Annotated in this window: 111 protein-coding genes, 2 tRNA genes, 1 other RNA gene and 4 pseudogenes (1 of these 118 running past the window's edge); 54 read left to right on the top strand and 64 right to left on the bottom strand. The window is 67.1% G+C overall.

Annotation, left to right across the window (positions count from 1 at the left end; translation table 11 throughout):
• Positions 1-650 carry the 3' portion of an NAD(P)-dependent alcohol dehydrogenase gene (locus QM774_RS00590; RefSeq protein WP_414974036.1) on the top strand. It extends 382 nt beyond the left edge of the window, so 650 of the gene's 1,032 nt are visible here — the last part of the coding sequence; the start codon falls outside the window, past its left edge; its stop codon occupies positions 648-650.
• Here the strand turns inward: QM774_RS00590 and QM774_RS00585 are convergent.
• Together QM774_RS00585 and QM774_RS00580 are read right to left on the bottom strand one after the other, a co-directional pair.
• Entirely contained in the window at positions 647-1,453 is an 807-nt protein-coding gene (locus QM774_RS00585) for a Cof-type HAD-IIB family hydrolase (protein WP_414974035.1), read from the bottom strand. The two genes, QM774_RS00590 and QM774_RS00585, sit on opposite strands and share 4 nt — an antisense overlap.
• A 107-nt stretch (positions 1,454-1,560) precedes the next feature.
• Entirely contained in the window at positions 1,561-1,944 is a 384-nt protein-coding gene (locus QM774_RS00580) for a hypothetical protein (protein WP_414974034.1), read from the bottom strand.
• Positions 1,945-2,053: 109 nt separating this feature from the next.
• Between QM774_RS00580 and QM774_RS00575 the strand changes: the two genes are divergently transcribed.
• The 3 genes from QM774_RS00575 (at position 2,054) to QM774_RS00565 (ending at position 3,531) form a co-directional block, all read left to right on the top strand.
• A complete protein-coding gene (locus tag QM774_RS00575) occupies positions 2,054-2,476 on the top strand; it encodes a DoxX family protein (protein ID WP_414974033.1) in 423 nt (140 codons plus the stop codon).
• Positions 2,477-2,645: 169 nt separating this feature from the next.
• Entirely contained in the window at positions 2,646-3,383 is a 738-nt protein-coding gene (locus tag QM774_RS00570; RefSeq protein ID WP_414974032.1) for a DsbA family protein, read from the top strand.
• 75 nt (positions 3,384-3,458) lie between these two features.
• A tRNA-Ala gene (locus tag QM774_RS00565) sits at positions 3,459-3,531 on the top strand.
• Between the two features lie 137 nt (positions 3,532-3,668).
• On the opposite strand, the gene QM774_RS00560 is transcribed toward QM774_RS00565, so the two are convergent.
• Complete coding sequence (locus tag QM774_RS00560; RefSeq protein ID WP_414974031.1) at positions 3,669-4,718, bottom strand: NAD(P)-dependent alcohol dehydrogenase; 1,050 nt, start codon at positions 4,716-4,718, stop codon at positions 3,669-3,671.
• Between QM774_RS00560 and QM774_RS00555 the strand changes: the two are divergent.
• The 4 genes and pseudogenes from QM774_RS00555 to QM774_RS00540 all read left to right on the top strand — a co-directional run.
• Positions 4,657-6,516: pseudogene (locus QM774_RS00555) on the top strand (S8 family peptidase); the annotation flags it as partial. The gene QM774_RS00560 and the pseudogene QM774_RS00555 sit on opposite strands and share 62 nt — an antisense overlap.
• A 505-nt stretch (positions 6,517-7,021) precedes the next feature.
• Positions 7,022-8,158 carry a TDT family transporter gene (locus tag QM774_RS00550; RefSeq protein WP_414974030.1) on the top strand — a complete coding sequence of 379 codons (1,137 nt, stop codon included), beginning with the start codon at positions 7,022-7,024 and terminating at the stop codon, positions 8,156-8,158.
• 31 nt (positions 8,159-8,189) lie between these two features.
• On the top strand, positions 8,190-8,627 hold the full coding sequence (locus tag QM774_RS00545; RefSeq protein ID WP_414974029.1) for a hypothetical protein: 438 nt from the start codon (positions 8,190-8,192) through the stop codon (positions 8,625-8,627).
• A gap of 104 nt (positions 8,628-8,731) precedes the next feature.
• On the top strand, positions 8,732-9,121 hold the full coding sequence (locus QM774_RS00540; RefSeq protein ID WP_414974028.1) for a hypothetical protein: 390 nt from the start codon (positions 8,732-8,734) through the stop codon (positions 9,119-9,121).
• Between the two features lie 4 nt (positions 9,122-9,125).
• Here the strand turns inward: QM774_RS00540 and QM774_RS00535 are convergent, their stop codons facing one another.
• The 10 genes from QM774_RS00535 to QM774_RS00490 form a co-directional block, all read right to left on the bottom strand.
• Positions 9,126-10,016 carry an SMP-30/gluconolactonase/LRE family protein gene (locus QM774_RS00535; protein ID WP_414974027.1) on the bottom strand — a complete coding sequence of 297 codons (891 nt, stop codon included), beginning with the start codon at positions 10,014-10,016 and terminating at the stop codon, positions 9,126-9,128.
• A gap of 103 nt (positions 10,017-10,119) precedes the next feature.
• The gene (locus QM774_RS00530) at positions 10,120-10,653 is read right to left on the bottom strand and encodes a TetR/AcrR family transcriptional regulator C-terminal domain-containing protein (RefSeq protein WP_414974026.1); all 534 of its coding nucleotides are present in this window, start codon (positions 10,651-10,653) and stop codon (positions 10,120-10,122) included.
• Between the two features lie 70 nt (positions 10,654-10,723).
• Positions 10,724-12,232 carry a vWA domain-containing protein gene (locus QM774_RS00525; protein WP_414974025.1) on the bottom strand — a complete coding sequence of 503 codons (1,509 nt, stop codon included), beginning with the start codon at positions 12,230-12,232 and terminating at the stop codon, positions 10,724-10,726.
• Entirely contained in the window at positions 12,229-13,167 is a 939-nt protein-coding gene (locus QM774_RS00520; protein WP_414974024.1) for an ATP-binding protein, read from the bottom strand. The genes QM774_RS00525 and QM774_RS00520 overlap by 4 nt, the downstream gene beginning before the upstream one ends.
• Before the next feature lie 148 nt (positions 13,168-13,315).
• Complete coding sequence (locus tag QM774_RS00515; RefSeq protein ID WP_414974023.1) at positions 13,316-14,344, bottom strand: LLM class flavin-dependent oxidoreductase; 1,029 nt, start codon at positions 14,342-14,344, stop codon at positions 13,316-13,318.
• Between the two features lie 119 nt (positions 14,345-14,463).
• The gene (locus QM774_RS00510) at positions 14,464-15,273 is read right to left on the bottom strand and encodes an SDR family oxidoreductase (RefSeq protein ID WP_414974022.1); all 810 of its coding nucleotides are present in this window, start codon (positions 15,271-15,273) and stop codon (positions 14,464-14,466) included.
• Between the two features lie 149 nt (positions 15,274-15,422).
• The gene (locus tag QM774_RS00505; protein WP_414974021.1) at positions 15,423-17,507 is read right to left on the bottom strand and encodes an AMP-binding protein; all 2,085 of its coding nucleotides are present in this window, start codon (positions 17,505-17,507) and stop codon (positions 15,423-15,425) included.
• A complete protein-coding gene (locus tag QM774_RS00500) occupies positions 17,504-18,373 on the bottom strand; it encodes a 1-acyl-sn-glycerol-3-phosphate acyltransferase (RefSeq protein ID WP_414974020.1) in 870 nt (289 codons plus the stop codon). Before QM774_RS00500 ends, QM774_RS00505 begins: the two co-directional genes overlap by 4 nt.
• Positions 18,374-18,900: 527 nt before the next feature.
• Complete coding sequence (locus QM774_RS00495; RefSeq protein WP_414974019.1) at positions 18,901-19,167, bottom strand: hypothetical protein; 267 nt, start codon at positions 19,165-19,167, stop codon at positions 18,901-18,903.
• 179 nt (positions 19,168-19,346) lie between these two features.
• Positions 19,347-19,739 carry a hypothetical protein gene (locus tag QM774_RS00490; protein ID WP_414976670.1) on the bottom strand — a complete coding sequence of 131 codons (393 nt, stop codon included), beginning with the start codon at positions 19,737-19,739 and terminating at the stop codon, positions 19,347-19,349.
• A gap of 97 nt (positions 19,740-19,836) precedes the next feature.
• On the opposite strand from QM774_RS00490, the gene ppk2 reads away from it, so the two are divergent.
• Both ppk2 and QM774_RS00480 read left to right on the top strand, forming a co-directional pair.
• Positions 19,837-20,652 (top strand): polyphosphate kinase 2, encoded by an 816-nt coding sequence (ppk2, locus tag QM774_RS00485; protein WP_414976547.1) that lies wholly within the window; start codon positions 19,837-19,839, stop codon positions 20,650-20,652.
• A gap of 200 nt (positions 20,653-20,852) precedes the next feature.
• The gene (locus tag QM774_RS00480; RefSeq protein ID WP_414974018.1) at positions 20,853-21,308 is read left to right on the top strand and encodes an NADAR family protein; all 456 of its coding nucleotides are present in this window, start codon (positions 20,853-20,855) and stop codon (positions 21,306-21,308) included.
• Positions 21,309-21,603: 295 nt separating this feature from the next.
• Here QM774_RS00480 and QM774_RS00475 read toward each other — a convergent pair whose 3' ends face one another.
• The 3 genes and pseudogenes from QM774_RS00475 to QM774_RS00465 form a co-directional block, all read right to left on the bottom strand.
• A complete protein-coding gene (locus QM774_RS00475; protein ID WP_414974017.1) occupies positions 21,604-22,713 on the bottom strand; it encodes a hypothetical protein in 1,110 nt (369 codons plus the stop codon).
• Between the two features lie 63 nt (positions 22,714-22,776).
• Entirely contained in the window at positions 22,777-23,967 is a 1,191-nt protein-coding gene (locus tag QM774_RS00470) for a GIY-YIG nuclease family protein (RefSeq protein WP_414974016.1), read from the bottom strand.
• Positions 23,964-24,524, bottom strand: a pseudogene (locus QM774_RS00465) (ATP-dependent helicase); the annotation flags it as partial. The pseudogene QM774_RS00465 and the gene QM774_RS00470, both read right to left, overlap by 4 nt.
• Between QM774_RS00465 and QM774_RS00460 the strand changes: the two are divergent.
• Entirely contained in the window at positions 24,522-24,923 is a 402-nt protein-coding gene (locus QM774_RS00460) for a hypothetical protein (protein ID WP_414974015.1), read from the top strand. The pseudogene QM774_RS00465 and the gene QM774_RS00460 overlap by 3 nt on opposite strands.
• On the opposite strand, the gene QM774_RS00455 is transcribed toward QM774_RS00460, so the two are convergent.
• Positions 24,920-25,666 carry a DUF5131 family protein gene (locus QM774_RS00455; RefSeq protein ID WP_414974014.1) on the bottom strand — a complete coding sequence of 249 codons (747 nt, stop codon included), beginning with the start codon at positions 25,664-25,666 and terminating at the stop codon, positions 24,920-24,922. The two genes, QM774_RS00460 and QM774_RS00455, sit on opposite strands and share 4 nt — an antisense overlap.
• Before the next feature lie 135 nt (positions 25,667-25,801).
• The gene (gene pgm / locus QM774_RS00450) at positions 25,802-27,448 is read right to left on the bottom strand and encodes a phosphoglucomutase (alpha-D-glucose-1,6-bisphosphate-dependent) (protein WP_414974013.1); all 1,647 of its coding nucleotides are present in this window, start codon (positions 27,446-27,448) and stop codon (positions 25,802-25,804) included.
• A gap of 243 nt (positions 27,449-27,691) precedes the next feature.
• Here pgm and QM774_RS00445 point away from each other — a divergent pair, with 243 nt between their 5' ends.
• The 5 genes from QM774_RS00445 to QM774_RS00425 are packed head-to-tail and all read left to right on the top strand — an operon-like array spanning position 27,692 to position 30,330.
• Positions 27,692-27,925 (top strand): ribbon-helix-helix protein, CopG family, encoded by a 234-nt coding sequence (locus tag QM774_RS00445; protein ID WP_414974012.1) that lies wholly within the window; start codon positions 27,692-27,694, stop codon positions 27,923-27,925.
• Positions 27,922-28,341, top strand: a complete 420-nt coding sequence (locus QM774_RS00440) for a PIN domain nuclease (RefSeq protein WP_414974011.1) — start codon at positions 27,922-27,924, stop codon at positions 28,339-28,341. Before QM774_RS00445 ends, QM774_RS00440 begins: the two co-directional genes overlap by 4 nt.
• A gap of 56 nt (positions 28,342-28,397) precedes the next feature.
• Positions 28,398-28,616: a hypothetical protein gene (locus QM774_RS00435; protein WP_414974010.1), complete on the top strand. Its 219-nt coding sequence runs from the start codon at positions 28,398-28,400 to the stop codon at positions 28,614-28,616.
• A gap of 13 nt (positions 28,617-28,629) precedes the next feature.
• Entirely contained in the window at positions 28,630-29,712 is a 1,083-nt protein-coding gene (locus QM774_RS00430) for a DNA adenine methylase (RefSeq protein WP_414974009.1), read from the top strand.
• A gap of 33 nt (positions 29,713-29,745) precedes the next feature.
• A complete protein-coding gene (locus tag QM774_RS00425; RefSeq protein WP_414974008.1) occupies positions 29,746-30,330 on the top strand; it encodes an alpha/beta hydrolase in 585 nt (194 codons plus the stop codon).
• Here the strand turns inward: QM774_RS00425 and QM774_RS00420 are convergent.
• Together QM774_RS00420 and QM774_RS00415 are read right to left on the bottom strand one after the other, a co-directional pair.
• On the bottom strand, positions 30,327-31,295 hold the full coding sequence (locus tag QM774_RS00420; RefSeq protein WP_414976546.1) for an alpha/beta hydrolase: 969 nt from the start codon (positions 31,293-31,295) through the stop codon (positions 30,327-30,329). The genes QM774_RS00425 and QM774_RS00420 overlap by 4 nt on opposite strands.
• 26 nt (positions 31,296-31,321) lie before the next feature.
• Entirely contained in the window at positions 31,322-31,891 is a 570-nt protein-coding gene (locus QM774_RS00415) for a hypothetical protein (RefSeq protein WP_414974007.1), read from the bottom strand.
• A gap of 210 nt (positions 31,892-32,101) precedes the next feature.
• Here QM774_RS00415 and QM774_RS00410 point away from each other — a divergent pair, with 210 nt between their 5' ends.
• The 4 genes from QM774_RS00410 to QM774_RS00395 all read left to right on the top strand — a co-directional run bounded on the left by QM774_RS00410 (position 32,102) and on the right by QM774_RS00395 (position 36,232).
• On the top strand, positions 32,102-33,748 hold the full coding sequence (locus QM774_RS00410) for a long-chain fatty acid--CoA ligase (protein WP_414974006.1): 1,647 nt from the start codon (positions 32,102-32,104) through the stop codon (positions 33,746-33,748).
• Positions 33,749-34,317: 569 nt separating this feature from the next.
• Positions 34,318-34,491, top strand: a complete 174-nt coding sequence (locus tag QM774_RS00405; protein WP_414974005.1) for a hypothetical protein — start codon at positions 34,318-34,320, stop codon at positions 34,489-34,491.
• 55 nt (positions 34,492-34,546) lie between these two features.
• Positions 34,547-35,251 (top strand): helix-turn-helix transcriptional regulator, encoded by a 705-nt coding sequence (locus QM774_RS00400; RefSeq protein WP_414974004.1) that lies wholly within the window; start codon positions 34,547-34,549, stop codon positions 35,249-35,251.
• Between the two features lie 48 nt (positions 35,252-35,299).
• Positions 35,300-36,232: a sterol desaturase family protein gene (locus QM774_RS00395; RefSeq protein WP_414974003.1), complete on the top strand. Its 933-nt coding sequence runs from the start codon at positions 35,300-35,302 to the stop codon at positions 36,230-36,232.
• A 54-nt stretch (positions 36,233-36,286) separates the two neighbouring features.
• Here QM774_RS00395 and QM774_RS00390 read toward each other — a convergent pair whose 3' ends face one another.
• The 9 genes and pseudogenes from QM774_RS00390 to QM774_RS00350 all read right to left on the bottom strand — a co-directional run bounded on the left by QM774_RS00390 (position 36,287) and on the right by QM774_RS00350 (position 43,338).
• Positions 36,287-36,571, bottom strand: coding sequence for a ribbon-helix-helix protein, CopG family (locus QM774_RS00390; protein WP_414974002.1), 285 nt, complete (start codon positions 36,569-36,571; stop codon positions 36,287-36,289).
• 523 nt (positions 36,572-37,094) lie between these two features.
• Positions 37,095-37,466: a transfer-messenger RNA gene (gene ssrA, locus QM774_RS00385) on the bottom strand.
• A gap of 284 nt (positions 37,467-37,750) precedes the next feature.
• On the bottom strand, positions 37,751-38,506 hold the full coding sequence (locus QM774_RS00380; protein ID WP_414974001.1) for a hypothetical protein: 756 nt from the start codon (positions 38,504-38,506) through the stop codon (positions 37,751-37,753).
• Between the two features lie 98 nt (positions 38,507-38,604).
• Positions 38,605-39,078 (bottom strand): SsrA-binding protein SmpB, encoded by a 474-nt coding sequence (smpB, locus tag QM774_RS00375; RefSeq protein WP_414974000.1) that lies wholly within the window; start codon positions 39,076-39,078, stop codon positions 38,605-38,607.
• A 31-nt stretch (positions 39,079-39,109) separates the two neighbouring features.
• Positions 39,110-40,015, bottom strand: a complete 906-nt coding sequence (ftsX, locus tag QM774_RS00370; RefSeq protein ID WP_414973999.1) for a permease-like cell division protein FtsX — start codon at positions 40,013-40,015, stop codon at positions 39,110-39,112.
• A gap of 31 nt (positions 40,016-40,046) precedes the next feature.
• Positions 40,047-40,733, bottom strand: a complete 687-nt coding sequence (gene ftsE, locus QM774_RS00365; RefSeq protein WP_414976545.1) for a cell division ATP-binding protein FtsE — start codon at positions 40,731-40,733, stop codon at positions 40,047-40,049.
• A gap of 243 nt (positions 40,734-40,976) precedes the next feature.
• Positions 40,977-41,510 (bottom strand): annotated as a pseudogene (locus QM774_RS00360) (mechanosensitive ion channel family protein); the annotation flags it as partial.
• 325 nt (positions 41,511-41,835) lie between these two features.
• Entirely contained in the window at positions 41,836-42,954 is a 1,119-nt protein-coding gene (gene prfB / locus QM774_RS00355; RefSeq protein WP_414973998.1) for a peptide chain release factor 2, read from the bottom strand.
• 27 nt (positions 42,955-42,981) lie between these two features.
• Complete coding sequence (locus QM774_RS00350) at positions 42,982-43,338, bottom strand: hypothetical protein (protein WP_414973997.1); 357 nt, start codon at positions 43,336-43,338, stop codon at positions 42,982-42,984.
• A 19-nt stretch (positions 43,339-43,357) separates the two neighbouring features.
• On the opposite strand from QM774_RS00350, the gene hisN reads away from it, so the two are divergent.
• Entirely contained in the window at positions 43,358-44,158 is an 801-nt protein-coding gene (hisN, locus tag QM774_RS00345) for a histidinol-phosphatase (RefSeq protein ID WP_414973996.1), read from the top strand.
• Positions 44,159-44,455: 297 nt separating this feature from the next.
• Here hisN and QM774_RS00340 read toward each other — a convergent pair whose 3' ends face one another.
• A complete protein-coding gene (locus tag QM774_RS00340; protein WP_414973995.1) occupies positions 44,456-45,115 on the bottom strand; it encodes an MBL fold metallo-hydrolase in 660 nt (219 codons plus the stop codon).
• A gap of 90 nt (positions 45,116-45,205) precedes the next feature.
• Here QM774_RS00340 and QM774_RS00335 point away from each other — a divergent pair, with 90 nt between their 5' ends.
• The 3 genes from QM774_RS00335 (at position 45,206) to QM774_RS00325 (ending at position 49,711) form a co-directional block, all read left to right on the top strand.
• Positions 45,206-46,963 (top strand): cation:proton antiporter, encoded by a 1,758-nt coding sequence (locus QM774_RS00335; protein WP_414973994.1) that lies wholly within the window; start codon positions 45,206-45,208, stop codon positions 46,961-46,963.
• 139 nt (positions 46,964-47,102) lie between these two features.
• Positions 47,103-48,461, top strand: coding sequence for an acyl-CoA dehydrogenase family protein (locus QM774_RS00330; RefSeq protein WP_414973993.1), 1,359 nt, complete (start codon positions 47,103-47,105; stop codon positions 48,459-48,461).
• A 32-nt stretch (positions 48,462-48,493) separates the two neighbouring features.
• Entirely contained in the window at positions 48,494-49,711 is a 1,218-nt protein-coding gene (locus tag QM774_RS00325) for an acyl-CoA dehydrogenase family protein (protein WP_414973992.1), read from the top strand.
• 263 nt (positions 49,712-49,974) lie between these two features.
• Here the strand turns inward: QM774_RS00325 and QM774_RS00320 are convergent, their stop codons facing one another.
• Together QM774_RS00320 and QM774_RS00315 are read right to left on the bottom strand one after the other, a co-directional pair.
• Positions 49,975-50,964, bottom strand: coding sequence for a methyltransferase (locus tag QM774_RS00320; RefSeq protein ID WP_414973991.1), 990 nt, complete (start codon positions 50,962-50,964; stop codon positions 49,975-49,977).
• Entirely contained in the window at positions 50,961-52,121 is a 1,161-nt protein-coding gene (locus QM774_RS00315; protein WP_414973990.1) for a lipase family protein, read from the bottom strand. Before QM774_RS00315 ends, QM774_RS00320 begins: the two co-directional genes overlap by 4 nt.
• Positions 52,122-52,183: 62 nt before the next feature.
• On the opposite strand from QM774_RS00315, the pseudogene QM774_RS00310 reads away from it, so the two are divergent.
• Together QM774_RS00310 and QM774_RS00305 are read left to right on the top strand one after the other, a co-directional pair.
• Positions 52,184-53,272 (top strand): annotated as a pseudogene (locus tag QM774_RS00310) (DUF308 domain-containing protein); the annotation flags it as partial.
• Between the two features lie 106 nt (positions 53,273-53,378).
• Positions 53,379-53,930 (top strand): hypothetical protein, encoded by a 552-nt coding sequence (locus tag QM774_RS00305; RefSeq protein ID WP_414973989.1) that lies wholly within the window; start codon positions 53,379-53,381, stop codon positions 53,928-53,930.
• Between the two features lie 187 nt (positions 53,931-54,117).
• Here QM774_RS00305 and QM774_RS00300 read toward each other — a convergent pair whose 3' ends face one another.
• Positions 54,118-56,031 carry a propionyl-CoA synthetase gene (locus QM774_RS00300; RefSeq protein WP_414973988.1) on the bottom strand — a complete coding sequence of 638 codons (1,914 nt, stop codon included), beginning with the start codon at positions 56,029-56,031 and terminating at the stop codon, positions 54,118-54,120.
• A 242-nt stretch (positions 56,032-56,273) separates the two neighbouring features.
• Between QM774_RS00300 and QM774_RS00295 the strand changes: the two genes are divergently transcribed.
• On the top strand, positions 56,274-56,606 hold the full coding sequence (locus tag QM774_RS00295; RefSeq protein ID WP_414973987.1) for a transglycosylase family protein: 333 nt from the start codon (positions 56,274-56,276) through the stop codon (positions 56,604-56,606).
• A 112-nt stretch (positions 56,607-56,718) separates the two neighbouring features.
• Here QM774_RS00295 and QM774_RS00290 read toward each other — a convergent pair whose 3' ends face one another.
• Positions 56,719-57,147 (bottom strand): hypothetical protein, encoded by a 429-nt coding sequence (locus tag QM774_RS00290; RefSeq protein ID WP_414973986.1) that lies wholly within the window; start codon positions 57,145-57,147, stop codon positions 56,719-56,721.
• 124 nt (positions 57,148-57,271) lie between these two features.
• Between QM774_RS00290 and QM774_RS00285 the strand changes: the two genes are divergently transcribed.
• Positions 57,272-57,763, top strand: coding sequence for a ferritin (locus QM774_RS00285; protein WP_414973985.1), 492 nt, complete (start codon positions 57,272-57,274; stop codon positions 57,761-57,763).
• 125 nt (positions 57,764-57,888) lie between these two features.
• Here QM774_RS00285 and QM774_RS00280 read toward each other — a convergent pair whose 3' ends face one another.
• From QM774_RS00280 to QM774_RS00250, 7 genes are all read right to left on the bottom strand, one after another.
• A complete protein-coding gene (locus QM774_RS00280) occupies positions 57,889-58,170 on the bottom strand; it encodes a helix-turn-helix domain-containing protein (protein ID WP_414973984.1) in 282 nt (93 codons plus the stop codon).
• 126 nt (positions 58,171-58,296) lie between these two features.
• Complete coding sequence (locus tag QM774_RS00275) at positions 58,297-59,034, bottom strand: anti-sigma factor (RefSeq protein ID WP_414973983.1); 738 nt, start codon at positions 59,032-59,034, stop codon at positions 58,297-58,299.
• Positions 59,031-59,585, bottom strand: a complete 555-nt coding sequence (gene sigK / locus QM774_RS00270) for an ECF RNA polymerase sigma factor SigK (RefSeq protein ID WP_414976544.1) — start codon at positions 59,583-59,585, stop codon at positions 59,031-59,033. The genes QM774_RS00275 and sigK overlap by 4 nt, the downstream gene beginning before the upstream one ends.
• Before the next feature lie 8 nt (positions 59,586-59,593).
• Complete coding sequence (locus tag QM774_RS00265) at positions 59,594-60,406, bottom strand: DUF1295 domain-containing protein (protein ID WP_414973982.1); 813 nt, start codon at positions 60,404-60,406, stop codon at positions 59,594-59,596.
• Positions 60,403-61,680, bottom strand: coding sequence for a class I SAM-dependent methyltransferase (locus QM774_RS00260; RefSeq protein WP_414973981.1), 1,278 nt, complete (start codon positions 61,678-61,680; stop codon positions 60,403-60,405). The genes QM774_RS00265 and QM774_RS00260 overlap by 4 nt, the downstream gene beginning before the upstream one ends.
• On the bottom strand, positions 61,677-62,411 hold the full coding sequence (locus tag QM774_RS00255) for a DUF1365 domain-containing protein (protein WP_414973980.1): 735 nt from the start codon (positions 62,409-62,411) through the stop codon (positions 61,677-61,679). Before QM774_RS00255 ends, QM774_RS00260 begins: the two co-directional genes overlap by 4 nt.
• Positions 62,408-63,739: an NAD(P)/FAD-dependent oxidoreductase gene (locus QM774_RS00250; RefSeq protein ID WP_414973979.1), complete on the bottom strand. Its 1,332-nt coding sequence runs from the start codon at positions 63,737-63,739 to the stop codon at positions 62,408-62,410. Before QM774_RS00250 ends, QM774_RS00255 begins: the two co-directional genes overlap by 4 nt.
• Positions 63,740-63,880: 141 nt before the next feature.
• Here QM774_RS00250 and QM774_RS00245 point away from each other — a divergent pair, with 141 nt between their 5' ends.
• Both QM774_RS00245 and QM774_RS00240 read left to right on the top strand, forming a co-directional pair.
• Positions 63,881-64,300: a hypothetical protein gene (locus tag QM774_RS00245; RefSeq protein WP_414973978.1), complete on the top strand. Its 420-nt coding sequence runs from the start codon at positions 63,881-63,883 to the stop codon at positions 64,298-64,300.
• 79 nt (positions 64,301-64,379) lie between these two features.
• Positions 64,380-65,006 (top strand): lipocalin family protein, encoded by a 627-nt coding sequence (locus QM774_RS00240; RefSeq protein ID WP_414976543.1) that lies wholly within the window; start codon positions 64,380-64,382, stop codon positions 65,004-65,006.
• Between the two features lie 21 nt (positions 65,007-65,027).
• Here the strand turns inward: QM774_RS00240 and QM774_RS00235 are convergent, their stop codons facing one another.
• Entirely contained in the window at positions 65,028-66,710 is a 1,683-nt protein-coding gene (locus QM774_RS00235) for an LCP family protein (RefSeq protein WP_414973977.1), read from the bottom strand.
• Between QM774_RS00235 and QM774_RS00230 the strand changes: the two genes are divergently transcribed.
• Positions 66,709-67,059 (top strand): helix-turn-helix domain-containing protein, encoded by a 351-nt coding sequence (locus tag QM774_RS00230; RefSeq protein ID WP_414973976.1) that lies wholly within the window; start codon positions 66,709-66,711, stop codon positions 67,057-67,059. The two genes, QM774_RS00235 and QM774_RS00230, sit on opposite strands and share 2 nt — an antisense overlap.
• 20 nt (positions 67,060-67,079) lie before the next feature.
• Here QM774_RS00230 and QM774_RS00225 read toward each other — a convergent pair whose 3' ends face one another.
• The 3 genes from QM774_RS00225 to QM774_RS00215 form a co-directional block, all read right to left on the bottom strand.
• Entirely contained in the window at positions 67,080-68,111 is a 1,032-nt protein-coding gene (locus tag QM774_RS00225; protein WP_414973975.1) for a DUF3644 domain-containing protein, read from the bottom strand.
• 42 nt (positions 68,112-68,153) lie between these two features.
• A complete protein-coding gene (locus tag QM774_RS00220; protein ID WP_414973974.1) occupies positions 68,154-69,413 on the bottom strand; it encodes a hypothetical protein in 1,260 nt (419 codons plus the stop codon).
• 155 nt (positions 69,414-69,568) lie between these two features.
• Entirely contained in the window at positions 69,569-71,359 is a 1,791-nt protein-coding gene (locus QM774_RS00215) for a hypothetical protein (protein ID WP_414973973.1), read from the bottom strand.
• A 194-nt stretch (positions 71,360-71,553) separates the two neighbouring features.
• Here QM774_RS00215 and QM774_RS00210 point away from each other — a divergent pair, with 194 nt between their 5' ends.
• Positions 71,554-72,828: a DNA-methyltransferase gene (locus QM774_RS00210; protein WP_414973972.1), complete on the top strand. Its 1,275-nt coding sequence runs from the start codon at positions 71,554-71,556 to the stop codon at positions 72,826-72,828.
• Positions 72,829-72,850: 22 nt separating this feature from the next.
• Here QM774_RS00210 and QM774_RS00205 read toward each other — a convergent pair whose 3' ends face one another.
• The 3 genes from QM774_RS00205 to QM774_RS00195 form a co-directional block, all read right to left on the bottom strand.
• Positions 72,851-73,207, bottom strand: a complete 357-nt coding sequence (locus QM774_RS00205) for a hypothetical protein (protein WP_414973971.1) — start codon at positions 73,205-73,207, stop codon at positions 72,851-72,853.
• A gap of 114 nt (positions 73,208-73,321) precedes the next feature.
• Positions 73,322-73,777, bottom strand: coding sequence for a hypothetical protein (locus QM774_RS00200; RefSeq protein WP_414973970.1), 456 nt, complete (start codon positions 73,775-73,777; stop codon positions 73,322-73,324).
• 507 nt (positions 73,778-74,284) lie between these two features.
• Positions 74,285-74,998: a hypothetical protein gene (locus tag QM774_RS00195; RefSeq protein ID WP_414973969.1), complete on the bottom strand. Its 714-nt coding sequence runs from the start codon at positions 74,996-74,998 to the stop codon at positions 74,285-74,287.
• A 90-nt stretch (positions 74,999-75,088) separates the two neighbouring features.
• On the opposite strand from QM774_RS00195, the gene QM774_RS00190 reads away from it, so the two are divergent.
• The 12 genes from QM774_RS00190 (at position 75,089) to QM774_RS00135 (ending at position 84,531) form a co-directional block, all read left to right on the top strand.
• On the top strand, positions 75,089-75,247 hold the full coding sequence (locus QM774_RS00190) for a hypothetical protein (RefSeq protein ID WP_414973968.1): 159 nt from the start codon (positions 75,089-75,091) through the stop codon (positions 75,245-75,247).
• A gap of 15 nt (positions 75,248-75,262) precedes the next feature.
• Positions 75,263-75,613 carry a hypothetical protein gene (locus QM774_RS00185; RefSeq protein WP_414973967.1) on the top strand — a complete coding sequence of 117 codons (351 nt, stop codon included), beginning with the start codon at positions 75,263-75,265 and terminating at the stop codon, positions 75,611-75,613.
• Positions 75,613-75,897 (top strand): hypothetical protein, encoded by a 285-nt coding sequence (locus QM774_RS00180; RefSeq protein ID WP_414973966.1) that lies wholly within the window; start codon positions 75,613-75,615, stop codon positions 75,895-75,897. The genes QM774_RS00185 and QM774_RS00180 overlap by 1 nt, the downstream gene beginning before the upstream one ends.
• The gene (locus tag QM774_RS00175; RefSeq protein WP_414973965.1) at positions 75,894-76,097 is read left to right on the top strand and encodes a hypothetical protein; all 204 of its coding nucleotides are present in this window, start codon (positions 75,894-75,896) and stop codon (positions 76,095-76,097) included. Before QM774_RS00180 ends, QM774_RS00175 begins: the two co-directional genes overlap by 4 nt.
• 410 nt (positions 76,098-76,507) lie before the next feature.
• Positions 76,508-78,673, top strand: a complete 2,166-nt coding sequence (locus QM774_RS00170) for a type IV secretory system conjugative DNA transfer family protein (RefSeq protein WP_414973964.1) — start codon at positions 76,508-76,510, stop codon at positions 78,671-78,673.
• Complete coding sequence (locus tag QM774_RS00165; protein ID WP_414973963.1) at positions 78,670-79,617, top strand: replication-relaxation family protein; 948 nt, start codon at positions 78,670-78,672, stop codon at positions 79,615-79,617. The genes QM774_RS00170 and QM774_RS00165 overlap by 4 nt, the downstream gene beginning before the upstream one ends.
• Entirely contained in the window at positions 79,614-80,621 is a 1,008-nt protein-coding gene (locus QM774_RS00160) for a DNA-methyltransferase (RefSeq protein ID WP_414973962.1), read from the top strand. Before QM774_RS00165 ends, QM774_RS00160 begins: the two co-directional genes overlap by 4 nt.
• Before the next feature lie 101 nt (positions 80,622-80,722).
• On the top strand, positions 80,723-81,019 hold the full coding sequence (locus QM774_RS00155; RefSeq protein ID WP_414973961.1) for a hypothetical protein: 297 nt from the start codon (positions 80,723-80,725) through the stop codon (positions 81,017-81,019).
• Positions 81,020-81,117: 98 nt separating this feature from the next.
• Positions 81,118-81,702 carry an antirestriction protein ArdA gene (locus tag QM774_RS00150; RefSeq protein WP_414973960.1) on the top strand — a complete coding sequence of 195 codons (585 nt, stop codon included), beginning with the start codon at positions 81,118-81,120 and terminating at the stop codon, positions 81,700-81,702.
• An 81-nt stretch (positions 81,703-81,783) separates the two neighbouring features.
• Positions 81,784-82,164, top strand: coding sequence for a helix-turn-helix domain-containing protein (locus QM774_RS00145; protein ID WP_414973959.1), 381 nt, complete (start codon positions 81,784-81,786; stop codon positions 82,162-82,164).
• A 37-nt stretch (positions 82,165-82,201) separates the two neighbouring features.
• The gene (locus QM774_RS00140) at positions 82,202-82,822 is read left to right on the top strand and encodes an ImmA/IrrE family metallo-endopeptidase (protein WP_414973958.1); all 621 of its coding nucleotides are present in this window, start codon (positions 82,202-82,204) and stop codon (positions 82,820-82,822) included.
• Positions 82,819-84,531 (top strand): recombinase family protein, encoded by a 1,713-nt coding sequence (locus tag QM774_RS00135; protein WP_414976542.1) that lies wholly within the window; start codon positions 82,819-82,821, stop codon positions 84,529-84,531. The genes QM774_RS00140 and QM774_RS00135 overlap by 4 nt, the downstream gene beginning before the upstream one ends.
• Here QM774_RS00135 and QM774_RS00130 read toward each other — a convergent pair.
• Positions 84,488-84,564, bottom strand: a tRNA-Met gene (locus QM774_RS00130). The two genes, QM774_RS00135 and QM774_RS00130, sit on opposite strands and share 44 nt — an antisense overlap.
• Before the next feature lie 213 nt (positions 84,565-84,777).
• Complete coding sequence (locus QM774_RS00125; protein ID WP_414973957.1) at positions 84,778-86,004, bottom strand: MCE family protein; 1,227 nt, start codon at positions 86,002-86,004, stop codon at positions 84,778-84,780.
• A 269-nt stretch (positions 86,005-86,273) separates the two neighbouring features.
• Between QM774_RS00125 and QM774_RS00120 the strand changes: the two genes are divergently transcribed.
• On the top strand, positions 86,274-86,570 hold the full coding sequence (locus QM774_RS00120; RefSeq protein WP_414973956.1) for a hypothetical protein: 297 nt from the start codon (positions 86,274-86,276) through the stop codon (positions 86,568-86,570).
• A 6-nt stretch (positions 86,571-86,576) separates the two neighbouring features.
• Here QM774_RS00120 and QM774_RS00115 read toward each other — a convergent pair whose 3' ends face one another.
• Entirely contained in the window at positions 86,577-89,534 is a 2,958-nt protein-coding gene (locus tag QM774_RS00115; protein WP_414973955.1) for a UPF0182 family protein, read from the bottom strand.
• Between the two features lie 123 nt (positions 89,535-89,657).
• Here QM774_RS00115 and QM774_RS00110 point away from each other — a divergent pair, with 123 nt between their 5' ends.
• Entirely contained in the window at positions 89,658-90,137 is a 480-nt protein-coding gene (locus QM774_RS00110) for a PPA1309 family protein (protein ID WP_414973954.1), read from the top strand.
• A 173-nt stretch (positions 90,138-90,310) separates the two neighbouring features.
• Here QM774_RS00110 and QM774_RS00105 read toward each other — a convergent pair whose 3' ends face one another.
• On the bottom strand, positions 90,311-91,351 hold the full coding sequence (locus QM774_RS00105) for a PDZ domain-containing protein (protein WP_414973953.1): 1,041 nt from the start codon (positions 91,349-91,351) through the stop codon (positions 90,311-90,313).
• Between the two features lie 90 nt (positions 91,352-91,441).
• Between QM774_RS00105 and QM774_RS00100 the strand changes: the two genes are divergently transcribed.
• The 3 genes from QM774_RS00100 to QM774_RS00090 all read left to right on the top strand — a co-directional run bounded on the left by QM774_RS00100 (position 91,442) and on the right by QM774_RS00090 (position 95,257).
• Positions 91,442-92,932: a zinc-dependent metalloprotease gene (locus QM774_RS00100; RefSeq protein ID WP_414973952.1), complete on the top strand. Its 1,491-nt coding sequence runs from the start codon at positions 91,442-91,444 to the stop codon at positions 92,930-92,932.
• 74 nt (positions 92,933-93,006) lie between these two features.
• Complete coding sequence (locus QM774_RS00095; RefSeq protein ID WP_414973951.1) at positions 93,007-94,020, top strand: hypothetical protein; 1,014 nt, start codon at positions 93,007-93,009, stop codon at positions 94,018-94,020.
• A complete protein-coding gene (locus tag QM774_RS00090) occupies positions 93,926-95,257 on the top strand; it encodes an ABC1 kinase family protein (RefSeq protein ID WP_414973950.1) in 1,332 nt (443 codons plus the stop codon). Before QM774_RS00095 ends, QM774_RS00090 begins: the two co-directional genes overlap by 95 nt.
• A gap of 13 nt (positions 95,258-95,270) precedes the next feature.
• Here the strand turns inward: QM774_RS00090 and QM774_RS00085 are convergent, their stop codons facing one another.
• Positions 95,271-95,720 carry a tautomerase family protein gene (locus QM774_RS00085; RefSeq protein ID WP_414973949.1) on the bottom strand — a complete coding sequence of 150 codons (450 nt, stop codon included), beginning with the start codon at positions 95,718-95,720 and terminating at the stop codon, positions 95,271-95,273.
• A gap of 73 nt (positions 95,721-95,793) precedes the next feature.
• Between QM774_RS00085 and QM774_RS00080 the strand changes: the two genes are divergently transcribed.
• Positions 95,794-96,789 carry a GlxA family transcriptional regulator gene (locus QM774_RS00080; protein ID WP_414973948.1) on the top strand — a complete coding sequence of 332 codons (996 nt, stop codon included), beginning with the start codon at positions 95,794-95,796 and terminating at the stop codon, positions 96,787-96,789.
• Between the two features lie 3 nt (positions 96,790-96,792).
• Here the strand turns inward: QM774_RS00080 and QM774_RS00075 are convergent, their stop codons facing one another.
• The 7 genes from QM774_RS00075 to QM774_RS00045 all read right to left on the bottom strand — a co-directional run bounded on the left by QM774_RS00075 (position 96,793) and on the right by QM774_RS00045 (position 108,618).
• Positions 96,793-97,089, bottom strand: a complete 297-nt coding sequence (locus tag QM774_RS00075) for a WhiB family transcriptional regulator (RefSeq protein WP_414973947.1) — start codon at positions 97,087-97,089, stop codon at positions 96,793-96,795.
• 316 nt (positions 97,090-97,405) lie between these two features.
• The gene (locus QM774_RS00070) at positions 97,406-99,382 is read right to left on the bottom strand and encodes a UvrD-helicase domain-containing protein (RefSeq protein ID WP_414973946.1); all 1,977 of its coding nucleotides are present in this window, start codon (positions 99,380-99,382) and stop codon (positions 97,406-97,408) included.
• Positions 99,383-99,466: 84 nt separating this feature from the next.
• Positions 99,467-99,709: a mycoredoxin gene (locus tag QM774_RS00065; RefSeq protein WP_414973945.1), complete on the bottom strand. Its 243-nt coding sequence runs from the start codon at positions 99,707-99,709 to the stop codon at positions 99,467-99,469.
• Between the two features lie 144 nt (positions 99,710-99,853).
• On the bottom strand, positions 99,854-100,765 hold the full coding sequence (nudC, locus tag QM774_RS00060) for an NAD(+) diphosphatase (protein ID WP_414973944.1): 912 nt from the start codon (positions 100,763-100,765) through the stop codon (positions 99,854-99,856).
• Between the two features lie 2 nt (positions 100,766-100,767).
• The gene (locus QM774_RS00055; protein ID WP_414973943.1) at positions 100,768-101,844 is read right to left on the bottom strand and encodes a potassium channel family protein; all 1,077 of its coding nucleotides are present in this window, start codon (positions 101,842-101,844) and stop codon (positions 100,768-100,770) included.
• A gap of 50 nt (positions 101,845-101,894) precedes the next feature.
• On the bottom strand, positions 101,895-105,242 hold the full coding sequence (locus QM774_RS00050) for an ATP-dependent helicase (protein WP_414973942.1): 3,348 nt from the start codon (positions 105,240-105,242) through the stop codon (positions 101,895-101,897).
• The gene (locus tag QM774_RS00045) at positions 105,235-108,618 is read right to left on the bottom strand and encodes an ATP-dependent helicase (protein ID WP_414973941.1); all 3,384 of its coding nucleotides are present in this window, start codon (positions 108,616-108,618) and stop codon (positions 105,235-105,237) included. Before QM774_RS00045 ends, QM774_RS00050 begins: the two co-directional genes overlap by 8 nt.
• Before the next feature lie 64 nt (positions 108,619-108,682).
• Between QM774_RS00045 and QM774_RS00040 the strand changes: the two genes are divergently transcribed.
• Entirely contained in the window at positions 108,683-109,468 is a 786-nt protein-coding gene (locus QM774_RS00040; RefSeq protein WP_414973940.1) for an alpha/beta fold hydrolase, read from the top strand.
• Positions 109,468-109,764 (top strand): MGMT family protein, encoded by a 297-nt coding sequence (locus tag QM774_RS00035; protein ID WP_414973939.1) that lies wholly within the window; start codon positions 109,468-109,470, stop codon positions 109,762-109,764. The genes QM774_RS00040 and QM774_RS00035 overlap by 1 nt, the downstream gene beginning before the upstream one ends.
• Positions 109,765-109,795: 31 nt before the next feature.
• On the opposite strand, the gene QM774_RS00030 is transcribed toward QM774_RS00035, so the two are convergent.
• Positions 109,796-110,653 carry a TIGR02569 family protein gene (locus tag QM774_RS00030; RefSeq protein ID WP_414973938.1) on the bottom strand — a complete coding sequence of 286 codons (858 nt, stop codon included), beginning with the start codon at positions 110,651-110,653 and terminating at the stop codon, positions 109,796-109,798.
• A 73-nt stretch (positions 110,654-110,726) separates the two neighbouring features.
• Here QM774_RS00030 and QM774_RS00025 point away from each other — a divergent pair, with 73 nt between their 5' ends.
• Positions 110,727-111,323, top strand: coding sequence for a hypothetical protein (locus QM774_RS00025; protein ID WP_414973937.1), 597 nt, complete (start codon positions 110,727-110,729; stop codon positions 111,321-111,323).
• Here the strand turns inward: QM774_RS00025 and QM774_RS00020 are convergent, their stop codons facing one another.
• Positions 111,324-112,295, bottom strand: a complete 972-nt coding sequence (locus QM774_RS00020; RefSeq protein ID WP_414973936.1) for a DUF3152 domain-containing protein — start codon at positions 112,293-112,295, stop codon at positions 111,324-111,326.
• A gap of 102 nt (positions 112,296-112,397) precedes the next feature.
• Here QM774_RS00020 and QM774_RS00015 point away from each other — a divergent pair, with 102 nt between their 5' ends.
• Positions 112,398-113,048 (top strand): TetR/AcrR family transcriptional regulator, encoded by a 651-nt coding sequence (locus QM774_RS00015; RefSeq protein ID WP_414973935.1) that lies wholly within the window; start codon positions 112,398-112,400, stop codon positions 113,046-113,048.
• On the opposite strand, the gene QM774_RS00010 is transcribed toward QM774_RS00015, so the two are convergent.
• The gene (locus QM774_RS00010) at positions 113,049-113,282 is read right to left on the bottom strand and encodes a DUF3107 domain-containing protein (protein WP_414973934.1); all 234 of its coding nucleotides are present in this window, start codon (positions 113,280-113,282) and stop codon (positions 113,049-113,051) included.
• Positions 113,283-113,357: 75 nt separating this feature from the next.
• Positions 113,358-113,669, bottom strand: a 312-nt coding sequence (locus QM774_RS00005; RefSeq protein ID WP_414973933.1) for a ferritin-like fold-containing protein, incomplete at its 5' end; no start/stop codon positions are given.

The raw sequence follows: 113,669 nt of genomic DNA, 5'->3' as shown, positions 1-113,669 counted from the left end.
TCATCGTGCCGTCACGGCACGCCCTGCCGCTCGGCGACATCGACCCGGTCGGCGCCGGCCCCCTGACCGACGCCGCACTCACCCCGATGCGGGCCATCAACTCGGTGCGCGACCGCCTGACCCCGGGCGCGACCGTCGTCATCATCGGCATCGGCGGACTCGGCCACATGGGCTTGCAGATCGTGAAGGCCATCTCGGCGGCCACGGTGATCTGCGTCGACATGGACGAGAAGAAGCTGGAGCACGCCAAGGAACTGGGTGCCGACGAGACGTTCACCCCGGACGCCGGCACCGCCGCGAAGATCCTCGCCGAGACCGGCGGCTACGGCGCCGACGTGGTGCTCGACTTCGTGGGTGTGCAGCCGACCGTCGATCTCGCCGCCGGCGCCATCGCGCCGGAAGGCAAGGTGCGCCTGGTCGGTCTGGGCGGCGGAAAGTACCCGGCGTCCGCGGAGATCAGCGCGCCGTGGGGCGTCAACATCCAGCGCTCGTACGGCGGCACCCGGGAGGATCTGCTGCAGGTCCTGGCGCTCGCGCACGCCGGCAAGATCAAGATCGACTACGTCACCTATCCACTGGATCGGTTCCAGCAGGCGTTCGACGATCTGCGCGCCGGCAAGATCGTCGGCCGCGCCATCCTGGTCCCCTAGCCGCCCGAGAGCAGCCGGCGCAGCACCTGCACCACGCCCTCGTCGTCGTTGGACGGCGCGAGATGCGTGGCGCGGGCCCTCACCTCGGGGTGGGCATTCGCCATGGCGTAGGACCGGTCGGCGGCGTCGAGCATCTGCAGATCGTTCAGGTAGTCGCCGAACACGACGGTCTGTGCGGGGCTGATACCGAGATCGGACTGCAGCGCGCGCACGCCGACACCCTTGTCGACGCCGGGCGACATGATGTCGATCCAGTTCCTGCCGGACACCACCACCTGGGTGCGGTCGGCGAGCTCGGCGAAGTAGCGGCCGGCGGCGGTCTCGGCGTCCTCGAAGTCGTAGACGGCGAGCTTGAGGATCTGATCGTCGATCTCGTCCAGGTCGTCGATCCGGTCCAGCCGCACGTAGTACTTGTCGCATTCGTCGACGAACGGACGGTCGTGGCGTTCGACGTAGCCGCCGGCCACACCGCAGACGACGAGCCCGAGGTCGCGCCCGTGCTCGTAGGCGGCACGCACAGTGGACACCACCTCGTCGGTGACGGACTGGTCGACGGTGCCGACGGCTTCCAGCCGGCCGTCGTGGGCGACGAGGTTGCCGTTCTCGGCGATATACGAGAGGCCCTCGGGTGAGCGCTCGAACAGCTTCTGCAGCGTGTAGTACTGGCGGCCGCTCGCCGGCACGAACACGATCCCGCGCTCACGCATCTCGTCGAGCAGCGGCCAGAAGGAGTCGGGAACGGTGCCGTCGTCGCGCAGGAGCGTGCCGTCCATGTCGGCGACGACCATCTTCAGATCGGTCACGCCTTCATAGTGTCAGTGGTCCTCGAGCCTGTCGAAAAGCCGGCCGGGTTCGAGCCGTCACCCGCTCCTTGACGCCGTTGACCGCTCCTTGAGCCTGTCGAAAGGAGCTAACCGAAGTACGCGAAGGTGCACTCCTTGGCGGGGTCGTTCTCCATGGCGACGAGCTTGTCGCCGCCGAAGGTGATGGAGCAGCCGGTGACGCCGGCGCCGTCGCCTTTGACGGTGGAGGTCAGTTCGTCGACTGCTCCGTATTCCTTCTCCCAGGGCAGGGTGACGTTCTCTTCGGTCTGCTCGTCGCCGCCGTTGACGGTGTAGTGGATGGTCGCGGTTCCGGTGCCTTGCACTTGGAGCTTCGCGGCGCCGGCGACGGCGGGGGTCTCGATGCTCGACGGCGGTGCGACGGACGGAGTGGCGTCGTCTCCGGTGGAGCAGCCGGTCAGGGTGGCGATCAGTGCGGCGGCCGTCAGGGTCGTGGCGATGGCGGTTCTCATGTCCGAATCCAAACACTCCGGCCACGCCGGATGCACCCGACTCTTCCATCTGGACCGCAGTCCGTTTATCGTGAGGGCTCCTGTACTCCATCCCAGAGAGCGAGTCCCCATGACCGTCAAGTACGTGCAGCCGTTCACCGCGACCGTGGCCCGGATCATCATCGGCATCATCTTCTTCGCCCATGGCTGGCAGAAGCTGGTCACCAACGGTATCGACGCCACCAAGCACGGCTTCGAGATGATGGGTGCCCCGATCCCCGGTTTCTCGGCGTGGTTCGCCTCCCTGGTGGAGCTGGTCGGCGGCGCCGCACTGATCATCGGTCTGGCGATGCCTCTGGTGTCGGTGCTGCTGCTGATCGACATGATCGGCGCCATCTTCACCGCGCACATGGGTCACGGCTTCTTCGCGCCGGACGGCGGCCCCGAGCTGCCCCTGGCCCTGATCGCGGGCGTGCTGGCTGTCGGCTTCGTCTCGCACGGCCGCCTGTCGATCGACGGCAACATCCTCGCCGCCCGCCGCGCCCGCGAATGACACCGACGACCGTCGGCCCCGCCACTCTTTGAGCAGCTCCTCCGCTCCTTGAGCGGATCCGCGTGCTCCTTGCATGGTTCCCGCCTGCTTCTTGAGTGGTTCCTCCGCTCCTTGAGTGGTTCCTCCGCTCCTTGAGCTTGTCGAAAGGACCCCGGTTACAGTCAGTCCTGTGAGCACCTCCGCCCCCGACGCCCCGGACGTCGAGCCGATGTCGGTGTCGAAGCGGTCCTGGATCGTGGTGGGTGTCGCCGTGGCGGTGGTGCTGGCGCTGGTGGTGGCCGGGGTTCTCTGGAATGTGCACCGGTCGTATCCGTCGACGGCCGGCACGGTGCGGGCCGAGAACGCGTCGTTCATCGTCGGCGACGATCGTGCCCCGAAGACGGTCGATGTGTTCGAGGATTTCTCGTGCCCGCAGTGCCGGGATTTCGAGGGCCGGTCGGGTTCCACGCTGGCGGCGGCGGCCCGCGCCGGCCAGTTGCGGGTGCGCTATCACCTGCTGACGCTGGCCGACGCGGTGTCGCCGTCGCACAGCTATTCGTCGCGGGGCGCCGGGGCGATCGCCTGTGTGGCCCGCTCCGGTGACGCGCAGGTGTTCACGCGGCTGCTCAAGCAGTTGTTCGAGCAGGCGCCGGCGCACGGCGCGACAGAGGATCCGTCGAATCAGCAGATCGCCGACCTGGCGGCGGCCAGCGGCGCGGACACGCAGACCCGACAGTGCATCGCCGACGGCGCGGGCGTCGACGAGGCGCGCACCATGGCCGACACCTCGGCGAAGCAGTTGAAGAACTCCAACGACGGCGACATGACGACCCCGACGGTCCTGGTCGGCGGCGAGCAGGTCGATTCGATCCTGACCGGCGACGACTGGGTGACCGATCTGGTGACCGGCACGTCCAGCACCCGCTGAACCAGCGGATTTGGCCCGGTTCCCGAGCGTGCGGTAGATTCGCTAGCGCACCTGAAAGGGTGAACAACTCGATACGGGGCTATGGCGCAGCTGGTAGCGCACCACACTGGCAGTGTGGGGGTCAGGGGTTCGAGTCCCCTTAGCTCCACCGGAAACCGTCCACCTGTTGATGCAGGTGGACGGTTTTTTAGCACTCAGCGCCACTGTCCGCCGCCGTCATGGACGGCACCCGCGAGGGGAATGTGCCCTCGCAGGTGCCGTCTATGACACTGGCGGACGGTCGGCCTATTCGCCGAGGGTCGCGGCGTCGATCACGTAGCGGTAGCGGACCTTCGAGTTCACCACGTTGTCGTAGGCCTCGTTGATCTGCGAGGCCGGAATCGTCTCGATGATCGGGGCCATGTCGTGTTCGGCGCAGAAGTCGAGCATCTCCTGGGTTTCGCGGATGCCGCCGATGTTGGAGCCCGCGAGCACCCGCGACTTACCGGTCAGGGCGCCGAGGTTGACCGTCGACGGCTGCTCCGGCAGACCCAGGTTCACCACCACGCCGTGCGCTTTGGTGAGGCCGAGGAGCACGTTCAGGTCCATGCCGTCGGAGATGGTGGAGATGATCAGGTCGAAGGTGCCGCGCAGTTCCTTCATGCGGGCGGCGTCCTGGGTGGAGACGTAGTCGCCGGCGCCCAACTTGACGGCGTCGTCGCGCTTGGACAGGGTGCGGCCGAAGCCGACGACGTCGGCGCCCATCTTAGCGGCGAACTGGACGGCCATGTGGCCCAGACCGCCGAAGCCGATCACGCCGACCTTCTTGCCGGGGCCGGCGCCCCAGCGCTTGAGCGGGCTGTAGGTGGTGATGCCGGCGCACATCAGGGGTGCAGCGTGGTCGAGGGCGATGGCGTCGGGGACGCGCATCAGGTAGTCCTGCTCGACGGTGATGCCCTGCGAGTAGCCGCCGGCGGTGGGCAGACCGTCGCGGCCGACGCCGTTGTAGGTCCAGACGGCGCCGCCCTCGGTGCAGAACTGCTCCTCCCCGGCACGACACTCCTCGCAGTCGCCGCACGAGTCGACGAAGCAGCCGACACCGACGCGGTCACCGACGGCGAACTTGGTGACGTCGGACCCGACCCGGCTGACGGTGCCGGCGATCTCATGTCCGGCCACCAGGGGGTACTGCACCGGACCCCATTCACCGCGGGCGGTGTGGATGTCGGAGTGGCAGATCCCGGCATACGCGATGTCGAAGTAGACCTCGGTCGGTCCCGGCTCACGACGGGTGATGGTGGTCTTGCTGTACTTTCCGGTGGGCGAATCGATGGCGTACGCGGCGACGTCGGGCATGGGGCTCCTTCAAGCGTTTCGAACCTATGCGTTCCAGCGTATCGATTCCGGTCGGGCGCTGCGGCCACCGAATCCGGGCCTTCCCGGCGAACCGTTCACTAGGGTCGGATTCACCCGACGGGGAAGGATCTCGATGTCCCGGCGTTTCACCGCCGCGGCCGCACTGCTGGCCGTGCTGCTGCTCGCCCTGACCGCGTGCGGTCACCGGCAGCCGGCGTCCCCGGACCGGAAACTCGCGTGGTCCGGAGGCGAACTGAAGGTCCCGGTCATCTCGGGAACCGTCACGACCGCGGATCTGCCGGCACTGTCCGGTGCCGTGCCCGCGGGCGCGGACCTGCGGCTCGACGGCGACGTTCAGCGGATCGCCCGGGTCGATGCCGGCGGGCGCCGCCTGTCGGTGACCGCACCTCTCGACGCGGGCACCGTGCGCGGCACGGTCACCGTGGTCAGCGGCGGCACCCCGATCTCGGCCGTGCTTCCCGTGACCGTCGACGTGGCCGTACCCGACTCGCGTCGGATCCCGGCGGACGCCCCGGGCACCGCACCCGGCCGGATCACGCATTGGGGTGCGCTGCCGACGGTGACCGGCGAGATCCTGCTCGGGGTGGAGGGAAGCGATCGTTCCGCACGCGACGCGGCCGCCCGGCGGATCGCCGACAGCATCGGGGCCGGTTTCGTCGGCTCGGTGCCCGAACTGGGGATCTACCAGCTGCGGGTCGCCGCGGCGGACACCTCTCGACTCGTCGACGATCTCCGGACCCGGCCCGGCGTGACGTCGGCGTCGGCGGTGTCGACCGGTGCGGCCGATGATCTGGGCGTCAACGATCCGGAGGTGAAGGCCCAGCCACTCGATCTGATCGGTGCGCCGCGCGCCTGGCACGACGGGCTGACCGGCGCCGGCGTGAAGGTCGGCGTGATCGATGTCGGGGTGGACGTCGACCACGAGGATCTGCGCGACCGGATCGGATACGACCTGAACACGGGGACGTCGACGTCGTCGCACGGCACCCATGTGGCGGGCACCGTCTGCGCGCAGGGAGACAACGGGCGGGGCGTCGCGGGCGTCGCCTACGACTGCGATCTGATGACGTACGGAATCGGCGACCAGTTCACCGACGCGCAGCTGTACTCGGCGATGTGGCAGCTCGCCGACCGTGGGGCGCGGGTGGTCAACATCAGTCTGGGCGCCACCCTGCGCGCCACCTGCCGCGACGACATGGCCGGCGCCTACCGCGACCGGTTCCACACCGACATGGACTACGCCGCGTGTGCAGAGAAGCTCGCCGATCACGAGCTCGACTACCGGGAGTGGAGCTACTACGGACATTGCGATGCGACGTCGAACGATCCGGCGATCGCTGGCGTGCGACGGCTGATCACCGCCGAGAACGAACAGTTCTCCCTGGTGGCGCGGATGATCAGTCTGCAGCACGACGTGCTCTGGGTGACGTCGGCGGGCAACGACGCCGTCGATGCGAGCGCCTGCGCCGCACCGCACGGGATCACCCACGATCCCGCGCTGGGCAGCGTCACCGGACTCACGGTGGGTGCCACGCGCGCCGACTCGCCGGAGCACGCCTCGTACTCGAACTTCGATCCCGGGGTGGACGTGTCGGCGCCGGGCGGTGAGATCGGCGGCACGGGGATTCATTCGGCGGCCCGGTGTGCGGACCCGTCCCGACACGACTGTTATGCGGACGAGGCGGGCACGTCGATGGCGGCCCCGCACGTGACCGGCGTGGCGGCGCTGATGTTCCAGGCGAATCCGAAACTGAAGGCTTCGGAGGCACGCCGTTGTCTGCAGGACAGCGGCACCCCGGTGAATGCCCCGGCCGCGGTGGCGTGCGCCCGTGGCGACCGCACGCCCAGTTCGTCGCCGAGCGCGTCGGCGTCGTCGAGCACCGCCCCGCCGACCACCCGGACGCTACCGGTGATCGATCACGTGCGGATGTCGTCGGGCGGGTTGGGAAGGGTCGGCGACAACGTCTATCGGGCCGATTCGAACGGCGACGACAATCTGTGGGTGTACGTGAAGTCCTTGGCCGGCGAGGACGAGGTGCGCGGCGGTTGCTCGCTCGCGCTGACGGCGACGGGGCCGGGCGGGTTTTCGAAGTCGCTGAGCTACGACGATCACTGCTGGATCTACGACCCGGGGTGGGTACTGGAGCTGAAGGAGCCGGGTGACTACACGGTCACGGCCCGGGTGCAGCAGCAGCAGGGCCGGGTGCCGATCACCGAGACGCTGGTGCTGCATTCTGCTACCCGAATGATCTCTACATATCACTTTCGATATGTAGATATATATGTTTTTGATCTACCCCGGGCGGTCGGCGGCCGGCACGCTGAACATCGTGACCGCCACCCTCGAACGACCGCTTCCCCGCCCGGCCTCCGTACGGGCGGCGACGGCGCACGTGCCGATGGGTCCGCCGTGGTGGGGCGCGGTGATGGGTACCGGGATCCTCGGGACTCTCACCGAACTGCACGCCGGGTCGACGGCGGTCGGCGCGGACCTGGCGCGCTTCTTTCTGGTGACCGGCTGGGTGCTGATGATCGCGTTCGCTGCGGGATTCGCGGCACGGGTGATCGCGTCGCCGTCGGTGTTCACCGCATCGGTGAGCGGGGTGGGTGCTGCGACGTGGGGCATGGTCTCGATGGGTGTGCTGTCGGTCGGCGCGGCGACGGCGACGGTGGTGCCCGCGTGGACGGCCACCGAGGCACCGCTCGCCTTTCACATCGATGAAGTGCTGTGGACGATCGGCACACTGATCGGCCTGCTCAGCACGTTCGGCTTCACCCTCGGGTTGATCAAGCACCGTCCGGCGGAGCCGCGTCCGGCGTGGGGTCTGGCGATCGTGCCGCCGATGGTGTCGGCGACGACGGGTGCGCCGTTCGTGGCACGGATCGGCTCGACGGGTGGAGCGTTCGCGTTCCTGTTGTTGCTCGGCGCCTGCTTCACCGTGTCGTTGACGCTGGGTGTGGTGATCTTCTCCGCCGCCTACCGCCACCATCTGCGCGCCGAGCCCATCCCGGTGCCGCTGTCGACGTCGGCGTGGATCCCGCTGGGGGTGGTCGGCCAGTCGACCGCGGCCGCGCAGGTCCTCGCCGCCCAGGCGGCGCGGTTCACGTCGGCAGACGCGGCGCACAGTGCGCAGACGGTCGCGAACGTCTACGGCTACGTGATGCTGACCGTCGCCGTACCGCTGGTCGTGTTCGCGATCGCGTTGACGCTGCGCGGCTTCGCTCAGCGGATGCCGTTCAGTCCGGGCTGGTGGGCACTCACCTTCCCGATCGGCACGCTGTCGCTGGGCGCCCTGAATCTGGCGAAGGGCTCCGGGGTCGGCGGGTACGGCGTCGCGAGCGACGTCGCCTGGGTGGTGCTGCTGTGTACGTGGACGCTGTGCGCGACGGCGTCGGTGCTGTCGTTGCGTCGGACCTGACGGCCGGACGCGGGCACCGTAGCCTTCACCCATGACCACCGCCGCGTACGCCGACCTCTGGTGGCTGCCGGTCGGCGCGGGCGGACATGTGGCGGCGCGAACGAGTCGTTGGTGGGAGTCGTGGCGTGCCCGGCGCGAACACCGTCGTCCGCGTCCCCTGTTCCATGCGGCGCTTGAGGTGTTCGACGGAGTCGACCGCTACGCGATCGAGATGGCCCCCGCGTGGGGGCGGGGCTCGCACGGCGACGGGGTGTCGAAGCGCATGGCGCCCTCGGACAGGAAGGTCTGCGTGTCCTGCGGCAGGTACGGCGACATGTGGAACTCGAACTCGTTGATCGCGTGGCTGCTGGTCACGTCGGGCGTGGATGCGGCATCGCTCGCGCCGCCGGACGGCGGCTCGGCACCGGGCGGGCGATGTGGGCTCCGCGGCAGAACAGTAGTCGGGCCCGGCCGGGCAGGCTTACGCTGAATTCATGAACTCTCGAGCACGCATGACCACTCGAGCACGACGGATCGCGGTCGCGTCGACCGTGGGCGCCGCCCTTCTCCTGGCGCCGACGGTCGCGACGGCCGGTGCGGTATGTGCCGCAGGGTCGTGACGCGCGGACCGCGCAGGTGCCGACGGTCGCCTACGGCCCCGCATGCGCCGGCGAGGTGACGGGCTTCGGGGTCGCCGGTAAAGCGAACCCGGGCACCGTCGATCTCGGGGTGACCGGCGGCTTCGCCGGAATCTCCGGCGACGGGCGGCCGTGCGTGGTCAAAGCGACGGTCCACTGGACCAATCTGAACACCGGGAAGCGCGGCGCGGTCAGCGGGTTCGCGCGCGGCAATCTGCCCGGCCTGGGTGAGAACCAGAGCGGCTTCAGCAAACGCGTGACCACCGGTAAGGGCACCGTCCGGTTCAGTGTGACCACCGACCGGCCGTACCTGGCTCAGCCGGCGGTCACCATCCGGACGTACTGACCGCTCAGCGCGGGGTGAGCTTGTACAGGCCGCCGGTGAGGCTGGTCGCGTAGAGCGACGCCGAGTCCCAGCCGGGCCCCTGGCCGAAACGCACCGAGGTCACCAGCGGCACCTGCGCGATGACGTGCTGGCGGCCGGTCGCGGCGTCGATCCGCAGGACCTTGCCGGCGACGTCGAGCGCGACATAGATGTTGCCGTCGGCGTCGGTGGTGAGATCGTCGGCGAAGTTCAGTGCGCTGACACCGGGCACGGTCGCGAGGGTGCGCCAGGCTCCGGTCGACGGATTCACCGCGGCGACCGTGGTGGCGGCGTTGGCGGAGGTCGCGGTCAGTACCCGCTTCCGCGTGGCGTCCCACCAGACACCGTTGGTGGACGTCAAGCCTTTGGCGATGGCCTTCGTGGTGCCGTTCTCGCGGACCAGGGTGAGGCCGGTGGTGGCGCCGAGGGTGCGGCTGACGACGAAGCCGCCACTGGGCAGAGCCGTCAGCCCGTTCGGCATGGTCAGGCCGGTCGCGACGGTGCGCTTGGCGCCGGTCTTCAGGTCCACTGAGCCGATCGAGCCGTCGCGCAGGCCGAGGGCGCCGGATGCGAATGCGTTCCCGGCGGCGTAGTACGCCTTGCCGTCGCGCACCGAGATGCCGCCGGGCGACGTCACGCCGGTCACCAGCACGCCCTTGCGGCCGGACGGGGTGCGAGTGTCGACCGTGTCGGCGGACAGCAGCATGCGCCCGGTGCCGTCGAAGCCGAGGTTCTCCAGCGAGCCGTAGGTCGCGATCTTGGCGACCTTCCAGTTCCCGGCCGGAGCCGCGTGCGCGGATCCGACGGCCGGCACCGTCGCGGCGACGCCGGCAACGAGTGCCACGGTGATACCGCGACGAATGTTCTTAGACGACATGTCACACCTTCCCCCGAACCCTGGCGAGTTCCTCGGGAGAGCGTACCGACTGCGGCCGATCCGGGCTCGACTCGGCTCGCGGCACCCGATTCGCGGAACGGCCTCAGCGCGCCCGGTCGGCGAGCTGCCGGAGGCCGGCGAGGATGAGTTCGAGGCCGGCCTTGAACTGTTCGGTGTCGTCGTGGCCGTCGAACTCGTCGACGATGAAGTGCATGAACGGGTAATCGTCGGGGTCGAGGTCCCGCCAGCCGGTGGCTGCGGCGTGAAGGAAGTCGTCGCGGCCGACACTGCCGTCGACCACCTCGGGCGGCGGCGTCTGACCGAGGTCGGTGGCGGTACCGACGACGAAGCTGGTGACGGCGGAGACGGCACCGAACGCGTCACGCGGACTCAGATTCAAACGCATGATCTGCTCGCCGATGAGTTCGTAGATCTGCATGCCGCTCGTGGTCGCGTCGGTGTCACGCATGAGGAGGGTTCCCAGCCAGGGGCGGTCGCGGACGGCGTCGAACATGGCTTGGGCGATGGCCCGGATGTCGTCGATGGGGTCGTCGGCGTGGTCGTAGTCGCGGGCCTGGGCCTGGTCGCCGGCTACGGCGCCCTGACCCTCACCGACTCCCGCGACACCGACGAACACTGACCCACAGCCCTTTTCCCGCACGGCCCCCTTTCCCGCACTACTGGGCCGTATAGGGCACGCTGCCGCGTCACACCCGGTAGCGCGCGCTATCGGGCCCGACTGTACGGACGACGGCGCCGGCCCGGGTCATCCAGGCGACGTCGGCGTCCCGGAGACGGACGCCCGGGTTGAGGGCGGGCACCACCAGGACCTGCTCGCAGCGGGAGGACAGCACGGTCAGCGCGGCCTCCGCCTGCTGCAGGGCGGTGCGCTCGTCGTCGGTGGCCGGATCGTCGTAGCGGACGTTGGAACCGCCGTCGGTGAGGACGATGACGCGGGCCGTCTGATCGTCGTCGACGAGTCCGGTGGCCAGCATGAACGCGGAGGCCAGCGGGGTGCCGCCGCCGACAGGAAGCCGGCCGATGAGACGGGCGGCCTCGCGTAGGTCGCGGGTGGGTTCGAGAACCAGTTCGGCGGCGGCTCCGCGGGCGCTGATGAGCGCCACGAGGGTCCGGTCGCGGGCCGCCTCGTCGAGGGCGCCGCCGGCGAGCGCCTCGGCGCGCTTCATGCGCAGCCCGGTCATCGAATCGGAACGGTCGACGACGATGACGGTGAGCCGACCGGCACGCCGGGACCGGATGGCGCTGCGCAGAACAGACGGGTCCGAACGCCCCCGCATCGCGATGGTGCGAAGCGTCTGCGGCAGGTCGATGCCCAGGTCCGGGCGGTAGTCGACGGTGCGGCGGGTCCGGCCTCGCCGGGTGCGGGTGCGGGCACCTCGACGCCCCGGATAGCGGCGGTCCAGATAGGCGCGGGCGGCGGCGGGATCCGCCCACGGCGGGGGCTCGCTGGCGGGCGGGTCGGCAGGGGTCGGGTCGCGGGCGACGTCCGCGTCGTCTGCGGCCAGTTCCTCCATCTGGTCGGCGCCGCCGGAGGTCGCGGTCGCGGGCGGGCTGTCGACCGGCGCCGGGTCGGGTAGTGCCGCGTCCGTCATCGGCGCCAGGCGCGGTTCGATGATCGTGCGCGTCAGGATCCGGTTCAGGGGCAGTCCGGCGCCCTGCGCTGCGGTCAGGCAACGGGCGGCGCCGATGTCGAGGAGATGGTCGTGCAGGTCGTTGGCCGCCAGGGTGCGCACCACCCAGGCGGGCAGGTCCAGGCCGGTCGACGGCTGCCGACAGGCGCGCAGCACCGGCGTCACCGACAGTCCGACGACGCAGGTCAAGCGGGACAGCAGCGCGGGATCGACCGATTCGGGGTCGGGGGCGCACGCGAGGATCCGGTCGGTGTCGACGAGGGCGGCCACGTCATGGTCGAGGAGGTCGGCGGCCGGCAGCAGAAGGCACGTGCGTCCGGCGCGCTCCAGCAGTGGTTCACCGGACCCGAACGCCGTGTCGCCGGTCAGGTCGGTGACGGCGGTGGCCGTGGTGAGGGTGACGGCGTCGTCCGGGCGCAGCCACCGGTAGACCTGTTCGCGCTGCCAGGCGTCACCGACCAGCAGCAGCCCGAAACCGGCGCCGTCCCGCCACAACCGGCACAGTGCGGCGTCGGCCGCGCCCAGCAGCGTTTCGGGCGGCCGCTCCCACGGCAGGACCGTCATGCGCTGCGTCGCGCTCCCAGCAGTGCGACGGCGATGTTGTGGACCCTCGCGACCGTGGTGGCCGGGGATTCGAAGGCTCCGCGCTCGACGCGGTGCGCCAGGGCCGGGATGGCGACGTGCGCCAGGTCGGCGGACGTGACGACGGCGCTACCACGCAGCGCGGCCGCGGCCCGGGCGGCCCGCACGACCACCACTTCCCCGCGGTGCCCGACGACATCGAGTTCCACGCAGAGGCGCACGGCCACGTCGACGATCCGGTCCGGCACGTCGACGCGGTGGACGTTCTCCCGAGCCGTGCGCAGCCGGTCGGCGAGTTCCCGCTGGGCGTCGTGGTGGCCGGCGATGAAGGCCTCCGGGTCGGCGTCGAAGGCGATGCGGTGGCGGACGATCGCGGTGCGCTGGGCGATGTCGTCGATGGTGGTGACGACGGTGGACAGCCCGAACCGGTCCTCCAGTTGCGGCCGCAGCCGCCCTTCCTCGGGGTTGCCCGATCCGACGAGGACGAATCGTGCGGGATGGGAGTGGCTGAGGCCGTCGCGTTCGACGAGGTTCACACCGCTGGCCGCAACGTCCAGGAGGAGGTCGACGAGGAAGTCGTCGAGGAGGTTCACCTCGTCGATGTACAGGAATCCGCCGTGCGCGTCGGCCAGAAGGCCCGGCCGGAATCGGGTGGTGCCGTCGCGCAGCATGGCTTCGACGTCGAGGGAGCCGGCGACCCGGTCTTCGGTGGCACCGAGTGGCAGATCGACGACCGGGGTGTCGACTCCGGCGAGGTCGAACAGGGCGGACAGCGACCGGACGAGAGTGGACTTCGCGGTGCCGCGATCCCCCATCGCGAGCACGCCGCCGATGCCGGGGTCGACGGCGCACAGCAGCAGGGCGCGCTTGAAGTCGTCTTGGCCGACGATCGCGGTGAACGGAAAGGGCGCGGGCACGTCCGTCACGGTAGCGAGCAGAGCCGCCTAATGACAACAAGTGCCATTAGTGGATGGGGTCCCGCGTCTACCCGCACTACTGGGCCGTAGAGAGCCTGTTGCCGCGTCACACCCGGCAGCGCGCCCTATCGGGCCCGGCTGTGCGGTGCTATCCGCCGGCGAGCATGTCCTTGACCAGCGGCACGACCTTGTCGCCGTACAGCTCGATCGACGACCGCTGGACGGCGTGCGGGACGGGCTGGTCGTACTTGAGGTCGAAGCGGTTCACCTTGAGTGTCCGCAGCGTGGCGGCGATCTTGGTGGCGACCGTTTCCGGTCCGCCGACGTACAGGGAGCCGCGTTCGATCTCGTGCTCGAACTCGTCGGGACCGACCGGCCCCCACCCGCGTTCGGCGCCGAGTTTGGTGCGGAAGGCCAGCCACCCGTCGTAGACGAGGTCGCGGGCCTTCTCATCGGTCTCGGCGACCAGGCCCGGCGAGTGGACGGCGACGGGCGCCCGCGGTACCCCGAACTGGTCCTGGGCGCGGTCGAAGAGGTCGACGTAGGCCTTGAACCGTGACGGGGCGCCGCCGATGATCGCCAGGAACAGACCGAAGCCGTACCGGGCGGTGCGCACCACCGATTCGGGGGTGCCGCCGACGCCGACCCACACCGGCATCGGGGCCGCGGTGGTCGGGAAGACGCTCTGGTCGGTCAGTGACGCCCGGGTGGTGCCGCTCCAGGTGACGGGCTGACTGCGAACCAGCTTGGACAGCAGGTCCAGCTTCTCGTCGAACAGGACGTCGTAGTCCTTCAGGTCGTAGCCGAAGAGCGGGAACGATTCGATGAAGCTGCCGCGGCCGGCGACGATCTCGGCACGGCCACCGGAGATGCCGTCGAGGGTGGCGAAGCGCTCGTAGACGCGCACCGGGTCGTCGGACGAGAGCACGGTGACCGCCGAACCGAGCCGGATCGACGAGGTCCGGGCAGCGATCGCCGCCAGCACCAGTTCGGGTGCGGAGACAGCGAAGTCGGGGCGGTGATGCTCGCCGACGGCGAAGAAGTCGAGGCCGAGCTCGTCGGCCACCACGCCGTCGCCGACGAGGTTCGCGATCACCTCTGGATGGGTGTCGGCGGCACCGGAGTGGTCGTGCGTGACCCCACCGAAGGTGTCCAGGCCGAATTCGATGTCACTCATGACTCCAGTGAATCACCCTCCGCCCCGCACTACTGGGCCGTATACGGTCCGTTGCCGGGCCACACCGGCCGACGCACGCCATACGGCCCAGTAGTGCGGCGGCGTCGAGCCGCGAGGGGTCAGCTGAGGGTGCCGCGCATGACACGCTGCAGCTTGCGCATACCGCCGAGCCAGCGACCGTAGTCGGCACCCTTCCCGCGGTACATGTCGAGGACCTCCGGGTGCGGAAGGATCAGGAACTCACCGCGCGCCACCGCGTCGAGAACGGTGACGGCGACGGCGGCGGCGGACAGGACGGTGCCGGCCGATTCGACGGTGCGCAGCATGAGGGCTTCGTCGTCGTCGACGGGACGCTCGGGGCGCAGGAGCGGGGTGTCGACGCCCATCGGGCACACGCAGCTGACCGAGACTCCCGCGTCGCCATAGGTGATGGCCAGCCATTCGGCGAAGCCGACCGCCGCGTGTTTGGTGGTCGAGTAGGTGGCGTTGCCGATCTGTGAAAGCAGTCCGGCCGCCGACGCGGTCACCACGAAGTGGCCGCTCCCCCGCTCGGTCCAGCCGGGCACGAGGGCGCGGGCGGCACGAACGCGCGCGAGGACGTTGACGTTCAGCGACGTCGCCCACTGGTCGTCGGTGGCGTCGAGTCCGCCGGCGCCGCCGATGCCGGCGTTCGCGAAGTACAGGTCGACGGGCCCGAAGTGCTTCTCGGCGGCGGCGATCTGGGCGTCGATGACGGCCGGGTCGGAGGTGTCACCGGCCACGGCCACCGCCGGTCCCTCGGGCAGAGCGGCGACCGCGGTGTCGGTGGCGGCCGGGTCGAGGTCGGCGACCACCACCCGCGCTCCGCGGGCGACGAGTTCGGCGGTCAGCGCCGCCCCGATACCGCTGGCGCCGCCGGTGACGATCGCGACCAGGTTGTGGTAGTCCATCAGCTCAAGGTAGCGGCGGAGGCGGGTTCGGCCGGCTCCTTTCGACAGGCTCAAGGAGCGGGGTCGGTGAGCTCCTTTCGACAGGCTCAAGGAGCGGACACACACACTCCTCGAGCGGCCGCACGCTCCTTGAGCTCGTCGAAAGGAGTTCAGTCCGCCGAGAGCTCGCGGCGCAGGATCTTGCCGGTGGCGTTGCGGGGCAGTTGATCGATGAAGATCACTTCACGAGGCGCCTTGTACGACGCGAGTTCGCCTTTGACCAGTGCGATGAGGTCGGCGTCGGTGACGGTCGCCCCGTCGCGGAGGCTGACGTAGGCGCGCAGGCGCTGCCCGAACTGGTCGTCGGGGACGCCGATGCAGGCGGCTTCGGCGACGGCCGGGTGGGTGGCGATCACGTCTTCGACTTCCTTGGGGAAGAGGTTTTCGCCGCCGGAGACGATCATGTCGTCGTCGCGGCCCTCGACGAACAGGCGGCCGGCGGCGTCGAAGCGTCCGACGTCGCCGGTGGCCATCAGGCCGTGGGCGCGCTGTTTGTCGCCGCCGCCGGTGTAGCCCTCGAAGAGCTGCGAGTTGCCGACGAAGATCCGGCCGACGTCGCCTTGCGGGACTTCGAGGAGGTCGTCGCCGAGGAGCCGGATGGTGGTGCCGCGGGTGGGTTTGCCGGCGGTGCCGGGGGCGGCGCGCAGGTCGGCGGGGGTGGCGATGGTGGCGTTGGCGACTTCGGTGGAGCCGTACAGGTTGTAGAGGTTGTCCCCGTAGGTGTCCATCCACCGGTCGGACAGCCCGCCGGGCAGGGCGGAGCCGGAGGCGGCGACCACCGAGAGGGTGGAGGTGTCGTAGGCGCGGCGGATCTCCGGGGGAAGGTCCAGGATCCGCTGCAGCATGACGGGCACCACGACCAGTGCTTCGACCTTGTGCAGGTCGATGGCGGCGAGCCAGGCTTCCGGGTCGAAGGCGGGCAGGGTGATGATCTCGGCGTCGAGGGCGAGGGACATCAGCAGGTTCGACAGTCCCCATGCGTGGAAGGCGGGGGCGGCCAACCCGATGCGCATGCCGTGGCGCAGCGGGATGCGGTCGAGCAGGGCGGCCGGCGCTTCGAGGGTGGGCAGCGATCCGGCGGAGGTGGCGCCGCGGCTGGCGCCCTTGGGGGTGCCGGTGGTGCCGGAGGTCAGGATGATGACCTTGCCGGCCCGGCCCGGTGACGGGACGGGGGTGCGGCGGAATCCGCCGGCCAGTTCTTGCAGGGTGGGTGTCTCCAGTGACGTGGTGCCGTCGGTGACGATGCGTTTGCGGTTGACCGACGCTTCGGCGAGCAGGTCGGTGAACTCGGCGTCGTGGATGATCGCCGAGACGCCTTCGCGGCGGCACACGTCGGCGATCTGAGGGCCGGCGAAACCGGTGTTGAGCAGCAGGACGTCGCAGCCGAGTTTGGCGATGGCGGTCAGGGCGAGCAGGAAGCCGACGTGGTTGCGGGCCAGGAGTGCGACGGCGTCGCCTTCCCCGACGCCCAGGGCGCGCAGGCCGGCGGCGATGGCCGTGGACTGGTCGTCGGCTTCGGCGTAGGTGAGGGACGTCTTGTCGTCGGCCATCACGATGCGGTCGGGTTCGCGGGCGGCGCCGACCGCGACGAGCGCGCCGGGTGTGGCGCCCCAGCTGCGGGCGGCGACGGCCACTTTGAGCAGTCGTTGCGGCCGCATGGCGGCGACGATGCCGGCCCGCGCCATCACTTCGAGGTGCCCGGCTTCCGAGGCGATCCGTTTGGTGACGGTGCGCCAGGTGAGTTCTTCACGTCCGCTGGCGCCTTCGGCCTGACGTTTGAAGCCTTTGAGGCTGCGTTTGACGAAGGTGTTCATCGACGGCAGCGACGCCAGGTCGGCGATGCCGCCGAGCGGGCCGGGAACGTCGTAGGAGAGCCGGACGGTGACGCGGGAGCCGCCGGAGATGGGACGCATGCGGATGCGGCAGCGGAACGGGATGCCGGTGTACGACGTCCACGCGATCTCCCGGTTCTTCTGGTATTCGACGATGATCGCGTCGCCGCCGACCATCACACCGCCGATCTTGAGCAGCACGCGGTAGCGGGCGTCGAGTTCGGGCGGCCGGGTCGGGTCGGCGGCGGTGATCTGCATGTCCGAGCCGAGGTTCGCGAACCGGCTGAGCAGGACGGGGTCGGCGCCCATCTCCCACACGTCGTCGACGGGGGCGGCGATGTCTACCGAATGTTCGACTCTCATCCGATCACCGGCAGCTTCCGTTCGGCCTGCAGGGACGTGAGGACGTCCTGCATGGTGCCGATCAGGTCGTCGTACACCTGGTCGAGGTCGGGGTCGTCGCCGTATTTTTCGCGCAGGTTGACCGGTTCGAGGTACCGCAGCACGATCTTGGACGGCAGCGGCAGGAACGGCGCGTACGGCAGGGTCACGCCGAATGGTGCGGCGAGCATGATGGGCAGCACTTTGAGGCGCATCGTCTTGTCGAGGTGCAGGAATTCGGCGAGCTTCTCGCCGCGCGAAAGGAACAGGGCCGTCTCCTGGCCGCCGATGGTGACCTGCGGAATGATCGGAACGTCGTGCTTGAGGGCCAGGCGCAGGAAGCCTTTGCGGCCGCCGAAGTCGACGAGCGCGGACTGGCTGGTGGGGCGGAACACTTCGTAGTCGCCGCCCGGGAACACCTGCAGCAGTCCGCCGCTGGCGAGCACGTTGTGTCCGTTGTCGGGGTCGGCTTCGACGGTGCCGAACTTGCGCAGGATGGGGGCAAGCGGCGAGTTCAGCACCATGCGGTGGGCGAGCTGATAGAACGGGCGGTCTTCGCCGCAGTAGGTGGTGATGGCGAGCTGACTGATCAGCACTTCCGGGCTCATGATGCCGCCGGTGTGGTTGCCGACGATCAGCGCCGGGCCGCTGGCCGGAATGTGGTTGAGGCCCTGCACGTCGGGCCGGAACCAGGCGCTGACGAACAGCCACAGCACGGGCAGGAGTTCACGAATGGCGTCCGGGTCGCGGTCGTCGACGTCGCCGTGCCGCAGCTTCGGCGTGAACCGCTTCAGCTGGTCCCCGACCAGCCCGAGCGCCGCTGTCGCCGGATTCCTCCGCAGGTCCATCCCACTCCCCTCCTTAGGTGATCCATAGTGTCTCAGATCACACCGATGGTCGTGCAGGTGGGTCGTGCGGAGCTCGGACGGTCGGCCCCGGAGCCCCGACACTTGTCTTCGGCGGGGTTGAGCCCGGACGACGGCCGCGCGAAGCGTGGACGACGCCCGGTGTCGAAACCACCACTACTTCTGCTTGGTTCGGCCCTTTCTGGTGACGGTCGGCTGGGTTCCCGGTGTGTGATCGTGGGGCCCCATCGACAGAACGTAGATTCCGCCGTCACTCTCATACACCCAGTACATCCGCCAGGCGTTCGACACCGAGTTCTCTACGTACGAGTTCCAGATGGGTCGCCCGCCGGGGCCTTTCAGATTGTCCATTCGGTGGGTCTGAAATCCGGGGTGGGACGGACCGACCTCGCGGAGAAATTTGATCGCTTTTCGCGCCTTCTTGAATCTGGCCTGGAGTCGCGGGGTGTCACGGGCCTGCAGGAGCCATTCCGAGAGGTTCGGCGACAGGTCGACTCTCGGCGGGATGGTCACTCTTTGTCGAACAACCAGTCGGAGGAGACGCGTTCGCCGGCTTCGAATGCGCCGAGGCCTAGCTTCGTCTGCGCGTACAGGTCCTCGTCTTCGAGGATGGCTCGTTCTGACTCGTGCAGCAAAGCAACGGGGATGAGGCGAATGGTGCCGTCGGTTTCGACGATCTTGACGTAGTCGGTGTCCGGCTCATCGAGCTGAAGGCGCGACTCCGCGTCGGTGGTGACAACCGTCGACTCCGACTCGTATTCAATCGCTGCGGACATGTGTCCAGGGTATCCGGCTTCGGCAAACCTGCACAGAGGCATTTCTCACCCTGTGGACAACTCGATCTGTCCGCCACCTGCCCACCCGCTCGTAGTGTCCGTCACTATCCGCTGGTTGAGCCCGGACGACGGCCGCGCGAAGCGTGGACGACGCCCGGTGTCGAAACCAATCTTCCCGCTCAGCGACGCTCGCAAACCGCCGTCTGTACCGCAGCGATGATCAGCGCACCGGCGAAGAGCGGTGCCGCCCAGACGAGCATGCCGACCAGCGTCCACCAGCGGATGACGGCGAGGACTGTCATGCCGAGGTACACGGCGACGACCGTCCACGACACCCACCGACGCAGTACGAGGGCCGCGACGGCGGCGGGTGCGACGAAGGCGATGGCGACGCCGAGGTTCGGCCAGATTCCGAGGTGCGCGGCGATCGACGTGAAGCACCAGTTCTCGTTGTCGGGGGTGAGGAGGGTGTCACAGGAGGAGACCTGCGCCATGTCCCAAGTGGCTTCCCAGCCAGCGAGCAGTGCCCCGAGGACGGCGAGGAGCAGCCATATCAGACGAATCGCGCGCACTTCTCAAACTGTAGGCCGGAGATCGGGATTCGGACTTGATCACTGCGCAGCGCCGAAAGAGTCGACCGATGTCCTCGCTCGGCGGTTTCCAGGCAGACTGGGAGGCGATTCCCCGCCCCACGACAGATCGGACCGCCCTGTGAAGGACAAGGACTACAACAAGCAGCTGAAGAAGCTCCAGGGCGAGCTGGTGCAGATGCAGGATTGGGTGAAGTCGTCGGGTGCGAAGGTCTGCATCGTGTTCGAGGGTCGTGACACGGCCGGCAAGGGCGGCGTGATCAAGGCGCTCACCGAGCGGGTGAGTCCTCGCGTGTTCCGGGTGACGGCGTTGCCGGCGCCGACGGACAAGGAGAAGTCGGAAATGTACTGGCAACGGTACGTCCCGCATTTTCCGGCGGCCGGTGAGATCGTCGTCTTCGATCGGTCTTGGTACAACCGTGCCGGCGTGGAGCCGGTGATGGGTTTCTGTACTCCGAAGCAGACCGAGGAGTTCCTGGAGCAGGCGCCGGGTGTGGAGAAGGCGATGGTCGACGCCGGGATCATCCTGTTGAAGTACTGGCTGGAGGTGAGTCCGGAGCAGCAGCAGGAGCGCCTGGAGGATCGGATCGACGATCCGCGCAAGACGTGGAAACTGTCGGACATGGATGTGGCGTCGTACACGAAGTGGGACGAGTACGGCGCGGCCCGCGACACCATGCTGGAAGCCACCGACACCAAATGGGCGCCCTGGCATACCGTGCACAGCGACGACAAGAACTCGATGCGCCTCAACGTGATCGCCGACATCTTGGCCCGGGTTCCGTACGAGCCGGAAGACAAGGACCCCATCACCCTCCCGAAGCGGAAGGTGTCCCCGGACAAGCACCCGGAGATCGTGGAGAAGCGGCTGATCAAGTCACGATTCGAGGCCTGACGGCTTCCCTACGCTCCTTGAGCTTGTCGAAAGGAGCCCACCGTCGGCTGAAGCGCGAAGGACTACTGACTTCGCCGGGGTCAGCGGAGTACAGCGCAGCGCCGTCTGCTCACAGATCGATCAAGACTGCGGCGCAGCCTCCCGCGCTCGTAGCGACAAGAATGGCCGAGAGTGTCCGTACCCCGCGATACCGTCCGGCTATGGATGAGATTTCATCGTTCCGCGGCGACTACTTCTTCCTGTCGAATTTCTATCCAGTCGAATTCGCGGTTGAGGGGCTCGGCTCGGTACGCAGCAGTGAACAGGCCTACATGGCATTCAAAGCCGTCTACGAGGACGATCGGCTCGCCGTCCTGAGGGCGATGACGCCTGCAGAAGCCAAGGAGATTGCGGGCTCGGTCGCTCTCACCCCGGGGTGGGACGCCGGCGGCCGAGTAAACGCGATGCTCACGGCAGTGTCGGCGAAGTTCGCCGTTCCCGACCTCCGCCGGCGACTGATCGAGACCGGCACAGCGCCGTTGACGGAGGGCAACACCCACCACGACAACTACTGGGGCGATTGCGTGTGCGGACGATCCGAATGCTTACTACCCGGAAAGAACATGCTCGGCGAGCTCCTGATGGCTTTGAGATCCGGACTGAGGCAGTCAACATAGCGATCGAGGCCAGGTCAGCCGCTATTCGCCCGGGCCAGTCCTCGCCACTCCTTAAGAAGGGGACAGCAATGCCGGACACCGACAGCTTCTCCACAGTCGATCCGACGATGAACTCAGCGAACGATCCCCGGAGAGCGTTACTGAACAGATCCGACGAAGACCACACCCAGAAGTCATGCACCGTCGAGCCGAGTCCTAAGGACAGGAACGTAACTCTTCGTCACCGGAGAGCCGCCTCAGGTCGAGCGTCTTGTAGACGTCTTTGTCCGGCATTTCAGTGCCTCTGAGATCCTTGTCAGTCATCAACGCCGAGTGCTGCCGTGACTTGTTCGATGGTGAACTGACTCCGTAGTTTGCATGCGCTGTTCTGGTTGGCGAACATGCCTTGCTTCCACACCGCTTCATCTCTAGGGCGGGTAGCCAACCACTTGACAGGTACGACGTACTCGGCGTTCTCTGTCGACTCCTCGTCGCCGGGGTGCCGGTAGGAACCGGCAAGGGTCTGGTCGGCGAGACGAACCGGCGCCCCTTCAATGTCGACTTCGGCTTCCACGAATGGCTTGGCCGGTCCGAGGACGGTCCCGACCCCAACAAATCCAGCCTTAGGAATATGTACGAGTACGCGTGCGTCGAGCGGCAGGTTCTTGAGTGTGCGGGAAAACCAGTCGGTGCCACCCGCTGACACGAATCCGTATTTGACTGCGTCGTCCCACGAGCGGCCGCCCGGTTCTTCTCCGAACGAGACGTACCAGTCCTGGCCGTTCCACTGTTCGCGTGACTTGCGAGCCTTGCTCACTGCGCTCGCAGCTGCTGACGGTTCGCTTTCAACGAGCCAGGTTCTTGCCAGGTACGAGTTCCCGCCGTCTTCGTAGTGCCGGAAGAAGACGACGTTGACCGGTACCGCGTATCCCTCATTCAGAAATCGCACGATACGTTCGGTGGCCGCGTCGACGCTGGCCGCAATGATCGTCAAGGTCTGGGAAGCGTTTAGTTCATCGGGAGGTGCATCTCCGCCAAACTTGGATCCAAATGCTTCATCGAACGCCTGCGGCGACTCATTCGCATACCTGGCCCGATATTGCTCGTAGATTCCGATGACGTCAGCTCGACTGAGTTCAGCCACCCAAGAGCCGTAGTCTAGGACCTGCGCCACGACGTCTCTTGGCGTCTTGTCCCGTTTGAGCTCAAGGACGTGAACGGTACCGTCAGAATCCACAGCAAGCAGATCGATAAAGCCGCCATGCGCTGTCGGCACTTGCCGGCCGAAGATCAGAAGGTCGTTGCCGAGCAGTGTCGGATCCGACTCGATGTAGTCCTCGAGTTGCGATTCCAGGCCGACGCCAGACGGCGACAATCGCGTCAACTTCGACCCGTCGGCTCGCCACAGCCCCATTTCAAGTCCCATGGATCACATCCTGGCACGGCGCTCCGAGGACGCGGCCCAAAAGGTAGGGCATCAAACGCCGACTCAGGTCCGATGGGTCAGCTTACCGAGCTGAGCGTCGTAAACGTAGTCGACAATTTCCCCGCTCACAATCATGTTGACCGCCTGATCAATGACACTGCGGCGCACGACAAACCACTCTGATGGGTCGTAGTGACGACCGTGCTTGTCGACCTGCGTGGCGTCAAGCCGAACCTCGGCAAACACTCGGTGAAGCAGGTGCTCAAGGGCCGACGGCTTCAAGTTGTAGGTGCGGTAGTCGGCGACGATCTCGACCGGCGCCATGAGATAGGTCGGAGACTTCTCAGCGTTCTTGATCCGCTGCTCGACGCTGGTGGTTGAGAAGCCAATCTTGTGCAGGTTCTCGATGCCGGCGATCTGTGGATCGGCACTCAGAGAGCGAAGCACGTAGATGTGGCCGCTCTCCGTGTCCGCGTCGAGGATCTCGTCGTCGGCGATTCCTGTTCGGACAATGGCCTGGCCCTCCTGCTCGTGCAGTCGAATCGACAGCGATTGCCGGTACATCGCCGATTCGGTTCCGTTCTCGAAGATCACCCGCAGTCGCTGCTTCGGCTCCGGCTTTCCGCCCACAACCAATGTCTTGGTCTCCCCAACCTCGGCAACGAACAGCATCACGCCGCCGAGGACGAAGAACCGGCCTTCCTGCACGGTCGGTAGACCCTTGAACGGCGCCAGAGTAACCGTGCCGTCGGCCAGTTCAGCGTGCTTCGCCTTAAATAGGTGCTCAAACTGATCGAAGTCGGCACACTTCTTGCGCTTCGCGACAGAGTCCGGAGATTCCGGCAATTTGCGTACCGGGAGGCCACTGAGATCAAGCAGGCCAGAGTCATCGACTAGGAGATCGAGGTCGTCACCACCGAGCACATCATCAATCGACTCGGGAACCGCGCCGGGTTCGAGGAGCCCGAACTCATCGAGTGGCTTGAGTGCTGTGATCTTCTCCTCATTCGCCAGAATCCCGTCGAGCCGCGCACCGAGCTTTCGTTCAGCGATCTCGCGGGTCGACGAACTCGGGATTCGTCCATGGGCCCGACGAAACTCAACCGCCTCGAGGAACGCGCGCTCGAGCCGGTCAGCCGCGGTGGCCTTCGCTGGCTTGACTGGCACATCGAGCAGGCCGTCGTCATCGGAGTCGAGCAGCGCCTGCAGCCTGTCTTCGAAACCGGAGACTGCCTCATCACTGTTGTTTGTCACGGTTCAACCACAGTTTCGCCCGCCTGCCGGGCAGATTCGAGTTCTTGCTTCTTTTTCTGCAGGAACAGGAGGACTTCGGCGTATCGCTTCTCGGTCGGGTCGTCGGAGCGCACGTCGGGTTTGCGGCCGTTGACCTTCGCCCATGCCTGGATCTTTGGCCAGGCTTCGAGGGCCTCATCTTCGGTGACCTCGACCTTGGTCGCGGTGATGGCATCGGAGATGATCTTCAGCACCGATGGAGTCACTGACTTCGACATCACCTCGAACGCCCGCTGGAACGGGTTGACCGTGTCAATAAGGTTGATGCTGACATCGTCGATGTTCACGAACGTGTCGGCCATCTTGATGAACCGCTTGTCTCCGACTTCCCGGACCTCGCCATTCTTGATCACCGAGTCCACCACGACTTGCTGGCGTACCTCCTCGACCTGCTCATCGGTCAAATCCGGGTAGCGCTCGCGGATGATCTTCGGGATCAGGACCTTGTTCGTGGTCTCCGGGTCGACACTGCCGGCCGCGGCCTTGGCGAACGTCTCGTCCTGCAGGATGGTGGCTTGCTCTGGCATGCGCGACGTGATGAAGTACTCAGCCCCGAGCAGTTTCGCAACGAACTAGTAAACCTCATGCGATGGCGCCTTGAAAACGAACTGGGCTACGGCGCGACCACTCCCCTTGAGTTCACGAACACCAGCGGACAACCGATCTACACGGTGATCTTCGCGACGTCGAACCTAACCGGCAACAGGATCATGGAATCAGTGTTCGCCAAGCACGGAGTGGCACTCGAGAAGATGCGGACGACCAGAAGGGTCGAACAGCGACTCGCGAAAGACGACGACGAGGGCCTATTCGGCGCTGCGGAACTTGTTGAGCTCGTCACCAAGACCTCGGTCCGTGAACCGTTGGCACCGCCTACCGAACCGATCCGATACCCAGCGCCGGGCGGTCGCACCTAACCAGTTGCCGCGCTAGGCATCTCATCCCAAAGCTGTCCATCCAGCTCGCGTCCGAGCGCCTTCGGAGACCGGCCTCCCCACTGTTTGAAAAAGAATGGGACTTCAGACTCGGTGCACGCATCGCGTATCCCGCGAGCCCACGCAAGCTCCATCGGTCGGTAATTCGGCCCCGACTCCCCGCCAGCGATCACCCAGCCAATGCCAGTTAGGTCGATGCCGTCGAGAGGCCCGAGAAGCGGTTCGCAGGATAGGAACCGAACAGCCGCTGGTACATCCCGGAGGTGGTCAACGCGGGACAGTGCCCCTGCGTTCTCGACCGATACCCCCATCCATAGATTGTCAGGCCAGTCGAGCTTGCCGGCCACCCGGCGTAGCCGCAGACTCCGCTTGGTCAGCACCTGATAGGTGTGCTGCGGCGTGTCGCGCATTACGTCGAAGACGTCACGAATGAACTCGATCGGCACTCTCGCGTGGAACAAGTCGCTCATCGAGTTCACAAACACGACGCGCGGGTTGCGCCAACGTCGCGGCTCGTCGAGAGCCTGCGGATGGATCATGACACCGAATCCGGGACCAGAGGTCCGCGGATCCCCGTCCGTCTGGTACTTCTCTGAGCCCATCGCCTTGAGCCTCTTTGCCAAGGTCATCGCGTAGCAATGGTCGCAGCCGGTGGACACGCGGTCGCAACCGGTCACAGGATTCCACGTTGCCTCGGTCCACTCGATTGCAGAACGATCCGCCATCGGAGACTCCCTTTCAGTCCCGGCATTCCTTTACCAGCCACCGCCACTCTATGCCGAGGTTCCACGTAGGCCGCCAGGCAGGCAACAAATCACGAGGGCTCTAGCCGAATGCGCGACAGGCCGCCGCGTGCCGAATCAGAGCGCCTCGCCAACCAATGACTGCGCCTCGGTTTGCATCTGCGACAGGTGGTCGACGCCATTGAACGATTCGGCGTAGATCTTGTACTTGTCTTCCGTCCCCGACGGCCGCGCCGCGAACCAGGCGTTCTCCGTCGTCACCTTCAGGCCGCCGATCGATTCCCCGTTTCCGGGTGCTTCGGTGAGGATCGCGGTGATCGGTTCGCCAGCGAGTTCGGTCGCGGTCACCTGGTCGGGAGACAGCGCCGACAGTTTGGCCTTCTGCTCACGGTTCGCGGGGGCATCGATCCGCGCGTACGCGCTCTCCCCGTACTGTTCGGCCAGTTCCGCGTACCGCTGGGACGGCGTCTTGCCGGTCACCGCCAGAATCTCCGAGGCCAGCAGATCCAGCAGGATTCCGTCCTTGTCGGTGGTCCACACCTGTCCGTCCTTCGTCAGGAACGACGCGCCGGCACTCTCTTCACCCCCGAACCCGATCGTGCCGCCCAACAGGCCGTCCACGAAGTACTTGAAGCCGACCGGCACCTCGATCAGCTTGCGACCGAGCCCCGCGACCACCCGGTCGATCAGCGATGACGACACCAACGTCTTTCCCACCGCCACATCCCCCGACCACTGCGGCCGATGCGTGAACAGGTAGTCGATCGCCACGGCCAGGTAGTGGTTGGGGTTCATCAGGCCGGCGTCGGCGGTGACGATGCCGTGCCGGTCGGCGTCGGCGTCGTTGCCGGTGGCGATGTCGAACTTGTCGCGCTGGGCGATCAGTGACGCCATCGCGTTCGGGGACGAACAATCCATGCGGACCGCGCCGTCGGTGTCGAGGGTCATGAAGCCGAAGGCTGGGTCGACGTCGGGGTTCACGACGGTCAGGCCGTCGAGGCCGTAGAACTCCTTGATCGCACCCCAATAGTCGACCGAGGCGCCGCCCATCGGGTCGGCGCCGATCGAGATCCCGGACGTGCGGATCGCGTCCATGTCGATCACGTCGTTGAGCGCAGCCACATAGTTGTCGATGAACGAGTAGTCGGTGACCAGGTGACTGCCGCGAGCCTGCTCGAACGGGACCCGCTTCACGTCCTTCAAACCACCGGCGAGCAGGTCGTTGGCGCGGGCCGCGATCACCGAGGTGATCGACGTGTCGGCGGGGCCACCGCTGGGCGGGTTGTACTTGAACCCGCCGTCGGCCGGCGGATTGTGGGACGGCGTCACCACGATCCCGTCAGCGCGGCCCGACTCGTCGGCGTCGAGCGTCTGATTGAACGCCAGAATCGCCCGACTGACCGCCGGCGTCGGAGTGAACGCGTCGTTCTCGGCGGTCATCACCTCGACGTCGTTACCGACCAGAACTTCCAGAGCGCTCTTCCACGCCGGAATCGACAGCAGGTGGGTGTCGAAGCCGATGAAGACGGGCCCGGTGATCCCCGCCTCGTCGCGGTAGTCGACGATCGCCTGCGTCATGGCGAGAACATGATCTTCGTTGAAGGCCGAGTTGAGGCTGCTGCCGCGATGGCCGGAAGTACCGAACACCACCTGCTGGTCGGGGTTCGCCGGATCCGGGTGGAGTTCGTAGTAGGCGCGCTCCACCGCGTCGACGTCGATCAGGTCTTCGGGTTGCGCCGGTTGCCCGGCCCGGGGATGCGCCATAGGTCCGATTCTGCCATCGACCGCCTGTCGACAGGCTGCACGGAAACTGCGAGGACGCAACCAGCCGATCCACAACCGTCCTCACTGCCGCCGGCCGTCCACCGCTCACGATCTCGTACTCTCTCTCCCCCCGACGCAGCCCCAGACTGGACCCACCCGGATCGGGCCGTCGCAGGAAGGCGCAGCGTGCATCAACCGAGCAGATCACCACACACTGATATCGTTGATAGTGGAGGCGATATCATGACGGATGTTCTGATTCGGAACGTCGACGACGACGATCTCCGGCACATCGACGCACTCGCTGCAGAGCTCGGCCTGTCGCGCAGCGAGCTGCTGCGCCGCGAGACCCGGGAACTCGCGCGGCGTCACGCGCTGAGCACCGTGACCGTTGACGACATCCGTAGTTCGGCTGCGTTGGCGCGTGGAGCCTTGGACGAAGACCTCATGCGGCAGGCATGGGGGTTGAGGGCGTGAACGAGCTCGCCGGCTGGCTCATCGATAAGTCCGCGTATGTGCGCCTGCCGGACTCGCCCGACTTGGCCACGTGGGCCAACCGGATCCAGCGAGGCCTGGTCTCCATCGCCACCCCCACCCTCCTGGAAATCGGCTTCTCGGTCCGCAACGGCGAACAATGGACCGCCTTCCAAACCGATCCCCCGATCTCCCAAATGCCGACCCCGCCCTCATCGGCACTCGTCGATCGGCGAGCCCTCGAAGTCCAAGGACTACTAGCCCAACGTGGACACCACCGCGCCGCCAAAGTGCCCGACCTTCTGATCGCGGCCACAGCAGAAATCGCCGGACTCACCGTCCTGCATGTCGACAAAGACTTCGACCTCATCGCCGAAGTCACCGGCCAACCCGTCGAACGACTCACAGGCGACTTCTGACCACCGCTTGGAAGACGTCCAGCTACCTTTACTCAGGGCGGGGAGAGGAGAACAGCATGACCGAAAAACGGTTCTTGACCGCGGAGGAACGACGCGTCCGCCTAGCTGCGTTGCCGACGGAATGGCACCTGGCGAGCGCATCGGCCGCGATGACGATGGCCGGCATGTCACTGACCGTCGAGAAACTCGAGGCACTGCACCGAATGATGGAAGGCACCACCACCCTCGCCGAAGAACGCATCTTCGCCGAGCACCAGGCGCGCAGCGCCGAGTAGACACCCTGCACCGATGGCGATCAAGTACCTGGGCTCGAAGCGAGTGCTGGTTCCCGTTCTGGGTGACCTGCTCGCAGCGAGCGAGGCGACGACTGCCCTGGATCTGTTCACCGGCACCACCCGGGTCGCGCAGGAGTTCTGCCGGCAGGGCGCCTTCACGACGGCCGTCGACCTCGCGACCTATTCGGAGGTTCTGGCGCAGTGCTACGTGGAGATCGACGCGAATACGATCGACCGCACGGAGGTCGCCGCCGCGATCAAGCATCTGCAGTCGTTGCCGCCGGTGCGCGGGTATGTCACCGAAACGTTCTGTGAAGCCAGCCGCTACTTCCATCCGAAGAACGGTGAGCGGATCGACGCGATCCGGGAAGGCATCGACGAACACTACGGCGACAGCCGTCTTCGCCCGATCCTGCTCACCAGTCTGATGGAGGCCGCCGACGCCGTCGACTCGACCGTCGGCCTGCAGATGGCCTACCTGAAGCAGTGGGCGCCGAGGGCGCTCAACGACTTGACGATGAAGATCCCCGAGTTCACCCCGAACTCGGGCCGCGCCGTGCGTGGGGACGCGACCGAACTGGTGCATTCGCTACCTCGGGTCGATCTCGCGTACCTCGATCCGCCGTATAACCAGCACCGTTACTTCACGAACTACCACATCTGGGAGACCCTGGTCCGCTGGGACAAACCCGAGCATTACGGGGTCGCCTGCAAGCGGATCGACGCCCGGGACCCGTCCACCAAGAGCGTGTTCAACGCCAAGCGCGACATGCCGCCGGCGCTGGCCGAGACCATCAAGAACGTCGACGCCGACGTGGTGATGGTGAGCTTCTCCAACGAGGGCTATGTGCCGCTCGCCGATCTGATCGAGATGACCCGCGCCCGCGGCAATCCCGTCGAAGTTCTGGCCTTCGACTCCAAACGCTATGTGGGCGCACTGATCGGCATCTACAACCCGTCCGGAGACAAGGTCGGCAGCGTCTCGCACACCCGCAACACCGAGTACGTGATCCTCTCCGGCGACGCCGACCGCATCCAGCAGATGGCGGACAAGGTCCTCCACAAGACGCAGCAGACCGCCGACACCCTGTTCTGATCGGCCGGCGCACCACAGCGCTAGGGTGCGTTCATGGCTCTCCCCCGACTCGCCGTCCTGGTCCTGCCCGGCGGAACCGACTTCAGCTACCAGCCGTTCTCACCGCTGCAGCCGTCGGCGATGCGCATGTATCCGTTCACCGCGTCCATCCAGGCCCGGTTCGGTCCACTCGTCCGCGTACACCAGGCCGGCTATCGGGTGCGCGGCTGGAACGGCGGCCAGGCCAGTCCCATGCCGTACGCCCGCAACGCCCTCGAGCAGGTGAAGAAGCGCTACCCTGACACCCCGATCGCCCTCATCGGCCATTCGATGGGCGGTCGGATCGTCGCGAACCTCGGCGACGACGACGCCGTCACCGACATCCTCGCCCTGGCCCCCTGGTGGCAGTTCGCCGACTGGCGCAAGATTCACGACGGCGCCCGAGTCCTCGCCATCCACGGCGAGAACGACAACCTGACCCGGCCGCGGCGCACCGAGAAGGGCATCGAGGAACTTCAGGCCCGCGGCCTGGACGCCCGGTTCATCTCGGTCCCGCACGGCGGTCACGCCATGCTCGACCACATCGGGCTCTGGCAAGGCGAAGCACTCGGCTTCATCGGGCGCGCCCTGAACGACTAACTCCCCGGCGCGTTCAACGCCCGCGCCAGCGTCGGCCACGACGCGTGGAGTTCCCGCTCCCAATACCCCCACGAATGGGTACCGGTCGGACGGATGTGGACCGTCGCCGGGATACCCAGTCGGGCGAGCCGCGCCGCCATCTGCTGTGTGCACACGTTCATGGCGACTTCGATGCCGCCGCCGACCACCACGCGGTCGGCCAGCACCTCCGCCTGCTTCGCGGTGCTCACACCGGCGACCGACTCGTCTTCGCCGGGCAGCCCGGAGTTGGACGACAGGTAGATGGTGGTGCCGCGCAGTTTCGCGGCGTTGACGTACGGGTCGTGCGCCACCCAGCCGGGGCCGCCGACCGGCCCCCACATGTCGGCCATGTCGGCTTTGCCTCGCACCGCGATCACCTGCCGGATGAACTCCCGACCGACCGGGTCGCTGGTCCGCGCACACCCGCTGTAGGAGGCGACCGCGCGATAGCGTCCGGGATCGGCGATGGCGAGATTCAGCACCGACGTCCCCGACATCGAGATTCCGGCGACCGCGTCGTGCCCGTTCGCGCCCAGTTCACGGTCGACGATCGGCGGCAGCTCCCGGTTGAGGAACGTCTCCCACTTCTGCACTCCCAGCGCCGGGTCGCGACGCTCCCAATCGGTGTAATAGGAGAACGCGCCCTGCTCGGGCGTCACCACGTTCACGTGCCGGGTCGCGAAGAACGACCGGTAGTCGGTCCGGTCACTCCAGTTCGCGCCGTCCTCCCCACCGCCGGCACCGTTCAGCAGGTAGAGGGTCGGCGCGGGACGTCCGACATCCCGCGGCCGCAGCACCGTCAGCGGAATGTTCCGGCGCATGGCCGCCGAATACACCGACCACTGCTCCACCTGACCCGCCGACGTCCGGCTCACCAGATGCGACTGATCGGGCGCCGCCGACGCCGGCCATCCGGGCACGACGACGAGCAGTGCTGAAGTCAGCACCGTCGCCGCCACTCGGCACCGGGTCAGAACGGCCACAGATTCTCCAGGCTCGACCAGGCGTCATCGGAGGACGTTGTGCCGCCGGCCGTCGCCACGGCCCAGTCCTCGCCCTCGTAGTCGGTGTCCTGGTCGCTCGGAACCTCGCAGTTGCCGGCCACCACGTAGGAGTCGTGCGTCGAATCCGGGGTGACCACCCAATGGTTGGTTCCCTTCGCGACGGCGGCGTACGGATCGGCCTGTCCGATCGAGGCCTTGTTCAGGCCGCTCGACTTGTAGAAGTCGTAGGCCTCTTTCACCTTCGTCATCCCGGCCTGGCCGTGACCGGCCTGGAACTCCGTGGACGCATCCCGGCGAAGCGCCACGAACTTGTCGACGTCGGCCTTCCGGTCGGGCGCGAACACTAGGGCGGTGCAGACAGCGCTCTGGTCCAGGTTGTTCGTGACGGCGAGCTTCAGGTTGCCGCCGTCCAGGGACGCGGTCACACCGATGTGTGAGGTTGTGTGGTCCCACGCGGCGGCGGGACCGGCCCCGAGGACGGCGGCGCCGGCCGCGGCGGTGACGGCGAGAAGTGTTGCTGGGAGGTACTTGCGCATGATCGTTCTTTCGTGGTCGTGGAGGGTCACGCCGAAGCGCTCCCGATCACTGTGCGGCCGCCGGGCACCGGCGGCTCGGGTAGTGGACTACTCGTTTTTCCGCACGCAGGAAACCACCCCGGGGCAGACGCATCCGGAGTTAAGGTGAGGGTGATTCACATCACCTACCGATCACTCGTTCGGTAGCTCGCGCGAAGGAGTTCAGACGCCATGATCCAGTCGACGATGCAAGAGGGCCCGCTGCTCATCTCCGACCTTCTCGAGTACAGCCGGAAGACCTTCCCCGAGTCGACGGTCAGCACCTGGACCGGCAGCAATCTTCGTACCGAATCGTTCACGGAGATCGGCGACAAGGCCGTCCAGATCGCGAACGCCCTCACCGCGCTCGGCATCGGGATCGGCGACCGCGTCGGCACCTTCATGTGGAACAACAACGAGCACCAGGAGCTGTACGCGGCCATCCCGTCGATGGGGGCGGTGCTGCACACCATCAATCTGCGTCTGTCCGCCGAGCAGGCCGTCTACGTGATGAACCACGCCGAAGACAAGGTCGTGTTCGTCGACGCCTCGGTCGCCCCGCTGCTGTCCCAATACCTGCCCGAGACCACCACCATCACCGACGTGATCGTCTGCAACGGGCCGGCCGAATCCCTGCAGGCACCCGAGCGGATCACCGTCCACTCGTTCGACGAGTTCATCGCCGGCCAGCCCACCACCTACGACTGGCCCGCGCTGGACGAACGTGCCGCCGCAGCCATGTGTTACACCTCCGGCACCACCGGCAATCCGAAGGGCGTCGTCTACTCCCACCGCAGCATCTACCTGCACTCGATGCAGGTGAACTCGGCCGCCACGATGGGCCTGACCGGCTCGGACGTGGCGCTGGTGATCGTGCCGATGTTCCACGCCATGAGCTGGGGCATGCCATACGCGGCAATGATGTGCGGTGCCAGCCTGGTGAACCCGGACCGCTTTCTGCAGCCCGAACCACTGCTGCAGGTCATGGCGGCCGCCCAGCCGACGATGGCCGCCGCCGTTCCCACCATCTGGACCGGTGTCGGCCAGCAGCTCGACGCCACGCCGCAGGACATCTCGCACCTGCGCTCGGTGACGGTCGGCGGCGCCGCCCTCCCGGAGGCCCTCATCACCAAGTTCGACGCCCTCGGCGTGACCCTCAAGCAGGCGTGGGGCATGACCGAGACCTCACCCCTGGGCACCGGCGCCGCGATTCCCGCCGGCGTCACCGACCCCGACAAGATCATGGCGTACCGGGTGAGCCAGGGCCGGATCGTGGCACCGGTCAAGGCGCGCATCGTCGACCCGGACGGCACGCAGCTGCCGTGGGACGGCGAGAGCGCCGGCGAACTCGAGGTGTCCGGACCGTGGATCACCGGCTCCTACTACGACCCGGCCGGCAACGTGTCGGCGCCGGACAAGTTCCACGACGGCTGGCTGCGGACGGGTGACGTCGCCACCATCACCCCCGACGGCTTCCTGACCCTGGTCGATCGCACCAAGGACATCATCAAGACCGGCGGCGAGTGGATCTCCTCGGTCGACCTGGAGAACACCATCATCGGCCACCCCGACGTCGCCGAATGCACCGTCATCGGCGTCCCGGATCCGAAGTGGGACGAGCGCCCCTTCGTGCTGGCCGTGCCGCGGGAGGGCGCGACGCTGGACGTCGACCAGATGCGGTCGTGGCTCGAGGAGCGGATCCCGAAATGGCAGGTCCCCGAGCGCTGGTCGTTCGGTGACGAAGTGCCCAAGACCTCGGTCGGCAAGTTCGACAAGAAGCAGGTGCGCCAGCGCTACGCGGACGGCCAGTACGACGTCATCAACGCCCTCGAAAGCTGACGGATCCCCGTCGAACGGACCACGGTCCGCTGATCGGAAACATCGTTGTGCCTGATTCCTTCGAATAGATGACACATCGCGGATCCGTCGCTACGTTGGGTGATGTGGCTCACAAGAGTCACCGGGTCGGGACCCTAATGAAGGAGCCATCATGGCGTCTTTGCAGGAGTTCGTGAATCTGCTGTTCAGCACGGCAGGCGACTGGTGGAAGTTCCTCTGGGGCGGAAGCCTCTGACGGACCTCACCTCAATTCGGATCGATACCGAAAGGAGGTGAGCTCGGATGATCTCCCACATCGTGGATACGATCGGCGGCCTTGGACAGCTGCTGCTTCTCATCATTCCGAACCTGTTCGGCAACTTCTGACCGGCAGCACCCCGTAAACAAGTTCAGCGGCTTGCCCCCATAAGCGGTAGGGGCAAGCCGCTGAACTGTCTCAGCATAAGCGCAGGACAACCCCGTCAAGACTCTTCTGAAAACATCTGTGTGCAGTTCCAGTCACGCGGTCCCGGAGTTGTGACCCGCGACAACCATCGCGCACACCTTCCGCATGTGACAGAATTTCGATCATGAAACGGAACACCGTCACCAAGGCCGCCGCGCCCGTGGCCGTCGCCACCGCCAGCGCCGCCGTCGGCACCGGCCTCCTGGCCCTGCTGAAAGAAGGCAGCGCCAAGTGGCCGATCGCGCTCGGCATCGGCACCGTCGTCGCCGGCAGCCTCGCCGCACGCAACAAGGACTGACCGCCGCGCCCGACCTCGGCCGCACCACATCCGGCCGGGAGTAGATTCAGCCATCGTGGCGTGGACGGGAAACGTATGGCTCGGCATGGGGGCCTTGGCGTTCTGGGGTGAGGTCGGTGAGACCGCACCACACACGCATGCGGCGCACCAGGTCTTTCTCGGCGCCGGCCCCGCGTCGACGGTCCGTGCGCATCTCCCCGACCGGACACTGGGGCCCGCGCGCCGAATCGTCATTCCCAGCGGCACCCCGCACCAGACGTCGCCGGCCGAGCCGTCGGTCCGCGGCCTCGTCGTCTGGCTCGAACCCGATCGATGGCCGCACGTCGACGACGCCCTGATCGACGGCTGGCCCGGCGCCGACAGCCCGATGATCGACGAGGCCGGCGCCGCCCGGATCGCCGCGTGGGTGGGCGATTCGCGCCACCGCGACCCGCATGTCCACGACTACGTGCGTCGAGCCTTGGCGGTCACGTCCGCCACGCTGACCGAGTCCCCGACACTGCGTGCGGTGTCCGCCGAGATCGGCGTCTCCTCGTCACATCTCTCACGCCTGTGGCGACAGGACTTGGGGATGTCGTTCAACACCTGGCTTCGATGGGCACGACTGCGCGAAGCGGCCCGACTCGTCGGTGAAGGCGCTTCGATCACCGACGCCGCGCACGGCGCCGGATTCGCTGACGGCGCCCACGCCAGCCGGGTGTGCCGGTCGATGTTCGGCCTGTCTCCCCTGGAACTGACGTCGGGCCTCACCCTGATCTGATCGATCTGTTCAAGCCGTGGCCGCCCGCCGGCGACGACGCTGGAAGCCATGACCACCACTGTCCTGCGCTACGGCTATCCGCTGTTCATGCTCGTCGGCGTCAACGGCGCCGCCATCGCGCTCGCCGCCACCGGCGCACCCCACTGGCAACTGCTTCTTCCCGTGCTCGCCGCGGTCGGCGCCTCGTTCCTCGTCGAACGACTCATCCCCTATCAGCGTGACTGGAACCAATCCCACAACGATTCGGTGCGTGACGCCGTCCACGTCTTCGTGAACGAATCGTTGATCATCATCAGCGTCGCCGCGATCCCCGCGCTGGCCGCACTGCGCGGTGGCCACTCGTGGTGGCCGGAGCAGTTGCCGTTCGTCATCCAGGTTCTGCTCGCGATCGTGGTCGCCGATGCCGGGATCACGCTCGTCCACATGGCCAGCCACCGGTACGGCTGGCTGTGGCGACTCCACGCCGTCCACCACAGCGTGACCCGGTGCTACGGACTCAACGGCTTGATGAAGCACCCGCTGCACCAGATGCTCGAGATGGCGGGCGGGGTCGCGCCCCTGATCGTCGTGGGCATGCCGGTTCCGGTGGCCGAGGCACTCGCCGTCTGCGTGGCCGTTCAACTGCTCATGCAGCATTCCAACGCCGACTACCGGGTCGGACCGCTGCGCGGCGTGCTGGCACTCAACTCCGGGCACCGCTTCCACCACCTCAAACAGGCCGGTGCCGGCGACGTCAACTTCGGCCTGTTCACCCTCGTCTGGGATCACCTGGCGGGCACCTACGTCTACGACGCCGATCGCCGGTTCAGCTCCGACGATCTCGGTATGGCCGCCAAACCCGACTACCCGGCCGGCTACGCCGAGCAGATCGTCGTGCCCTTCACCGAGGCCGGTGCCTGCGGAACGATGCGACCGCTGCCACGGCGGACCTGGCGGCAACGACTGAGTCTCGACGACCACGGCACCCGACACCCCTCCTGAATCCGTCGGCAGCGCCGAGTGGCCGATCGCCTTCATGCCGAACGCCGACGGGACCTACACCGGATGGCCGTCCAGGTACTCGATCACCGCGCGACGCACGACCTCAGCCACCGGTGCGCGCTCGGTCTCCGCCTGCCGATCCAGCTGCTCGCGGAGCTCGTCAGGAAAACGAATCGAGATCGCCGCAGACTTACCTGCTCCGGCCCGCCCCTTAGCCGGGCGACCGGTCTTCAATCGATCCAGCGAGATCGTCACAGGGCCGGCCGGCACGGGCGGGTTCTCCGCGTAATAGTCAGCGAGTGCCTCGTACTCGGCCTCGCTCCTTGGGAGCTTCCTCACTGGTTCGCCTCCTCAATACTGCTGTGGCCGCTGGCGCGACATGTCAGACCGGGTGATCCATAGGTCCAATGCCGCAAGCCTCACCGTCGATTGCCGCAACATCATCGCGTGGAAAACGACCACACCCTCTGTCCCGACCGGTTCACCTATCACCTCGATCAGCGGTTCGTGGTCCCCGGCCCGACCGACATAAATCCTCAGCCGATCTCCATCGACAAGCGATGTCGCGAACGGACTTCCCACAACCGCCCGAATCTCCGCCTCGGTGATTCCGTGCCGACGAGCTGAACCAAGGATCTTGATCCACGTCATAAGTGTAACCGCCTTTTAGCGGCGATTCCAGAGCCGCACACTGAACCATCGCGAAGGCACAGCAGATCAACCAGCCCCCGACTCGAGGATCTGTGGATCAGTCCGGATACCCGGGCAATGGTGCACAACTGACTTGACTCATAGAAAGGTCAGCAGCGCCCTGAATGCAGCAAGAAAACCGCCCCTGACCTAGCGGTCAGGGGCGGCATCACCGTGGAGCTGCCGGGAATTGAACCCGGGTCCTCCGTCACGGCGGCAGGGCTTCTCCGTGTGCAGTCCGCACTGTCTCTACTCGGATCTCCCGGTCACGCGAACAAGCCGAGATGACGATCCCAGTCGCTGTGTGATGTCCCGGCGCCGTCCGCGACCGGCGGCGACGGTGAGTCCTCTAGCTGATGCCGGCATCCGGGATCGAGGACTCATCCCGGGCCGACAGACTAGCCTCGCTGATCAGGCAGCGAGTGCGTAGTCGCGCTGATTGGAATCGGCGCTTAATTGGTTGCTGCGACGCTCACGGTGGTCTCCAGCCTGCACCGACACGCTTCCCCTGCGTTGGTGGACGTAGTCGAAACCGATCAGCCCCCTGCAGGTGCCCACCACGTTGGTGGACTATTCATTCTAACGCGGACGCAGCCCGGAATCATCCCGGTTTCTCGGAGCGGGGTTTCGACACGGGTCGGCGGGCTTCGCCCGTCGTCCGGGCTCAACCAGCGAGGGACGCTCGACCATCGAGGGAGCTCCCCCGTAGGTGGTTGAGGAGCCGAGGAACGAGGCGTCTCGAAACCACCGGCAGCCTCGGCAGGGTGGTTTCGACACGGGTCGGCGGGCTTCGCCCGTCGTCCCGGCTCAACCGACGGTAGGGGCGGCTCAGCCGATGCGCAGGAGGGCGGTGTCGCCGTCGGAGAGCGTCACCGTCAGCCGGCCACCGGACGACATGATCCGCGTACCCGTCCACAGATCCGTCGCGGGAACCGAATCGTCGCCGGCCAGATTCAGATCGGCGATCGGCACCGACACCGGGCCCGGACTCGTCGCCGAATTCGTCAGCGAGACGACCAGCCCCTTCTCGCCGACCGCCCGCGAAAACGACTCCCCCGCACCGAGTTGCGCGCCCGGCTCGGCGCGCTTGTCCAGCGCCACCTCCAAGACGTCCCGATTGGTCATCGCCGCTACGTTCTCGTCGGCGATCAGATTCAGGTCACCGGTGAAGATCAGACTCCGCGCCAGCATCACGTTCCGGCTGATCATGGTGCGCAGAATCGTCACCACCGCGTCAGCGGCGATCGGATACGACATCCTCGGATCGTCCGGGGCCACCGTCTCCACTTTCAGATCCAGCGCCTTCAACCCCTGCAGCAACTGCGGATCGGTCAACGCCGCCACCGGATGCGGGCACGGCACGAACAACGTCCGGTATCCGGCCTCCCGCAGCCCCCGCTGCGCGACCGCCGACGCCTGACTGAACACCTCGTCGGCGGCGACATCGCACGGATCGGTACCCCCGAGCTGGATACCCAGCACCGGCTTCGGGTTCTCCGGCGACTTCTGATCGGTGCCGCACGCCGACACGGTGACGGCGAGCGTCGATGCGAGGAGGAGGGCGGCTCCTTTCGACAGGCTCAAGGAGCGTATTGAGCACAAGGAGCGTAGGGGGGCTCCCTTCGACAGGCTCAAGGAGCGAATCGAGCTCAAGGAGCGTGAGGAGCGTGGCCGGCGGGGCATCACATGCCTTTCACGCGACGGCCGAGCTCTCTCTCCACCTCGCGCTTGGCGGTCCGCTCGGCGATGTCGCGGCGCTTGTCGTGCGCCTGCTTGCCGCGGGCCAGGGCCAGCTCCACCTTCGCGTAGCCGTCCTTGAAATACATCTGCAGCGGAACCAGCGTCAGATTGCCGTCCCGCAGGCGGCCGATCAGGCCGTCGATCTCCTGCCGATGCAGCAGCAGCTTCCGCTTGCGGCGCACCGGATGATTCGTCCACGACCCCTGGCCGTACTCGGCGATGTGCAGTGCATGCAGCCACACCTCGCCGTTCTCGGCCGTCGCGAACGCATCCACCAGGGACGCCTTGCCTTCACGCAGCGCCTTCACCTCGGTGCCCTGCAACACGATGCCGCACTCGAAGGTCTCCAGGATCGTGTATTCGTGACGCGCCTTCCGGTTGGATGCGATCACCTTCTGCCCCTTCTCTCTGGGCATCAGCAAGCACCTCCTTCAGGCCGGTCGACGTTCACTCCCTGACGTAGTAGCGCAGCGTGCCGTAGGCCGTCACGCCCGCCAGGACGATGCCGGTCAGCAGAATCCACGGTGAGACGTACCAGACGTCGCTGGCCGTGATGCGCGCCAGGATGTTCACACCGTAGAGGTCGCCGAGCGCTTTGTCGAAGAAGAAAATCTTCGCGATGAACAGACCCGCGATCGCCAGCACCGAGCCGACCACCGCGGCGACGACCGCCTCCAGCAGGAACGGCAACTGGGTGTACCACCGGGTGGCACCGACCAATCTCATGATCGACACCTCCCTCTGCCGGGTGAACGCCGCCACCTGCACCATGTTGGCGATCAGCAGGATCGCCGCCACCGCAAGGACCGCGGCCACCGCGAACGCCGCGTTCCGGGCGCCGTCGAGCACCGAGAAGATGCGTTTCACCAGGTCACGTTGATCGAGCACTCCGTCGATGCCGTCGGCCCGCTTGTACTCGTCGAGGATCGCACCGAACCGGTTCGGATCGGAGACGCGCACACGCAGCGCCGCCTGGTAGCTCTCGGGACGGATGAACTCGGCCAGCTCCGGTGAATCCTTCGCCCACGAGGCCTTCGCGGTCTCGTACGCCTGCTGCTGGCTGATGTAGGTGACGGTGGCGACGCCCGGCGTCGCCTCGATCTCCGTCTTGACCTTCGCGCACGGATCGGTCGTGCAGTTCGGGTCCTTCTTGGTGACGTCGGAGTTCACGAAGAACTGCATCTCGACGCGGTCGAGGAAGATCTTCTGACTCTTGTTGGCCATCTGGATCACCAGCAGACCGCCACCCAGCATGCCGAGGGTCACGGCCGTGGTCAGGATCATGGCCACCGTCATGGTGATGTTCCGGCGGAATCCGTTGAGGACCTCGCTCAGGACGAAACTAGCTCGCACGTTTCTTCGCTTCCCTATCCGGTCGCCGGCGTCAGCCGAGCCCGTAGACGCCGGTCTCGTCGTTGCGGACGAGCTTGCCGTTCTCGAACTCCAGCACGCGGCGACGCATGGCGTCGACGATGTGCCGGTCATGGGTGGCCATCACCACGGTGGTGCCGCGGCGGTGCACACGGTCGAGCACCTCCACGATCTCTTCACTGGTCGCCGGGTCGAGGTTGCCGGTCGGTTCGTCGGCCAGCAGCACCGCCGGCCGGTTGACGATGGCGCGGGCGATCGCGACGCGCTGCATCTCGCCGCCCGACAACTCGTACGGCATGCGATCGGCTTTGCCTTCCAGACCGACGTACTCGAGCACCTCGGGCACGGTGTCGGCGATCGTCGACGCCGGCTTGCCGATCACCTCGAGGGCGAACGCCACGTTCTCCGACACCGACTTCTGCTGCAGCAGCCGGAAGTCCTGGAAGACGCAGCCGATCGACTGGCGCAGCTTCGGCACCTGCCGGTTCTTCAGCTTGTTGACGTGGAAATCGTTCACCCAGATGTCGCCCGAAGTCGGCTTGTCCTCCTTGAGCAGGAGACGGAAGAATGTCGACTTGCCCGACCCGGACGGACCGATCAGGAAGGCGAACTCGCCCTTGTCCAAATCCAGGCTCAAGTCGCTGAGCGCAGGACGGCTCGACTTGGGGTACTGCATCGTCACATCGGACAGCTTGATCACAGGTACCGAGTCTATCGGCGCACACCTGAGAGACGTCTCAGGCGAGTGGTCCGCGCGGCGCGCAGCCGCTCGCGCTACCCGCCGTAGTGGGCGGTGGTCCAGGCGAGCAGGACCAGGCCGGCCACGAACAGCACGAGCAGCACGATCGTGGTCACCCGGATCTTCGCGCTGTAGTCCTCGCGCATCGCGCACCTCCTGCACACCGTCCGACGGGGCGGTCTCACTGACCGTGATGCCCGCCGACTTGAGTCCCTGCACGATCTTCACCCGCAACGCACGACCCACCTCGTACTGCTTGCCGGGCAGGGTGCGGGCCACCATGCGCACCGTCATCGACCCCAACTCCAGGTCGGTGACGCCCAGCGACTGCGGCGGATCGAGCATGAGGCGATGGAAGGTGGCGTCGTCGTAGAACGTCTGGCCGACCCGGTCGAGCACGTCGGTCACCTTGGCGATGTCGGCGTCGGCCGGCACCGGGACGTCGACGACGGCCCGCGCCCACTCGTTCGACTGGTTGGTGCTGGTGATGATCTGGCCGTTGGGGACGGTGATCATCTCGCCGTTCGAGGTGCGCAGCCGCGTCACCCGCAGGGTGACGTCTTCGACGGTGCCCTCCACCGTGGTCCCGCCGGTGACGTTCAGCTTCACCAGATCGCCGTAGCCGTACTGCCGTTCGGAGACGATGAACATGCCGGCCAGGAAGTCCCGCACCAGTTGCTGAGCGCCGAAACCCAGGGCCGCACCGAACACGGCGCCGGCACCGACCAGCCCGCTCATCGGCAACCCCATCAGCGCCAGGCAGCGGATGAACACGATCAGGGTGGTCAGCGAAACGCCCACCCACACGACCAGGTCGGCCACTGCACGCTGATGTTTCGCGCGCTCGGTCTCCACCAGGGCACCGGACTTGTCGAACCGGGTGTCGAGTTCGTGTTCGTAGCGAGCACCGAACCAGCGGACGGCACGGATCACCAGCAGTCCGCCGATGATCCAGAGCAGCATCTCCAGGCCGTTGGTGAACAGCCACTTCTCGATCTCGCGGGTCCACTCGGGCAGACCGATCTTGTCGGTCACGTAGTCACCGGCGGCGGCCGCCAGCAGGCTAGGCGTCGCCATCGCCGTTCATGCGCCAGCGGATACCGGCCTCGATGAACTCGTCCAGATCGCCGTCGAGCACCGCCGACGGATTGTTGTTCTCGACGTTGGTCCGCAGATCCTTGACCATCTGGTACGGGTGCAGCACGTACGACCGCATCTGGTTGCCCCAGCTGGCGCCGGTGTCGCTCTTGAGCGCATCCATTTCGGCACGCTCCTCCTGGCGCTTGCGCTCGAGCAGCTTGGCCTGCAGCACCCGCATCGCGGACGCCTTGTTCTGCAGCTGGCTCTTCTCGTTCTGACAGGTGACGACGATGCCGGTCGGGACGTGCGTCAGGCGCACCGCCGAGTCGGTGGTGTTCACCGACTGGCCGCCCGGGCCCGACGAGCGGTACACGTCCACCTTCACTTCGTTCTCGTCGATGTCGATGTGGTCGGTCTGCTCCACCACCGGCAGCACCTCGACCTCCGCGAACGACGTCTGGCGGCGGCCCTGGTTGTCGAACGGACTGATCCGCACCAGACGGTGCGTGCCCTGCTCCACCGACAGGGTGCCGTACATGTAGGGCGCCTTGACCGCGAACGTCGCCGACTTCAGTCCGGCCTCTTCGGCGTACGACGTGTCGTACACCTCCACCGAGTAGTCGTGCTTCTCCGCCCAGCGCACATACATGCGCATCGGCATCTGCGCCCAGTCGGCGGCGTCCACGCCGCCGGCACCGGACCGGATGTTGATGAGGGCTTCGCGGGAGTCGTATTCGCCGGCCAGCATGGTCTGCACTTCGAGGGACTCGATGTCTTTGCGCAGGTCGGCGCGCTCGGCGTCCGCGTCGGCCGCCGCGGCGGTCTTCGCGTCGCCCTCTTCGGCGTCCACCAGCTCGTACAGGACCGGCAGGTCGTCGAGGCGTGACCGCAGCTCGGTCACCCGGCGCAGCTCCGACTGGGCGCGCGACAGCTGGCTGGTCACCTTCTGCGCGTGGTCCTGGTCGTTCCACAGATCCGGGTCCGACGCCTGCATCTCCAGTTCGGAGATCCGGCTCCGGAGCTCGTCGAGATCCATCACCTTCTCCACGGTGGTGAGGGTGGCGTTCAGGGAGTCCAGATCAGCGGCGACGTCGGGTTGCACGATTGTTCAGCCTACTCGGGCGGCGGGTCAGCCCTGCAGCGAGCCGAAACGCCAGCTGCTGGTCACCTTGCCCGGCTTGTAGACCACCGGGAGTTCCTGGCCGACCGCCGGATCCTCGCCGGCCGCGCCGACGGTGAGGGTGCCGTACACCTCGGTCGGCGCGATGCTCGGGCCGAGGATGGTGCCGGTGAAGGTGTTGTAGGCGGCGCCGTTCTTGTCGGCGGCACCCTGACCGCTCACTCCGGTGATGGTGAGCTTGCCTTCTTCGTAGCCGGCACCGACCGGACCGGACTTGGTGAAGCCGCCGTTCCGGCGCGCGTACAGCATGGCGATCAGAGCGGTCGCAATGATGACGATGAACACGATCGTGACAGCGGTGGACATGTGACTACCCTAGGCGAATATGGAACCGACCGCGGTCACCGACGACCTGTCCGCCGACCTCGCACTCGCGCTGCGTCTGGCCGACGCCGCCGACGGCCTGACCTCTGCCCGGTTCGGGGCGCTCGACCTGCAGGTCGACGACAAACCCGACCTCACCCCCGTCACCGACGCCGACCTGGCCTGCGAAAAGCTGTTGCGTGATCTGCTGGCCGACGCCCGGCCCGGGGACGCGGTACTCGGCGAAGAGTTCGGTGGAGATGCGCTCGGCGAAGGCCGCCAGTGGGTGATCGATCCGATCGACGGCACCAAGAACTTCGTGCGCGGCGTCCCCGTGTGGGCGACGCTGATCGCACTGCTCGTCGACGGTGTCCCGGTGGTCGGCGTCGTCAGCGCCCCGGCGCTGAACCGACGGTGGTGGGCCGCGCACGGTCTGGGCGCGCACATGGGCGTCAACGGAAACGCACCGCGAAGGATCGCGGTGTCCGGGGTGACGTCACTGCATTCGGCGTCGCTGGCCTTCTCCAGCCTGTCCGGCTGGGCCGACCTCGGTCTGCGCGAACGATTCCTCGACCTCACCGACACCGTCTGGCGGGTCCGCGGCTACGGCGACTTCTTCAACTACTGCCTGCTCGCCGAAGGTGCCGTCGACATCGCCACCGAACCCGAAGTCTCGCTGTGGGATCTGGCGCCCCTCGACATCCTGGTCCGCGAAGCCGGCGGCCGGTTCACCTCCCTGGACGGCGCCCCGGGTCCCGCCGGCGGCAGCGCCGTCGCGACCAACGGACTCCTCCACGACGAGGTCCTGCAGTCGTTGCGCTGACGGTTGCGCGAGGACTCGTCAACGGGGGTTTCGACACGGGACGGCGTCGTCGCTGCGCTCCGTCGACGACCCGGCTCAACCAGCGGAAACTAAGCGGCCCCGCTCAGCCCCCGGAAACCAAGCGGTCCGACTCAACCCCCGGAAACCAAGCCGCCCGACTCGAACCGCGGGAACGAAGCGACCCAACTCAAACCGCGGAAACCAACCGACCCGACTCAACCCGCGGGAACGGCGAATATCCCTCGGCGGTTGAGCCGGGCGAGGAACGAGCCCGTGTCGAAACCAGACCTTGCGGGACTACAGGTCCGTCGGGACGCCGGAGTCGAGGACGGTGAAGGTCGTCGACGACGGCTTCATCTCGTCGATCCGGGTGTTGTGCACCGACCGGCCCGCATCGGACTGGATGCCCTGATGAATGGGAAAGGCGACGCGGGGCGCGACAGCGCGAACGTAGTCGACGGGCTCGCTCACCTTCATCCACGGTGCGGCCGCCGGCAGCGCGAGGACGTCGACCTTCTCGAACGGGATGTAGAAGCTGTCGCCGGGATGCATGAACGCGGCCCGCTGATCGGGGGCATCGAGCAGGTAGACGGTGTTGTCGATCACCGGCAGCTCCGGATGGATCACCGCGTGCCGGCCGCCGGTGCCGCGAACGGTCACCTCGCCGAGCGTGAACGACTCCCCCGGCCCCAGCACCGACCAGACGCCCATCGATCCGTCGGCATTGAGCTGGGCTGCGGTCGACGGGTCGGCGTACCGGACGGCGTCGGGGTTCGCGGCGATCAGTGCGGGCAGGCGTGCAAGGTCGGCGTGGTCCGGATGCTGGTGGGTGATCAGGACGGCATCCAGGCCGGTCACGTCCTCGAATCCGGTCGACAGGTTGCCCGGGTCGAACAGGATCCGGGCGCCGGCCAGCTCCACCAGGACACACGAATGGTCGTACGAGGTCACGCGCATACCTCCACCGTAAACGGGGTCAACCGATTCGGCAGGTGGGGCGGCGAGGAACGACGCGATCGATCCCGGACGGCCGTTTAAGCTGGACCGATGACCGAGCTCCTCGTCGTGCTGACCATCGCGTTCCTGCTGATCGCGTTCATCACCACGATCGGCCCGAAGCTCGGGATCGCGTCCCCGCTGCTGCTGGTGATCGCCGGCGTCGCCGCCAGCTACCTGCCGTACTTCCGGGACTTCCATCTCGAACCGGAACTGATCCTGCAGGGCGTGCTGCCGCCGCTGCTGTATGCGGCCGCCGTGTCGATGCCGGCGATGAACTTCCGGCGCGAACTCGGGCCGATCAGCGGCCTGTCGGTGCTGCTGGTGATCATCAGCACCGTGGGCCTGGGCCTGTTCTTCATGTGGACGATCCCAGACCTCGGTTTCGCGTGGGGTGCCGCCCTGGGAGCGGTCATCAGTCCGACCGACGCAGTCGCCACGTCGATCATCAAACAGACCTCGGTGTCCAAACGGGTCGTCGCCATCCTGGAGGGCGAAAGCCTGCTGAACGACGGTTCGGCACTGGTGCTGCTGCGCACCGCGATCGCCGCGACCGTCGCGAGCTTCTCGTTCTGGGGCACCCTCGGCTCGTTCCTGTATTCGGTGGTGGTGGCGATCGCGATCGGCATCGCGATCGGCATGCTGAACCTGAAGGTGCGCCGCCACGTGAGCGATTCGACGGTCAACACCGTCATCTCGTTCACGGTGCCGTTCCTGGCGGCGGTCCCCGCCGAAGAGCTGGGCGCCTCCGGTCTGGTCGCGGCCGTCGTCGCCGGCCTGGTGACCGGCTACCGCCAGCCGCGCATGCTGTCGCCGACGAACCGGCTGTCGGACGCCCAGAACTGGCGCACCGTCGAGCTGGTGCTCGAATCAGGCGTCTTCCTGACGATGGGTCTGCAGATCCGCTTGATCATCCACAGCGTCGAGGACGACCATCAGGGTGTGCTGCATGCGGTGGTTCTCGCGCTGATCGCACTGGCACTCACCCTGCTGCTCCGCGCTGCCTATGTGGCGCCGCTGCTGGCCGGGCTGACGCACCGTGCCAAGCGGTACGCGCGGATCCAGCCGCGGATGGAGGACATGCACGAGAAGTTCACGACGCCCGAAGGCAAGGAGGAGGTTCTCGAGCGGATGACCGAGCGGCAGCGCCGCCAGGATGAGAAGCGTGCCCGACGCAACAAGCCGGAGAAGCCGCGTCGCACGCGCCGGAATGACCCCACCGAGGTGCGGCTCGAACGCTTCACCGTCCGGCTGCGCCGCCAGCTGGCCGACATCGACTACTTCCTGAACGCCCCGCTCGGCTGGCGTGAGGGCGCCGTAGTCGTGTGGGCCGGCATGCGCGGGGCGGTGACGGTCGCGGCCGCCCAGACCCTGCCCGACGACGCCCCCTACCGTTCGGCGCTGATCCTGATCGCCTACACGGTGGCCGCCGCATCGCTGCTGATCCAGGGCGGCACCATCGGTCCGCTGCTGAACAAGCTCACGCCGACGCCGTCGCCGGAGGACCTGGCCGAGCAGCAGGCGCAGGAGGACGCCGAGGTCGCGAAGGTACACAAGCTGCTGCGTGACGCGGCGACCTCGGTGCCGGCACCGCAGCTGGACGACGACACTCCCCGGATGGAGCAGTTCATCGCCTCTAAGCAGCATCGGATCGATGTGATCGAGGCCCAGCGCAACGCCCTGCTCGACGCCCGCGACGACGGCTTGATCGACGCCGACATCCTCAAGGAGGAACTGGTCGGACTGGATGCCGGGCAGATCGCGATGGAGTTGCGCGGCGGCTCGCGTTCGGTGCGCTCGGACGGTTGATCCGCGGTTGTTCCAGGGCTCCCTCGACATCTTCCTTACCGAGCGGTAAGGTTTGTTCTTACCGCGGAGTAAGATTCCGCGCGGACCACCGGTCCGCACAGTCAGGCCCAGATCGAGAATCAATCGAGAGACCGAGGACATGTCCCACACCGAAGACAACTCTGCTGTCGGCGTCGCCAAGCACAAGTCCAGCCCCATCGGCGTCGCCATGCGCGCGCTGACCGCCGTCACCGGCTCAGACTTCGCGCAGAAGTACGGCCTGTCCGAGCCGATCAACCGCGTCGCCTACAAGGCCACCGAGACCGGCTTCAAGTCGCTCGGCGCCGCCAACCGCGCGTTCAAGCAGGTCTCCGGCGGCGACGCCCCGGCCCGCCCCACAGTCACCCCGAAGGGCTACTTCAACCTGAACCCGGACGACGAGCAGGCGATGATCGCCGAGACCGTCCACGACTTCTCCACCAACATCCTGCGTCCGGCCGCCTACGAGGCCGACAAGAACGCGCAGGCGCCCGAAGACATCGTCAAGCGCTCCGCCGAGCTGGGCATCACGATGATCAACGTGCCCGAGGAGTTCGACGGCGCCGCCTCCGAGCGCGGTGTGGTCACCAACGCCCTGGTCGCCGAGGCGATGGCGTACGGCGACATGGGTCTGGCCCTGCCGCTGCTCGCCCCGAGCGGCGTGGCCACCACCCTGACCAACTTCGGCAGCGACGGCCAGCAGAAGACCTACCTGCCGGACTTCGCCGGTGAGGACGTGCCGATGTCGGCGGTCGTCATCGCCGAGCCGCGTCCGCTGTTCGACGCGTTCGATCTGCAGACCAAGGCCGTCAAGAGCCCCAGCGGCTACAAGCTCAACGGCGTCAAGTCGTTCGTGCCGTGCGCGGGCAGCGCCGAACTGTTCATCGTCGGCGCGACCCTCGAAGGCCGCCCCGCACTGTTCATCGTCGAATCGGACACCAAGGGTCTGTCGGTCGAGGCCGACCCGCACATGGGTCTGCGCGCCGCCGGCATGGGCCGCCTGATCCTGGACAACGTGTCCGTCCCGGCCCACGCCCTGCTGGGCGAAGAGTCCGGTGAGAAGGCCGCCGAGGCCTACGCCGACGTCGTGCGCCTGTCGCGTCTGGGCTGGTCGGCGCTGGCCGCCGGCACCGGCAAGGCCATGCTCGACTACGTGGTCCCCTACGTGAACGAGCGTGAGGCCTTCGGCGAGCCGATCTCCAACCGCCAGGCCGTGGCCTTCATGGTCGCCACCATGGCCACCGAGGTCGACTCCATCCGCCTGGTCACCCTCCGCGGCGCCTCGCGTGCCGAGCAGGGCCTGCCGTTCGCCCGCGAGACCGCTCTGGCCCGCAAGCTGACCATCGACAAGGGTCTGCAGATCGGCCTGGACGGTGTGCAGCTGCTCGGCGGCCACGGCTTCACCAAGGAGCACCCGGTGGAGCGGTGGTACCGCGACCTGCGCGGCGCCGGTATCGGCGAGGGCATCGTCGTCCTCTAAGGGCGGCGATAGCGACAAGGAGCAGATCCATCATGGCTATCAACCTCGAACTTCCGAAGAAGTTCAACGCCAACATCGACCAGGCCAAGCAGGCCGCCCTGCAGGTCTTCCGGCCGGTCTCCCGCAAGTACGACCTCGCCGAGCACGAGTACCCGGTCGAGCTGGACACCCTCGCGGCCCTGTACGACGGTCTCGCCGACGCCGGCCAGGCCGGTGCCGGTGCCGCCGGCGGCCGCGGTGACGAGAAGAAGGAACGCCCCGAAGGCGTCGTCGCCAACGGCGGCAACATGTCGGCGATCCTCAACTCGCTCTGGGCGTCGTACGGCGACGTGGGCCTCATGCTGTCCATCCCCTACCAGGGTCTGGGCAACTCGGCGATCGCCGCGGTCGCCACCGACGAGCAGCTCGAACGCTTCGGCAAGGTGTGGGCCGCCATGGCCATCACCGAGCCCGGCTTCGGATCGGATTCGTCGGCGGTCACCACCACCGCCACCCTGGACGGCGACGAGTACGTGATCAACGGCGAGAAGATCTTCGTGACCGCCGGTTCGCGCGCCAGCCACATCGTGGTGTGGGCGTCGGTGGACCGTTCGCTCGGCCGTGCGGCGATCAAGAGCTTCGTCGTGCCGCGTGAGCATCCGGGCGTCACCATCGAGCGTCTCGAGGAGAAGCTGGGTATCCGCGCGTCGGACACCGCGGTGATCCGCTTCGAGAACTGCCGCATCCCGAAGGACAACATCCTGGGTTCGCCCGAGGTGGACGTCAAGAAGGGTTTCGGCGGCGTCATGCAGACCTTCGACAACACCCGTCCCCTGGTGGCCGCGATGGCTGTCGGTGTGGGCCGGGCGGCACTCGAGGAGCTGCGCAAGGAGCTGGAGGCCAACGGCATCGAGATCGACTACGACCGTCCCGCCGCCGACCAGTCGGCGGCCGCGGCCGAGTTCATCCGTCTCGAGTCGGATTGGGAGGCCGCGTACCTGCACACGCTGCGTGCAGGCTGGATGGCGGACAACAAGGAGCCGAACACGCTGCAGGCGTCGATGTCGAAGGCCAAGGCCGGACGCACCGTCACCGACATCACCAACAAGGCCGTCGAGCTGGCCGGCACCAACGGCTACTCGCAGCGGCTGCTTCTGGAGAAGTGGGCCCGCGACTCGAAGATCCTGGACATCTTCGAGGGCACCCAGCAGATCCAGCAGCTGATCATCGCGCGCCGCGTGCTGGACAAGTCCAGCGCCGACCTCAAGTAGACCGCGCCACACGGAACCCCCGGCTCATCGAGCCGGGGGTTCCGTCGTTCAGTAGGTGGTCCAGGCGTGGTTTCGACTCCCCTAGGTGGTTGAGGAGCCGAGGAACGAGGCGTCTCGAAACCGTCGGGGAACGACGCTCCAGTAGGTGGTTGAGGAGCCGAGGAACGAGGCGTCTCGAAACCACCGGCAACCCCGTAAGTGGGGTTTCGACACGGGTCGGCGGGCTTCGCCCGTCGTCCCGGCTCAACCATCGGGGGGGGACGTCAGTGGGCGACGACGAAGTCGAGGATCCCCATTTCACCGTCCGCGGCGGGTGCCTGGGCGGTCAGGGCGAGTCCAGCCCGGTCGGCGAGTGCGAGGTAGTCGTCGACGCGGCGTTCGGTGGCACCGAACAGGTTGGCCATCATCAGGCTCATGCCGGCCTGACCGGATTCGGCGAGCCGTTCGACCACCAGCACGTGGCCGCCGGTGCCGGCGGCCGCGGCGCAGTTGTGCAGGATGGTGACGGCGTCGTCGTCGGGCCAGTCGTGCAGGACCTGTGCCAGCAGGTAGGCGTCGTAGCCGGCGGGGACCTCGGTCAGGAAGTCGCCGGCCAGGCCGACGCCGCGGTCGCCGACGCCGTTCGCGTCGAGGAATGCGGTGGCGGCCTCCGCCGAGCGCGGCAGTTCGACCACCACACCGGTGCGCTGCGGATCGGCCTCCAGCAACTGTGCGAGCAGGGTGCCGTTGCCGCCGCCGACGTCGGCCCAGCTGCGGGCCGGAGACGCGGCCGCATAGGCGATCAGGTCGGGTGCCCAGAACTGCACGCCGTGGGCGATGTAGTCGTCGAACGACGCGGACATCTCGCGGGTCGCGTTCACCTCGTCCCAGAACGACCGGCCCGCCACCACGTCGAATCCGGGGCCACCGCTGCGCACCGTGTCGGCCAGACCCCACCATCCGTGCGCGATGAGTCCGGACGCGGTGTCGAGGCCGAGATGCACTTTGAGGAGGCCGTCATCGAGGAAGTGCGCCGTCACGTCGTTGACGGCGAACCCGGCGTCGTCGTGGTCGAGGGCGCCGACACCGGCCAGATGCGTCAAGAGGTCACCGACGACGGCGGTGTCGGTTCCGGTGGCCGCGGCCACCGACGCGGCGTCGCGGTTGCCGGCGGCCACCGCCTCGAAGACGCCGAGTGACGCCGCGACCCGGATGGCCATCGGGGTCAGCGGATCGCTGAGCCGGATCGCGGTCTCCAGCGAATCGTCGGTCACTTCACCGATGCCTTCCACTTCCCGTACGCCCAGTCGGCGGCCTCGATGAGCGGCTGGCGCCCGGTGTCGTGGCCGGCGAGGTTCTTGCGGTAGTCGATGGTCGCCCCGGCGGCGCGGGCGTCGTCGACGTACTGGTCGGTGAGCGGTGCGAACGCCGTCAGGTCCGCTTCACCCTGGTGGATGAGAACGGGGCTGCGGTAGCCGCGGACCGGCACCACCTGGTAGTTGCGGACCGCCGCCATCAACGGGCCCTGGTCGAGCGGGCGGGACAGCATTTCACCGACGCCCATGCCGCGGGTCTTCTTGACCATGTCCTGGTAGCAGAGGGTTTCGGCGGATTTGAGGGTGGCCCGCCCGACCGGTGTGAGGTAGCCGTCGACGTCGAGCGACGGGTCGGCGGCCTTCAGCCCACCCAGCACGTAGGAGAGGTAGGTGACGTAGTCGGGCACCGGCAGTGCCGGGACGTCGGGGCCGAGCTGGGACAGGTAGCGGTCGATATATACCGGCGGCGCCACCGCGGTGGTGCCGAGCAGCTCCAGCTCGGGCGCGTACGACGCGGCCATGGTGCCCGCCGACAGCGACGCGTGACCGCCCTGCGAGCCGCCGGCGGTGGTGTAGCGCTTGTCGATGTTCACGCCGATCTGCCGGCCTACCTCGCGGACGGCGCGCACCGCGTCGATCACGTTGGCACCGGAGACCCGGCCGTCGAGGTAGGGGTGCAGTCCGGGTCCGTCGATGCCGGCGTACTCGGAGGCCACGAGCACGAAGCCCTTCTGCGGGAACGGCTTGAGGGTGCTCGCGTAGTCGGGGCCGTCCTTGACGAACACCGAGCTGTGGATGGCGCAGGCGTCGCCGAGCCCGCGGGTGCCGTGCGCCCAGGAGGCGACGGGATACCCGGTCGCCGGTGCGGGCGACGTCGGAATCCAGGCCGTCGCGCGGACCGGCACCAGGGCGTCGCCGACGCCGCGGGACAGGTAGTGGATCGCGTAGACGTCGCCGGCGCCGGGAATCGCGTAGTTCGGGTCGTCGATCTCGCTGAACGAGACGACCGAACCCGCACCGGTCTGCGGGACGGCGGCGGCACGGGGTGCGACGAGTGCGGCGAGGACGGTCAGGCACGCGGCGAGCGCGAGTCCGATTCGAGCAGTTCGTGTCATTAGGCGAGCCTAACAATCACACATGAACGTCGCCATCGGCGCACTGCCCCTAAGCTGACCGCATGCCTGTGGTGGAGCTCGACAAACGGGGACGCATCGTCGATCTCCTACTGGGAGTGGCGGCAGTGGTCGCCGGGGTGCTGCTGATCGTGCATCCGTTCGCGTCGGTGCGGTGGCTGGCGGTGACGTTGGCTGCGGCGCTGCTGGTCGGCGGGGTCGCAGAGATCGTCCGTGCAGTGCGCGGCGGCGCCGGTGTGGCCGCGTGGCTGGCTGCGGCGGGTCTGATCGCTGCGGGCGTCGTGCTGTTGGCGTGGCCGGGTATCTCGGTGTTCGCGATCGCGATCGTGACGGCGGTCGCGCTGGCCGTGTTCGGGGTCGCGCAGTGGGTGACCGCATGGCGTGAGCCCCGGCTCGCCCCAATTCTGCTCGGTCTGGCCGGGATGGCGCTCGCGGTGGTCGCCGTCGCCTGGCCCGGGGTCACGATCTTCACCGCCGTTCTGGGGGTCGGTATCGCTCTGGTCTGGTTCGGCCTGACCCGGTTGTGGCGGGCGGCCCGCGGGTCGGTCGAGTCGGCAGAGCCGAGTCCGTGGCGCCGCGGTGTGGCGCTGGCCGCGGCGGTGGTCGCGGCCGCCGTCGCGCTGCCGCTGGCGATCCTGTCGGTGATCGACCACGCTCCGGCACCCAAGACCGACGCCTTCTACGACGTGGCCGTCGACCCGTCCGCCGCCCCGGGCACGCTGATCAAGGCGGAGCCGTTCACGCGGGCGGTTCCGGCGCAGGGTGTGGCGTGGCGGATCCTGTACACCACCACCCGTGACGAGGGTGTCCCCGCCGTCGCCTCCGGCATCGTCGTCGCGCCCCGGTGGGCACCGCCGGGGCCGCCGAAGCCGCTCCCCGTGATCGCCTGGGCGCACGGCACCACCGGCATCGCGTCGGGCTGTGCGCCGTCGAACCTGCCCGACCCGTTCAAGGCCGGAGCCACTCCGGCACTCAAGCAGGTGCTCGACAACGGCTGGGCGATGGTCGCGACCGACTACGTCGGCATGGGCACGGCGGGTCCGTCGCCGTATGTGATCGGCCAGGGCGAGGGCCGGTCGGTGCTCGACGCCGTGCGCGCCGCCCACCACCTGACGGAGCTGACGCTGTCCGATCAGACCGTGATCTGGGGTCATTCGCAGGGTGGGCACGCCGCCTTGTGGGCCGCGCATCTCGGCGCCGTCGTACGCGCCGGACACCCATGTCACGGGGGTGGCGGCGATGGCGCCGGCCTCCGATCTGACGGCGCTCGCGTCGAGCCTGGAGGACATGCCCGGCGGTTCGCTGTTCGGGTCGTATGTGGTGCAGAGCTACGCGCAGAACTATCCGGACGTGAAGCTCGACGACTACATCAAGCTGCAGGGCCGTCTCCCGATCCGGGAGATGGCCGGCCGCTGTCTGTCGAGTCCGAGCCTGTCGGTGTCGGTGCTGGAGGCGGTGTTCATCGGCAACAAGTTCTATGCGCAGTCCCCCGATTCGGGCGCGCTCGGACGGCATCTCGCCGAGAACACCATGCGCACCCGTCTGGATATGCCGCTGCTGCTGGCTCAGGGTGATGTGGACACGGTGATCAATCCGAAGTCGCAGGTCGCCTATGCCGGTGACCAGTGTCGGCTGGGCAGCGACACCGAGTTCCACATGTATCCGGGCAAGGATCATCTGACGCTGGTGGCCGACGGGTCCCCCGCCATCGATCGCATGCTCGCCTGGACCCGGGACCGCATCGACGCCGCGCCCACCACCCCGAACTGCGGTTCCACCCCCGCCGGCTGAGCCGGGGCGACATCGGCCCGCCCGCCACGCTGAACTGCCGTTCCATCCCCGCTGGTTGAGCCGGGACGACGGCGGCCCACCCACCACTCCAGACGGCGGCCCCATCGCCGCTGGTTGAGCCGGGACGACGACGGCGCGAAGCGTCGACGACGGCCCGTGTCGAAACCCCGCCGACAGCTCGCCGGCGTCAGCCGTGGTCGGGGCCCAGCTGTTCGGCGAGGGCCTGCAGTACCGCGGGATCTTCGATGGTGGACGGCACGGTGTACTCGTCGCCGTCGACGATCTGCCGCATCGTCTTGCGCAGGATCTTTCCGGAGCGGGTCTTCGGGAGCGCCTGCACCACGGTCACGTCGCGGAAGGTGGCGACGGCGCCGATGTCGTCGCGCACCATCTGTACGAGCTCGTCGCGGAGGGTGTCGTCGTCGATGTCGGCGCCGGCTTTGAGGACCACGTAGCCGCTGGGCCGCTGCCCCTTCAGGTCGTCCTTGATGCCGACGACGGCGCATTCGGCGACCGCCGGATGGCCGGCGACGACGGCTTCGATGCTGCCGGTGGACAGACGATGTCCGGCCACGTTGATGACGTCGTCGGAGCGGCCGAGGACGAAGACGTAGCCGTCGTCGTCGATGTAGCCGGAGTCGCCGGACAGGTAGTAGCCGGGGAAGGTGCTCAGGTAGGACGACCGGAATCGTTCTTCGTCCTGCCACAGTCCGGCGAGGGTGCCCGGCGGCAGCGGCAGCTTGATGACGATGTTGCCTTCGGTGCCGGCGGGCACGGGTTCGCCGCCGCCGTCGACCACCTGCACCCGGAATCCGGGCACCGGCACCGTCGGTGACCCGGCTTTGATCTCCATCGGTTCCAGGCCGCGCAGGTTGGCGGCGATCGCCCAGCCGGTCTCGGTCTGCCACCAGTGGTCGATCACCGGGACGCCCAGCTTCTCCGACGCCCAGAGGAAGGTGTCCGGATCGAGGCGCTCGCCGGCGGCGAACAGGGCCCGCAGGCTCGAGATGTCGTACCGAGCGAGTTCGGTCGCGTCCGGATCGGCTTTGCGGATGGCGCGGATCGCGGTCGGCGCGGTGAACAGGGCGACCGCCCGGTGTTCCTCGATCACCCGCCAGAAGGCACCGGCGTCGGGGGTGCCGACCGGTTTGCCCTCGTACATGATGGTCGTCGCACCGATCAGGAGCGGCCCGTAGACGATGTACGAGTGGCCGACCACCCAGCCCACGTCCGACGCGGTCCACCACACCTCGCCCGGCGAGATCCCGTACACGTTCGTCATCGACCAGGTGAGTGCGACGGCGTGCCCGCCGTTGTCGCGGACCACGCCCTTCGGCTTCCCGGTGGTGCCCGATGTGTAGAGGATGTACAGCGGGTCGGTGGCGGCCACCTCGACCGGGTCGGCGGGGGCCGCGGTGGCGGCGAGGTCGTCCCAGTCGAGCCAGCCGTCGTGGTCGGCGGCGCTGCCGTCCACCTCGGGACGGTTCTTGACGATGACGGTGGCCGGCGGTGACGACGAGAGTCTCAGGGCGGCGTCGACCATGGGCAGGTATTCGACGGTGCGGCCCGGTTCGAGACCGCCGGACGCGGTGATGAGGGCGACCGGCCGGGCGTCGTCGATGCGGGCGGCGAGTTCGGGGGCGGCGAAGCCGCCGAACACCACCGAGTGGACGGCGCCGAGCCGCGCGCACGCGAGCATGGCGATGGCGGCCTCGGGGATCATCGGCAGGTAGACGATCACCCGGTCGCCTGTGCCGACGCCCTGGGCGGCGAGGGCCCCGGCGAACCTCGCCACCTCGTCGAGCAGGCCGGCGTAGGTGTAGGTCTTCTTCTGCCCGGTCATCGCCGAGTCCCAGATGAGAGCGGGCTGGTCGCCGCGACCGCTGTGCACATGCCGGTCGAGGGCGTTGGCCGAGGTGTTGAGGGTGCCATCCGGGAACCAGCGGTAGATCGGCGGCGACGAGTCGTCGAGCGCGATGGTCGGCGGGGTGATCCAGTCGACGGCCTGGGCGGCGTCGAGCCAGAAACCGTCGGGATCGTCGACGCTGCGGGCGAATTCTTCGGCGTATGCACTCACGATTGCCACGCTAAACCTCGACATCGCGTGAGGTGGTCACTTCGCGACTGTGGGACGCCCCACAGTTCGATCCGTCGACGAGCGGTCGGATTCCGTCGGCCAACGGCCTGGTGAACTGCGGAAACACCAGACCGCAGTACCGCTTGCTCCAGCAAGCATTACCGTTACCGGTCCGTGACCTTTGTCGCCGGATCCCGTACCGTCATGCACGGTCCGACATCGCCCGGCCTCACTGAACGGGCGAACCGAAGGAAGGTAACGACCTGATGAGCAACACCACCAAGCTCGCTGCCCGCGCCGTCATCGCCGGCGCCCTGGCCCTCGCTCCGATGAGCATGCTGGCCGCCAACGCCCACGCCGAGGGCTACCACAACTGGGACGCCGTCGCGCAGTGCGAGTCCGGCGGCGACTGGTCCATCAACACCGGCAACGGCTACTACGGCGGCCTCCAGTTCTCGCTGAGCACCTGGCACGCCAACGGCGGTTCGGGCCTCCCGAACGAGAACAGCCGCGAAGAGCAGATCCGCGTCGCCGAGAACGTCCTGGCCACCCAGGGCGTCGGCGCCTGGCCGACCTGCGGCGGTCTGCTGTACAGCTGACGTTCGACGTCGACATCGAGGCGGCGCCGGTCTTCACGACCGGCGCCGCCTTCGTCGTCTCCGCACCCGGGGAGCACATCCGGGTGGTGGTTCAGAGCCGGGTGAATCCGTTCTAGGAGCGCGCCAGCTCGGCGACGAAGCCGGCGAACAGGATCGCCGTCCCGCCGACCTCGCCCACGATCAGGGCCACCATCGACGCCGTCATGGACGCGGTCGCCGGATGCATCTGATTGTCGGTGTCCCGCCGCCAGCCGTGCCAGCAGTACGACGCGATCGCCGAGACGAAGAACGCCAGCACCACGCTGATCGCCGGCGCCGTCAGCCACGACGGAAACCGGTTGAACTGGGCAAACACGGCAAGCAGGGCGGCCGCGAACGAGTACATCAGCGCTGAGCGGTGGGCGACGTCGACGTAGACGTGCGCCTGCCCATCGGGGCTGCGGACCATCCCCGCGTACTTCCAGATACCGAGAAGAAGCGCCCAGAGAAATATCAGTCCCGCAGCGATGAGACCGATCTGCGCAGCCACCGTGAAATCCATGCCATTCACCGTAGACAAGGTTCGTGAACACAGTTTAGATAAGGCAATACTTACTGTTCAGAGCCGGTTTAGGGCAGACAAATCTTGCTAGCGCAAACCGTTTTCCAGCCTTACCGTGGAAGCCATGAAGATGAACGAGGAACTCGAAGCAGCATTCAACAAGCAGATCACCAAGGAATACGAGTCGTCCATGCTGTACCGCCAGCTGGCCATCGAATTCGAACTTCGGGATCTGCCGGGCATCGCCGGCTGGATGGCGAATCACGCCGCCGAGGAGCTGACCCATGCGGACAAGCTCATCAAGCACCTGACCGACCGGGACAACCATCCGGTGATCGGCGACATCACGATCCCGTCGATCAAGATGGACACCGTCACCGAGGCCTTCGAGATCGCTCTCGAAGCCGAGGAGGGTGTCTCGGAGTCGATCCGCGACCTGTACGCCAAGGCCGAGAAGGCGCACGACTTCGATTCGCGCCCGACTCTCGACTGGTTCGTCAGCGAGCAGATCGAGGAGGAGGACACCGTCCGCACCGTCCTCGGCCGCGCCAAGCTGGTCAACGAAGACGGCCCGGGCCTCCTGCGCCTGGACCGCGAGCTCGCCGGCGCAGCCTGATCACGCAATGAAGCAGAGCACGCGAAACCTCACGCGAGCGTCTTCGGACGCGCACTATTGAGCAGCCCTCAGGCCGATGACCCCCGACACTCGTCGGGGGTCATCGTCGTCTTCGCCTGGGCTGGTCAGCGCAGCGACTGCTCCGCGGCCTGAAGGAGCGCCGACGGCGTCGTGTCGAGTGCCAGCGCCAGACTCCAGAGCCGCTCCACGGAGACGGTGGTCTGCGCCTGTTCGAGACGCTGCAGCTGCGACCGGGACAGGTCCGGTGTCCGGTCGATGATCTCGCGCTGCGGAACACCGAGCTCGTTCCGGCGAGCGAGCAGTGCCGCGGCCAGAGCCTTCCGCCGGGCCGTCTGGTCCGTCTGAAGATTGCCGTCTGCCTGTGCGCCGCCGTCTGCCGTCGTCATGCCGCGAGCGTATCCGAGCACCTCCCCACTCCCCGCACTACTGGGCCGTATAGCGCTCGTCGGCGGGTACCACCCCTCAGCGGCCCCCTATACGGCCCAGTAGTGCGGAACCGACGCGCTTGCGGACTACTTCAGCGGCAACTGAGCGACCACCGGACTGGTCGGACGCGTCGATCCCCCCGGAGGTTCGACGGTGAAAGCGAGAGCTGTGGCGTCTCGGACCCCGGTCAACACCGCGGTGGTCGACGGCGCGACGTCCTTGTCGGTCATGGTTCCGGCCGGCGTCATCGTTCCGTCCGGCCCCGCCAGCCACATCTGGTAGACGGTGCCCGGGGCCGGCGGCGGGACATCGTTCATCACCAGGACGGCGGCGTCCGCCGAATCAGAGTAGGTGACCGTCGCCCGGCCGGTGGCGACCGCGCCGGATCGTGAGGCCACATCGGACGCCGCCAGCACGCGCGCCGCCGTGGTCTCCTTCGACGGCGTCTCCTGACCGCGAGCACCCAGCAGCCAGCCGAGTGCTCCCGCCGCCACCGCCAGCAATGCGGCCGCGACACTCAGTCCGATCCGGGTACGACGGCGCCGCGCGTGCAGGGACGTCACCGACGCGCCGTCCGCGGTCCCGGCCGGTTCGTCGTGCACGGCCGCCATCACCCGATCGCGGAGTGTCTCCGGCGGTGTCACCGCCGTCGACTCACTGACCCGTGCCATCGCCTCCCGGGTACCACGGACCGCGGCCTGATAGTCCGCCCGCACCGCCGGTGCCGCCGCCTCGACCGCCGCGGTCACCGAGTCCAGATCCTGGTCGTCGACGGCGTCCAGCCCGACCAGGGCCGCCATCGTCAACAGTTCGTCGTCGGTCACGAATCGACCCCCAGACACCGGCGCAGACGGGACAAGCCATCCCGGATCCGGGACTTGACGGTCGGCAACGCCACCGACAGACGCTCAGCGACCTGCCGGTAGGTGAGACCGTCGTAGTAGGCCAGGTTCACCGACTCACGCTGGGTTCCGGTCAGACTCTCCAGGCAGTCGCGGACCTGCGCCGCCGCCTCCCGAGACGACACCGCCTCGGCGACCTCGTCGAACTCTCGGCCGGCGTCGGTGGTGGCATAGCGCGAATCCCTGCGCGACGCCGCCTCCTCGCGACGCACCCGGTCCACAGCCCGACGGTGCGCGAGCGTCAACAGCCAGGCGATCGGCGACGACATCTCCGGATCGAACGACTCCGCGGTACGCCAGACCTGCAGGTACACCTCTTGAGTGACCTCTTCGCTGTACCCAGGATCGCGCAGCACGCGCAGCACCATGCCGTATACGCGCGGGCTGGTCTCGTCGTAGAAGTCGCCGAACGCGTCGGCATCGCCGACGGCGATCCGGTCCAGCAGGGAGGCGAGCGCCGGTCCGGCAGACATCGTCACAGTCACGACCGTATACCAGGACGTCGCCGGGGCGGTCGCGGCACGAAGAACGACGTCTGCGCCCGGTACTCGGCGTAGCCGGGACGGTGGGCCATCGACCTCTCCAGCAGGCGGGCACCGGTGGCGACCACCAGGAAGTAGCTCATCGCGACCGGCGACAGTACGGTCAGTACGCCCGGCCACGCGCTGGCCGCGATCAGCCACAGGCCCCACCACAGGCAGGCGTCACCGAAATAGTTCGGGTGCCGGGTCCACGCCCACAGGCCGCGGTCCATCACCGTGCCCCGGTTCGCCGGATCGGCTTTGAAACGGCGCAGCTGTTCGTCGCCGATCGCCTCGAATGCCAGGCCGGCCGCCCACAGCACGACCCCGACCCAGGCCGCGACCCGACCGACGCCGGTGGTGGGCCCGGCGACCGCCGACACCTGAAGCGGCAACGACACGAACCACTGCGCGATGCCCTGATTCAGAAAGACGCGGCGGGCCGCTACCCGCGCCGGCGGACCGTCGTAGCGGGCAAGCAGTTCCACATAGCGGGGATCCTCGCCGTGCCCCCGGGACTTGACCGCCATATGCCACGACAGCCGTACACCCCACACGGTCACCAGGACCGCGAGCAGCCACCGCCGCACCGGATCACCGCCGCCCAACAGCACGCCGAGCCAGCCGACACCGACGAAGCCCAGCCCCCATCCGACGTCGACCACGTTGTAGCGGCCGATCCGGTGGCCGACCGCGAAGACGACGGCCTGCAGCACCGCCAGCCACGCGGCGCTGCAGGCGGTGATGACGCCGAAGCCGGCCCACCCCGTCATCGCCCCAACCTCAACTGCGCCACGTCGAGGTACCCGGACCGGAAGCCGGCCTCCGAATACGCCAGATACAGCTCCCACATGCGCAGGAAGGTCCGATCGAAGCCGAGCGCCAGCACCCGGTCGGTGTGCGCGGCGAACCGCTCCCGCCACAGCCGCAGCGTCTCGGCGTAGTGCACGCCGAGCGGGGTGACGTCATCGATCCGCAGCGACGTGTGCTCCCGGGTCACCTGTTCCAGACCGGGCAGCGAGGTCAACTGTCCGCCCGGGAAGATGTACTTGTGCACCCAGGTGCGCGTGCCCTCGGATGCCAGGAGGCGATCGTGGGGCATGGTGATGGCCTGGATGGCGGCCCGGCCGCCGGGCGCGAGGACCCGGTCGATGGTCGCGAAGTACGCCGGCCAGAACCGGCGCCCCACCGCCTCGATCATCTCCACCGACACGACCGCGTCGTAGCAGCCGTCGACGTTCCGGTAGTCGCAGAGCTCGACCGTCACCCGCCCGGCGAGCCCGGCGTCGGCGATGCGCCGCATGGCAAGGTCGCGTTGCTCGCTGGACAGGGTGATGGAGTGAACGACGGCACCCCGTTGCGCGGCCCGCAGACACAGTTCGCCCCAGCCGGTGCCGATCTCCAGCAGTCGAGTGTCCTCCGTGACACCGGCGGCGTCGAGGAGCCGGTCGATCTTGCGGTGCTGGGCGGCGGCCAGATCATTCCAGGTGAAATGGGTGGACGGCCCCGGGTCATCGGCGAACAGTGCGCTCGAATAGGTCATGGTCTCGTCGAGGAACGTCGAGAACAGCTCGTTGGACAGGTCGTAGTGCCGGGCGATGTTGGAACGGGTGTTGCCGACGGTGTTCTCTTCGTCGTCCCGCTGCCCCGGCAGCACCAGTGGCCGCAACCGCTGCAGAGGGCGAGGGACGAGGTCGCCCATTCGTTCGGCGAACGGGGTGAGGACTCCGACGAGGTCGTCGGTGGTCCAGTCACCGGCCATGTAGGCCTCACCGAATCCGATCAGCCCGTCCGTCCCGACCCGCCGGGCGAACGCATCGGGACGGCGGATGATCATGCGGGGCGCCACTGCGCCGGTGCGGGCGCCGAGCAGCGACCCGTCCGGCAACTCGACCCGCACCGGTACGCGGTGCGCGGCCCGGCGGAACAGTGCTGCGGCCGCCGCGCCCCGAATCGCGGCGGACGGCCCGCCCGGGATCTGTGCCACGTCCGGCCACCGGGCGGCGCAGATCTCATGGTCGACGTCGCGGAGGTCGTGTTCGCTCATACCTGTCCTTTCGGTGCGGGAATGATCGGGAGCCGCCGCAGCCACAGCCGGATGCCTTGAATCCGGATACGGATCGCCACCACCAGTGGCGCGAGCGGAGCCGCCAGTTGGGTACGCACCACCCGGCCGGGTGTGGCCGGCCGGGCCCGGCCGGTCATGGTGGCAGTGAACGGTCCGGCATCGGGACGGTCGAGCACGATCGCCACACGGATCCGGCCGTCCGCACCGGGTTCGGGCACCTGCAGCCGGTAACGTCCCGAGACGTCGTGGAACGGCGACACCCGGAACCGCTTACCGACCTCGGCGCGCCCGGCATCATCGACGTCGACGATGTACGCGTGCCGGCCGCCGTACGTGTTGTGCACCTCGGCGACCACGTAGGCGAGGGTGCCGTCGGCGTGATGGCACCAGAACAGGCTGAGCGGGTTGAACACGTAACCGGCGACCCGCGGCGAGGTCAGGGCGAGCACCCGCCCGTCCGGCGGGTCGACGCCCCGGGCCGCGAGATGCTCGTCGAGCCGGCTACGAAGCGTGTCGCCGGGCTCGGGTGGCGCGGTGAAGTGGTCGGCGGGCCGGAAGCGGGCGAACGGGCGCAACGGCGCGGGAAGCCGCGGCAGATCGTCGACGTCGATGAGCCAGGTCCGGCTCCGGTACCGGAATCGGTGCCGGATCGGGTCGGTGCGCTGGTGGACGATCTCGACGTCCGCGATCGCTGGGGTCGGCGCGGTCATACCGACACCTCGTCGCCTGTCCACGCCGCGCCGAGACGGGCGGCAGCCGCCGCCCCGGAGGCGGCGCCGTCTTCGTGGAATCCCCACCCGTGGTAGGCCCCGGCGAAGGCGATCCGATCGGTTCCGATGCGGCTCAACCGTTGTTGCGCGGCCACTGCATCGAGGGTGTAGACGGGATGTTCGTACCGCATCCGGTCGATCACCGTCGACGGGTCCACCAGGTCGATGCGACCCATCGTGACCAGCATGCGCGGTGCGCCGTCCCCCTCCGGCAGACGCATCAACCGGGTCAGGTCGTAGGTGACGACGATGTCTCCGGCCGCGCCGTCGCCCGCCGGGATCCGGTAGTTCCAGGAGGCACGCGCCTGGCGTGCCCGCGGCAGCACAGACTCGTCGGTGTGCAGGACGGCGTCCTTCGGCAGGTAGTCGATCGCGCCGAGTACGGCGCGCTGCATCGGTGTCGCGTCGGCGAGTATCCGGAGTGCCTGGTGCGGATGGGTGGCGATCACGGCACGGTCCACGAACTGCGTACCGCGGGCCGAGGTCACCTCCACCCCGTCATCGTTCTCCCGCACCGAATGCACCGGCGTCGACGTCCACACGTCGCCGTCGTCCCGGATGCGCCGCGCGATCGCATCGACGTACGTCTTCGATCCGCCGGTGACGGTGCGCCAGGTCGGTGACCCGAACACCGACAGCATGCCGTGATGGTCGAGGAAGGTGAACAGGTACCGGGCCGGATAGTCGGCGGCCGTCCGCTCATCGCACGACCAGACGGCCGCCACCAACGGCAGCAGGAAGTTGTCCTGGAAGTAGCGGCTGAACCGGTGCCGCGCGACGAACGCGGCGAGGGTCTCGTCGTCACCGCCGTCATAGAGAACACGCCGCGCCACCCTGTGGAATCGGGTCACGTCGGCCAGCATGCGCAGGTAGCTGGGCCGCACCAGATTGAACGGCACCGGAAACAGGCCCCGGACGCCGAGAGCGCCCGCATACTCCAGCCCCGACGACTCGTTGCTCACCGACATCGACATGTCGGTGTCCCAGGTGGCGATCCCCAGCTCACCGAACAGCCGCAGCAGCGTCGGATAGGTGCGGTCGTTGTGCACGATGAAGCCGGTGTCGACGTGCAGTTCCCGCCCGTCGGGCAGCTCGACCCGATGAGTGTCGGCGTGCCCGCCGAGCCGTTCGTCCGCCTCGAACAGAGTGACCCGATGTGTTCGCGCGAGCACATAGGCGGCGGTCAGGCCCGCCACACCGCTTCCGATCACCGCGGCGGTCGGTGACGGTCGGCCGGCGTGGACGTCGTACTCCCAGGGCTGCGTCATACCGGTGATTCGCCGCCGCGGCCGCCCCGGATGGGTCCGATTCGCGGCGAATCGAAACCCGGTGACCCATCCGGAATCGCGTGCGCGACGAATCCCGGTCCGAGCAGTGAAAGGCACTGCCCGTCAGTGAGAGGAAAGATGATGAAGAAGAGTGCACATTTCGCGGTCGGACTGTTCATCGCAGGCGCCGGTGTGGCCGGGGCTGCTGGTCTGACGGGAGCAGGCGATGCCCACGCGGCGGCGGTCTGCGGAGCCCTGCCCGGACAGTCGGCGACGATGCCGTCATGTTCGGCGGAGTCCGGCGCCACCGGGCTGAGTCTGGCCATCACCGACCAGGGCGGTCAGGCGTGGTCGACCGCGAACGGATTCTCCGGCCCCGCCGCTATCGCGATCGGCAAGGACGCCCAGGTGCACGCCACCGGTGTGCGACCGGGTCTCGCGATCGGCATCGCCGGACCGGGCGCGACCGTCGTGATCGACGGCAAGCACGGACCGACCTGCACCGGCAGCGGGCCCGCGTTCGCCGGTGATTTCCAGACGCTGCGCGGATGCTGGCGCTGAACCGACCGACCCTCGCCTGCCGGGCCGACCGGGCCCGGCAGGCCCTTACCCTCCTTCGACCAGACAGGACTCAATCATGATGACTTCGCTCCGCCGCGCCGCGGCGTCCGCCGCCGTCGCCCTCACCGCACTCGGTCTCGGCACCCTCGACCACGCTGCGGCGCAAGGGGCACCGGCCACGCTGCAGCCGGTCGCGAAACTCGATGTGCATCGCTACCTGGGAGCATGGTGGCAGCAGGCCGCCGTCCCCGGCTTCTACAGTCTGCGGTGCGCCCGCGACACGGTCGCCACCTATTCGCTGATCGACGCGACCACCGTGAAGGTCGACAACAAGTGCATCGGCCCGCTCGGCAACCCCGACGGCATCAAGGGGCAGGCGAAGGTCGTCGACACCAAGACGAACGCGCAACTGTCGGTGTCGTTTCCCGGTATTCCGGGAACCATCGACGCCGGCGGACGGGCGAACTACGTGGTCGCCTGGGTGGCCGACGGTGCACGTCCGTCCGACCCGTACCGATATGCGATCGTCGGCGACCCGTACCGGCTGTCCGGTTACATCCTCAGCCGCGACAAGGTGATCTCGCACAGCACGCTGCTGTGGCTGCGGTCGCAGGCGGAGAAAGTGGGCTTCAACTCGTGCACGCTGCTGGTGTCGCCGACCACCGGCGGACGCTCGGACTACACGCCGCTCTGCCTGCTCCGGTAGCGATCCGGCGCCGGGCAGTCGTCAGTCGACGCAGGGGACGCCGCCGCGGTCGGTGACCGCACCCCCACTGTCCGGCGGCGGTGTGGCCGAGTCGGTCGCCGGACTCGAGTCCGGCGACGCGGTGTCCTGCGAGTCCGTGCCGTCCTCCGACCACCCGCCGTCGGAGGTGGCCGTATCAGATCCAGCGTCGGTCGTGTCGTCGGTGGAATCGTCGTCGGCGTCGGGTGACGGCGTCTGCTTGACGCCGAACGCGCGCTGCACCTCCGAGCGGATCTGCGACGGGTCGATGACGTTCACGTCCTGACCGTCGACCGTCGAATACCCCTTCACCGGCAGCGTCCGGAACGTGATGTGCTGCCCGGACACCGAGTTCATCGACGCCGCCCACGCCGGCAGATTCCAGCCGTCCGAGATCACCACGTCCTTCTGCGCGGCGCGCACCGTCACATTCAGTTTGCCGACGTTCGAGAGCGTGCCCACACTCTGCAGCTTGTGCAGCACCGACAGGAGGAACGCCTGCTGGCGATGGGTGCGATCGAGGTCGCCGTTGTCCAGGCCGTGCCGCTGCCGCACGAACGCCACCGACTGCGAACCGTCGAGCGTCTGCACTCCGGCCGGGAAGTCGGCGCCCGAGTAGTCGTCGTGCACCGAATGGTTCAGGCACACGTCGACGCCGCCGAGCCCCTGCGCGAGGTCGTAGAACCCGACCAGGCTCACCTCGGCGAAGTGATCGATCGGCACCCCGGTCAGCCGGCGGACGGTCGCGATGGTCTCCGCGCGCCCCGCCTCACGTCCTCGGTGTTCGAGCTCGGACGGATCGGTGACGCCGTCGGCCTGCAGTTCGTCCTCCTCGGCGGCCTTGCGACGGCCGTAGGCCTCCTTGATCTTGGCGTGCGAGACGTCCAGGCCTTCGACCGTCACGTAGTCGTCGCGCGGGATCGAGTAGGCGACGATGTTCTTCTTGTCCGCCGGGATGTGCACCAGGATCAGGGTGTTGGTGTTGTAGCCGCCGTTGTCGCTGGTGCCGGCGTGCAGCTCGTCGAGAATCGACTGCGGCAGCGGATCGCCGTTCTGGTCGCGGCGGGTATCCAGCCCCATGAGGAGGATGTTCTCGGCGCCACCCGACGACCGCGGACCCGAACCCAGCGCATGCGACAGCGTGAACCCGCCGATCATCCGGTAGGCGCCGGCCCACACCAATCCGGTCACCGCCAGCACACCGACGCAGCCGAGGACCAGAACCGTCCGCAGCGCCCGTCGACCGGTCGACAGTCGTCGACGCGGACGGCGCTTCGACGTCGTCGCGGCGGCGGGACGACGCTTCTGAGGACCGCGCTTCTCCGCATGGTGGCCGTGCTCGTGTTCTGTCGACGGCGTCGCCGCACGCTCCGGGGCCGGCACCACGGCATGCCGCGGGCCCTCCGGCTCCGTCGTCAACGCCGGATCAGGATCGAACCGGACGGGGTCCACCGACGGCGCCTCGACGACAGGCGGGACGGCCAGGACCGGGAGCTCGTCGGTCACCGCCTCCGACACCGGCACCGCTTCCGGGGCCGGCTTCGATTCCGATTCCGGCACCGCCACCGTCCACGTCACATCGTCGGACGAACGGATCTCCATCGGCGGCAGACCCTCCGACAGCGCATCGGCGTCCGGCGCGCGATGTCGTGGACGGTGCGGCTGCCCGGGATCGGAGGAAGTCATGGCCCTTCCACGATCCACGTCGGACCTGAGAGTCCGCTGTACGAGAGCACCGAGTTCGGTGCGAAAAAGCGAAAGACCCGCACCGTTTCCGGTGCGGGTCTTTCGAGTGGTAGCCCTGGGTCGGATTCCTGAGATTATCCCAAAACGGCAACGCCGCACGTCGGACGGACAACCGTCGACACGACGTCGCCGGATCACCGCGCCTGTCCGTGCTGAGGTGGTCGATCTCTACCGGCGCGGTGCCTCGACTCGTCAGGTAGCTGAGCAGACACGCGTGAGTCGCACGACGGTGCTCGACATCCTCAAGAAGGAGGGCGTGCAGGTTCGCCCACAGGGTCGTCGACGGTAGACACTGTCGGCGTTCGTCTGTCATGGCTTGGGCTTGGGATCTCGCCCGGTCGTGGTGCGGAATCCATCTTCAGTCGAACAGTTCTTGATGAGCCAGTCCACCCACGCTTGTGTGTATCCGTAGGAGCGATTCAATGCGTCGTAGACGCAGTACTTCTCGTCGGTGCGCTCCGGGTGCGGGTCAGCCTTGGGCGGACGAATCTTCTTGATCCGCCACGACTGCAAGAAGTGATAGCTGTTGAACACGAACGGGACTGCCGCCGCAACCTTCTCCTGTGCCTCCCCGGGCTTCATGAGGCCATGACCAATCACTCGGCGCTTCTGTTCGCGCACGATCGTCTTGCCACGCTTGCCGAGTAGTTCTGCGGCGGCCTTCTCCTCGTCGCTCATGTCATCCCAGCGCATGAACTGGATCGCCAGTGCGTCAGACGCTTTCGAGGTCTGCATGACGACGTTGAGTCGGAGCTCAAACCGATTGTCGGCGTTGACCGAGTCAGGAACTCCCGAGTCGTACTCAGCGATGAACTTCTTGAGACTGGCAGGCAGGTGGTCACGCAAGGTGATCAGCGCTTGTTCACCCTCAGGCGTGAAGCTGCCAATGAACACTGGAAAGCGCAGCACCGTGGCCAATGAGTGCTGGTCACCAAAAGACGAGGTCAGCTCCTGTTCGAAGTTGAGAAGGAGTGCCTGAGCCTTGCCGCCGACTGCTTCCGCCAGCTGCCGGTCAGCATGGTCATGCCGGTGCTCGATCTTGTTGCGGAGCGCGATGAAGAACTCAAGGTTTCGTCGCACGGGGTCGTCAGGGTCTGTCCATCGTTCCTCGACACACTTGGCCAGCTCCCAGCGCTTGTGTTCACCGTCTACCTTCACGAAGCGCCGAGGGTTGTCACGCTGGCGATAGCGGATCTCGACATTGTCACGGGCAAAGCGAGCGTGCAGTAGGTACAGCCATGCAACGTGCATATGGACGACAAACGCCTCAAACGAGCGCGGCTCAATCGGGTCATTGAAGAGCCGGACGGCCAGGATCGCCTCGCTGCGCGCAGCTTCCAACGTGGGAGTCCACCTGGGTGGTCGAGCCATGTCTTCCTCGCCTCAGAACTCGGACGCCATGTGTTCGCTCTCTTCCAGCGAGGCAAGAAGCTGGTCGACGATCTCATGGATACGATCGTCCAGTTCACTCAGACCGCTGGTCGGCGTCGCACTCAGCACCCGAACCCGTGAGATATCAGACGCACCAATCCTCGGCGCGACGGCACACGTCACGAGATCAACTCCGGACACTGCCGGTACGAGTGCCGGATCGTCAGAACGTCGAATGCCATAGAGATACTTGGCACTCTGCTCCAGCGCCTGCTCTGGGAGCATGGATGCCCACGACTTGGCGTCGATCACGGCAAAAGCCGCAACGTCCCCACGAGACACGGTGAGTAGCAGGTCTGGCGCAAGCACCTCAGCGACGAGTGCATGGAGTCGAGTCCCCGCAATCTCGGTATCTCGACGGGCAATCGACGGCTTAATCCACAGCTCGATCCTCGCGTCGTCAGACTCCCATGAGGCCAACGCCTCTGACTCCGGAAGCGTCCATTGTCCAAACCGGGTATCGAGCACACGCCGCACCGCAATAGCCAGCCACGCCTCGTACAGCTCGTCAGTATCGAGGAACGGCACGACGCCACTCCCTCGACGAGACGACTGCAGTTCCGCGAGTGTCCGCATACATGCCGCAGCAAAGGACACGAACCGCGTCGGCCACGATGATGGGTCGGGATCACGAGAGCCGGCTGGTGCAGAAGCCACTCTCGCCACAGTTGCAATGGGATCGAGCACCGGCCGGAGCAATCGAGCCTGATCGTCGGGAACGCTGGAACGCACCACATCAACGATCGTTGTAGCCAGCGTCGATATGGTGACCGAAGTCAGGTCGCGCCGGGTGCCACGCCAACGAGCGCTTTGTGACACCACGAACTGGTCATCGTGTTCGTGCAGCGCGCCGCGAGCTTCAACTGAACGTTCGGTCTCGAGGATGTCCTCAACGCCACCCACGACGGCAGTAGGCAGCCATGTCTGCTGCCGATCCAGTACCGACGGCCATGACGCCAACAGTGCGCCGGCTTGGTTGGCACATACAGCAAGTGACCGCCAATCTCGTAAGGTTTCAACCGTCCCCGTGACATCAGGTGCGCCAAACGTGCCAGCGTCACGAGCCAGCGCCATTCGCGCCTGTCGCCAGGCACTGAGTTCGGCTCCTGATTCCCACAAGAGCCTCAGGTCTTCCTGACTGAAACGCCCGTTAGACGGAATCGTCAGTTCGACAAACTCGACGTCGCGCCCGACGAGCTTCGGCAGCGTCAACGTGCCTGCCAGCGCCCGTTCGGGTGGCTCATAGATGACGAGGTCATCGCCACTGTGCTCAAGGAGCAACCCATACGGCAAGACCGGCGTGAGCAGGCGGCCAGTGAACGCCTGCTGTGCGATGTCACGTCCCCGCCGAACGTAGCGAATCGTGCTCAGGTCAATGCACCCCAGAAGTCCGGAGGAGGACCGAACTGCTGAGCATTCGCAACCTGCTCAAGACGTGCCAATCGCGGCCCAAGTACACCACTGCGGTCTGCATTGAAAGCCGACAGCGCACCTTCAAATTCCTTCGCCGACAGCACCGGCAAGACGAAGTGCAGCAGTGCATTGTCAGCGGCTGCTTCGACGATCGGGTCACCCGGCTCAGGCTCAGTCACGCCGAGCAACTCTGCATACCAGGCCATGTAGATGAGACTGCGCTGCAACGGACGGTGTGCAATGACGTCCGAACCGAGCACGTTTCGAAGCAGCTCGGCCCGATCCTTCAGCGCCTGCTGAAAGACGTCGCTGCCAGTTTCGCTGTAGCGATCGAAAGCCAAGGTCGGCCGCCCAATGAGTCCCGCGGCAGGACCGGTGCCGTCCTCGACCGAGGGGTGCACCAACGTGTCAGCAGCGGCAAGGGCTGTATCAAATGATGGAGCTTCCATGAGCATGACGCATGCCCGCGATACGACCTTGCGTGCCGGAGCCGGCGAATCAGCGTCCACGTTGATCGTTGCGAAGAAGCGCGGGTATGGCTCGAGCTCCAGCGCTCGTGGGACCTTTTGCTCGGCGTCCTGGTTGTGCAGAGGGATACTCAGCGTCTCTGCTTCCAAACCACCGAGTCCATGCACCAGTGGCGACAGGTAGCCCTCGATCGGCGACAGGTTTGCTTCCTCGACCGTGACGATCGGAGGTGTCTCGCCATCCGAACCAGCAATATCGAGAAGAAGCTGAAGCGGTTCCAGGATCTGGAAGCTCTGACCGGCCAGATGAGAGAAGTACCCGAAGAACTCCTCGCGCTTGGCGAGCAACCGAGACGACTCCAGGCGGGCACGGCGGTCTTGCGGTGCGAAGAACGCCGCCAATGCCGACGCCATGAGCGACTTACCGCTACCGCTCGGACCTGCCATGATGATCAGCTGCGATGACAGTGTGGCAGCCAGCAAATCCACCAACTCATCCTCCGACTCGGTGGCAATGCCGTGATGATTGAGGAATCCGCGGAACTGCTCGGGGAGCTGTTCGACATCCTCGACAGTGATTTCGGGTTCGTGGGCCACTTGTTGGGTGCCCGGCTGTGTAGCAGTCCCCTCAGGCGGTCCCAGCTCAGAAGCCGCCAGGAGCACTGGAGACCACTCAGGCGAGCCCAGTACCGGAACACCGATCGTGACATCCTCGGTGATTGTCTTGAACTCCTCGGGCGTCATGCCGAGATAGTCCTGCGCCGCCTCATGCAACTCATCGCGGCTCGGTTCCGCGGCCCAGTCATGGCTACGAGTCACCAGTACGGCGAGCGCGTCCCTTCCCGGCAACGGGTCATCAGTCGTGTCATCGTCAAGGTAGAGCACCGCTATGTCTGCGGCATTTGGCAGTAGTCCTTCGCCAAAATAGCCACGTCCGCTATTCCTAGTGCTGGGCTTGAACAGCACAGTCTGGCTCTGATCGCGGGTACCGGTGTTCCAGACAGTGCTACGACCCGAATCTTTGACCTTCAGCCATCGCACCTTTGAGCTGAGATCGAGAAACGGACTGATCCGGCCCTTCGGATGATCCGGGATAAGAGCGAAGAGGTCTTCAACGGCCTGGTTGACGCCATTGATACTCAGCCCGTATCCGGCCGCCTCAGCACGCTTCGCTGCGAGATACGTCGAGAGCCAGTTTGACCGGTACTTGTTGCTGGCAGCGTGCCGACTGAGCTGCCGGAGTGCAGTCTCCAGGGCCTCTTCGGAGCAGAGTGGCATCGAATGCCCCCATGCTGGCAGCAGCTGCCTGATGTCAGATGTCTCATGTCTGCAGTCTACGAAACGGCACTGACATTTCTGTCGAACGCGGCCTCGCAAGCCACGGTTCAAACGTGGATTCTGCGAGTGTCGGAGGCCTCTGGCAGGGTGCGTCATGCGAAGGTAGATTTACAGACCGAAAGAGACGAGGTGCCGTGCCCGCACGCCAGGCGACGAGCCTTCCAGATATCAAGCCACAGACGCCCGTTGGAGCTCTCGACCGCAATGCGTGGTCACAGCGCGACGAGCAGTTCACGGCGGACGACGTTGCTCCCCTCGTGGGTATGTCGATCACATTCATCCGCAAGGTTGTCGGTCATCGCGGCCCTCTGTCTGTCAGCGATGTTCTCCTGCTTCTCGACCAGGACGCCTACAGCGAGACCTTCCTACGGCGCTCGCAGGTCCTTGATTTCCTGACACAATCCACGCCAGATTCCGCTACCGATAGCGAGATCGAGGTAGAGACTCACACCCTGGTCTCCGGCAGCGTCACCGACGTCCTCGATCGCCTTGCACCGGCTAGCGTGCAGTGCGTCGTGACGTCGACGCCGTACTGGGGTATGCGTATCTACGATGACTCCACGCTGGTGACTTGGGCAGATGGCGAAACCTGCGCCTACGGCCATGAGCAGACACCCGAGGGTTTCGTGCGACACACGGTGCAGATTCTCTGGCAGCTTCGTCGGGCACTCACGCCGGACGCGTCTGTCTGGTGGAACCTCATGGACTCGTACAACACGCGGACTCAGATTCGCGGCAACGCCATCGAAGCCCTGCTCGCTATGCAGGGCAAGGATGGCCGGAAGTGGAACGAGCACGAAGCACGACGCCATAGTGCCGGTCACTCCTATCTGAAAGACGGCGAGCAGTGCATGATCCCAGCTCGCGTGGCAGAGCGAGCCAGTCGGATCGGGTACCACGTCCGAAGCGTTATCACATGGGCTAAGCAGAGCAGCTTGCCTGAGCCACAGAACTCACGCGTGAGTCGCGGACTGGAGTACGTCCTGCACCTGGCACCAAAGCGCACGCCCAAGTTCGACAAATCCGCCTACCGCCGAATCCAGCCGGCGCTTGGTGGCAGAAGCATTGGATACGAGTCCGACAAGTTGTCCGACGTCTGGGTGCTGCCCACGTCATCGGGTGGGAACGGGCATGGTGCCCAGTTCCCGGTGGCACTTCCTGGGCGTTGCATTGCGCTCTCGACTGATCCCGGTGACGTGGTGCTCGACCCGTTCGTCGGTAGTGGCAATGCTGGCGTCGCAGCCCGGGCGCTCGATCGCAAGTTCATCGGGATCGATGTATCGCCTAAGTACCTCGCTACCGCAGAGGAGAAGATCTCGGCGGTACCGGGCAGTGGCTTCGAGGCAGCAGCGACGGAACGACCAGTCGACAACGCTCACCAGGACCTGCCGATGACGGGCGTGGATTAAGACGCCCGATACGGTGGCGAGATTAATCCCCGGTGAGTCGCTTCCAGTGGAAGGTGCCATTCCGGAGTTCCACCCCAGGACCAAGCCGCCCGAATCGCGGTACCGGCTGACCGTCGGGGTCGGTAGTGCCGCCCTCGGTGAGCAAGTCGTACTTGTTACCGAGAAGAATCTCATGGAGAGTCAATAGATCGATGAGAATCCGCTTCATTTCGGGAAAGCCCCACTTCAGTGCGGTTTCCGCCGAAACAGGTGCGGGGTGCATTTCCTCGCCAATCCGAAGGCTGAACCCATGCTCTACGAGTTTGGCTGAGAGTGCGGAAATGATTCCTGCACGGTTGGCGTCAGATTCTTCTTCGTATCCGTAGATAGGTCGGCTCATCGCTCGCTCCTTGGCCCGATCATCCACAACGACGCCGAGTGGCTCCGTTGGTTAATGATAGGTGAGGTATCCGCGACACATCAAGGCCCACTCTGATGTATCGCGGGCGGACGACTAACGAACGATCTGCAAGCCCGGGCCGGCCGGTCCCGCCTCGTACTCCGCCAGGAGCGCATCACCGTCCACAACCTGAACATCCGCGGGAGCGCCTTCGTGACCGAACTCCGTCTCCAACCATGTGGCAGTCTTGCCGATGAACTCCTCGTCGGCACCCACAACGGCGAACGACGCAGCAAGCCGCTCGTGGGACGCTGCGACGACGGCAGCACGACCGGTCAGCCGCCGGGCAACTCTTTGAACCATCTCGTCACGAACTGCCGGATCATCAGAGAAGCTGCCCTCCAGGACCACCGTGGCGCAGAACGAACTTCGAGCCAACTGACGGGCGAGGAAATCGGTCGATGACCCGCTCTGTTCAGCCCCATGCAGATTGCGGTCGTGATTATCAGCAACGTGAAGTGCGGAAGCACCCATTGTCTGTTCACCAGATTTCTGATTTGAACGGCGCATATCTGCGCCTCAGTATAGTCGAACATACGTGCGAAATCAATCGTTTCGCCTGGTGAGAGCCTCAATCTCGGGGCTCTACACCCACCACTCGTCGACGTCGTCGGCGACTTCCAAAATCCCACCGATGTGATTTAAACACGGCGACGCGCCCCCTACTGAGCAGGGACACGCCGCTTTCAATCATCACAACCTCAAGGCTCGGAAGAGCCCCACCAGCTTAATGCCACTGGCAGATAGTGGACAAGTATTCATCCGTTGCGAAGCACGAACATGCCCTACGGCCGCCTGGCCTTCACGTCAATCCACGGTAGGTCGGCCGCATGCCACGGACCTACCCGAAGAACTCCAGATCGTCACGCACTCGTTCGACCGGATCTGCCATCAGCGGGTCATCGGCGTCGAACGGCGGGTAGCTGTGCTGAGCGTTGTCGAAGTCATCGTCCATGACCCTTAGACGTTGAGGTCGCCAGTCTGGTTCCATCGACACGCCGATTAGTGGCCGCTACTTCAGTTGATCAGCAGTCTCACCAGCAGCTTCGCCCCAAGCGTCTCCGTCACCACCTGACGAGCACGCCCCTCGTCGTGTGTCACGACGAACCTCGGCCACATAGTCCCAGGCCACACCACTGAGATGACCACTTCATCTCCGTCCGAGACACTCAGGCTGACACCTTGACTGACACGCTGCCCTCCGCTCTTCGCCTCGTTCGGAGTCTGCACTTCAGTCGTGGTCGTGGCTTCGCCGCTTGTGCAGGTCAGCGTGGGCACACCCATGTCGATGACATCCGGGCAGTCAGCCACGACATGCACGTCTATCGAGTGGTCTCCTGACCTCGTCAGATAGAGCCGCAGGGTTGGGACGGCCTCTCGCGTCCAGTTGGTCGTGATCAATCGAGCCAGTTCTTGCAGCCCAAGCTCACTTCGTCGCCGCGCCTGCCGCTGGTCGATGTAGTGCTCACTGGCGTACTCCTCGAGCCGGCCGAGCACGGTGTCAGCCTCACTCGCGAGACCCAGGACGTAGCAGGCTGCCTCAATCTCAGCGCTCCACTCAACGCCGAACGGGAGATTCTGAAGCGCGCCTTGGGCTGCGGCCGGGTCTCCGTTGCCGAGTAATTGGCAGATCGTCGGGCATAGGGCAATACCCGCGAGGTCGGCTCCTGCAGTGCGTTTACGCAGGGCTTTTAGCTCTACGAGGACTGCGGCCTCAACGTCGTCTGCCATCCGATGTCACTTTCATGTCACGACTGCGAGGGAGTTGCCGGGTTCCGATGGTTCTTGTCCAGATCAGCCGACATCAGGAGGACAGGAACCATGACAGCCTACGAGCCCATCTCGGCCTACACCGAGATTCAACAGGAGGCCGAAGCCACCCTCGGCTGGCGTCTCGCGAACCCAATCCGCTTCATCGCCAACTATCTGCGCCTCGGCCTGGGCGACGCCCTCAACCTCGAACACGACTACCTCGACTAACCAAAGGAGATCACCATGTCGAACAGCCTCCAGCCCGTCACCCCGCAGTCTCTCGTCCCAACGCCACCCCTGGCCAGCCTGCGCCTGAGCCGCCAGACGGCCAAACAGCTCTCGGCCATCACGGACGGCACGGTCGTCCGGAGTGCGGCTATCCAAGCTGCTGCGGAGATCCAGCAGTCCAAGGTCGACGCCGTTGTCGCCGTCGGCTCTCATGCCCTCCAACAGACCGCCCTCATCAGCAGCATCCAGGCGCAGCTCGCTCTGGCAGCTCCAGCAGCCAGCGGCGACCTCGACTACATCAAGACACTGACCGTGGTCGGTCTCGGCCAGGTGGTGGCTCAGACCAACCGGGAGGTGAACCGCTAATGCTGGAAGTAGTAGCCATCCTCGTCGTCGTAACCGGTGTGCTGGCACTGGCGGTCTACGGTCTCGCCCGGTGGGAGACAGCACGCGCCCGGCAACGTCTCCAGCGTCAGCGCCTGGCTGAGCTTGCCCGAGTCCGCCACACCCAGCGTCAGGCGGAGGCCCAGATCTCCCACATCACGCAGCAGGCACTCCACGCCATGGCCATGGCTGCCGTACCGCACGGCGTCCTGTGCCAGTGCATGCGGTGCACCGGACGCAGCCCATCCACCGGCGACCAGCGATGAGCGAGTCGCCGGCTACCGCCAACACCTTCGGACGCGCCATCCGGGCGTGCTTCTGGATCCTCGCAGCAGCCATCGCCTTGGCGCTGGCGGTCGACCTGCTGCGGGCGATCTGGCCGTGGCTCGTCGGCGGCGTTCTCGTCGTGGTGGTGCCGGTCGTGGCGTGGAGACTGTGGTTATTCACGCAACGAAATACCTACTAATTTTGGCCGCCACACTCCACCCATAGCGACAGATAGGCCACCTGTCCAGCCGGTGTTGTAGTTAATTCAAAAGTCATTGAACCAATGCATATTTGCATTGTTAAATGACGACACCGCGAAGCAAATACGCATTGCCATTCACTCGCGGAAATTCACTTGGTAACTCAGAAAGGGGGTCGATCCATGTCAAAAACTGTTCGATACAACGATAAATACCCGAAGACTGATCACCGGCGCTCCGGTCGACCACGTCGCGCCCGACGACTGTCTGCCCGGGCTATCCACCGAGAAGAAGTGGACACCACCCGAATCGCACGGGCAGTCATCCAGATCGCGCTGGCCGAAGCAGAACGGGAGGCTGAGGCTCAACAAGCCCGAGCAAAGTGCGTAGTCCGAAAGGACGACCGGCGATGACGGCGAAACGAGCAGACGCACTGCACTGGCGCGAGATCTTCTGGCCGCCAGTCCTCCGACCGGACACAACACACGCACTGCTACAGAAGTGGGCCAGCGACCCCAGAGGGCCCTACATCGCCCTGGAGGCACGCAGCACCCAGGACGGAATCCGCTACCTGATCGGTGCGCACGAGGAAGCACTGCCCAGTGTCATCTGTGATCTGGAGCGCTACGTCAGTGGAGTCATAACGACCAGTGCCGAAGCGCGTCGACCCTCATCCGTGGCACGCCGACTTCGGGGTAACGGTGGTGGCAGTCTTCGAGATGGGTCGCACACCAGCACGCGGGCAATTCTGTCCTCGCTCTCATCAGTGGAGCCGAACGAAGAAGTCATCGTGCAAGTCCTCCTAGGCTTGCGCTTCTCCCCCAAGCTACCGCCAAATCGGCTGCCGAAGATCGATCAGCCGCTTGCAAGCCAACTACTGCACGGAGTGGCGGACGAGCGCCGCAGTGGAGTGATCCGGGACATCGCCGACAAGCAATCTCAGCCGGCTATCGACACGGTGGTGCGTATCGGGGCTGTCGCCGTGAACGCCTACCGTCGACAGGCGCTTATCGAGGGCGTGATGGCTGCCTACCAAACACTCACGACTCCGACGGCCAGATTGTCAGTCCGTCCAGAGAAGCCCCACAAGCTCGACGCACCGCAAGTCCGCTGGCGCAGTCTCCGCTCCGAACGGCGAACGCCTGATGAGGTTGCACATCTGACTGCCTGGCCACTCGATGACGACACAGCTGGAGCACCGCCGCTCCCAGGACAACCACCGTCGCACCCGCGACCGCTGGCACCGACCGCAACGACGCCGCCAAGTGCCCGCGTCTTCGGCACGACCACTGCACCGGGAGTCGCGCAGCTCATCGGGATCACGGAGTTGGACAGCCGCCAGCACCTAAGAGTTGTCGGGCCTACGGGTGTCGGCAAGAGCAATCTCCTCCGCGCGCTCATCCGAGCCGATCGTGCAGCTGGCACTTGCACAATCATCATCGAGCCGAAGGATCTCGTCGCCGAGATTTTGGCCGATACGACGCCAGAGCAGATTAGCCGCACTGTCGTCGTCGACGCAGCGGATTCTCAGCCGGTGGGAATCAATCCGCTGGCGACCGAGGGTCGGGATCCCGACGCAGTCGCGAGTCATCTGTTCAACGTCATCGACGGGCTGTATGACGACCTCGGCCCACGCAGTAGCCACATCTTGCGCCACGCCATTCAGGCCCTGGCCGTGCGCGGTGACGCCAACCTGACACACATTCCATTGCTGCTGACGAACCCCGGTGTGCGTCGCTCTCTCACACAGCAGGTCATTCGGCGCGATCCAGTATCGGCGGCACCGTTCTGGCAATGGTTCGATGACCTCTCCCCAGAGATGGCCACCCAGGTGACATCGCCCCTGTCCAATAAATTGGGCCCGCTAATCGCACCGACATTACGTGGCGTCCTCGGCCAGACCCGACCCCGCGTCACGATCCGCCGCGTCATCGATGAAGGTCTGACGCTGCTCGTACCACTCCAGGTCGGGCGACTCGGTGCAGCCAACGCTCGTCTGCTCGGTGCCGTCGTCCTGGCCGAAGTCTGGCAAGCCATCCGTGAGCAAGTGTCCGTGCCAGCCGAAGAGCGGCCGACCGTATCCGTCTACCTGGACGAGTTCCAGGACGTCATCGGGGGCTTTGGCAAAGACCTCGTCGGTGCACTGACACAGGCGCGATCACTGGGTGGTGCGTTCCACGTCGCCCATCAACATAACGATCAGCTACCGAAATCTGTTCGTAGTGCAGTCGAGGCCAACTGCCGCAGCACCGTCGCATTCCAGCTCGGCCACACCGACGCCGCGACGTTCGCTCGCACGGACGCTCGATTGGAGGCCGAGGACTTCACCGCGTTGCCCCGGTTCCACTTCTACGCCCAGCTCTTGCAGCGCGGCACGGTGCAGCCGTTCGTCTCGGGAGTCACTACGGCGCCCGTACCAGACGTGAGCGATCCTGCCGACGTGATGGCCGCGTCACGCGACCGGTTCGGTGCCGACCGGACGGCTATCGACGATGAGTGTGTCGCCCTTATGGGATCGCCGGCTACGTCCGCAGACGGAAATATCGGGGGCGCACGCCGAAGGAGGTCGTCATGAACGGGCGTCCAATCGGGCGTCCGACCGCCAACGGTTCAGAACGACCAGAGGTGGTGTTCAGGGGCGAATCAGGCCAGATACGGGCAACGAAAGACGGTGTCCCGTCGTCAACCCCTGTGCGGATCTCTGGGCGTCGATTGGAGGAGATCGCCAAACTCCTCAGCGAGCGCGATACACGGCTTCTCGAACTCGTCGACCGTCTCCGTTTTGCAGCAGCGAAGACACTGCACGCCCTGGTGAATGACGACGAAGGCACGAGCGAACGTTCGACTCGTCGAGCCCTCGGAAAACTCGTCAGGATAGGGCTTCTCGCACCGCTTCCGCGTCGCGTCGGTGGATTGCAGTCCGGCAGCACTGGACTTGTCGTCCATCTGACGAATGCGGGTGACCGTCTTGTCCGCCAGCGCCAGGGCCGCAGCACACGTCGCCGTTTCGCTGAGCCCTCCACGCGTTTCGTGCAGCACTGCCTGGACATTGGCGACGCACTGACATGTCTCACGAACGAACTCCCCGTACATGGACTAACGCTTTCTGACTGGGAGGCCGAACCGACATCGTGGCGACGACACCAGCGAGGCTCCTCGACGGTCACACTCAAGCCCGACATCTACGTCGAAGTTGAGCGAGGTAATGACATCTGGGGCTACTTCATCGAAGTCGATCGTGGCAGCGAGTCAATCCCGACCGTTATGCGTCAGCTGTCTGCGTACGAGGACTACCGGCACACCGGAACAGAACAAGACCGCTACGGTGCGTTTCCACCGGTGGTCATCACCCTGTACGAGGGTGCTCGCACCAAGCCGAACGTGCGCGCCGAACAGCTCACCGCAGCCATCCACCAGGATCGCCGGATTCCTGACCGACTCGTGTGCGTGACGGAGGCTGAAGAACTGAGTGCGGTCGTGGCCGACCTCTGCCAAATAAATGCGGAGGTGCAGTCATGAGCTGCGTCCCAGTAGCAGACAACCCTCGCGGTGAAATCCGTGTCGGGGACGCAACCCGCGAGCTTCAACGTCTCCCAACCGGAGTCATCGACCAGATCGTCACTTCGCCGCCGTACTTCCAACTCCGTGACTATGCCGTGGAGGGCCAGATCGGAAGCGAACGGTCTATCGAGGACTGGGTGCAGCACATGCTCGCTGTGGTCGACGAGGCGGCACGGGTACTCGTCCCGACAGGCACGCTCTGGCTCAATGTCGGCGACACCTTCTCAGGACACCTGCGCGATGGTGCAGCCAGAAAGAGTCTTCTGCTGGGGCCTGAACGCCTGGCTCTCGCGATGGTGGCGCGCGGTTGGATTCTGCGATCCAAGGTTGTCTGGCACAAGCCCAACCCGACACCCAGTAGTGTCCGCGACCGATTCACGAGCAGCTGGGAGTACGTCTACGTCTTCGCTCTCAGCCCGAAGTACTACTTCGATCTCGACAGTGTTCGTCTGCCGCTGAAGCACAGCAGTACGCGGCCACGGCGAGCTTCGGCTCGTACTCGATCGCGTGAGAAATGGCGCGGCAACCGCAGCAGCCCAGCAGGTGGCCTGGCTCGCATGCATCAGCAAGGAATCGCGGGACACCCACTCGGTAAGAACCCCGGTGACGTCTGGAGTATGGCGGCCAGTCGCGGACACGGCGACCATCATGCGACGTTCCCAGTCCGCCTGGCGACGCGCATGATCATGGCCGGCTGTCCTGAGCGGCGTTGTGTGAAGTGCCGCGCACCGCACACCCGCGCAATCCAGCGTCTGGGCAGTACCGCAACGCGTCTGGCACTCGCGCCAACCTGTGACTGCGACGCCGCCAGCGAACCTGGCCTGGTCTGCGATCCCTTCATGGGCTCGGGCACAACCGCGGTCGCTGCGACTGCACTAAACCGTGACTGGTTCGGAATCGAGCTCAACCCACAGTTCGCTGAGTTCGCCCGCACTCGTATGGCGGAGGTGTCACCGCCATGACGCCTATGCCCCGACCACCTCATCGGTGGCATGCGGTCAGGAATCACCAGGCGCGTCACTCCGGCGCACCGTTCCTGATCGCACCACACCGAGGAGGAGCCATGTCGGCACCGAATCCCGGCGGTATCAAAACTATCGCCATCCGCTTGGACGGAGAGACCCACTCTGTCCTGACGATGATCGCGTCGCTTCGCGACTCGACGATCACTGACGAGATCAAAGCAGCACTGGCAGCCCACATCGAGGCTGCTCGTACCGCTGACGATCTGGCTGCTCGTGCAAGCGAAGCAGCTGAGGAGATTGAACAGGAAGCTGCTGTCCGCAAGGCAGCACTCGACAGCTTGTTCAAAACCGACACCAAGTCGGCCACGCGTCGGAGCGGTCGCAGTCAGGACTAAGGGGCTCCCCGGGCGGATACCGGACAGGGACGAGGGGTGCGTGCGCCAACGCGCCGCCTCTCGCCCTGTCCGTCAACTCAATCTGAAAGGAGGTCTCCATGAATCACGAAACATCACCCAAGAACCACGATCCGGAGCGTGAGCACCAGCCGCTCCATCCACGGATATACGTCGCCTCGCTAGCCGACTACGTCAACGGTCGACTGCACGGCCGATGGATCGACGCCGCGACGGACGAAGCCACTATCTACGAACAGATCGCAGGCATGCTCGCTGCGTCACCAGAACCAGACGCCGAAGAGTTTGCCATCCATGACTACGACGAGTTCGGAGCCGCCCAGGTTGGCGAGTACGACCAGATTGACGATGTCGTCAAGCTCGCCAAACTCATCGCCAAGTACGGCGAAAGCTATGCCAGCTACGCCGACAGCGTGGGGATCACGGAGGCGACCGAGGACGATTTCACGGCCAGGTACGCGGGCAACTATCCGAGTGTCGAAGCGTATGTCGACAGCTGTATTGACGACTGGGGCTGGAACCAAGAGCTGGATCAGCTTCAGTCCACATCGAGCATTGGGAAGTACCTCGCAATTGATCGAGGCGAACTCATCGAAGCTATCTGGAGCGAATGGGATGTCATGGAACGGCCGGACGGAACAATAGATATATTTTCGCCTCAATAAACGTTGTAGAAAAGGAAATTACCCTTGCAAATACGCATTGTTACCTGAGAAAATATAATAAAGAAAGGAGCGGATAAATACATGAATAATTCCAATGTGGCCACTGTCGGTCAAGTAATTCGACAATATCGTGAAGCCAACAATCTATCTGGTGGTGAAGCTGCGAGACGGTCGGGTGTTGCTCAGTCGACGATCACTCGACTGGAGTCGGGAGAGCACAGTCCATCAATCGAGAAGCTGACTGCTATCGCGGCAGCTGTCGGTGCTCCCATGACCGAGATCTTCGCTGCCATCAACATGCTCGACTCGGACGACCTGCCAGCTCTGACTCCGTACCTCCGCACCAAGTACAAGCACCTGCCACCTGCAGCCCACCGAGAAATCGCAGCCCACTTCGCCAAGGTCGCCAATGACTACGGCATATCTGAGCGTGGTGGCCCGCAGCCCGGCGAAGACGAATAGCACCGCCCTGATCACATAAACGAAAGGAGACCCCGCCATGAACACCAACCCACAGAACTCAAGCACCCTGGCACGTCTCCGGACGTGTATCCCGCAGCACAACCAGGTCACCTGGAGTGAGGCCCTGCGGGTTGCTGAGTTGCACGCCAATCGGCTACTCGAACTCAGCGGAGTGACAACTGCCCCGATACCTATAGATGTCATCACGACACTGCCCAAGATCACGGTGCGTTACGTTGACCAGCCCGTTGCTGGAGCCAGCTTCTGGGATCCTCGCCGTCGGGTCTGGGTCATCCACATCAACCGTTACGACAGCCGCGTCCGCAAGCGCTTCACGATTGCGCATGAATGGAAGCACATCATCGACCACGGAGCCACCGACCGCCTGTATCCCGACGCTCGTCGTGCCAACAGTCAGCGCGAAGCCGCAGCCGACTACTTCGCTGCCTGTCTGCTCATGCCGCGACGTCTCGTGAAGCAAGCCTGGGGTCGAGGAATTCAGCGCATACCGGATCTGGCCGCGCACTTCCAAGTCTCCGAACAAGCCATGAAGTACCGGGTCGATCAGCTGCGACTCGTCGGCCACGACAGCAAACCAACACGTCGTTGTGCACCCCCACGGGCACGAGCGACCCGAAAGATTGGAGTCCCCGCATGAGTCGTGCAGTCATCTACCTCCGCGTTTCCACAAAAGATCAGGCACGACGAGGCGGTGAAGCAGAAGGCTTCTCAATCCCCGCACAACGCGAGGCCTGTACTCGCAAAGCCGAACAGCTTGGCGCGGAAGTGACGGCCGAGTTCATCGACGCTGGCGAGTCTGCGCGATCGAGCGCACGCCCAGAGCTTCAACGCATGCTGGAGTCGATCAGCCGTTATCCCGTGGACTACGTCATCGTGCACAAGGTTGACCGCCTGGCGCGCAACCGGTTCGACGACGTGACAATCAACTTGGCCATTCAGAAAGCCGGAGCGAAGCTCATCTCCGTCACCGAGAACATCGACGAGACGCCACAAGGCATGCTCATGCACGGAATCATGAGCTCGCTGGCCGAGTTCTATAGCGGGAACCTCGCCACGGAAACGAAGAAGGGCATGGCGCAGAAGGTGCGCAACGGCGGCACCCCAGGGATGGTGCCGTTTGGCTACCTGAACGTGCAACGACGAACCGACGAAGGCGCAGTCGTCCGCACCGTCGAACTCGATCCCGATCGGGCTGAGCACGCCGCATGGATTTACGAGGCCTACGCGACTGGCGAGTGGACAATGTCGCAGATTGCCAGCCGGCTAACTGACCTGGGCGTGACGACACTCCCGCGTCCGAAGCGTCCCGCGCGACGCCTGTCGACATCGACGGTCGAAGTGATCCTCAAGAATCGCTACTACATAGGCGAGGTCAAGTTCGATGGTGTCTGGCACCCAGGCAACCATCCGCGCCTCGTCGACGCAGACACATTCCAGCGTGTGCAGGACATCCGTGCCATGCGAGTTCGTACTCGCGAGAAGCCCCAGCTGCGGCCGCACTATCTACGCGGCACTGTGGCCTGCGGACTATGCGGAGAAGAACTGGCGATCGAGTACGTCCTCAATCGGCAGGGCAACCGCTACATGTACTACTACTGCCTTGGTCGTCAGGCACGGAAGAATGGCTGCACGTTCGTCGCAACGCCATTGGCTCTGATCGAGCGGCTTGTCGACGAGTACTGGCAGGACATGACGCTGTCCGACGCTGATCTGGAAACCATCCGTCGTGACGTCACGAACCACATCGACCAGATCATCCCGAAGCAGGATCTGGCTGTCCGTGAAGCAGTGAAGCGCGTCAACGTCCTCAAACAGGAACGTGACGCGCTGCTCCGAGCGCACTACGCAGGTGCCGTTCCTATCGATCAGCTGAAGACCGAGCAGGAACGAATCAGTGCTCAGCTGACCACAGCCGAGGCCACAGTGGCGCAACGCCAGTACGACCGAGAGACACTCCAGGCCGGGCTGGATCGAGCCCTGACGATTGTCGGCGACTACGGACGGCACTACGCAGGGTTCGCCCCGATGACGAAGCGCCAGATGAACAAGAGCGTGTTCGACAAGGTCTACATCCGTGACGACACGATCGACAGCGCCACGCTCGATGAGTTGTTCGAGCTACTCCTCGCGGGCGACCTGGCCGAGCGGCTTGAGGAGGAACGATCGGTCGTTCTTGACTCGCGCGACGAGGACTGGGACCTGTCCCAGATTCAGGACATCGCAGTTCAGGGCAGGGAATCCTCTGGAAAAGGAAAGAACCCGCGCCCTGATTCACAGGACGCGGGTTCTAACTATTCTTACTTGGTAGCGGGGGCAGGATTTGAACCTACGACCTCTGGGTTATGAGCCCAGCGAGCTACCGAGCTGCTCCACCCCGCGTTGCGAGAACAACATTACGTGACGGGAAACCCCGACCGCAAATCGTTTGGCTACCAGCGAAATCAGTGGCGTTCCGGAGATTGCGGACGGCTCCTTTCGACGGGCTCAAGGAGCGTGCGCGCGGAGCAGGGAGCTCCTTTCGACAGGCTCAAGGAGCGTGCAGGCGGCTCGAGGAGCGGGACCGACCAGCCGAAGGAGCGGGTCGGAGCGCGATCACTTGGGGTTGACGCCGAGGATCCACGACAGCTGGGTGGCGATCGGGTTCAGGTTCAGCTTGTCCGGATCCTTCTTCGGCACGTCGTCCCACGGCTGGGCGATCGCCGGATTGTCCAGTGCTGCTCGGCGGGCACCGCGGACATCGGTCGGATTGCCGACCGCCACATCACAGTTGGCGTCGGTGTTGAACGGGAAATCGTCGTAGTTGATGTCGAAGTTCGGGTGCGTCTTCTTGTACTCGGCGATCATCTGCTGGGTCTTCTCGTAACCCTTCGTGCAGGCCGGCGGATTGTTCGTCTCCAGCACGATGCCGAACCGGATCTGACCATCGTCGCCGGCCGTCGTCAGGCTCGACGCCGACAGGCTCGACAGCATGGCGAACAGCATGCCGGTGGAGAACGTCGCCGGCTCGATCGTGTGGATCGTCTCGCCGAGCTGATGCACCAGCGTGGTGGTGTCGCCGCCGTTCTTCGTCAGAAAGTCGCCGATCTCCGACGCCGTTCGCGGCCCGTCCGACAGGATCCGCTTGACCGCCGGATCCGACGACGCCAGCTGAGCCGTCACCTGATCGAGGCCCTTGGACCAGTTCAGGATCTCATCGGACTGATCCTTCTGCGTCTGCAGGACCACGTTCGCGTCCTGGATCAGACCGATCGTCGATCCGAGGTTGTCGTGACCGGACTGTGCCAGCTTGGTGAGCGAATCCAGCAGGCGGGACATGTCGTCGCCGCGCCCGTCGAACGCCTGCCCCAGCTCGGTCACCACGGTCTGCAGGTCGTCGACCGGAACCGACTTCGTCAGATCGATGACGTCGTCGAGGAACTGATCGAGCTCGGGCGGCACCTGAATCGACTCGATCACCGAACCCTCATGCAGATACGGTCCGGAATCGCGCTTGGGCTGCAGGTCGACGTACTGCTCGCCGATCGCCGACCGGTTCGCCACCACCGCCACCGCATCATCGGGAATCCTGCCGGCCTTGTTCTTGATCCGCAGATCCACCATCACGCCGTCCGGCGTCAGCTCGGTGCTCTCCACCCGGCCGGCCGGAGTGCCCCGATAGGTCACCTCGGCCTCGTCGAACAGGCCGGCGGTGTCCTTCGCCTTGAGCTTCACGTGATAGACGCCCATGCCGAGGGCCTCGCCCATCCGGGCGTACTTGATGCCGCCGTAGACGGAGGCGATGAGACCGATGACCGCGATCAGCACGAGCTGAATCTTCACCAAGCGGCTGAGCGGCGGCACAGGCGGTCCTTTCCAACGGAATCGCACACAGGCGAACCCGCGCTGATCTCCACCTCACCCCCCTGGGTGGATCGTCGTTCCCCGACCGAACGACAACGTTCTCAGGGTAGAACCGTGCCAACGCGCGTTGACAATCGACGGCGGCCTTCGTGAGGAACCATCCACCCCGACAAGGGATGTGACACAGCTCACTCTAGGCGTATCGTGGGGGCATCGGGGCCGACCGGCCGCGATCGGAGGAGGACACCATGGCCACCCATGTCGCACACGAGAGTCACGGCAACCACCCGATGGGCCTCGTCGCCTTCATCACCCTGATGGCGGGCGGACTCTTCTCAGCACTCTGGGTCATCACGCTCACCGAACTGCCGGCGCACAAGGGCACCAACATCGCCTACGGCATCATCGCCCTGGGCCTGCTGCTCACGTCGGCCGCGATCTACGCCTCACTGACCCGGCACCTGCACCATTCGCCGGTGGTGCCGGACAACACTCCGGCCGAGATCGAGCGCTACCTCGACAAGGTTCACCGCGCCGGGCAGTGACCCCGGTCAGTTGCCGCTGACCGACTGGAACTTCTTGACCGCCTGATCGAGACGGTCGAGCGCCTCGCCGTACGCCTTGAAGTCGCCGCTGGTCTGCGCCTGCCGCATGGCGGTGATGGCGTCGGCGATCTCCTTCGCCGCCGCCTTCTGCTCATCGGACTGTGCCGCCGGCGGCGTCGCCACCGGAGTCTCATCCGGTTCGGCCGCCGGCTGCTCCCCCTCGACCGGCGTCGCCGCACCCGGGTTGATGCCCACCTGGCTGAGCGCCTCGGCCACCGTCGGCGCGAAGCCCACGTTCACCCCGTCCACACCGGCCGCCGCGTTGTAGTAGGTCAGCACCCGGTACAGCTTCGGCATCGCCGAGTCGCCGGCCTTCGCCTCGGTGTACATCGGCTGGACGTACAGGATGCCGTTTCCGCCGACCGGCAGCGCCAGCAGATTGCCGTACGTCACCGTCGTCGTGTCCTCGACCAGCTTGCGGGCGTTAGCGACGCGGCCGTTGTTCTTCATGTTCTCGGCGGCCTGCCGCGGGCCCACCGTCTGGTTGTCGGTCGGCACCATCTTGACCGTCAGCCGGCCGTAACCGTCCGGGTCGGAGTCCGCAGTCATGTACGCGGCCAGGTTGGGGCGCGACAACGCGTTCATCACCGCGGTCAACTGGAACTGCGCCTTGTTCTCCTGCTGCGGCGACGACGCCGTGAAGTAGTAGGGCGGCTGATTCAGCTTCAGATCCTGATCGGTGGTCGGATCCGACGGCACCGACCAGAAGTTGCTGGCCTTGAAGAAGGTGCCCGCATCGGTCACGTGATAGCGGGTGAGCAGCGACCGCTGCACCTTGAACAGATCCTCCGGATACCGCAGATGCGCCTTCAAATCCGGCTTCGCATCCAGCTCGGCCTTCGTCTTCACCGTGCCCGGAAACACCTTCATCCACGTCTTGAGGACCGGGTCGGTGTCGTCGGCCTGATACAGCTCGACCTTGCCGGTGTAGGCGTCGACCGTCGCCTTCACCGAATTCCGCACATAGGAGACGTCCTCGTTCACCTGCATGCGGCCGGTGCGGGTGTTGACCGCCTGGCGGGAGTCGGAGGTGGCGTCCTGCAACGACGTCCGCTGCGAATACGGGTACTTCGCGAGCGTCGTGTAGCCGTCGACGATCCACTTGATCGAGCCGTCCGCCATCACCGCCGGATACGTCTTCGAGTCGACGGTCAGCCAGGGGGCGGCCTTCTTGACGCGATCCCGCGGATCCCGGTCGTACAGAATTTTCGAGTTCTTGTTCAGAGCGTTCGACAGCATGAAGTTCCGCTCGCCGTACTTCAGCGCGTACAGGACGCGGCTGCCCCAGTTACCGAGCGAGACACCCGAGTCGGCGTCGTAGGTGTACGAACCGCTGTCGCCGTCGAACTCGCGGTCCCCGGAGGTGGATCCGACGATCGCGTAGTCCGGGGTCACTTTGGCGATCAGCTCACCGAAATAGATGCGCGGCTGCTTCACCTGGAACGGAAGCTTGGCCTGCGCCGCCTTGTCCTTGATCGACTCGACGTCGGATGCGATGAACACCGGCATGCCGCCGCGATCCGAGGCGGTGTCGCCGGCGACCCCGTCGACCGTGTTGGCCTGCGCGGCGATGAAACCGTTGCCGTGAGTGAACACGGTGTGCTTGTTGATCCAGTTGGTCTGGTTCTCACCCAGCCGCGCCGGATCCAGTTCGCGGGCGGCGACGATGAAGTCCCGCTGCTGACCGTCGACGTTGTAGCGGTCCACCGCCAGCTGCTCGGGGAAGCCGTACAGGTTCTTCGGCGCCTGCCGCTGATAGAAGGCGCGCGACAGCACGTTCGGATCGAGCAACCGGATGTTCGACAGTGTCGCGGTGTCCGAGTTCACCAGCGCCGGGTCGGCGGGCGTGCGCGTCCAGTTCGCCTCGTAGGTGACGTCCTTGTCCGGACGGATCCGGTAGGCGTCGGTGGTGGCCGCGATGTTGCGCTGAATGTATTCGCGCTCCTTGTCCGCGGCGCTCGGACGCACCGAGAACTGCTCCATAGCCGCCGGCCACAGCACCCCGATCACCAGCGACGACAACACCAGCAGCGCCGCCCCCAGCGCCGGGATCCGTAGATCCCGTAGGACGATGGCGGCGAAGAACGCCACCGCGCAGATGATCGCGATCGCCATCAGGATCAGCTTGGACGGCAGCACATAGTTGATGTCGGTATAGGTGCCGCCGGTGAAGATGTCGCCGCGCCGGTCGCTGGACAGCAGGTCGTACCGGTCGAACCAGTAGGCGACGGCCTTGGCGAGCACGAACAGTCCGGCCAGCACCGCGAGCTGGATGCGGGCGGGCGTGGAGATCATGCCCTCGCGCCCCGGACCGCCGATCCGGATGCCGCCGAACACGTAGTGGGTGATCAGGTTCGCGATGAAGCCGACGCCCAGCGCCAGAAACAGCAGGTCCAGGATCAACCGGTAGAACGGCAGCGAGAACGAATAGAAGCCGATGTCCAGACCGAACTGCGGGTCCGTGACACCGAACGACGTGCGATGCAGAAACGTCTGCACCGTCGTCCACGACGCCTGCGCCACCAGACCTGCCAGCAGGCCGATGAACGCCGCCGGAATCAGCGCCGACAGCCACGGACGACGACTCACCGTCGCCCGGTACCGCGCGAGCGGATCGTTGGGGCCGGACACCGGCACCGCCATCGGGCGGGACCGGTAGGCCGCGTACACCGCGCCGAACACGATGCCGCCCACCACGAGCGCCGCCACCGCGAACACGATCAGGCGCGTGGTCAGCATCGTCGACATCACCCGCGTGTAGCCGATGTCGTCGTACCAGAGCCAGTCGGTGATCAGCGCGACCACGCGCGGCCCGATCAGCAGAAGAACCAGCAGTGCGATTCCGACGCCGACGAGGATCTTCGCTCGTCGCGACAGTGTCGGCCGGCCCACCGGGCCGCGCATACCCACCACGTGATACTCCAATTCGGGGGGTCGAAGACTGATACGCCTCCCCACAATACTGATTCGCACCTATCGGACAGGACTCGTCCGCAGCGCCCACCCGGTTCGGGGCACAATATTCGGGTGAGCTTCTCTCAAGCCGATCTCGGCAACGCCCTGAGCCAGTGCGCCGGATACGCCGACAGCCTCCCCTGGGGGTCGCCCGACCTGCTGTTCGCGCTGGCGTCCACCGCCGACCTGGCAGCCGAGGAACCCGGTCTCATCGACGATGACGATCCGTCGGCCCTGTCCCCGGTGCTGCAGGAGACCGACCCCGACATCCACGTCGATCAGCTGCTCGCCACCACCGGGTGGCCGGCGGCCGTCGAAGGCTGTGCGCTGGTCACCGAGATCACCGTGAAGTCCCCGGACGACCCGGACGGCGAGGGACGTCGTGCGCGACTCATCGGCGGTGCGCTGCGCAGCGGCCAGCGGGTGGCACTGCTGTCGCTGGAACCGACCGACGACGACCCGGACCCCGAGCTGCGGACCCACCCGGATCTGGCGCCGAACCTTCTCGACGCGCTCGCCGCGACCTTCGATCAGGACGTTCTCGACGACTGAACGGGCTCCTTTCGACAAGCTCAAGGAGCGCAGGACTCGCGCCAGGCCGAAACACTCGTTGAGCCTGTCGAAGCGAGCCGCCACACGCTCGTTGGGCCTGTCGAAGCGAGCTTCCTTTCGACAGGCTCAAGGAGCGCAGGGCGAGCTCAAGGAGCGCAGGGCTAGCCCGTCCGTCAGCAGTGGGGGCGGGTCTGATCCGTCTTCAGGGTGTGCAGGGCGTCGACGGCACCGGTGAGGGTGTCGACCTTCACCAGCTCGATCCCCTTCGGCGTGTGGCTCTTGGCCTCCGAGCAGTTGTCGGCGGGCACCAGGAAGACGGAGGCGCCGGCTTTGCTGGCGGCGGCGATCTTGTGCGTGATGCCGCCGATCGGGCCGACCTTCCCGTCCGGTGAGATGGTTCCGGTGCCGGCCACGAACTGGCCCTTCGCCAGATCGTCCGGCGTCATCCGGTCGATCACCGCGAGAGTGAGCATGAGGCCCGCGGACGGTCCGCCGATCTGGCCGACGTTGTAGGTGATCTGCACGTTCGGGTCGGCGGACACGACCTTCGGGGTGACCCCCAGGAAGCCCTGCTTGGGATCGTCGGGCCGCGGTGCGAGCGTCACGTCGATGGTCTGGTCGGCGCCCTTGCGGTTGATGGCGAACGGGACGACGGTGCCGGGCGCCTCGGCGCGCACCATGTCGGGCAGCTTGGTCGGATCGGACACCGGCTGGCCGCCGACCGCGGTGATGATGTCGCCGTCCTCGAGCTTGCCCTTGGCCGGACTGTTGTCCGCGACGTCGCCGACACCGACCGCGGTCGGACGCTTCAGATAGGTCAGCGCGGCGCCGGTCGCGTTGTCCTCGGAACTCGCCATCTGCTGCGCGTTGTCGTCCTGCACCTGCTGATCGGATTTGGTGCTCGGGTAGTACAGCTCGCGCGGGGCGATCTCGTAGTCGCCGGACAGCCACATCCCGATGGACTGGAACAGGGTGACGCCGTCGGTCACCGACACGGTCGTCAGGTTGAGGTGACCGCTCGGGTCGGGATCCACCGCCCCGCTCACCTCGACCACCTGCTTGCCGTCGACGTCACCGAGGGTGTTCACCGTGGGGCCCGGGCTGATGCCGACGAACGGCACGCGGGCGGTCGACCCGATGATCACGAACGCGATCACGATGATCGCGGAGACGCTGAGGGTGACCAGCCGTCGATTCTGGGGCGTGAGCTTCATCCGCCCCAGAATAGAGGAACACCGTCGACCTGCGATTCAGCCGGTAGCGGAGCACACGCCGGAGCGCTGCCGCGCAGGTACCGTGGTGGCATGAACGACTTGCCCTTCGGTTTCTCCTCGTCGAACAGCGATGACGACGACAAGTCGAAGAAGGACGACCAGCAGCCCGGCGGTCAGGGACCGGCCGGCGCCAACCCGTTCGGCTTCGACACGTCGATGTTCGGTGGCGGCGCCTTCGACCCGTCGAATCCAGGCGCCGGTTTCGATCCGTCGATGATCGGCCAGATGTTCAGCCAGCTCGGCCAGATGTTCAGTGGCATGAACACCGCGTCCGGCTCCGGGGATCCGGTCAACTACGACCTCGCCACCCGCCTCGCCCGGCAGCAGATCGGCGACTTCACCCCGATGCTCGACAGTGAGCAGAAGGCGGTCGCCGACGCCGTCCGTCTGGCCGAGGTGTGGCTCGACGACGTGACCGCCCTGCCCGCCGCGATCACCTCCACCGAGGCCTGGACGCCGGTCGACTGGTTGGAGAAGACCCTCCCGACCTGGAAGAAGCTGTGCGATCCGCTCGCCACACAGCTCAACAACACCTGGCAGGACTCCATGCCGGAGGAGGCCAAGGCGCTCGCCGGACCGATGGCCGGGATGATGTCCGGTCTGGGCGGCATGATGTTCGGCACCCAGCTCGGCCAGGGTCTGGGCGTGCTCGCCAAGGAGGTGCTGACCGGCACCGACATCGGCCTGCCGCTGGGCCCCGAGGGTGTCGGCGTGCTTCTCCCCCAGGCGATCGCCAAGTTCGCCGAAGGGCTGGATCTGCCGGGCCAGGAGATCGTCGTCTTCCTCGCCGCCCGCGAGGCCGCGCATCAGCGACTGTTCGCCGGCGTCGGATGGCTGCGCCAGCGGCTGCTCGACACCGTGGAGGCGTACGCCCGCGGTATCCGCGTCGACATGTCGGGTATCACCGAGCTCGGCGACGGCATCGATCCCCAGGAACTGCTGAGCGATCCGGGCAAGCTCGAAGAGATCATGAGTTCGGCGGCGTCGTTCGAGCCGCAGGCCACCCCTGAGCAGCAGGCCGCCCTCACCCGGCTGGAGACGCTGCTGGCGCTGATCGAGGGCTGGGTGGAATACACCGTGACGCAGGCGCTGGGCGATCGCATTCCGTCGACGGCGGCGCTCACCGAGACCATGCGGCGCCGGCGGGCGACCGGCGGTCCGGCCGAGCAGACGTTCGCCACTCTCATCGGCCTGGACCTGCGTCCCCGCAAGCTGCGGGAGGCCGCGGACCTGTGGAAGGCCCTCGACACCGCGGCGGGCGCCACGAGCGGGGCCGTCGGCGCCGGTTCGGCGACGCGGGACGGTGTGTGGGATCACCCGGACCTGCTGCCCGACGCCGACGACCTCGACGATCCGTCGGCCTTCATCGACCGGGTGATCGGCGGCGGCACCGGCGCCTTCGACGTCGACGATCCGATCGCGGAACTCGTGAAGGAGATCGCTGCGGAGGAAGCCCAGCGCAAGGCCGACGAGGCTCGCGGCGCGTCGTCCGACGAGCCGCGAGACACCGACGACGAATAGTCGCTGTCGGCGCTGAGCACGCACCTGTGGACAACGGGATGGACACCGTCCCGCGTCGGTGACACCGTTTCTCCATGGGGGACACCGGCACCGCAACGACGAAGGCTCTCCCCCGGCTGCGGCCGGGCCTGCCGGTACTGGTCCGCTCCGACGGACGGTTGCACCTCGGCTGCGACCCGGCCGACGCCCTGGTGCTGAACCTGGGACCGGAGGCCGACCCGAACGGCGTGGTCGCGCTCCTCGACGATCTGCAACGACCGCTGACGCGGCGGCAACTGTCGCGGCGGGCCCGGTCCGCCGGGCTCACCCTCGCGTCGTTCACCGCCCTGCTCGACACGCTGGTGGCCGCCGGCCGGGCGATCGCACCCGAACCGGCGCCCAGCAGGGTGCGGGTGCGGATCCACGGCGACGGCGCCCTGGCCCGGCAGCTCACCGACAGCCTCGCCGGGTCCGGGCTGCTGGCCGGCGACGTGCCCACCGAGCCCGGTGCACTGGCACCGGACCGGCGACTGGACTGCAACCTGCTGGTGCCCACCGACCGGCCGGTCGTCGATCCGGCCATCCGGCTGGCGCTCATGACCTCGGGTACTCCGCATCTCCCGGTGGTGGTGCGGGACGGTATCGGTGTGATCGGCCCCCTCGTGCTGCCCGGGATGACCGGCTGTCTGCGATGCGCCGACCTGCACCGCAGCGACGCCGACCCGGAATGGCCGGCCCTGGCGGCGCGGCTGACCGGAGCCGGCACCGACGCCGATCGGCACACGGTGGCCGCCACCGTGGCGATCGCCCACCACGAGATCGCCGGAATCGCGCGATCCCTCGCCGACCCGGCGGCACCGGCACCGCAGACCCTGCACCATCGACTCGAGGTGAACGCCCAGGTCGCGGGCACGCGCCTGGTTCCCGCCCCGCCGCACGCCCGGTGCGGTTGTGTGCGCTCGCTCACGTCGCCGCCGACCGATCGGTATCCTCGGATGAGGCGAAAGGACAGCGTTGAGCGAGATCACACGTGGGCAGGGGCGACGCAATGCGAAGCTGGCGGCGCTGCCGCTCGGCGTCGCGGGACGCGCGGTCGGCGGGCTCGGTAAGCGCCTGGCCGGCGCCAGCAAAGAAGAGGTCTCCGCCGACCTGATGCAGAAGACCGCCGAGCAGTTGTTCGCCGTACTCGGGGAACTCAAGGGCGGCGCCATGAAGGTCGGGCAGGCGCTGTCCATCATGGAGGCGGCGATCCCTGAAGAGTTCGGCGAGCCGTTCCGTGAAGCCCTCACCAAACTGCAGGCCGAAGCGCCGCCGATGCCGGCCGAGACCGTCCACAAGGTTCTGGACCAGCAACTGGGCACCAAGTGGCGCGACCGCTTCCAGTCGTTCGACGACACCCCGGCCGCGTCGGCCAGCATCGGTCAGGTCCACAAGGGCGTCTGGCACGACGGCCGCCCGGTCGCCGTCAAGGTGCAGTACCCGGGTGCCGACGAGGCGCTGAAGGCCGACCTGAAGACGTTGCGGCGCATGTCCGGTCTGATCCAGAAGCTGTCGCCGGGCACCGACGCGAAGGCGATGATCGACGAACTGATCGAGCGCACCGAGGACGAACTCGACTACACCGCCGAGGCCGACAACCAGCGCGCGTTCGCGGCCGCCTTCGACGGCGACCCCGACTTCGTGGTTCCGAAGGTGATCGCCAGCGCCCCCAAGGTGGTCATCTCCGAATGGCTCGACGGCACCCGGCTCTCGACGATCATCGCCGACGGCACCCGCGAGCAGCGCAACGACGCCGCCACCAAGATGACCACCTTCGAGGTCAGCTCCCCGGCCCGTGTCGGCCTGCTGCACGGCGACCCGCACCCTGGCAACTTCTTCGTGATGGACGACGGCCGGTTCGGCATCCTCGACTTCGGCGCGATCGGCCACTACCCGGACGGGCTGCCCGCGCAGACCGGACCGATCCTGCGCCTGGCGAAGGAGAAGCGGTACGACGAACTGCGCGACAGCATGGTCGAGAACGGTTTCATCCGGCCGCAGTACGCCGGCAAGGTGACCCCCGAGGACCTGGCGAAATACCTGCAGCCGTTCGTCGATCCGCTGTACAGCGACGACTTCCACTTCACCCGCAAGTGGCTGCAGCGGGCCGCCGGCAAGGCCACGGACGTGACCGGTGACGTGTACAAGACGTCCCGCAATCTGAACGTGCCCAAGGAGTACGTGATGGTGTTCCGCGTGTTGATGGGCTGTGTCGGCATCGCCGCCCAGCTCGACGCGGAGGCGCCGTACCGGGCGATCCTGGGCGAATGGGTTCCGGGTCTGGAAGGCGACGACGCGGCGTCCTGATCTCCCGTCGGCGTCAGTCGTCGTACAGCTGATGGAGATGCTCGAATCCGGCGATCCGGCTCACCTCCGGAAGCCGGCGGATCCGGCCGTTCTGGGCCCACTGTCCTTCCGGCACCTCGTCGATCACACATGAGGTGACGGCCATCCGGTCGGTGCCGGCCATCTCCGTGACGGCGGCGTGCACGCTGCGCGCGAACTGTTCCTTCCGGGCTCCGTCGAGGACTCCGGCGCTCACCTGCCAGTCGATGAACACGCCGGCGACCACCGCGTCGGCGCACTGTCCGGCCGACGAGAAGCCGCCGGGCGGCAGTTCGTCCAGCAGGACCAGCGCACGGGAACGCCGCTCCGGGGTATCGGGGATGCCCTCGGCGCGGCAGGCGGCGTCGGTGAGCGCTTCGACCAGCGCGGTCTTGCTCCGGTCGTCGAACGCGCCGGGGGTCAGGGTCACTCGTAACAGCGGCATGGGTTCCATGCTCACCGGGCAGCGCACCCCACACCAGTGACAAGAACGACACTGTCCGTGCATAATTCGCCAGATGACGAGCGTGGTCGTATCCGGCCCCGTCCACGTCGACGTCCTCGTTCTCCGGAACGCGAGCGCCGGCGCGGTCGGCGCCACCGTCGACGTGCTCTCCGCCGCCGACCGGATCATCGGTGAGCACCGGTTCGTCCTGCGCTTCGTCGGCGTCGGCGCGACCACGGTCCTGCGCGGCGGCCTCTCCGTCACCACCTGCGGCCTCGACGGGACGACCGCCGCCGGCGTGGTGATCGTTCCGGGTCTGGGTGCCGCCACACCGGACGAGGTCACCGACCTGCTCGGCCGCGACGACGTGAACGCCGCGGCCGCCTGGCTCCGGCGGGCGGCCGCGGCGGGCTCGGAGATCGCCGCGTCGTGCACCGCCGCCTTCGTCCTGGGTGCCGCCGGCCTGCTCGACGGTCGGCGATGCGCGACGACGTGGTGGCTCGGCGACACCCTCGCCTCCCTGGTGCCGTCGGCCCGGGTCGACGTCGGTGAGATGGTCGTTCACGACCGTGGCGTGTGGACGGCCGGCAGCGCATTCGCCCACACCGACCTGCTCCTCGCACTGGTCCGCCGTCACGCCGGCGCCGATGTGACCGACGAGGTCGCTCGACGCCTCATCGTCGACGAACGCCCGTCGCAGGCCGCCTACCTCGTCCCCACCCATGTGGCCGCGCACGACGATCTGGTGGCCGACCTGGAGCGCCGGATCCGGGCCGGCCTCGACCGGCCGATGTCCCTGACCTCGCTGGCCGACGACTGCCACACCAGTGCCCGCACGCTCAACCGGCGCACGCGTGCCGCTGTCGGTATGAGCCCGATGCAGCTGGTTCAGCGCATCCGGCTCGAGCGGGCGCTGCACCTCCTGCGAACCACGGACCAGAGCGTCGAGTCGATCGGATCCACTGTCGGCCTGAACGATCCGAGCACGCTGTACCGGCTGGTCAAACGGCACACCGGGCATGCGCCGGGCGTCTTCCGGCCGACGCCGAAAGCGTCGGCCGGAGACTGACCGTCAGGATGCGACGGGGATCTTCCGCGGACGGCCGCGGGGCCGCTTGCGGGCGATGACGACGCCGCGTTCGAAGATCTCGCCGCCCCAGACGCCCCACGGCTCGGCGCGCTCGATGGCCTCGGCGAGGCACGGCGCCTGCAGCGGGCAGGTCCGGCAGAGTTCCTTGGCCTGTTCGAGGCCGGCGGGAGTATCGGCGAACCAGAGGTCGGCGTCGACGCCGCTCTGACACGGCAGGTCCAGACGCTGGGTCGGATTCGGTTCGGTGGGTGTTCGGATATCGAGTTCGGTGATGGTCATGATCGGCTTTCGCGGAAGTCGGGAAGAGGGGGGCTTCGCGGTGCCGGGGGCCGAAACGAATCAGGCCACGGGACCGCTTTCGCGATTCGCCGTGGCCTGGATGTCAGGTGGTCTGGTACCTCAGACGGTGTTCGACCGAGGGACCGTGACGGCCACGGGGAATCGCTTGCGCGCTCGTGCAGCTGCTGCGGGTACGCGTGCTGCTGCCAGATGTGCGCTGTGCCAATGCCAGTTCTTCATCGCGGCGACTCCCTTTCTCGATCGGTGACATGGAGACTGACGGCCAGAGTACGCGGCCGCCGGAATCGTGTACAACCTATTTTCTACCTGCGGTTTCGATGACGTCGAGGACGGCGGGCCCGATCACGTCGACGGCGTCGGGCAGCATGCCGATCTTCCGGAGCTCCTCGGTGGACGTCGGCAGTTGCGTCGCGAGCTTCTCCAGCAGCCACGAACTGCAGACGTTGGGCTTGGCGATGCCGGCGTTCGCCGCATAGCCGTCGCGCCACGTTTTGAGGGCGTCGAGCACCATGCGGTCGGGAGCGGTGCGGGGCGCGTCGGCCTTCGGGGCGCCGGTCGGCACCAGGCCGTCGAGGAATCGGGACCGGCGACGGTTCGCCGGCCGGCCTTCCGATCGTGCGAGGCTCCACGACAGGTGCAGGTGGGTACGGGCACGCGTGATGCCGACGTAGAGGAGGCGGCGTTCCTCTTCGATCTCCTCGGCACTGCGGCCGGCGCGAGTCAGCGGCACCGATCCGTCGTTGAGGCCGGTGAGCAGGACGGCATCCCACTCGAGTCCTTTCGCGGCGTGCAGGGAGGCGAGGGTGACTCCGCCCTGGGAGCCGTCGTGGCCTGAACGCGCCCGGTCGCCGAGGATGCGGACGACGTCGGCGAACGCCGCCTCGGGATGGTCGGCGACCACCCCGTCGGCCAGTTCGGCGAGCCGCGTCAACTGTTCCCAGCGGGCACGGGCGTGCGCACCGTCCGGCGGGGTGTCGGTGAGGCCGATCGGCACCAGTGCTCGGCGCACCGCCTCGGCCGCGCCCATCGGCGGCGGCGGTCCGGCGGCCAGCTCGCGCAGACGACGCAGCGCCGCGATGATCTCGGGACGATCGAAGAAGGCGCGGTCACCGCGGACCCGGTATTCGACGCCGGCGGCGGCCAGCGCCTCCTCGAAGCCTTCGGACTGGGCGTTCACGCGGTACAGGACGGCGATCTCGTCGGCCGGCACCCCGGCGCGCAGCAGCTTCTTGATCCGCGCGACCACGCCTACCACTTCGGCGTCGGCGTCCGGGTACTCGGTGAACTCGGGTTCGGGACCGTCGGGCCGCTGACCGACGAGGGCCAGCCTGGTGCCGGCGACGCGACTGGTGGCCTTGCCGATCACGCCGTTCGCGAGCCCCACCACCTGCGGAGTGGACCGGTAGTCGCGGACCAGCCGGACCAGCGTCGCGTCCGGGTAGCGGCGCGTGAAATCGAGCAGATAGTTGGGGGTGGCGCCGGTGAAGCTGTAGATGGTCTGGTTGGCGTCACCGACCACCGTCAGGTCGTCACGCGCACCCAGCCAGGCCTGCAGCAGGTCCTGCTGGATGGGGGTCACGTCCTGGTATTCGTCGACGACGAAGCTGCGGTAGCGCGACCGGAACTCTTCGGCGATCGCCGGATCGCCGAGCAGCGCCGTGGTGGTGAAGATGATCAGGTCTTCGAAATCGAGGAGCCGCACACCCGAGGCGCCGCCGCTCTTGCCGTCCTCATAGGCGGCGAACACCTCGGCGACGGTGCCCGCGGCCACCGGCAGGTCACGTCCCAGGCAGGCCTGCGCGTAGTCGCCGGCCCCCACTCCGGTGGACTTGGCCCATTCGATCTCCGAGGCGAGGTCGCGGATCAGCTCGCGGTCGGCGGTGTCCAGACCGACGTCGCGCGCGGCGCGGCGCACCATCGGGAACTTGGAGTCCATCAACTCCCACGGTCCGCCGCCGTACACCATCGGCCAGAAGTAGCGCAGCTGCCGCAGTGCGGCGGCGTGGAAGGTCTGCGCGGCGATCCGGTTGCCCGGACCCGCGATGCCCAGTGCTTCCAGACGCTGACGCATCTCGGCGGCGGCCTTCGACGTGAAGGTGACCGCCAGAACCTGCCCGGGATTGACCTGCCCGGAGTCGATCAGAGCGGCGATCCGGCGCGTGATGGTCCGGGTCTTGCCGGTTCCGGCACCCGCCAGCACGCACACCGGGCCGCGCGGAGCGAGAACCGCTTCGAGCTGCTGCGGATCGAGGCCGTCACGAACGTCGGTCATCGCCACGACACCGGAAGCAGAGCGAGCGGGTCGATCACTATCGTCACCCGGTAAGAGTGTCATCGGGGTACGACAGCCCGCGGGTCAGTCCTGGCCGAGTTTGGCCATGACCTCGCGGACCGACGGATTGGTCGCGGTGGATCCGTCCTCGTACAGCGCGGTGGGGACGACCCGGTCGCCGCCGTTCACGCTCTCCACGAAGGCCGCCGCCTCGGCGTCGTCGTCGACGTCGATCTCGGTCCATTCGACGCCCTTGAGCTTCAGGCCCGCCTTCAGCTTCACGCAGAAGGGGCACCAGGTGGTCGTGTACAGGGTCAGCGCTGCCATGGCGTCAAGACTACTGCCGCCCGACCCGCCCAGCGCCCCGGCACTACTGGGCCGTATAGCGTCCGTTGCCCGGCTCCACCCGGGAGCGAGCCGTATACGGCCCAGTAGTGCGCGGGTCGGGAGGTGGCGGGTCGGGAGGTGGCGTCAGGAGGTGGCGGAGGCCCAGCCGGTGATGAGTGACCGGGCGATGGACACCGACGGCGGAAGCATGAGGGACGCGTCGGGGTGATCGGTGCCCCAGTCACTGCTCTGATCGAGCGCTTCGCGCACCTCGTCGCGGGTGAACCAGCGGGCATCGGCCAGCTCGCCGTCGTTGAACGACAACGGCTCGTCGGGATCGGCGACGGCCTCGAAGCCCAGCATCAGGGAGCGCGGGAACGGCCACGGCTGCGAACCCAGGTAGCGCGGAGCGCTGACCGCGATACCGGCCTCCTCGTGCACCTCGCGGATCACGCACTGCTCCAGCGACTCCCCCGGCTCTACGAAGCCGGCCAACGTCGAGAACATCGGATGCGGCCACTGGTGCTGGCGGCCGAGGAGCACGCGGTCGGCGCCGTCGTGCACCACCATGATCACCGCCGGATCGGTGCGCGGATACTCCTCGGCACCCGACTCCGGGTGTCGGCGCACCCAGCCGGCGCGATCCACGAGTGTGCGGGCACCGTCGACCGGTGAATACTCGGCGGCGCGATGCCAGTTCAGCATCCCGAGCGCGGTGGCCAGCAGACCGGCGTCATCGGCGCCCAGCAGGTGTGCACCGCCGCGCGGATCGGCGGCCGGGCCGTCCAGCTCAGCGACGCGCATCGCCCACAGATCCGATCCAGCGACGCCCAGGAACACCGCGTCCTCCGGCGGCTGCGCGCCGATCCGTTCCGACGGTGTCCACCGCAGTGCACCGTCGGCCTCCACCGGATAGTGGCCGCGCGGATCGACCAGCAGCACCCGTGCCGACGGCCATCCGTCGGCCAGTCGTGCCGCGTCGCCGCGCACCTGGTCGGCGCGGTCGAACGCGGCCTGCGCCAGCAACGGCTGCGGGATCTCGAACGAGCCCGCCACGATCAGTTCTTCTCGCCCTGGCGGACGTAGAGCAGACGGTCGCCGGCCTCGATGGACTCGACCTGCGGATCACCGACGCGGTACAGCGAGCCGTCCCGCACCACGCCCAGAACCAGGTCCTTGGTGTGCGCCGGGGAACCACCGGTCTCGGTGGGATCGACTTCGCGTTCGGCGATCGCGTACCCCTCCTCGGGGCTCAGCAGATCCTCGACCACCTCGACCACCGACGGCGTCAGCGTCGCGATGCCCAGCAGGCGTCCGGCCGTCTCCGACGACACCACCACCGAGTTGGCGCCGGACTGCCGCATCAGGTGGATGTTCTCCGACTCGCGCACCGACGCCACGATCTTGGCGCGCGGATTCAGTTCGCGCGCGGTCAGCGTGACCATGACGGCGGTGTCGTCGCGGTTGGCGGCGATGATCACCGCTGCCGCGTGCTGCACGCCGGCCAGGCGCAGGATGTCGGCCTTGGTGGCGTCACCGCGCACCGTGACCAGACCGTCGGCGGCGGCCGCGTCGAGCGCGTCCTGGTCGTCGTCGACGACCACGATCTCACTCGGCTTCACGCCGTCGGCGATGACGGCGGCGGTGGCCGTCCTGCCCTTCGTGCCGTATCCGATGACGACGGTGTGATTGCGCACCCGATTCCTCCAGTTCTGGATCTTGATCGCCTGCCGCGAACGCTCGGTCAGCACCTCGAGGGTGGTACCGATCAGCACGATCAGGAACAGCACGCGCAGCGGGGTGATGAAGACGACGTTGATCAGGCGGGCCGACTCGCTGACCGGTGTGACGTCGCCGTAGCCGGTGGTCGACAGGGTGACCGCCGAATAGTAGAGCGAGTCGAGATAGGTCAGCGGCGTGTCTTTGACGTCGCGGTAGCCGGCCCGATCGAGGTAGACCACCAGCGAACACGCGAACAGGGCCACCAGCGCGAACAGGATGCGGCGGCCGATGGCCCGGCCCGGGCTGCGTTCCAGCTCGGGGATCTTGATGATGCCGACGAGCGCGTAGTCCGGCTTGTCGAACAGGTCGTCCGAGCTGCCGCGCCGCCCGACGCGGCGCAGTCGTTCACGCATGCGCGCTCCTGGTGCTCACCTGGGGAAGGCTACTCGATCGGCGGGCCGATTCAATCCGTGGCCAGCAACTCCGCGAGGCCGTCCGCATCGGGCAGGTGATCGGGTTCGAGCGTGAATCCGTGACGGACGTACACGAACGCGGCACGCACTGCGCTCAACTCGAGGCCGCGCAGCCGTGCCCAGGCCACGCGGTACGCGGCCAACTGCAGTTCGAGGGCCGGCCGGGCCGCCGGTTCGGGCACCGCGCCCGTCTTCCAGTCGACGATCAGCCAGCCGTCGGGACCGTCGCTGAAGACCGCATCCATCCGGCCGCGCACCACCGTCTGCCCGATCACCGTCTCGAATCCGACCTCCACCTCCACCGGTGTGCGGTCGGCCCATTCGGACGCCAGGAATGCGGTGCGCAGGGCGTCGATGTCGCTGTTCATCGAGCTCGCAGCGACCCCGGCGGCGGTGTCGTCGGCGGCGCCGGGCAGTTCGTCCAGATCGAGCAGCCGGGTGGCGCCGAAGCGTCGCTCCAGCCAGGCGTGGAAGGCGGTGCCCCGGCGTGCGGTCGGGTTGGGCCGGAACGGCACCGGCCGGCGCAGCCGGGCCGCGAACGCCTGCTCGTCGGCGCCGAGCTCGACCAGTTGACTCACCGACAGCTGGCTGGGCAACTCCACCTCGGCCACCTCGTCGGTGCCGGTCCGGTGCTCCGCGAGGAGCGCCGCCGTCTCGGACCGCCAGGCCGCGATCTCCGGATCCCCGTCCCCGTCGACGGGTGGTGGTTCCTGGGCTCGTGGCGGGGCATGCGACCGCGCCGAGCGTGCTTCGCGGGCCCGTTCGACGGCCTCCGCGGCCGCGGCGACCGCCGCGCGGCGCGCACCGAGCCGGTCGACCGGCCACACGGCGCTGACCGGCGCGGCGGTCAGCGGATTGTCCGACCCCTCGTCCGGGGGCGGCACGGCGACGTCGACGGTCATCCCGTCCCGGCCGGCGGCCTGCACGAGGCCGGCCAGCTCGTCGTAGAAGTCCGAGCCGCCGCGCGGCTTGTCTCCGGTGGCGGACCAGTGGTGTGCGCTCACCAGCAGGGTGTCTTTGGCGCGGGTCAGGGCGACGTACAGCAGGCGCCGGTCCTCGTCGAGACGCCGGTCCCGGATGGCCTGACGGTGCCGGTCGAGGGCGTCTTCGAGTTCCTTGCGGTCGGCCAGGCCGTCGAGGTCGAGCGCCGGGAAGCCCTCGGTGCCGTCCGTCGCGAGGTCGCCGCGCAGCGAAGCCGGAAGCTCTCGTGGCGACCCGAGCCACGTCGAGTCGGACTTGCCGCTGGGGAAGATCCCCTCGGCGAGGTGCGGCAGCGCGACGACATCCCATTCGAGCCCCTTCGCCGCATGCACGGTCAGGATCTGCACGCGGTCGGCGGCCACCTCCACCTGCCCGGCTTCCAGTCCCTTCTCGACCGCTTCGGCGGCGGCGAGGAACGAGAGCAGCCCGGGCAGGGTCGCGCCGGGACGGTCGGCGTAGCCGGCGACGTACTCGGCGAAGGCGTCCAGGTGCTCACGGCCGGTGACCGAGCCGCGGAGCCGCCGGGCCCGGATCTGCGCTTCGACGGCCACACCGATGGTCTGTTCGACGTCGGCGACCAGTTCCGGCAGCGGCTGACCGATCCGCCGGCGCAGCCGTTCGAGTTCCCTGCCGAAGGCGACGATCCGCCGATGTCCGGCCGGACGGTAACGGTCGGCGGGTCCCGGATCGACGAGTGCGTCGGCGATGCCGGCCGCGTCGACGGCGTCGCCGGGCAGGGCGGCTTCGAGGGCCTCGTCCAGCCGGTCACGTGTGTCGACGGATCCGCCGACCGGGGTGTGGGTGCCCGCGGCCAGGTCACGGGCCCGGCGCCACAGCGCCGCCAGGTCGGCGGCGCCGAGCTGCCAGCGCGCACCGGTCAGCAACCGCATCGCGGCCGTACCGGCCATCGAGTCGGCCATCAGTGTCAGGGTGGCGACGATGTCGGCGATCTCCGGGACGTGCAGCAGCCCACCGATACCGACCACCTCGACCGGGATGCCGCGCTCGGAGATCGCGGCGGCCAGCGGCGCGGAGTCCTCGTTGCGGCGGACCAGGACGGCGGCGGTCGGCGGTGCGTCGCCGGCGTCCTCCGCGGCCCGCCAGGCCGATTCGATGTGGTCGGCGATCCATTCGCGTTCGTCGGCGACGGTCTCGGTGAGTGCGAGCCGCACGGTGCCCTCGGGCGCATCGGGGCGGGGGCGCAGCGTGCTGACCGGGACTCCACGGGACCGCAACGCCGACGACACCTCGTTGGCCAGATACAGCGCGCCGCGGCTGTTGCGCCAACTGGTCAGCAGTTCCCGGCGGTGCGCGCCGGTGCCGTCCGGGCGGGGGAAGTCGAGGGCGAAGCGCGGCAGGTTGGCCGCCGACGCCCCGCGCCATCCGTAGATGGACTGGATGGGGTCGCCGACGGCGGTGACGGCCACCGGCCGGTTCGTGCGACCACCGAACAGGGTGGAGAGCAGCAGACGCTGCGAGTGTCCGGTGTCCTGGTACTCGTCGAGCAGGACCGCCTTGATACCGGAGCGTTCGGCCGCCACCACGTCGGGGTGTTCGAGGACCAGACGTGCGGCCAGCGACATCTGGCTGCCGAAATCAACGGCCCCCTGCTCGGCCAGCCTGGCCCGCAACGCCCGCACCAGCGGCAGGAACTCACGGCGCTCGTCGATGACGGCCTGCAGGTCACGCAACCCCTTGTTGGGTCCGCCGCGTTGCTTGGGCCCCTTGGGGAGGGAGTCGATCAGCCCGTACAGGTCGTCGCCGGCCCGCGCGAGGGCGTCGTCGTCGACGAGATGTTCGGCGGTCTCCGAGTACAGGTTCAGGACGATCTCGGTGACCGATGACGGCACCTTGGACGTGGCGAGCGCATGCGGCCACGAGGTGACCACCGAGAACGCGAGCTGCCAGAGCTCGGTCTCACTGATGAGGGTGGCACTCGGTTCGACCGGCAGCAGCAGACCGTAGTCGGCGATCAACCGGCCCGCGTAGGCGTGATAGGTGCTGACCTCGGCGTCCGCGCTGCGCAGCACCGACCGGAGTTCACCGCCCGGATCCCAGTCGACCAGGGCCGGCGACGCGGCGAGCATCGCCAGGCGGCGACGGATCCGCACACCCAGTTCACTGGCGGCCTTCCGCGTGAAGGTCAGGCCGAGCACCTCGTCGGGCGAGACCAGACGGTTCGCGACCAGCCACACCACCCGGGACGCCATCGTCTCGGTCTTGCCGGCACCGGCGCCGGCGACGACGAGCATCGGTTCCAGGGGTGCCTCGATCACCGCGACCTGTTCGTCGGTCGGCGGCGGCAGTTCCAGTGCGGCGGCCAGTGTGCGGGCGCCGATGAGCGGGCGGTCAGTCATCGGTCACCGACTTGCCGCGCGACTGAGCCGGGCAGGCCGCGGCCAGTGAGCAGTGACTGCACCCGGGGTTGACGACCGCGGTGAACCTCGGGCCGACGCTGGCTCGGGCCGCCGAGCGGACCACGCCGATCCATTCGTCCACCTGCTCCGGGTTGAGCGGCGGCTGGATCCGCTCGGCCGCCCCGCTCTTCTGGTTCGGGTTGGCCACATAGACCAGACGCCCGCCGCCGGTCTCGCCGGCCGGGATGCCTTCGACTCCGCCGAGGATGAGTGCGAGCTGGTAGGCGGCGAGCTGCGGGTGTTCGCGCGCGTCGGCGGCGGTGATCGCCGACTTGCCGGTCTTCACGTCGATCACCACCGGGCGTCCGGCGCCGTCGGTCTCCAGCCGGTCGATCCGTCCGAGCAGGGTCACCGGCAGATCGTCGGGAGCACCGTTCTCGTCGACGCCCGGTGGAACGGCCGCTTGGATCTCGACCTCGACGGCCGCCTCGGACAGCTGGTCCCGGGAGTAGCGCAGCCATTCGCGGAAGTTGACCAGCATCGACTCGGCGCGCGCCAGCTCGCGCTGGGAGAACCATTCGGCCGGGCCGGCCACCCGATCCCAGATGTCGTGCAGGGCGCGCGTAACCTCCGCGTCGTCGAGCTGTCCGGCGACGGCCTGGACCAGGGTGTGCACCAGGGTGCCGGTGACCGCGGGCTCGGCGTCGCCGTCGCGGCCGCCGTGACGTTCCAGCATCCAGCGCAGCGAGCAACGGCTGAGCGCGTCCACGTTGGACGGAGACAGGGTCCGGGCACCGAGGTCGGGGGTCCACAGCGGAGCATCCGTGCTCGGATCGTTCAGTCCGTACCACGACGACGGATCGGCGCCCGGCACTCCGCTGTCGGCCAGCTCGGCGAGGAGGGAGGCGGCGGCGTCGCGGCGCGCGGGCGGCGTCGCGGGGTCTTCGAGAGCCGACCGGAGTTCGGCGACCATCGACGGCAGCGACAGGATCCGCCGCACTCCCCCGTCGAGCGGGATCTCGTCGGGCGGCGCTTCCTCCTCGGTCGCCGGGTCGTCGCCGTAGCCGCCGAGCGCTTCGGCGATCTCCGGAACGAACCGCGACGGCGAGGCGTCGCCGGTGCCGTCCTCGACCGCGGTCACCAGCAGCCGGCTCCGTGCGCGCGAGCAGGCGACCAGGAGGAGGCGTCGTTCGTCGGCGAGCACCGTGGCGCCACGGGACACCGTGTCGAGGGCGTCGGCGGCGACACCGTCGAGCAGGTCGAGAAGAGCGGGAGTTCCGAGCACACTGCCGCGACTCCGCAACGACGGCCACAGACCGTCGAGCACTCCGGGGACGGCCACGACCTCCCATTCGCGGCCGGCCGCCGAATGCGCGGACAGCAGCTGGACGGCGTCGGTGCCGGCGGCCGGCGTGCGGGACTCGCGCGGAATCTGCAGCCGGCCGAGGTAGTCCAAGAAGCCGTTCAGACCGCCGGCGGGGAGGTTGTCGACGTAGTCGCCGGCCGCCTCGAAGAGCGCCATCACGGCGTCGAGGTCGCGGTCGGCCTGCTCGCCCGATCGGCCGCCGCGCAGCGACCGTGCCAGCCACGACCGTTCCAGCCCGGACGCCTGCCATGCCCGCCACAGGGTTTCTTCGACCCCGGCGGAGGCGCGGTCGGCACGGCGCGCAGCCTCGATCACCTTGAGGGTGCGGGTCAGCGGCTCCGCCTCGAACTCACTGAGGGCCTGGGCATTCGATCCTTGAGTCTGTACCTCCGCTCCTTGAGTCTGTACCTCCGCTCCTTGAGTCTGTACCTCCGCTCCTTGAGCTTGTCGAAAGGAGTCCGGCTCGGCGAGGATCCGCCCGAGCACGGTCAGAGAATCCGGCTCCTCGCCGCCGGATTCCCACCGACCGTCGGAGCCCAGGCGCTTGATCCCGCGACGCAGACGGCGCAGCCGGCCCGGGTCGGCCCCGCCGATCGGCCCGGACAGCAGGGTGAGCACCTCTTCCGGATCGAGCGGTTCCGCCGACGCCGCGGCACGAAGCGCGAGCGCGAACGCTTCGACGGCCCGCTGGCGATGCAACGGCAGGTCACTGGTCGGGGTCGCCAGGGGCACCCCGGCCGACGAGAAGGCGCGGCGCAGCGCGGGCAGCGACTGCGGCACCGACCGCACGATCACCGCCATCTCGGACCACGGGACCGAGTCGAACAGGTGGGCGCGGCGCAGCAGGTCGGCCACCGCGGTGGCCTCCTTGGCCGGCGAGGAGAACACCCGCACCGACGCGGTGCCGCCGCCGGGTGCCGGATCGGGATACGGCGCGCTGCGGGCTCCCGGCAGGCGCGCGGCGAGGACCCGCCCGACGAGATTCACGTCCCCCCGTCCGCGCCGTCCCTCCCGCAGAACCAGGTCGCGTCCGGCGGGCAGATCGAGGAAGAACGTCGGGCTGGCGCCGCGGAACGAATAGATCGACTGGTCGGGGTCGGCGGTGATCACGGCGAGGTCGGCGCCGGTGCCGACGAGCTCGATCAGCCGGGCGGCCTGCGGGTCGAGGTGCTGGGCGTCGTCGACCAGCAGGCAGCGGATCCGGGCTCGCTGCGCGGCGAGCAGCTCGGGTTCGGTGAGCAGGGCGGAGAGTGCCGAGCCGACCAGCTCGGCGGCATCGACGGCACCGCCGCCCAGCTCCGGGGAGTCGTGTCCGACGGCGCCCCGGAACAGGGTGGTGTGTTCGTACTGGGCGTAGGCCTTGCCGGCAGCGACCCATTCGGGCCGCTTGTGCCGGCGGCCGAGGGTGATCAGGTCTTCGGGACCCAGGCCGCGTTCGGCCGCCCGCATGATGAGGTCGCGCAGCGTCTGCGCGAATCCGTCGGTGGCCAGCGCCGGACGCAGTCCGACCGGCCAGTCCTGCGCCCCGTCGGCGATGTCACCAGCGAGCAACTCGCGCAGGATCACGTCCTGTTCGGAACCGGTGATCAGTCGCGGTGGTGGATTCCCGTGCTCGGCGGCCTGCAGTCGCAGGACTCCGAACGCGTACGAGTGAACGGTCCGCACCAGCGGCTCCCGCAGTGCCGCACCGTCCCGCTCCGTGAGAGGCGTCGACAACACCCGCCGGGTGATCTCGTCGCGGACGGCGGCGGCCGCGCGACGGTTCGCGGTGAGCACCAGCACCGAATCGGGATCGGCGGCGCCGTCCGTGATCCGGGCGACGGCGGTGTCGATGAGCAGTGACGTCTTGCCGGTGCCCGGACCGCCGCGTACCCGGTACGGACGCCACGGTCGTTCGGGGTCCGCGGAGTGCGTTCCCGAGATCAGCGCGGACACGTCCGACGGCCACTCCCGCATCGACGGCTCGGTCGATGCCGGGGCGGCGATCAATCGGGCCTGGGCTGCGGGCATGCGCCTATGGAACCACCCACCCCTGACACCGGACGCCACCGGGCGTTCGTGGTTCCATGGGCGTATGTCCGCCCCGCTGCACACGCACGTCTTCGGACCCGCCGACGGTCCGGTGATCGTCGCCGTCCACGGTCTGACCGGGCACGGCAAGCGGTGGGGTGCGCTGGCCGACGGGCACCTGCCCGAGTACCGCGTGATCGCCCCGGACCTGCTCGGTCACGGCCGATCGCCCGCCGAACCGCCGTGGGGCATCGCCGATCACGCCGCCGCCCTGGCCGGCACGATCGACGAGCTGGTGCCGGACGACCGGCGGCCGGTGATCGTGCTGGCGCATTCGTTCGGCAGCGCGGTCGGTCTGCGGCTGGCGGCTGACCGGCCCGACCTGGTGCGGGCCCTGATCCTGCTCGATCCGGCCCAGGGACTCGATCCGGAGTTCGCGCTGACCATGGCGACCGGCGCCGCCGGCCATCGCGGCTACCCGGACGCGGAGTCCGCGGGTGCGGCCAAACGCGCCGAAGGCTGGTCCGCGGTGCCCGACGACGTTCTCGACGACGAACTGGCCGAACATCTGGTGCCGACGTCCGACGGCGTCGACTGGCGCGTCTGCCTGCCGGCGGCGGTCACCGCCTGGAGCGAGATGGCCCGGCCCGCCCTGTTGCCGCCGCCCGGGGTCCCCACGCACGTCGTGGTCGCGGACCGTGTGCAGCCGCCGTTCGTGACGCCCGGGTTCCTGGAACGGTGCGCCGCCGAGCGCGCCGATTCGGTGACCGTGCACCACGTCGACACCGAGCACATGGTGCCGTTCCTCGCGCCGGAGAAGGTCGCCGGACTGGTCCGCGAGGTCGGCTGATGGCGTCGGTGACCGAGGAGCAGGTGGAGCTGGCGCGGGAGCTGATCCAGTCGGTGCCGCCGGGCGAGGTGACCACCTACGGCGACGTGGCCGCGCACGCCGGGCTGTCCAGTCCCCGGCTGACCGCCTGGATTCTCCGCACCGACGGTCACGACCTCCCCTGGTGGCGCGTCATCGCGGCCTCCGGCCGGCCGTCGGCGAGGCCGCCCGAACGCCAACTGGACCGTCTGGCCGCCGAAGGGGTGCCCGTCGTCGACGGCCGGGTGGTTCTGAAGGAGTGCCGGCACCGGTTCTGAGGCGGTTCCGGATCCACCTCGGCAACCGGCCCTAGACGAGCAGACGGACCTGATCGACGACCTTCAGCAGGCCGGGGAGAGCGCCCGACGACGAGCGCGGGTGCAGGGCGTGCACGGCCAGCCGGAACATGGTGGCGCGAAGCAGCATTCGCGGCCACTCCTCCAGATGCGACCAGCGTTCGATGAGGTCGTCGTCGGCTCCGCCCCAGGCGAGCGCGTCGACGACGATGACAGCCGACGCCCAGGCGGCGGGCCGGTAGTACGGGACGATGTCGGTGATCGCGGGCGCCGCGGCACCGGCGAACAGCACGGTGCCGAACAGGTCGCCGTGCACCACCTGTGAGGTCAGGTCGACCGGACGGCGCAGCCCGGCGAGCGTCTTGAGTGCCTCGACGCTCTGCTTGCCGTCCTCGCTCTCCGGTTCGGGCATTCCGGCGGCACGCGCCGAACGCAGCGGGACGTCCTCCCAGGCGGCGCGGTCGGCGGCGTTGAACACGTCGACGTCGGTGAACGGGGCTGCCGGCGGCTGCAGCAGGAACCGCGGTCGTTCCATACCGGCGAGTGCCTCGTGCAGCCGTTCGGCGACGGCCAGGACCTCGTCGTGCCGGGGTTCGGGACTGCCGGCGACGTAGGTATCGGCACGCCAGCCGGACACCACGTACCGGCCGTCGCTGGCGCGGATCGGACGGGCGATCCGCATGCCTTCGACGTACAGGTTCTCGCGGGCGCGGGCCGACCAGGCGGCACGGGCGTTGTCCGGGACGAGCGACAGCACCACTTCGCCGACGCGCCAGCCGACGACGGTGCCGCCCTCCAGCGGGATGAGCGGATGCTCGGTCAGACCGAAGGTGGTCAGAACCTGAGGCGGCGGCTCGGCGATCGGGGTCACGCTGCGAACTTTACCGAGGAAGACACCGGTATCCGGTGCGCCACACCGGGGTCACGGCTGGGAGAATGCCCCCATGGCCCTCGCTCAGTACGTGCTCGTGATCATCGGCGTCGTCGCCGGCGCGGCCGGATTCGCGATGATGTACTTCACGCCGCCCGGCACCGGTGACGGCCGATGGCTGTTCCGGACCCCGGTGTCGTCGTCGGTGGGCCGGATCCTCGGCGGTGCCGGCTTCGTCCTCCTCGGGATCTGGCTCTTCCTGCTGGTCGCCGACCGCGGGTACCTGCCGCTGCGGCACGGCGCCCACGGCCCGGCAGTCATCGGCTATCTGCTCGCGGCGATCGTCGTCGGACTGTTCGGGGCTGTCACCGTGTACGTCGTCGCCACGCTCGTCGTCGGACCGGCTCACGCGCCCATGGCTCTGGAGGCCGACGACCGCGGCGTCACCGTGCACGACGGCCTCAATGCCCCGTTGTTCGTGTCGTGGGACCGGCTCGGCGAGGTGTACGGCGCCGGCACCCGGAAAGACGGCTACTTCACGATCGACTACGTCGACGAGAACGGTGTCGCCCGGCATTTGCAGAAACGCAAGTATCAGACGGGCGGCGACCCGGTCGCCATGGCAGCCGCACTGAACGCACGACGCCCCGGCGGGACCGCCGCGGACTGACTACTTGTCGGGGTACGGCCACGCGTTGGGCCGGCAGGTGAAGGCGCGGTTGGCCTCCATGTTCGGATCGAGCGCCATGATCTGGCTGTTCGAGGTGCCGAACGTCTGCTGCATCATGATCGGCGCGAGCGCACCGTTCTGCTCACACGGCAGATGATGCTCGTAGCCGATGCCGTGGCCGGTCTCGTGGTTCACCAGGTACTGCCGGTAGGTGAGGTCGTCGCCGTCGAACGACTGGGCGCCGCGGATCCAGCGGGCCTCGTTGATCACCACGCGGGCGTCCGGCGGATAGAAGCACGACGTCTCCAGTTTGATCTGGTAGCCGCACACCTCCCGCGCGGTGTCGGTGGAGGTCAGGGAGATGCGCAGATCCGGTTCGCCGCTGTCGACGCGCCGGAACGCGACCTTGCCGCCGCCGATCCAGCTCTTCGGATTGGACAGGGTGGTGTCGACGAACTTCGAGTACGACGCGTCGCCGCCGTAGTCGGTCGGATTCAGGCCGCCTTCCACCTCGACGCTGTACGTGTACACCTCCGAGCCGGTGCCGATCTTGTCCGACGTGCCCTCGAGCATGCGGAACTCCTTGTCGCCCTTCTCGGTGTACGGGCCACCGTCGGGAAGGGCGCCGGCCGGCAGCGCGGCGGGTGCGATGTCGTTGGTGGGCGCGCCGATCGGCGTCGTCTCCTTGGCCACTTCGGCGTTGCGGGCCTTGGGGTCCACCGTGGCGGTCTCGTCGCCCTTGTTGCCGTGCTCGGTGACGGTCACGACCAGCAGTGCCACGGTGAGGATCACCAGGACCGGCAGGGCGTACACGCGCCAGCCGTAGTCGTGCAGAAAACGCCCGAACGCGCCGCGCGGCGCCTCGTCGTCGGTGGCGTCACGATCGGCGATCGGGTCCCATCGAGCGCGCAACGGCTGGTCGGGCCGTGGGCGCGGGGGTCGCGTGGACCCCGGTGGGGCTGAACCGGTCACGCCACAACTGTCTCATAAACCCACCGTTTCCCTGCAAAACCACACCGCGATGCGACGGGTGCACGGCACGTGCACCGGCAGGGCGCGAGTACGCTGCATGCCATGACGATCGACGACTCCGCACGCACCGACGGCGCCGCACCGGCCGGGCAGAACCGTCCGCAGACCCGTCTGCCGCGGAGTGCTCGTCGCCGGCAACTGCTCGATGCGGCCAGCGAGATCTTCGTCGAACGCGGCTACCACTCGGCCGGCATGGACGAGATCGCGGCGGCGGCCGGTGTCAGCAAGCCGGTGCTCTACCAGCACTTCCCGTCGAAGCTGGACCTGTACATCGCCGTCGTCGACGCGCACGGCGAGAAGCTGGTGGCGGCCGTCAACGATGCTCTGCAGGGCACCACCGACAACCACGAGCGTGTGCGCGCCGCCGTGCAGGCGTTCTTCGACTTCATCGACGAGGACGACTCCGGCTACCGGCTCATCTTCGATTCGGATGCGAAGGATCCGGCGGTGAGCCGCCGTGTGGAGGGCACCATCGAGGCGTGCACCGACGCCGTCTACGGACTGGTGATGCACGACTCCGGGTTCGATCCGCACCGTTCACGCATGGTGGCCGCCGGTCTGGTCGGCGCCAGCCAGGTGAACGCGCGCTACTGGCTGGAGGCGAATCGCCCCATCGACAAGCAGGCCGCGGTCGACACCACGGTGGCGTTCCTGTGGAGCGGCCTGAGCGGCGTGCCCCGCATCAACGACTGATCAGTCGGCGACGAAACCGATCTTGCGGCTTTCGGAGCTGCCGACCTCCACGTAGGCGATCTTGCTGACGGGCACCAGAACCTTGGCGCCCTTCTCGTCGACCAGTTCGAGAAGCGACGCGCTGCCGTCGAGTGCCGATGACACCGCCTTGTAGACCTTGTCCTGGGTGTCCTTGCTGGTCACCGTCAGTTCGCGGGGGGAGTTCTCGATGCCGATCTTGACCTCAACGCTCATGGGTTCGATCGTAGCCGTTTCCGGCCAGCCGGCCGCGCGCCGAGGCCCGGTTTCGCCGAGGGCTTAGGGCGGGCGCTACCCCAGACCCAGATCGGCCATGCGCTGTGCGTGGCGCTGCGCCATGTTGTCGAAGAACGACGCGGCCGCCGTCAGCGAACCGTCGCCGGAGAACAGCAGATCGGTCATGTGCTCGTCCTCGGCCAGCACCCACTGTGCGTGGGTGATCGCCTCGCCCAGCAGGCGACGCCCCCACAAGGTCAGGGGTGAGGCCAGCGCGGGATCCGCGGCGACCGCGGCACGCACTTCGTCGCGCACCCAGTCCGAGGAGGTCGTCTGGCTGAGCGCCTGCGCCATCACGTCGTGCGCCTCCGGCGGCAGCTGCTCCAC

Source organism: Gordonia sp. (in: high G+C Gram-positive bacteria), from assembly GCF_047600565.1.
GTDB lineage: Bacteria > Actinomycetota > Actinomycetes > Mycobacteriales > Mycobacteriaceae > Gordonia.
Note: the sequence above shows the minus strand (reverse complement) of the source record. Positions and strands in the feature narration are given on the sequence as shown.

Bases quoted from the DNA above. Each gene is read 5' to 3' on its own strand.
- QM774_RS00235 (WP_414973977.1), bottom strand. From the start codon at position 66,710: ATGACTTCCTCCGATCCCGGGCAGCCGCACCGTCCACGACATCGCGCG.
- sigK (WP_414976544.1), bottom strand. From the start codon at position 59,585: ATGTCTGCCGGACCGGCGCTCGCCTCCCTGCTGGACCGGATCGCCGTC.
- QM774_RS00040 (WP_414973940.1), top strand. From the start codon at position 108,683: ATGTCCGCCCCGCTGCACACGCACGTCTTCGGACCCGCCGACGGTCCG.
- pgm (WP_414974013.1), bottom strand. From the start codon at position 27,448: ATGGCGCATCCCCGGGCCGGGCAACCGGCGCAACCCGAAGACCTGATC.
- QM774_RS00070 (WP_414973946.1), bottom strand. From the start codon at position 99,382: ATGACCGACGTTCGTGACGGCCTCGATCCGCAGCAGCTCGAAGCGGTT.
- QM774_RS00025 (WP_414973937.1), top strand. From the start codon at position 110,727: ATGGCCCTCGCTCAGTACGTGCTCGTGATCATCGGCGTCGTCGCCGGC.
- QM774_RS00455 (WP_414974014.1), bottom strand. From the start codon at position 25,666: ATGGCGGATCGTTCTGCAATCGAGTGGACCGAGGCAACGTGGAATCCT.
- QM774_RS00230 (WP_414973976.1), top strand. From the start codon at position 66,709: ATGGCCCTTCCACGATCCACGTCGGACCTGAGAGTCCGCTGTACGAGA.
- QM774_RS00295 (WP_414973987.1), top strand. From the start codon at position 56,274: ATGAGCAACACCACCAAGCTCGCTGCCCGCGCCGTCATCGCCGGCGCC.
- QM774_RS00505 (WP_414974021.1), bottom strand. From the start codon at position 17,507: ATGAGAGTCGAACATTCGGTAGACATCGCCGCCCCCGTCGACGACGTG.
- QM774_RS00495 (WP_414974019.1), bottom strand. From the start codon at position 19,167: ATGTCCGCAGCGATTGAATACGAGTCGGAGTCGACGGTTGTCACCACC.
- QM774_RS00575 (WP_414974033.1), top strand. From the start codon at position 2,054: ATGACCGTCAAGTACGTGCAGCCGTTCACCGCGACCGTGGCCCGGATC.
- QM774_RS00155 (WP_414973961.1), top strand. From the start codon at position 80,723: ATGTCGGCACCGAATCCCGGCGGTATCAAAACTATCGCCATCCGCTTG.
- QM774_RS00185 (WP_414973967.1), top strand. From the start codon at position 75,263: ATGTCGAACAGCCTCCAGCCCGTCACCCCGCAGTCTCTCGTCCCAACG.
- QM774_RS00080 (WP_414973948.1), top strand. From the start codon at position 95,794: ATGACGAGCGTGGTCGTATCCGGCCCCGTCCACGTCGACGTCCTCGTT.
- QM774_RS00095 (WP_414973951.1), top strand. From the start codon at position 93,007: ATGGGGGACACCGGCACCGCAACGACGAAGGCTCTCCCCCGGCTGCGG.
- QM774_RS00215 (WP_414973973.1), bottom strand. From the start codon at position 71,359: ATGCCACTCTGCTCCGAAGAGGCCCTGGAGACTGCACTCCGGCAGCTC.
- QM774_RS00325 (WP_414973992.1), top strand. From the start codon at position 48,494: ATGGCTATCAACCTCGAACTTCCGAAGAAGTTCAACGCCAACATCGAC.
- QM774_RS00200 (WP_414973970.1), bottom strand. From the start codon at position 73,777: ATGCGCCGTTCAAATCAGAAATCTGGTGAACAGACAATGGGTGCTTCC.
- QM774_RS00010 (WP_414973934.1), bottom strand. From the start codon at position 113,282: ATGAGCGTTGAGGTCAAGATCGGCATCGAGAACTCCCCCCGCGAACTG.
- QM774_RS00480 (WP_414974018.1), top strand. From the start codon at position 20,853: ATGGATGAGATTTCATCGTTCCGCGGCGACTACTTCTTCCTGTCGAAT.
- QM774_RS00245 (WP_414973978.1), top strand. From the start codon at position 63,881: ATGAAGAAGAGTGCACATTTCGCGGTCGGACTGTTCATCGCAGGCGCC.
- QM774_RS00435 (WP_414974010.1), top strand. From the start codon at position 28,398: ATGACCGAAAAACGGTTCTTGACCGCGGAGGAACGACGCGTCCGCCTA.
- QM774_RS00405 (WP_414974005.1), top strand. From the start codon at position 34,318: ATGAAACGGAACACCGTCACCAAGGCCGCCGCGCCCGTGGCCGTCGCC.
- QM774_RS00150 (WP_414973960.1), top strand. From the start codon at position 81,118: ATGAATCACGAAACATCACCCAAGAACCACGATCCGGAGCGTGAGCAC.
- QM774_RS00415 (WP_414974007.1), bottom strand. From the start codon at position 31,891: ATGCGCAAGTACCTCCCAGCAACACTTCTCGCCGTCACCGCCGCGGCC.
- QM774_RS00190 (WP_414973968.1), top strand. From the start codon at position 75,089: ATGACAGCCTACGAGCCCATCTCGGCCTACACCGAGATTCAACAGGAG.
- QM774_RS00285 (WP_414973985.1), top strand. From the start codon at position 57,272: ATGAAGATGAACGAGGAACTCGAAGCAGCATTCAACAAGCAGATCACC.
- QM774_RS00260 (WP_414973981.1), bottom strand. From the start codon at position 61,680: ATGAGCGAACACGACCTCCGCGACGTCGACCATGAGATCTGCGCCGCC.
- QM774_RS00525 (WP_414974025.1), bottom strand. From the start codon at position 12,232: ATGACGGTCCTGCCGTGGGAGCGGCCGCCCGAAACGCTGCTGGGCGCG.
- QM774_RS00050 (WP_414973942.1), bottom strand. From the start codon at position 105,242: ATGACTGACCGCCCGCTCATCGGCGCCCGCACACTGGCCGCCGCACTG.
- QM774_RS00165 (WP_414973963.1), top strand. From the start codon at position 78,670: ATGAACGGGCGTCCAATCGGGCGTCCGACCGCCAACGGTTCAGAACGA.
- QM774_RS00280 (WP_414973984.1), bottom strand. From the start codon at position 58,170: ATGACGACGGCAGACGGCGGCGCACAGGCAGACGGCAATCTTCAGACG.
- QM774_RS00350 (WP_414973997.1), bottom strand. From the start codon at position 43,338: ATGTCCACCGCTGTCACGATCGTGTTCATCGTCATCATTGCGACCGCT.
- QM774_RS00160 (WP_414973962.1), top strand. From the start codon at position 79,614: ATGAGCTGCGTCCCAGTAGCAGACAACCCTCGCGGTGAAATCCGTGTC.
- QM774_RS00140 (WP_414973958.1), top strand. From the start codon at position 82,202: ATGAACACCAACCCACAGAACTCAAGCACCCTGGCACGTCTCCGGACG.
- QM774_RS00300 (WP_414973988.1), bottom strand. From the start codon at position 56,031: ATGTCGAGGTTTAGCGTGGCAATCGTGAGTGCATACGCCGAAGAATTC.
- QM774_RS00560 (WP_414974031.1), bottom strand. From the start codon at position 4,718: ATGCCCGACGTCGCCGCGTACGCCATCGATTCGCCCACCGGAAAGTAC.
- QM774_RS00180 (WP_414973966.1), top strand. From the start codon at position 75,613: ATGCTGGAAGTAGTAGCCATCCTCGTCGTCGTAACCGGTGTGCTGGCA.
- QM774_RS00105 (WP_414973953.1), bottom strand. From the start codon at position 91,351: ATGAAGCTCACGCCCCAGAATCGACGGCTGGTCACCCTCAGCGTCTCC.
- QM774_RS00580 (WP_414974034.1), bottom strand. From the start codon at position 1,944: ATGAGAACCGCCATCGCCACGACCCTGACGGCCGCCGCACTGATCGCC.
- QM774_RS00330 (WP_414973993.1), top strand. From the start codon at position 47,103: ATGTCCCACACCGAAGACAACTCTGCTGTCGGCGTCGCCAAGCACAAG.
- QM774_RS00430 (WP_414974009.1), top strand. From the start codon at position 28,630: ATGGCGATCAAGTACCTGGGCTCGAAGCGAGTGCTGGTTCCCGTTCTG.
- QM774_RS00255 (WP_414973980.1), bottom strand. From the start codon at position 62,411: ATGACCGCGCCGACCCCAGCGATCGCGGACGTCGAGATCGTCCACCAG.
- QM774_RS00550 (WP_414974030.1), top strand. From the start codon at position 7,022: ATGTTTTTGATCTACCCCGGGCGGTCGGCGGCCGGCACGCTGAACATC.
- QM774_RS00115 (WP_414973955.1), bottom strand. From the start codon at position 89,534: ATGCGCGGCCCGGTGGGCCGGCCGACACTGTCGCGACGAGCGAAGATC.
- QM774_RS00045 (WP_414973941.1), bottom strand. From the start codon at position 108,618: ATGCCCGCAGCCCAGGCCCGATTGATCGCCGCCCCGGCATCGACCGAG.
- QM774_RS00145 (WP_414973959.1), top strand. From the start codon at position 81,784: ATGAATAATTCCAATGTGGCCACTGTCGGTCAAGTAATTCGACAATAT.
- QM774_RS00085 (WP_414973949.1), bottom strand. From the start codon at position 95,720: ATGCCGCTGTTACGAGTGACCCTGACCCCCGGCGCGTTCGACGACCGG.
- QM774_RS00170 (WP_414973964.1), top strand. From the start codon at position 76,508: ATGACGGCGAAACGAGCAGACGCACTGCACTGGCGCGAGATCTTCTGG.
- QM774_RS00250 (WP_414973979.1), bottom strand. From the start codon at position 63,739: ATGACGCAGCCCTGGGAGTACGACGTCCACGCCGGCCGACCGTCACCG.
- QM774_RS00065 (WP_414973945.1), bottom strand. From the start codon at position 99,709: ATGGCAGCGCTGACCCTGTACACGACCACCTGGTGCCCCTTCTGCGTG.
- QM774_RS00120 (WP_414973956.1), top strand. From the start codon at position 86,274: ATGGCCACCCATGTCGCACACGAGAGTCACGGCAACCACCCGATGGGC.
- QM774_RS00290 (WP_414973986.1), bottom strand. From the start codon at position 57,147: ATGGATTTCACGGTGGCTGCGCAGATCGGTCTCATCGCTGCGGGACTG.
- QM774_RS00500 (WP_414974020.1), bottom strand. From the start codon at position 18,373: ATGGACCTGCGGAGGAATCCGGCGACAGCGGCGCTCGGGCTGGTCGGG.
- smpB (WP_414974000.1), bottom strand. From the start codon at position 39,078: ATGCCCAGAGAGAAGGGGCAGAAGGTGATCGCATCCAACCGGAAGGCG.
- QM774_RS00410 (WP_414974006.1), top strand. From the start codon at position 32,102: ATGATCCAGTCGACGATGCAAGAGGGCCCGCTGCTCATCTCCGACCTT.
- hisN (WP_414973996.1), top strand. From the start codon at position 43,358: ATGGAACCGACCGCGGTCACCGACGACCTGTCCGCCGACCTCGCACTC.
- QM774_RS00035 (WP_414973939.1), top strand. From the start codon at position 109,468: ATGGCGTCGGTGACCGAGGAGCAGGTGGAGCTGGCGCGGGAGCTGATC.
- QM774_RS00535 (WP_414974027.1), bottom strand. From the start codon at position 10,016: ATGTCGTCTAAGAACATTCGTCGCGGTATCACCGTGGCACTCGTTGCC.
- QM774_RS00395 (WP_414974003.1), top strand. From the start codon at position 35,300: ATGACCACCACTGTCCTGCGCTACGGCTATCCGCTGTTCATGCTCGTC.
- QM774_RS00175 (WP_414973965.1), top strand. From the start codon at position 75,894: ATGAGCGAGTCGCCGGCTACCGCCAACACCTTCGGACGCGCCATCCGG.
- QM774_RS00195 (WP_414973969.1), bottom strand. From the start codon at position 74,998: ATGGCAGACGACGTTGAGGCCGCAGTCCTCGTAGAGCTAAAAGCCCTG.
- QM774_RS00205 (WP_414973971.1), bottom strand. From the start codon at position 73,207: ATGAGCCGACCTATCTACGGATACGAAGAAGAATCTGACGCCAACCGT.
- QM774_RS00510 (WP_414974022.1), bottom strand. From the start codon at position 15,273: ATGGACTACCACAACCTGGTCGCGATCGTCACCGGCGGCGCCAGCGGT.
- QM774_RS00515 (WP_414974023.1), bottom strand. From the start codon at position 14,344: ATGAGTGACATCGAATTCGGCCTGGACACCTTCGGTGGGGTCACGCAC.
- QM774_RS00340 (WP_414973995.1), bottom strand. From the start codon at position 45,115: ATGCGCGTGACCTCGTACGACCATTCGTGTGTCCTGGTGGAGCTGGCC.
- QM774_RS00015 (WP_414973935.1), top strand. From the start codon at position 112,398: ATGACGATCGACGACTCCGCACGCACCGACGGCGCCGCACCGGCCGGG.
- QM774_RS00425 (WP_414974008.1), top strand. From the start codon at position 29,746: ATGGCTCTCCCCCGACTCGCCGTCCTGGTCCTGCCCGGCGGAACCGAC.
- QM774_RS00135 (WP_414976542.1), top strand. From the start codon at position 82,819: ATGAGTCGTGCAGTCATCTACCTCCGCGTTTCCACAAAAGATCAGGCA.
- QM774_RS00445 (WP_414974012.1), top strand. From the start codon at position 27,692: ATGACGGATGTTCTGATTCGGAACGTCGACGACGACGATCTCCGGCAC.
- QM774_RS00055 (WP_414973943.1), bottom strand. From the start codon at position 101,844: ATGCGTGAACGACTGCGCCGCGTCGGGCGGCGCGGCAGCTCGGACGAC.
- QM774_RS00545 (WP_414974029.1), top strand. From the start codon at position 8,190: ATGACCACCGCCGCGTACGCCGACCTCTGGTGGCTGCCGGTCGGCGCG.
- QM774_RS00475 (WP_414974017.1), bottom strand. From the start codon at position 22,713: ATGGGACTTGAAATGGGGCTGTGGCGAGCCGACGGGTCGAAGTTGACG.
- QM774_RS00335 (WP_414973994.1), top strand. From the start codon at position 45,206: ATGACCGAGCTCCTCGTCGTGCTGACCATCGCGTTCCTGCTGATCGCG.
- QM774_RS00100 (WP_414973952.1), top strand. From the start codon at position 91,442: ATGAACGACTTGCCCTTCGGTTTCTCCTCGTCGAACAGCGATGACGAC.
- QM774_RS00315 (WP_414973990.1), bottom strand. From the start codon at position 52,121: ATGACACGAACTGCTCGAATCGGACTCGCGCTCGCCGCGTGCCTGACC.
- QM774_RS00265 (WP_414973982.1), bottom strand. From the start codon at position 60,406: ATGACGGGGTGGGCCGGCTTCGGCGTCATCACCGCCTGCAGCGCCGCG.
- QM774_RS00240 (WP_414976543.1), top strand. From the start codon at position 64,380: ATGACTTCGCTCCGCCGCGCCGCGGCGTCCGCCGCCGTCGCCCTCACC.
- QM774_RS00305 (WP_414973989.1), top strand. From the start codon at position 53,379: ATGGCGCCGGCCTCCGATCTGACGGCGCTCGCGTCGAGCCTGGAGGAC.
- QM774_RS00075 (WP_414973947.1), bottom strand. From the start codon at position 97,089: ATGACCATCACCGAACTCGATATCCGAACACCCACCGAACCGAATCCG.